The 102,877-nt window shown below is 63.9% G+C and carries 99 protein-coding genes, 7 pseudogenes and 1 riboswitch (1 of these 107 only partly in view); of the genes and pseudogenes, 52 read left to right on the top strand and 54 right to left on the bottom strand.

The features are described 5' to 3' along the window. Positions 1 to 453: 453 nt before the first annotated feature. The 10 genes from AC19YT_RS07005 to AC19YT_RS06960 all read left to right on the top strand — a co-directional run bounded on the left by AC19YT_RS07005 (position 454) and on the right by AC19YT_RS06960 (position 10,624). Positions 454 to 1,056 (top strand): transposase, encoded by a 603-nt coding sequence (locus AC19YT_RS07005; protein ID WP_500610003.1) that lies wholly within the window; start codon positions 454 to 456, stop codon positions 1,054 to 1,056. An 89-nt stretch (positions 1,057 to 1,145) separates the two neighbouring features. Continuing rightward, positions 1,146 to 2,732: a ShlB/FhaC/HecB family hemolysin secretion/activation protein gene (locus AC19YT_RS07000; protein ID WP_500610002.1), complete on the top strand. Its 1,587-nt coding sequence runs from the start codon at positions 1,146 to 1,148 to the stop codon at positions 2,730 to 2,732. A gap of 24 nt (positions 2,733 to 2,756) precedes the next feature. Beyond that, a complete protein-coding gene (locus tag AC19YT_RS06995; protein ID WP_500610000.1) occupies positions 2,757 to 4,583 on the top strand; it encodes a DUF2341 domain-containing protein in 1,827 nt (608 codons plus the stop codon). Between the two features lie 11 nt (positions 4,584 to 4,594). Then, positions 4,595 to 5,020 (top strand): ExbD/TolR family protein, encoded by a 426-nt coding sequence (locus AC19YT_RS06990; protein WP_095108195.1) that lies wholly within the window; start codon positions 4,595 to 4,597, stop codon positions 5,018 to 5,020. Positions 5,021 to 5,022: 2 nt separating this feature from the next. Beyond that, positions 5,023 to 5,727 carry an energy transducer TonB gene (locus AC19YT_RS06985; RefSeq protein WP_095108196.1) on the top strand — a complete coding sequence of 235 codons (705 nt, stop codon included), beginning with the start codon at positions 5,023 to 5,025 and terminating at the stop codon, positions 5,725 to 5,727. A 42-nt stretch (positions 5,728 to 5,769) separates the two neighbouring features. Then, positions 5,770 to 7,464 (top strand): putative porin, encoded by a 1,695-nt coding sequence (locus tag AC19YT_RS06980; protein WP_500609999.1) that lies wholly within the window; start codon positions 5,770 to 5,772, stop codon positions 7,462 to 7,464. A 17-nt stretch (positions 7,465 to 7,481) separates the two neighbouring features. Beyond that, positions 7,482 to 8,129, top strand: coding sequence for a DNA repair protein (locus AC19YT_RS06975; protein WP_500609998.1), 648 nt, complete (start codon positions 7,482 to 7,484; stop codon positions 8,127 to 8,129). A gap of 20 nt (positions 8,130 to 8,149) precedes the next feature. After that, on the top strand, positions 8,150 to 8,632 hold the full coding sequence (locus AC19YT_RS06970; RefSeq protein WP_095108199.1) for a YbjN domain-containing protein: 483 nt from the start codon (positions 8,150 to 8,152) through the stop codon (positions 8,630 to 8,632). Then, the gene (locus tag AC19YT_RS06965) at positions 8,629 to 9,579 is read left to right on the top strand and encodes a peptidylprolyl isomerase (protein WP_500609997.1); all 951 of its coding nucleotides are present in this window, start codon (positions 8,629 to 8,631) and stop codon (positions 9,577 to 9,579) included. The genes AC19YT_RS06970 and AC19YT_RS06965 overlap by 4 nt, the downstream gene beginning before the upstream one ends. A 64-nt stretch (positions 9,580 to 9,643) precedes the next feature. Continuing rightward, a complete protein-coding gene (locus tag AC19YT_RS06960; RefSeq protein ID WP_500609996.1) occupies positions 9,644 to 10,624 on the top strand; it encodes a LysR family transcriptional regulator in 981 nt (326 codons plus the stop codon). Positions 10,625 to 10,761: 137 nt separating this feature from the next. Here AC19YT_RS06960 and AC19YT_RS06955 read toward each other — a convergent pair whose 3' ends face one another. Continuing rightward, entirely contained in the window at positions 10,762 to 11,028 is a 267-nt protein-coding gene (locus AC19YT_RS06955) for a hypothetical protein (RefSeq protein WP_095108202.1), read from the bottom strand. Positions 11,029 to 11,382: 354 nt separating this feature from the next. Between AC19YT_RS06955 and AC19YT_RS06950 the strand changes: the two genes are divergently transcribed. Beyond that, positions 11,383 to 12,708 (top strand): sigma-54 dependent transcriptional regulator, encoded by a 1,326-nt coding sequence (locus tag AC19YT_RS06950; protein WP_095108203.1) that lies wholly within the window; start codon positions 11,383 to 11,385, stop codon positions 12,706 to 12,708. Positions 12,709 to 12,763: 55 nt separating this feature from the next. Here the strand turns inward: AC19YT_RS06950 and fapF are convergent, their stop codons facing one another. The 9 genes from fapF to AC19YT_RS06905 all read right to left on the bottom strand — a co-directional run bounded on the left by fapF (position 12,764) and on the right by AC19YT_RS06905 (position 20,989). Continuing rightward, positions 12,764 to 14,068 (bottom strand): fibril amyloid transporter FapF, encoded by a 1,305-nt coding sequence (fapF, locus tag AC19YT_RS06945; RefSeq protein ID WP_095108204.1) that lies wholly within the window; start codon positions 14,066 to 14,068, stop codon positions 12,764 to 12,766. A 46-nt stretch (positions 14,069 to 14,114) separates the two neighbouring features. Further along, positions 14,115 to 14,873, bottom strand: coding sequence for a fibril amyloid subunit FapE (gene fapE, locus AC19YT_RS06940; RefSeq protein WP_095108205.1), 759 nt, complete (start codon positions 14,871 to 14,873; stop codon positions 14,115 to 14,117). Between the two features lie 46 nt (positions 14,874 to 14,919). Beyond that, the gene (gene fapD, locus AC19YT_RS06935) at positions 14,920 to 15,612 is read right to left on the bottom strand and encodes a fibril amyloid maturation endopeptidase FapD (protein WP_095108206.1); all 693 of its coding nucleotides are present in this window, start codon (positions 15,610 to 15,612) and stop codon (positions 14,920 to 14,922) included. A gap of 65 nt (positions 15,613 to 15,677) precedes the next feature. Continuing rightward, complete coding sequence (fapC, locus tag AC19YT_RS06930) at positions 15,678 to 16,649, bottom strand: amyloid-like fimbrin subunit FapC (RefSeq protein ID WP_500609995.1); 972 nt, start codon at positions 16,647 to 16,649, stop codon at positions 15,678 to 15,680. Positions 16,650 to 16,713: 64 nt separating this feature from the next. Further along, positions 16,714 to 17,292 (bottom strand): fibril amyloid subunit FapB, encoded by a 579-nt coding sequence (fapB, locus tag AC19YT_RS06925; protein ID WP_095108208.1) that lies wholly within the window; start codon positions 17,290 to 17,292, stop codon positions 16,714 to 16,716. A gap of 2 nt (positions 17,293 to 17,294) precedes the next feature. After that, positions 17,295 to 17,747: a functional amyloid chaperone FapA gene (gene fapA / locus AC19YT_RS06920; protein ID WP_095108209.1), complete on the bottom strand. Its 453-nt coding sequence runs from the start codon at positions 17,745 to 17,747 to the stop codon at positions 17,295 to 17,297. A 328-nt stretch (positions 17,748 to 18,075) separates the two neighbouring features. Beyond that, positions 18,076 to 18,612 (bottom strand): AAA family ATPase, encoded by a 537-nt coding sequence (locus AC19YT_RS06915; RefSeq protein WP_500597787.1) that lies wholly within the window; start codon positions 18,610 to 18,612, stop codon positions 18,076 to 18,078. Then, the gene (pnuC, locus tag AC19YT_RS06910; protein ID WP_500609994.1) at positions 18,609 to 19,172 is read right to left on the bottom strand and encodes a nicotinamide riboside transporter PnuC; all 564 of its coding nucleotides are present in this window, start codon (positions 19,170 to 19,172) and stop codon (positions 18,609 to 18,611) included. Before pnuC ends, AC19YT_RS06915 begins: the two co-directional genes overlap by 4 nt. A 182-nt stretch (positions 19,173 to 19,354) precedes the next feature. Beyond that, a complete protein-coding gene (locus tag AC19YT_RS06905; RefSeq protein ID WP_500609993.1) occupies positions 19,355 to 20,989 on the bottom strand; it encodes a methyl-accepting chemotaxis protein in 1,635 nt (544 codons plus the stop codon). 279 nt (positions 20,990 to 21,268) lie between these two features. Here AC19YT_RS06905 and AC19YT_RS06900 point away from each other — a divergent pair, with 279 nt between their 5' ends. After that, on the top strand, positions 21,269 to 22,099 hold the full coding sequence (locus AC19YT_RS06900; RefSeq protein WP_095108213.1) for an undecaprenyl-diphosphate phosphatase: 831 nt from the start codon (positions 21,269 to 21,271) through the stop codon (positions 22,097 to 22,099). Next, on the top strand, positions 22,096 to 22,494 hold the full coding sequence (locus AC19YT_RS06895) for a DUF1294 domain-containing protein (protein WP_095108214.1): 399 nt from the start codon (positions 22,096 to 22,098) through the stop codon (positions 22,492 to 22,494). The genes AC19YT_RS06900 and AC19YT_RS06895 overlap by 4 nt, the downstream gene beginning before the upstream one ends. On the opposite strand, the gene AC19YT_RS06890 is transcribed toward AC19YT_RS06895, so the two are convergent. Beyond that, the gene (locus AC19YT_RS06890; RefSeq protein ID WP_500609992.1) at positions 22,491 to 22,841 is read right to left on the bottom strand and encodes an MmcQ/YjbR family DNA-binding protein; all 351 of its coding nucleotides are present in this window, start codon (positions 22,839 to 22,841) and stop codon (positions 22,491 to 22,493) included. The two genes, AC19YT_RS06895 and AC19YT_RS06890, sit on opposite strands and share 4 nt — an antisense overlap. Further along, a complete protein-coding gene (locus AC19YT_RS06885; protein ID WP_500609991.1) occupies positions 22,838 to 23,746 on the bottom strand; it encodes a LysR substrate-binding domain-containing protein in 909 nt (302 codons plus the stop codon). Before AC19YT_RS06885 ends, AC19YT_RS06890 begins: the two co-directional genes overlap by 4 nt. Before the next feature lie 128 nt (positions 23,747 to 23,874). Here AC19YT_RS06885 and AC19YT_RS06880 point away from each other — a divergent pair, with 128 nt between their 5' ends. Together AC19YT_RS06880 and AC19YT_RS06875 are read left to right on the top strand one after the other, a co-directional pair. Continuing rightward, positions 23,875 to 24,486 (top strand): FMN-dependent NADH-azoreductase, encoded by a 612-nt coding sequence (locus tag AC19YT_RS06880; RefSeq protein ID WP_095108217.1) that lies wholly within the window; start codon positions 23,875 to 23,877, stop codon positions 24,484 to 24,486. 135 nt (positions 24,487 to 24,621) lie between these two features. Beyond that, positions 24,622 to 25,659: an alpha/beta hydrolase family protein gene (locus AC19YT_RS06875; RefSeq protein WP_500609990.1), complete on the top strand. Its 1,038-nt coding sequence runs from the start codon at positions 24,622 to 24,624 to the stop codon at positions 25,657 to 25,659. 12 nt (positions 25,660 to 25,671) lie between these two features. Here AC19YT_RS06875 and AC19YT_RS06870 read toward each other — a convergent pair whose 3' ends face one another. From AC19YT_RS06870 to AC19YT_RS06850, 5 genes are all read right to left on the bottom strand, one after another. Then, entirely contained in the window at positions 25,672 to 26,868 is a 1,197-nt protein-coding gene (locus AC19YT_RS06870) for an MFS transporter (RefSeq protein WP_500609989.1), read from the bottom strand. Positions 26,869 to 27,225: 357 nt separating this feature from the next. Then, positions 27,226 to 28,284, bottom strand: coding sequence for an ABC transporter substrate-binding protein (locus AC19YT_RS06865; RefSeq protein ID WP_500597799.1), 1,059 nt, complete (start codon positions 28,282 to 28,284; stop codon positions 27,226 to 27,228). Between the two features lie 27 nt (positions 28,285 to 28,311). Then, positions 28,312 to 29,364 (bottom strand): ABC transporter substrate-binding protein, encoded by a 1,053-nt coding sequence (locus tag AC19YT_RS06860; protein WP_500609988.1) that lies wholly within the window; start codon positions 29,362 to 29,364, stop codon positions 28,312 to 28,314. Continuing rightward, entirely contained in the window at positions 29,361 to 30,539 is a 1,179-nt protein-coding gene (locus AC19YT_RS06855) for an LLM class flavin-dependent oxidoreductase (protein WP_500609987.1), read from the bottom strand. Before AC19YT_RS06855 ends, AC19YT_RS06860 begins: the two co-directional genes overlap by 4 nt. Positions 30,540 to 30,828: 289 nt before the next feature. Beyond that, complete coding sequence (locus AC19YT_RS06850) at positions 30,829 to 32,094, bottom strand: acyl-CoA dehydrogenase family protein (protein ID WP_500609986.1); 1,266 nt, start codon at positions 32,092 to 32,094, stop codon at positions 30,829 to 30,831. A 329-nt stretch (positions 32,095 to 32,423) separates the two neighbouring features. Between AC19YT_RS06850 and AC19YT_RS06845 the strand changes: the two genes are divergently transcribed. Together AC19YT_RS06845 and AC19YT_RS06840 are read left to right on the top strand one after the other, a co-directional pair. Continuing rightward, positions 32,424 to 33,467 (top strand): ABC transporter substrate-binding protein, encoded by a 1,044-nt coding sequence (locus tag AC19YT_RS06845; protein ID WP_095108225.1) that lies wholly within the window; start codon positions 32,424 to 32,426, stop codon positions 33,465 to 33,467. A gap of 15 nt (positions 33,468 to 33,482) precedes the next feature. After that, positions 33,483 to 34,214 (top strand): class II aldolase/adducin family protein, encoded by a 732-nt coding sequence (locus AC19YT_RS06840; protein ID WP_500609985.1) that lies wholly within the window; start codon positions 33,483 to 33,485, stop codon positions 34,212 to 34,214. A 218-nt stretch (positions 34,215 to 34,432) separates the two neighbouring features. On the opposite strand, the gene AC19YT_RS06835 is transcribed toward AC19YT_RS06840, so the two are convergent. The 6 genes from AC19YT_RS06835 to AC19YT_RS06810 are packed head-to-tail and all read right to left on the bottom strand — an operon-like array spanning position 34,433 to position 39,837. Beyond that, positions 34,433 to 36,355 carry a PAS domain-containing hybrid sensor histidine kinase/response regulator gene (locus AC19YT_RS06835; protein WP_500609984.1) on the bottom strand — a complete coding sequence of 641 codons (1,923 nt, stop codon included), beginning with the start codon at positions 36,353 to 36,355 and terminating at the stop codon, positions 34,433 to 34,435. Next, a complete protein-coding gene (locus tag AC19YT_RS06830; protein ID WP_095108228.1) occupies positions 36,345 to 37,220 on the bottom strand; it encodes a sensor histidine kinase in 876 nt (291 codons plus the stop codon). Before AC19YT_RS06830 ends, AC19YT_RS06835 begins: the two co-directional genes overlap by 11 nt. After that, positions 37,213 to 38,229, bottom strand: coding sequence for an ATP-binding protein (locus AC19YT_RS06825; protein ID WP_500609983.1), 1,017 nt, complete (start codon positions 38,227 to 38,229; stop codon positions 37,213 to 37,215). The genes AC19YT_RS06830 and AC19YT_RS06825 overlap by 8 nt, the downstream gene beginning before the upstream one ends. After that, entirely contained in the window at positions 38,220 to 38,624 is a 405-nt protein-coding gene (locus AC19YT_RS06820) for an anti-sigma regulatory factor (RefSeq protein ID WP_095108229.1), read from the bottom strand. Before AC19YT_RS06820 ends, AC19YT_RS06825 begins: the two co-directional genes overlap by 10 nt. Continuing rightward, positions 38,621 to 38,983 carry an STAS domain-containing protein gene (locus AC19YT_RS06815; protein ID WP_095108230.1) on the bottom strand — a complete coding sequence of 121 codons (363 nt, stop codon included), beginning with the start codon at positions 38,981 to 38,983 and terminating at the stop codon, positions 38,621 to 38,623. Before AC19YT_RS06815 ends, AC19YT_RS06820 begins: the two co-directional genes overlap by 4 nt. A gap of 2 nt (positions 38,984 to 38,985) precedes the next feature. Further along, on the bottom strand, positions 38,986 to 39,837 hold the full coding sequence (locus AC19YT_RS06810; protein ID WP_095108231.1) for an STAS domain-containing protein: 852 nt from the start codon (positions 39,835 to 39,837) through the stop codon (positions 38,986 to 38,988). Between the two features lie 687 nt (positions 39,838 to 40,524). Here AC19YT_RS06810 and AC19YT_RS06805 point away from each other — a divergent pair. Continuing rightward, on the top strand, positions 40,525 to 42,087 hold the full coding sequence (locus AC19YT_RS06805; protein ID WP_095108232.1) for a TerC family protein: 1,563 nt from the start codon (positions 40,525 to 40,527) through the stop codon (positions 42,085 to 42,087). Positions 42,088 to 42,149: 62 nt separating this feature from the next. Then, positions 42,150 to 42,608: an NUDIX hydrolase gene (locus AC19YT_RS06800; protein WP_095108233.1), complete on the top strand. Its 459-nt coding sequence runs from the start codon at positions 42,150 to 42,152 to the stop codon at positions 42,606 to 42,608. Positions 42,609 to 42,649: 41 nt separating this feature from the next. On the opposite strand, the gene AC19YT_RS06795 is transcribed toward AC19YT_RS06800, so the two are convergent. After that, positions 42,650 to 43,678, bottom strand: a complete 1,029-nt coding sequence (locus tag AC19YT_RS06795) for an LLM class oxidoreductase (RefSeq protein WP_500609982.1) — start codon at positions 43,676 to 43,678, stop codon at positions 42,650 to 42,652. A 2-nt stretch (positions 43,679 to 43,680) separates the two neighbouring features. Next, complete coding sequence (locus tag AC19YT_RS06790; protein WP_500609981.1) at positions 43,681 to 44,304, bottom strand: glutathione S-transferase family protein; 624 nt, start codon at positions 44,302 to 44,304, stop codon at positions 43,681 to 43,683. Between the two features lie 138 nt (positions 44,305 to 44,442). Between AC19YT_RS06790 and gcvA the strand changes: the two genes are divergently transcribed. Both gcvA and AC19YT_RS06780 read left to right on the top strand, forming a co-directional pair. Beyond that, positions 44,443 to 45,330, top strand: a complete 888-nt coding sequence (gcvA, locus tag AC19YT_RS06785; protein WP_500597809.1) for a transcriptional regulator GcvA — start codon at positions 44,443 to 44,445, stop codon at positions 45,328 to 45,330. Positions 45,331 to 45,369: 39 nt separating this feature from the next. Further along, positions 45,370 to 46,050, top strand: a complete 681-nt coding sequence (locus AC19YT_RS06780) for a GNAT family N-acetyltransferase (RefSeq protein ID WP_500609980.1) — start codon at positions 45,370 to 45,372, stop codon at positions 46,048 to 46,050. 4 nt (positions 46,051 to 46,054) lie between these two features. Here the strand turns inward: AC19YT_RS06780 and AC19YT_RS06775 are convergent, their stop codons facing one another. Further along, the gene (locus tag AC19YT_RS06775; protein WP_095108238.1) at positions 46,055 to 46,678 is read right to left on the bottom strand and encodes a glutathione S-transferase family protein; all 624 of its coding nucleotides are present in this window, start codon (positions 46,676 to 46,678) and stop codon (positions 46,055 to 46,057) included. A gap of 265 nt (positions 46,679 to 46,943) precedes the next feature. Continuing rightward, positions 46,944 to 47,792, bottom strand: a complete 849-nt coding sequence (locus AC19YT_RS06770) for a CAP domain-containing protein (RefSeq protein ID WP_500609979.1) — start codon at positions 47,790 to 47,792, stop codon at positions 46,944 to 46,946. A gap of 159 nt (positions 47,793 to 47,951) precedes the next feature. On the opposite strand from AC19YT_RS06770, the gene AC19YT_RS06765 reads away from it, so the two are divergent. After that, on the top strand, positions 47,952 to 48,557 hold the full coding sequence (locus AC19YT_RS06765; protein ID WP_095108240.1) for a cell wall hydrolase: 606 nt from the start codon (positions 47,952 to 47,954) through the stop codon (positions 48,555 to 48,557). Positions 48,558 to 48,677: 120 nt separating this feature from the next. Here the strand turns inward: AC19YT_RS06765 and AC19YT_RS06760 are convergent, their stop codons facing one another. The 3 genes from AC19YT_RS06760 to AC19YT_RS06750 form a co-directional block, all read right to left on the bottom strand. Then, positions 48,678 to 49,319: a LysE family translocator gene (locus tag AC19YT_RS06760; RefSeq protein ID WP_500609978.1), complete on the bottom strand. Its 642-nt coding sequence runs from the start codon at positions 49,317 to 49,319 to the stop codon at positions 48,678 to 48,680. Positions 49,320 to 49,371: 52 nt separating this feature from the next. After that, on the bottom strand, positions 49,372 to 51,576 hold the full coding sequence (locus AC19YT_RS06755; RefSeq protein WP_176465079.1) for an LTA synthase family protein: 2,205 nt from the start codon (positions 51,574 to 51,576) through the stop codon (positions 49,372 to 49,374). A gap of 114 nt (positions 51,577 to 51,690) precedes the next feature. Beyond that, positions 51,691 to 52,581: a DMT family transporter gene (locus tag AC19YT_RS06750; RefSeq protein ID WP_500609977.1), complete on the bottom strand. Its 891-nt coding sequence runs from the start codon at positions 52,579 to 52,581 to the stop codon at positions 51,691 to 51,693. A gap of 83 nt (positions 52,582 to 52,664) precedes the next feature. On the opposite strand from AC19YT_RS06750, the gene AC19YT_RS06745 reads away from it, so the two are divergent. Further along, on the top strand, positions 52,665 to 53,996 hold the full coding sequence (locus tag AC19YT_RS06745; protein ID WP_095108242.1) for an aminotransferase-like domain-containing protein: 1,332 nt from the start codon (positions 52,665 to 52,667) through the stop codon (positions 53,994 to 53,996). Positions 53,997 to 54,271: 275 nt separating this feature from the next. Here AC19YT_RS06745 and AC19YT_RS06740 read toward each other — a convergent pair whose 3' ends face one another. Both AC19YT_RS06740 and AC19YT_RS06735 read right to left on the bottom strand, forming a co-directional pair. Further along, the gene (locus AC19YT_RS06740; protein WP_500609976.1) at positions 54,272 to 55,216 is read right to left on the bottom strand and encodes a class I SAM-dependent methyltransferase; all 945 of its coding nucleotides are present in this window, start codon (positions 55,214 to 55,216) and stop codon (positions 54,272 to 54,274) included. 100 nt (positions 55,217 to 55,316) lie between these two features. Next, positions 55,317 to 56,663 carry an OprD family porin gene (locus tag AC19YT_RS06735; RefSeq protein WP_500609975.1) on the bottom strand — a complete coding sequence of 449 codons (1,347 nt, stop codon included), beginning with the start codon at positions 56,661 to 56,663 and terminating at the stop codon, positions 55,317 to 55,319. Positions 56,664 to 56,694: 31 nt separating this feature from the next. Between AC19YT_RS06735 and AC19YT_RS06730 the strand changes: the two genes are divergently transcribed. After that, the gene (locus AC19YT_RS06730; protein ID WP_176465081.1) at positions 56,695 to 56,856 is read left to right on the top strand and encodes a hypothetical protein; all 162 of its coding nucleotides are present in this window, start codon (positions 56,695 to 56,697) and stop codon (positions 56,854 to 56,856) included. Between the two features lie 11 nt (positions 56,857 to 56,867). On the opposite strand, the gene AC19YT_RS06725 is transcribed toward AC19YT_RS06730, so the two are convergent. Further along, positions 56,868 to 57,884, bottom strand: coding sequence for an ABC transporter substrate-binding protein (locus tag AC19YT_RS06725; protein ID WP_500609974.1), 1,017 nt, complete (start codon positions 57,882 to 57,884; stop codon positions 56,868 to 56,870). Positions 57,885 to 58,029: 145 nt separating this feature from the next. Further along, positions 58,030 to 58,233: riboswitch (cobalamin riboswitch) on the bottom strand. A 153-nt stretch (positions 58,234 to 58,386) separates the two neighbouring features. On the opposite strand from AC19YT_RS06725, the gene AC19YT_RS06720 reads away from it, so the two are divergent. Then, on the top strand, positions 58,387 to 59,556 hold the full coding sequence (locus AC19YT_RS06720; RefSeq protein WP_500609973.1) for an acetyltransferase domain-containing protein: 1,170 nt from the start codon (positions 58,387 to 58,389) through the stop codon (positions 59,554 to 59,556). Between the two features lie 15 nt (positions 59,557 to 59,571). Here AC19YT_RS06720 and AC19YT_RS06715 read toward each other — a convergent pair whose 3' ends face one another. The 5 genes from AC19YT_RS06715 to AC19YT_RS06695 all read right to left on the bottom strand — a co-directional run bounded on the left by AC19YT_RS06715 (position 59,572) and on the right by AC19YT_RS06695 (position 64,058). Then, a complete protein-coding gene (locus AC19YT_RS06715) occupies positions 59,572 to 59,973 on the bottom strand; it encodes a hypothetical protein (protein WP_500597828.1) in 402 nt (133 codons plus the stop codon). Positions 59,974 to 60,094: 121 nt separating this feature from the next. Beyond that, a complete protein-coding gene (locus AC19YT_RS06710; RefSeq protein WP_500597829.1) occupies positions 60,095 to 60,946 on the bottom strand; it encodes an urea carboxylase-associated family protein in 852 nt (283 codons plus the stop codon). 16 nt (positions 60,947 to 60,962) lie between these two features. Beyond that, positions 60,963 to 61,628 (bottom strand): GntR family transcriptional regulator, encoded by a 666-nt coding sequence (locus AC19YT_RS06705; protein WP_095108247.1) that lies wholly within the window; start codon positions 61,626 to 61,628, stop codon positions 60,963 to 60,965. A gap of 17 nt (positions 61,629 to 61,645) precedes the next feature. Next, a complete protein-coding gene (locus AC19YT_RS06700; protein ID WP_095108248.1) occupies positions 61,646 to 63,154 on the bottom strand; it encodes an amino acid ABC transporter permease/ATP-binding protein in 1,509 nt (502 codons plus the stop codon). 58 nt (positions 63,155 to 63,212) lie between these two features. Continuing rightward, positions 63,213 to 64,058, bottom strand: coding sequence for an ABC transporter substrate-binding protein (locus AC19YT_RS06695; RefSeq protein WP_500609972.1), 846 nt, complete (start codon positions 64,056 to 64,058; stop codon positions 63,213 to 63,215). 401 nt (positions 64,059 to 64,459) lie between these two features. Between AC19YT_RS06695 and AC19YT_RS06690 the strand changes: the two genes are divergently transcribed. From AC19YT_RS06690 to AC19YT_RS06670, 5 genes are all read left to right on the top strand, one after another. Continuing rightward, positions 64,460 to 65,284, top strand: a complete 825-nt coding sequence (locus AC19YT_RS06690) for an ABC transporter substrate-binding protein (protein WP_500609971.1) — start codon at positions 64,460 to 64,462, stop codon at positions 65,282 to 65,284. Between the two features lie 83 nt (positions 65,285 to 65,367). Next, positions 65,368 to 66,066, top strand: a complete 699-nt coding sequence (locus tag AC19YT_RS06685; protein ID WP_095108251.1) for an amino acid ABC transporter permease — start codon at positions 65,368 to 65,370, stop codon at positions 66,064 to 66,066. After that, complete coding sequence (locus AC19YT_RS06680) at positions 66,063 to 66,779, top strand: amino acid ABC transporter permease (RefSeq protein ID WP_095108252.1); 717 nt, start codon at positions 66,063 to 66,065, stop codon at positions 66,777 to 66,779. Before AC19YT_RS06685 ends, AC19YT_RS06680 begins: the two co-directional genes overlap by 4 nt. Beyond that, positions 66,776 to 67,519, top strand: a complete 744-nt coding sequence (locus AC19YT_RS06675; RefSeq protein WP_500609970.1) for an amino acid ABC transporter ATP-binding protein — start codon at positions 66,776 to 66,778, stop codon at positions 67,517 to 67,519. The genes AC19YT_RS06680 and AC19YT_RS06675 overlap by 4 nt, the downstream gene beginning before the upstream one ends. 8 nt (positions 67,520 to 67,527) lie before the next feature. Next, positions 67,528 to 68,535, top strand: a complete 1,008-nt coding sequence (locus AC19YT_RS06670; RefSeq protein ID WP_500597838.1) for an isopenicillin N synthase family dioxygenase — start codon at positions 67,528 to 67,530, stop codon at positions 68,533 to 68,535. 165 nt (positions 68,536 to 68,700) lie between these two features. Here AC19YT_RS06670 and AC19YT_RS06665 read toward each other — a convergent pair whose 3' ends face one another. Next, on the bottom strand, positions 68,701 to 69,738 hold the full coding sequence (locus AC19YT_RS06665; protein ID WP_500609969.1) for an AraC family transcriptional regulator: 1,038 nt from the start codon (positions 69,736 to 69,738) through the stop codon (positions 68,701 to 68,703). A gap of 9 nt (positions 69,739 to 69,747) precedes the next feature. Further along, entirely contained in the window at positions 69,748 to 70,662 is a 915-nt protein-coding gene (locus AC19YT_RS06660; protein ID WP_500609968.1) for a GGDEF domain-containing protein, read from the bottom strand. Between the two features lie 417 nt (positions 70,663 to 71,079). On the opposite strand from AC19YT_RS06660, the gene AC19YT_RS06655 reads away from it, so the two are divergent. From AC19YT_RS06655 to tnpC, 7 genes are all read left to right on the top strand, one after another. Beyond that, complete coding sequence (locus AC19YT_RS06655) at positions 71,080 to 73,605, top strand: TonB-dependent receptor (RefSeq protein ID WP_500609967.1); 2,526 nt, start codon at positions 71,080 to 71,082, stop codon at positions 73,603 to 73,605. A gap of 63 nt (positions 73,606 to 73,668) precedes the next feature. Beyond that, on the top strand, positions 73,669 to 75,573 hold the full coding sequence (locus AC19YT_RS06650; RefSeq protein WP_500597842.1) for a phytase: 1,905 nt from the start codon (positions 73,669 to 73,671) through the stop codon (positions 75,571 to 75,573). 97 nt (positions 75,574 to 75,670) lie between these two features. Next, complete coding sequence (gene tolQ / locus AC19YT_RS06645) at positions 75,671 to 76,381, top strand: protein TolQ (protein ID WP_095108259.1); 711 nt, start codon at positions 75,671 to 75,673, stop codon at positions 76,379 to 76,381. 11 nt (positions 76,382 to 76,392) lie between these two features. Further along, positions 76,393 to 76,839, top strand: a complete 447-nt coding sequence (gene tolR / locus AC19YT_RS06640) for a protein TolR (protein WP_095108260.1) — start codon at positions 76,393 to 76,395, stop codon at positions 76,837 to 76,839. Continuing rightward, complete coding sequence (locus AC19YT_RS06635) at positions 76,836 to 77,048, top strand: hypothetical protein (RefSeq protein ID WP_500609966.1); 213 nt, start codon at positions 76,836 to 76,838, stop codon at positions 77,046 to 77,048. The genes tolR and AC19YT_RS06635 overlap by 4 nt, the downstream gene beginning before the upstream one ends. Before the next feature lie 91 nt (positions 77,049 to 77,139). Then, the gene (locus AC19YT_RS06630) at positions 77,140 to 80,157 is read left to right on the top strand and encodes a Tn3 family transposase (RefSeq protein ID WP_026140367.1); all 3,018 of its coding nucleotides are present in this window, start codon (positions 77,140 to 77,142) and stop codon (positions 80,155 to 80,157) included. After that, positions 80,157 to 80,519: a Tn3 family transposase post-transcriptional regulator TnpC gene (tnpC, locus tag AC19YT_RS06625; protein ID WP_017849612.1), complete on the top strand. Its 363-nt coding sequence runs from the start codon at positions 80,157 to 80,159 to the stop codon at positions 80,517 to 80,519. Before AC19YT_RS06630 ends, tnpC begins: the two co-directional genes overlap by 1 nt. Before the next feature lie 293 nt (positions 80,520 to 80,812). Here tnpC and AC19YT_RS06620 read toward each other — a convergent pair whose 3' ends face one another. The 8 genes from AC19YT_RS06620 to merT are packed head-to-tail and all read right to left on the bottom strand — an operon-like array spanning position 80,813 to position 85,016. Then, on the bottom strand, positions 80,813 to 81,190 hold the full coding sequence (locus AC19YT_RS06620) for a DUF3330 domain-containing protein (protein WP_425274543.1): 378 nt from the start codon (positions 81,188 to 81,190) through the stop codon (positions 80,813 to 80,815). Then, entirely contained in the window at positions 81,187 to 81,423 is a 237-nt protein-coding gene (gene merE, locus AC19YT_RS06615; protein ID WP_017849613.1) for a broad-spectrum mercury transporter MerE, read from the bottom strand. Before merE ends, AC19YT_RS06620 begins: the two co-directional genes overlap by 4 nt. Next, on the bottom strand, positions 81,416 to 81,778 hold the full coding sequence (gene merD, locus AC19YT_RS06610) for a mercuric resistance transcriptional repressor MerD (RefSeq protein WP_017849614.1): 363 nt from the start codon (positions 81,776 to 81,778) through the stop codon (positions 81,416 to 81,418). The genes merE and merD overlap by 8 nt, the downstream gene beginning before the upstream one ends. Next, a complete protein-coding gene (locus tag AC19YT_RS06605) occupies positions 81,775 to 82,194 on the bottom strand; it encodes a hypothetical protein (RefSeq protein ID WP_017849615.1) in 420 nt (139 codons plus the stop codon). Before AC19YT_RS06605 ends, merD begins: the two co-directional genes overlap by 4 nt. Positions 82,195 to 82,214: 20 nt before the next feature. Then, entirely contained in the window at positions 82,215 to 83,894 is a 1,680-nt protein-coding gene (gene merA / locus AC19YT_RS06600) for a mercury(II) reductase (protein WP_031633059.1), read from the bottom strand. Between the two features lie 32 nt (positions 83,895 to 83,926). Next, on the bottom strand, positions 83,927 to 84,361 hold the full coding sequence (gene merC / locus AC19YT_RS06595) for an organomercurial transporter MerC (protein ID WP_003131881.1): 435 nt from the start codon (positions 84,359 to 84,361) through the stop codon (positions 83,927 to 83,929). A gap of 12 nt (positions 84,362 to 84,373) precedes the next feature. Further along, entirely contained in the window at positions 84,374 to 84,652 is a 279-nt protein-coding gene (gene merP, locus AC19YT_RS06590; protein ID WP_003131880.1) for a mercury resistance system periplasmic binding protein MerP, read from the bottom strand. Between the two features lie 13 nt (positions 84,653 to 84,665). Next, the gene (merT, locus tag AC19YT_RS06585) at positions 84,666 to 85,016 is read right to left on the bottom strand and encodes a mercuric ion transporter MerT (RefSeq protein WP_017849617.1); all 351 of its coding nucleotides are present in this window, start codon (positions 85,014 to 85,016) and stop codon (positions 84,666 to 84,668) included. 71 nt (positions 85,017 to 85,087) lie between these two features. On the opposite strand from merT, the gene merR reads away from it, so the two are divergent. Then, positions 85,088 to 85,528: a mercury resistance transcriptional regulator MerR gene (gene merR / locus AC19YT_RS06580; protein ID WP_003131870.1), complete on the top strand. Its 441-nt coding sequence runs from the start codon at positions 85,088 to 85,090 to the stop codon at positions 85,526 to 85,528. A 162-nt stretch (positions 85,529 to 85,690) separates the two neighbouring features. On the opposite strand, the gene AC19YT_RS06575 is transcribed toward merR, so the two are convergent. Both AC19YT_RS06575 and AC19YT_RS06570 read right to left on the bottom strand, forming a co-directional pair. Beyond that, positions 85,691 to 85,906 carry a co-regulatory protein PtrA N-terminal domain-containing protein gene (locus AC19YT_RS06575; RefSeq protein WP_017849619.1) on the bottom strand — a complete coding sequence of 72 codons (216 nt, stop codon included), beginning with the start codon at positions 85,904 to 85,906 and terminating at the stop codon, positions 85,691 to 85,693. A gap of 195 nt (positions 85,907 to 86,101) precedes the next feature. Next, positions 86,102 to 86,218, bottom strand: a pseudogene (locus AC19YT_RS06570) (type II toxin-antitoxin system RelE/ParE family toxin); the annotation flags it as partial. Positions 86,219 to 86,481: 263 nt separating this feature from the next. Here AC19YT_RS06570 and AC19YT_RS06565 point away from each other — a divergent pair. The 5 genes and pseudogenes from AC19YT_RS06565 to AC19YT_RS06545 form a co-directional block, all read left to right on the top strand. Next, positions 86,482 to 86,739: pseudogene (locus AC19YT_RS06565) on the top strand (MerR family DNA-binding protein); the annotation flags it as partial. Positions 86,740 to 86,782: 43 nt separating this feature from the next. Then, positions 86,783 to 87,028, top strand: a pseudogene (locus AC19YT_RS06560) (IS66 family transposase); the annotation flags it as partial. 13 nt (positions 87,029 to 87,041) lie between these two features. Then, positions 87,042 to 87,496: pseudogene (locus AC19YT_RS06555) on the top strand (DDE-type integrase/transposase/recombinase); the annotation flags it as partial. Positions 87,497 to 87,810: 314 nt separating this feature from the next. Further along, positions 87,811 to 88,143, top strand: coding sequence for a DUF2790 domain-containing protein (locus AC19YT_RS06550; protein ID WP_033979951.1), 333 nt, complete (start codon positions 87,811 to 87,813; stop codon positions 88,141 to 88,143). A gap of 159 nt (positions 88,144 to 88,302) precedes the next feature. Beyond that, positions 88,303 to 89,063, top strand: a pseudogene (locus AC19YT_RS06545) (OprD family outer membrane porin); the annotation flags it as partial. Between the two features lie 36 nt (positions 89,064 to 89,099). On the opposite strand, the gene AC19YT_RS06540 reads toward AC19YT_RS06545, so the two are convergent. Together AC19YT_RS06540 and AC19YT_RS06535 are read right to left on the bottom strand one after the other, a co-directional pair. After that, a complete protein-coding gene (locus AC19YT_RS06540; protein WP_033979952.1) occupies positions 89,100 to 89,369 on the bottom strand; it encodes a hypothetical protein in 270 nt (89 codons plus the stop codon). A gap of 135 nt (positions 89,370 to 89,504) precedes the next feature. Beyond that, a complete protein-coding gene (locus AC19YT_RS06535; protein WP_011154388.1) occupies positions 89,505 to 90,554 on the bottom strand; it encodes a DNA-binding protein in 1,050 nt (349 codons plus the stop codon). 186 nt (positions 90,555 to 90,740) lie between these two features. On the opposite strand from AC19YT_RS06535, the gene AC19YT_RS06530 reads away from it, so the two are divergent. Both AC19YT_RS06530 and AC19YT_RS06525 read left to right on the top strand, forming a co-directional pair. After that, positions 90,741 to 91,751 (top strand): tyrosine-type recombinase/integrase, encoded by a 1,011-nt coding sequence (locus AC19YT_RS06530; RefSeq protein WP_077747747.1) that lies wholly within the window; start codon positions 90,741 to 90,743, stop codon positions 91,749 to 91,751. Positions 91,752 to 91,883: 132 nt separating this feature from the next. Next, positions 91,884 to 92,546, top strand: a pseudogene (locus AC19YT_RS06525) (energy transducer TonB); the annotation flags it as partial. 118 nt (positions 92,547 to 92,664) lie between these two features. Here AC19YT_RS06525 and AC19YT_RS06520 read toward each other — a convergent pair. Next, a pseudogene (locus tag AC19YT_RS06520) lies at positions 92,665 to 93,027 on the bottom strand (glyoxalase superfamily protein); the annotation flags it as partial. A 67-nt stretch (positions 93,028 to 93,094) separates the two neighbouring features. Next, positions 93,095 to 93,874, bottom strand: a complete 780-nt coding sequence (kdgR, locus tag AC19YT_RS06515; protein ID WP_095108262.1) for a DNA-binding transcriptional regulator KdgR — start codon at positions 93,872 to 93,874, stop codon at positions 93,095 to 93,097. A 195-nt stretch (positions 93,875 to 94,069) separates the two neighbouring features. Between kdgR and AC19YT_RS06510 the strand changes: the two genes are divergently transcribed. The 7 genes from AC19YT_RS06510 to AC19YT_RS06480 all read left to right on the top strand — a co-directional run. After that, positions 94,070 to 95,056 carry a sugar kinase gene (locus tag AC19YT_RS06510; protein ID WP_500597846.1) on the top strand — a complete coding sequence of 329 codons (987 nt, stop codon included), beginning with the start codon at positions 94,070 to 94,072 and terminating at the stop codon, positions 95,054 to 95,056. Positions 95,057 to 95,060: 4 nt separating this feature from the next. Next, on the top strand, positions 95,061 to 96,272 hold the full coding sequence (gene manD, locus AC19YT_RS06505; RefSeq protein ID WP_500609965.1) for a D-mannonate dehydratase ManD: 1,212 nt from the start codon (positions 95,061 to 95,063) through the stop codon (positions 96,270 to 96,272). A 68-nt stretch (positions 96,273 to 96,340) separates the two neighbouring features. Next, a complete protein-coding gene (locus tag AC19YT_RS06500; RefSeq protein WP_095108265.1) occupies positions 96,341 to 97,372 on the top strand; it encodes a Zn-dependent oxidoreductase in 1,032 nt (343 codons plus the stop codon). Positions 97,373 to 97,442: 70 nt separating this feature from the next. After that, complete coding sequence (locus AC19YT_RS06495) at positions 97,443 to 98,723, top strand: MFS transporter (protein WP_500609964.1); 1,281 nt, start codon at positions 97,443 to 97,445, stop codon at positions 98,721 to 98,723. Between the two features lie 27 nt (positions 98,724 to 98,750). Beyond that, complete coding sequence (locus tag AC19YT_RS06490; RefSeq protein ID WP_500609963.1) at positions 98,751 to 100,190, top strand: mannitol dehydrogenase family protein; 1,440 nt, start codon at positions 98,751 to 98,753, stop codon at positions 100,188 to 100,190. 19 nt (positions 100,191 to 100,209) lie between these two features. Beyond that, entirely contained in the window at positions 100,210 to 101,382 is a 1,173-nt protein-coding gene (uxuA, locus tag AC19YT_RS06485; protein ID WP_500597851.1) for a mannonate dehydratase, read from the top strand. 369 nt (positions 101,383 to 101,751) lie between these two features. Further along, on the top strand, positions 101,752 to 102,877 hold the 5' portion of the coding sequence (locus AC19YT_RS06480; protein ID WP_500609962.1) for a methyl-accepting chemotaxis protein. 503 nt of this gene lie beyond the right edge of the window; the window shows 1,126 of its 1,629 coding nt (coding positions 1-1,126); it begins with the start codon at positions 101,752 to 101,754; its stop codon lies off the right edge, out of view.

The following is a 102,877-nucleotide window of genomic DNA, read 5'->3' as shown; positions in this document are numbered from 1 at the left end:
CGAAATAATCAGAGGGGCTAGGGCGGTGAGGTCTTCGGGTTCAGTGGGGTCGGTGGGTTCAATGGGCGTGGTCATCACAGGCTCCTTCTCAGGCTCGATGCGCGGGTGAAGCCATCACATACCCGCAGCCTGCGGCCTGGCTACTGTCAGATCTGACAGTAGCGATGAACGGTATGGGTCCTTGCCCCACCCTGTGGAAGCGGGCTGGCCCGCGATGGTGGCCATACAGCCAGGCTGTTCCGGCCCCTTCGCCCGCTCCCCACTGTTGCACGGGGAATCTGGCTTCAGTCTTGGCCCCTTGCCGCTCACCACGCCTTCGCTAAGTGAAGCTTTCATGACAAAAGTTCGGTAGCACTTGGCCAGGCCCGTCATGGATATGTACAGCGCTTGGGGCGGCCGCGAGGTCGGTTTTCCTGTCGATGACAGGGAGCAGGGAGTGAGGCAGTGGGCACTATGGAACGCTACTCGAAAGTAGGGATGCAGGAGCTGGACCAGCGCTTATCGAAGATCGTCGAAGCCGCGCGCAAGCGCCCGGTGTCGGTCTATCGCTACGGCGCGCCATGGGTCTGGATTGTCTCGCAGGACGACTGGCAAGGCGCGCGCAAGGATGTGGCCAGCTATATCCTGCCAGGTCACTCCCTGGTGTTGCTGCGCCCGCAAATCGAGGCGCTGCTAGACGAGCACCATGAACTGCTGCGAGGGCTGGGCGCCGAGCCGGGTTTGTCGGTGGCGCCGCAGACCCTGGTGCAGATCCTGTTGCTGCAACTGCTCTATTCGGTGCCCGGTGAGCAGCAGCTGTACGAGCAGCTCAATTACAACCTGCTGTTCCGCTGGTTCGTCGGCCTGGACCTGAACCAGAAGGTGTGGGGTTTTAACGTCCTGAGCCATGACCTGGGCGCGTTGTTGAACAACCCGGACGCGGTGCAGTTGATCCACAAAATCATTGGTGAAGTGTTCTGTGGCGCCTTGCTGCACATGCCGGAGTTCTCGCTGAACTTCGCGCTGCTGCACACCTGGCTGTCGCGGCACGCCACACCATCGGCATCAAGCCATTGAGTGGGCCGCACGCTGCGCGGGCGGCACCGGTCATTTCAAATCTAGGGGGCGGTGTGGAGCAATTTTTCAAGGCAGGGCGGCCGCGCACGATGGGCAACGGCCTGGCGCTGTGGAGCTGCCTGGCGGTGGCTCTGGGCGTGCAACCGGTACTGGCCGAAGAAGACGGGCAGGGCGCAGCGCCGGCGAAGTTGGTGGATGTGAATGAGTATTTTGTGCGCGGCAACACGGTGCTTGATGCGCGGGCCATCGAGGAAGCGGTGTACCCGTTTCTCGGCCCGCAAAAGGCCCTGAGCGATATCGAAGGCGCCCGCGAGGCGTTGCAGAAGGTCTATCAGAGCCGCGGCTATCAGTCGGTGTTCGTCGAGTTGCCCGAGCAGAAGGTCGAGGACGGTGTCGTCTACTTGCAGGTCAGTGAAACCAAGGTCGGCCGGGTGCGGGTGGTGGGCGCCAAACACTACTCGCCGGTGGAGATCCGCGACCAAGTGCCAGCCCTGCAAGAAGGCCAGGTGCCGGACTTCGGCCGCGTCCAGGGTGAGTTGGCCAACCTCAACAAGAGCGCCGGGCGCCAGGTCATGCCCCTGGTACGCGAGGGCCAGCGCCCGGGCACCATGGACGTGGATTTGCAGGTCGAGGACCAGAACCCCTGGCAGGCCAGCGTCGGCCTGAACAACGACTACAGCGCCGACACCGAGAAGCTGCGCAGCGTGGTCAGCCTGGGCTACAACAACCTCTGGCAACTGGGCCACACCATTTCCCTGACCTACTTCACCGCGCCCCAGGAGCAGGACAACGCCAAGGTCTGGTCCGGCTCGTACACCGCGCCTTTGAGCGAGCGCTGGAGCCTGCAACTGGCGGGCTACCAGTCCGACAGCGACGTGGCCACCATCGGCGGCAGCAACGTGCTGGGCAAGGGCCATTCCTACGGGGTGTCGGCGATCTACAGCCTGCCGCCCAGCGGCGTGTGGGCCAACTCGTTCTCGGTGGGGGTGGACTTCAAGGACTTCGAAGAGCAGATGACGCTTGCAGGCAGCAGCGACAAGGTGCCCCTCAAATACGCGCCCTTCACGTTCGCCTACAACGGCTTTCGCTACACCGAAACCTCACAGTTGGGCCTGAGCCTGAGCCTGGTGGCCGGCACCCGCGGGCTGTTCGGCTACGGCAGTTCGGACGAGGAATTCAACTACAAGCGCTACCGCGCCAATCCCAGTTTCGCCGTGCTCAAGGGCGACGCCGATTACACCTACACCTTCGCCAACGACTGGCAGAGCGCGAGCAAGGGCTCGTTCCAACTCGCCTCCGGGCCCCTGGTTTCCAACGAGCAGATCAGCGCCGGTGGTGCGACCTCGGTGCGCGGCTACCTGGCGGCCGAGCGCACCGGCGATGACGGTTATGTGATTTCCCAGGAGCTGCGCACGCCGTCCCTGGCCAAGTACCTGGGCAAGTACGTCAACGAGTGGCGTTTCTACGCCTTTGCCGAAGGCGCCCAGTTGTCCCTGCGTGATGAGTTGCCCGACCAGGAGGCCGACTTCAGCCTGGCCAGTGTCGGCCTTGGCACCCGCGCCAGCCTGAGCAAGTGGCTGTCCGGCAGCCTGGATTGGGGCTACCCGTTGCTGGAAGGCCCGAACACCTCGAAACAGGAATCGCGCGTGCATTTCAACCTGCAAGCGACGTTCTGAGAACCCTATCAAGGAGCACTTTTGATGCAACGCCTATTTATCAGCCTGATGATCTGCCTGGGCTTCGTGCTCCCGGCGACCGCCCATGCCTGGTGGCAGGACGACTGGCAGTACCGCAAGCAGATTTCGGTGGACACCACGCCCCAGGGCGCGGCCATCAACGAAAGCCTGGGCCGTACCGCGCTGCTGGTGCGCCTGCACACCGGCAACTTCACCTTTGATGGGGTCAAGGAAGACGGCGCCGACCTGCGCTTCGTCGCCGCCGACGACAAAACCGTACTCAACCACCAGATCGAAAGCTTCGACCCGCTGATGGGCATGGCGCTGATCTGGGTCGATGTGCCCAAGGTCGAGGGCGGCCAGCGGCAGGACATCTGGATGTACTACGGCAATCAGAAAGCCGCGGCCAGTGGCAACGGCCAACTGACCTTCGACCCCAGCTACACCGCGCTCTATCACTTTGACGGCGCCAGCGACACCCCGGCCCGCGACACCACGGCCTACGGCAACACCGCCCAGAGCGCCACCGGTGCGGCCATCGATGGCGTGATTGGCCGGGCTTTGCAATTCAACGGCCAGCCGCTGCTGTTGCCGGCCAGCCCTTCGCTGCAACAGGTTGCTGGTGGCGCGTTCACCTTCAGTGCCTGGCTGCGCCAGGACCAGGCCCCCGGTGAGCAAGTGCTTTTGGCCCGCCGCGAAGGCGCCAATCGCCTGCTGGTGGGGGTGAACCAGGGCGTGCCCTTTGTCGATATCGATGGCCAGCGCAGCGCCGCCACCCAGGCCCTGAGCCCCGGCCAATGGCAGCACCTGGCCCTGAGCGCGGAAGGTGCCAAGGTCACGCTGTACCTCAATGGCCGCGAAGCCGCCAGCCTGGCGGTGGCCTTGCCGGCGTTCAACTCGGCCACGGCCATTGGCGCCGACCTGCCAGTAGTGGTGGCGGTGGAAAACCCCGACAGCACGGTGTACCAGGGTTTTGTCGGTGCCATCGATGAGTTGCGCCTGTCCAAGGTCGCGCGCCCGGCGGCGCTGCTGCTGGCCGATGCCACGTCCCAGGGCGCCGAGTCGAAACTGGTGGCCTATGGCGTGGACGAAGAACAGTCCGGTTTCGGCTTCGGCAGCCTGGGCTTCTTGCTCAACGCGGTGCCCTTGGACGCCTGGGTCATCATCGCCGTGCTGGTGCTGATGATGTTCCAGTCCTGGATCATCATGATCCGCAAGAACCGCACCGTGACCCGTGTGAGTAACGCCAACGAGGCCTTCCGCGAGCAGTTCGCCAACGTTGGCACGCGCCTGGAGCTGTTCGCCGACGACCGCGAGTTGGCTACGCGCCTGGAGCATTCTTCGCTGTGGCGCCTGTACCTGGTGGCGGTCAAGGAAATCCGCACCCGCCGCGCCCAGGGCGCCGACACGTCGTCGGTATCGGCGGCCACCATCGAAGCCATCCGCTGCTCGATGGACGGCGTGCGCACCCGGGAAAACCAGCAACTGAGCGCCAAGCTCTCGACCCTGTCCAACGCTATCGCCGGCGGCCCCTACATCGGCCTGCTCGGCACCGTGCTGGGGATCATGGTGGTGTTCCTCGGCACGGCCATGGCCGGCGACGTCAACATCAATGCCATCGCCCCGGGCATGGCGGCGGCGCTGCTGGCCACGGCCATGGGCCTGTTCGTCGCGATCCCCGCGCTGTTTGGCTACAACCGCTTGATTACCCGCAACAAGGAAGTCAGCGCCGACATGCGCGTGTTTGTCGACGAGTTCATCACGCGCCTGGCGGAGATGCACGGTGAGAGCCAGCACAGCGAAGCGGCCCATGGTCGCGGCCACCACTTCAACGCGCCCGTGTCGGCCTGAGGGAAACAGCCATGGCTTCTGTAAACGCCTCCCACGACGATGACGATGATGCGGCCGTCGACACGATCAACATCACGCCCCTGGTGGACGTGCTGATGGTGGTGCTGGTGATGTTCATCCTGACCGCTACAGCCCAGGTTTCGGGCATCCAGATCAACCTGCCCAAGGCCAGCGCCTCGGTGTCGCTGTCGGAGGCCAAGACCAAGGCCATTTCGGTCAACGACGGCGGCCAGGTGTTCCTTGACGCCTACCCGGTGACCCTGGCGGAGTTGGAGGATCGCCTGCGGATCGAGAAGGCCCAGAGCCCGGACTTCCCGGTGATCGTGCGCGGCGACGCCACGGTGCAGTACCAGAAAGTCATCGAGGTACTGGACCTGCTGCGCCGCCTGGAGCTGTCCCAGGTCGGGCTGGTTACCGGCAAACCGAGCCAGGGCTGACCATGACCGCACAATTACCTGTCAAGCCAGCACCGCTGAAAAAGTCGCCCCTGCGCCCGCTCAAGTGGGGCGCGGGCCTCTTGCTCGGCGCCGTGGCCGCGTGGTTGCTGTGGCAATGGGCCAATGACATGAGTGGGATCCGCCGCGAAGCGCCGAAGATCCCCACCATCATTCCGTTGCCGCCACCCCCACCGCCGCCCCCGGAAAAACCGCCGGAGCCGACACCGCCGGTGGAAGAAAAGGTCGTCGAACCAGAACCGACGCCCGAGCCTGAGGACGTCAAGCCCGAGGAAGAGGCGCCGCCATCCCCGGCCGACGACCTGGCCAACCCGATGCAGATCGACGGCGACGCCCAGAGCGGCAACGACGCCTTCAACATCGGTGCTGGCAAGGGCGGCGGCATGGCGGGTGGTGGCGGCGGTGGGTTGGGCAGTGGCTCTTACGGCCAGTTCCTGGCCATGAGTTTCCAGCGCCTGCTGCGCGACAACCCCGAACTGCGCAACCAGGTTTACGCGGTGCAGGCCGATGTGTGGCTCAGCGCGGTGGGGGAAGTCACCCGCGTGGAGCTGACCCGCACCAGCGGCAACCCGCAGACCGACGCCCAGCTCCTGGCCACCTTACGCGCCGCGCCGGCGTTCACCCAGCGCCCGCCGGCCACCATGAAGATGCCCATCCGCCTGTCCCTGCAAGGGCGGCGGCCGGGTTAACCCTCTTATTTTTCAAGCTTTGCCAAAAGGAGTTGTGTGCAGATGATTTCCAACCTGAATCGATTGTCCCTGGCGGTTGGCCTGGTCATTGCGACCCTGGTCGGGCCCGCGGCGGCAGCGCCTGCGCCCTCGGAAAACGCCACGATCAATCTGATCCGCCTGCTGGTGCAGCAAGGCGTGCTCAAGCAGGACCAGGCCGAAGGCTTGATCGCCCAGGCCGAAAAGGAAGCGGTGCAGGCCCGCCAGAGCGCCAGTGCGGGCACCGCCGTGGCCGCCACCGGTGCGGCGGGAGATGTGCGCGTGCAATACGTGCCGGCGATTGTGCGTGACCAGATCCGCGACCAGGTCAAGGCCGAGGTCATGGCCACTGCCAAGCAGGAAAACTGGGCCCAGCCCAATACCTTCCCGGACTGGGTCTCGCGCATCAGCTTTGACGGCGATATCCGCCTACGTGATGAGTCGCGCTACTACTCGGGCACCAACAGCAACGAAATCCTTGACTACGCCAAGCTCAACGAAAAAGGCCCCTACGACGTCAACCCCGACAGCGGCACTACATTGCCGCCGCTGCTCAACACCCGCGAAGACCGCGAGAACCTGTTCCGCCTGCGGGCGCGCCTGGGCATGAAAGCGCAGATTGCCCAGGACTGGAGCGCGGGCATCCGCATCGGCACCGGCTCGGACAACAACCCGGTGTCCACCACCCAAACCCTGGGCGGCGGCTTTGGCAAGAAGGACATCTGGCTCGACCAGGGCTACCTGACCTGGAAAGCCACCGACTACATGACCCTGACCGGCGGGCGGGTGGCCAACCCGTTCTTCTCCACCGACATGCTCTATTCCAACGACCTGAACTTCGACGGCGTAGCGGCAATTTTCAACCATGCGCTGAACAAGCAATGGGGCGTGTTCGGCACCGTCGGCGCGTTCCCGGTGGAGTACACCAACGACACCGCCTCCAGCAACGGCCAGGACAAGGAAGAAAGCGACAACAAGTGGCTGTACGGCGCGCAGATCGGCGCCAATTGGGCCATCAACGCCAGCAACCGCCTCAAGGGTGCGATGGCCTACTACCGCTTCGAGGACATCGAAGGCCAGCGTTCCAGCCCTTGCGAACCCTGGGCCGGCGACCCTGGCTGCGACACCGACGGCAGCCGCGTGGCGTTCATGCAAAAAGGCAACACCGTGTTCCAACTGCGCGACATCGTGCCCAACCCGCAGGACCCGGTGCGCACGCCGCAACCGCAGTTTGTCGGCCTGGCCTCGCAGTTCAACCTGCTGGACCTGAACCTGGTCTGGGAAACCGACCTGCCGCAAGACTTCAAGTTGCGCACCCAGGGCAACTACGTGCACAACCTGGGCTACGACGAAGGCGAGATGCGCAAGCGCTCCGAAGGCCAGATCGTCAGCAACCTGGACAGCAACGGCCAACTCAAGAGCGGCGCCGATGCCTGGATGGTGCAGTTCACCCTGGGCAACGACCTGGAACTCAAGAAGCAGGGCGACTGGAACCTCTTCGCTGGCTACAAATACATCGAGCCAGATGCCTTGCCGGACGGTTTCAACGACTCCTCCTTCCACCTGGGCGGCACCAATGCCAAGGGTTACTTCCTGGGCGGCAACTATGGCCTGGCCAAGAACGTCACGGCCACTGGCCGCTGGTTGAGCTCGGAGGCGGTGTATGGCGCGCCGTTCGATATCGATGTCTTGCAGCTTGAACTCAACACGCGCTTCTAAGGCGCCAGGAGAAACCCATGAACAGGCTCGCCACTTCTCGCTGGAGTTACCTGCTGCTGGCCGCTGGTGTATTGATTGCCAGCGGGGCCAGCGCCGAAGGCATGGAAGAGCGCTTGCGCACCCAGTTGCGCAGCACCACCGCGCAGTTGCAGGCGCTGCAAAGCGAACAGGCCCAGGCCAGCGCCGCGCGCCTGGCGGCAGAAACCCAGGCCAAGGCCGCCCAGGCGCAAATCAAGCAATTGAGCGCCGAGCTGGCCAAGGCCCGCGGCACGGCCGAAAAACTGGCCGGCCAGCAGGACGCCCTGCAAAGCCGGGCCCAGGCTCAGGCAGCAGCCAGCAGCGAACAACTGGGCAAGTTCAAGCAGGCCTATGAAGAACTGCTGGTGATGGCCCGTGCCAAGGAGGCCGAGCGGGCCAAATTGCAGGCGCAACTGACTGAACGTGACACACAAGTGCAGCAATGTTCGGCCAAGAATCAAGAAATGTACGGCGTGGCCAAAAGCATCCTGCACGCCTACGAAACCATCGACGTCGCCCAGGTGATGAACATCCGCCAGCCGTTTGCCGGCGGGGCGCGGGTCAAGTTTGAAGAAATGGCCCAGGCCTTTGGCGACGACCTCTACAAAACCCAGTTCGATGCCCCTCAGGCAGCGATTGCTCAATGAACAGTAAGGAAGCAACGACCATGACCCAAGCACAGTTGATTACCCGCGTTTCCCCCCAGAGCCTGACCGAGTTGCTGCAAGGCGCTGGCTACCGGGTCAACCAGACCGAACAGAACGCCATTGTGCAGTTGCTCAGCGCCAGTCAGGGCATCGGTTACGCCGTGCGTTTCGGCAACCCGGCCGCTGAGGCGGGTGAGTACGTGGACTTCACCTTCAGCTGCGCGCTGCGGGTGCAAGGCCAATTGCCGGCCGGCCTGGCCGAGCTGTGGAACGCCTCGCGTCGCTTTGCCCGGTTGTCGGTGCAGGGCGAATTCCTGGTGATGGAAATGGACGTGGTGGTGGCCGCAGGTGTCAGCGCCGACCACCTGCGCGCGAGCCTGGAGTTGTGGGATCGCCTGCTGCAAGAGTTCATCGTCTACCTGCGTGAATACAGCCAGAGCGCCGCCCAGCTCAGCGCCCAGGAACCTGAGCAGGTGCCAGCCGAAGAGGTGACTGCGCTGTGAGCAAAACGGCCCTGTGGGCCGGCGCGGGTGCGCTGGCCTTGCTGGTGGTGGCAGTTGCCGTGGGCCTGCGCCCAGGCAGTGAACCGGTGGCGGCGCAACCGCCAGCGCCGGTGGCCCATACGGCGGTCGGCGAGCCCGCGGTGGCGCGCCTGGGCAGCCAGCAGGTGACGCCTGAGGAACTCAAGGAACTGCTGGCCGCGTTACCTGCTGAGTCGCGCGAGCAATTGCGGGCCAACCGCCCGGCCCTCGAAGGCTGGATCCGCTCGCGCCTGGCGGAAAAAGCCGTGCTGGAGCAGGCCGACGCCCAAGGCTGGCGCCAGCGCCCGCAGGTGGAGCGCCAGACCCGCGCCGCCACCGAGCAGATCGTGTTTCGCGATTACTTGCAGTCGGTCAGCCAGGTGCCAACGGGTTACCCCAGCGAGGCCGAGTTGCAGCAGGCCTATGACGCGGGCAAAGCGGATTGGGTGACGCCGCCGCTGTACCGGGTCAGCCAGATTTTCCTGGCGCTCGCTTCGCCCCAAGAGCTCGATGCAGTGCGCAAGCAGGCCCAGGAGCTGAGCCAGAAGGCCCAGGCCATGCCCGCGCAATTCGCCAGCCTGGCGAGCCAATATTCCCAGGCCGCTGACAGCGCCCAGCGCGGCGGCGACACCGGCCTGCAACCCTTGCAGCAACTGCTACCGGAGGCTCGCAGCGCGGTGATGCGGCTCAAGGTGGGCGGGGTGTCCGAGCCGGTGCAGAGCGCGGCGGGGTTCCATGTACTCAAACTCATCGAGCAGCAACCGTCCCGTACCGCCAGCCTGGAAGAGGTGCGCGAGCGCCTGACCCAGGCCCTACGGGCCCAGCGTCAGGAACAGATCGCCAAGGCCTACCTGGAAGGCATGCTCGATAGCGCCACCCTGAGCATCGATGGAGCGGTGTTGAACCAGGTGTTGGAGCAAAAGCAGTAGCGCAGCTGTCTGTAGCCTTTACCTGCCGCAATGGAAAACCAACAAGATCGACAGGGAGTCATCGATGTCATTGACCGAGCCCACAGGACGTCAGGGGGCTGGCGAATATCCCGGCCAAACGCAGTCATCGGCCTCTTGGCTGGCGCTGGCCGCCGAGATCGAGCCACAGGTGGCCCAGTATTTTCTGGTCAGTGCCCGTTGTGGTTGTTTCATGCAGGCGGCGCGCAGTCTCAACATCAAGTCCACCGTGTTGCGCAAGCAACTGATGTTGCTGGAGGAGCATCTGCGCCGGGCGCTGTTCTGCTACCAGGGCAGCGCCTTGAGCCTGAGCCGCGAAGGCCAGCAATTACAGGCACAACTGATTGCCCTGGCCCATGAGCGCAAATTGCCGGTGATCGAGCAGCCGCTGATTCGTCTGGCGGTGGCCGAGTCGATCCTGCATGACATCCTGGGACGCGACCTGATAGCCCTGTTGCGGCGCAATGCCAGCGCGCGCCTGGAAGTGCTCTCCCTGGACAGCCCCCTGGCCCTGCAAGCTGTCAGCGCCGATGTGGTGGTATGGCTGGCCGAGCCGGAACAGCCCCTAACGGGCCCCAGCTTTGCCACCCAAGCACCGGTTTGCCTGGCCGAGCTCACTTACTTGCCCCATATTGCCAAGCGCTATTCGCGGGTGGCGGCGCGGCCCGACAGCCTCGACGACCTGGCCGACTACATGCTGGTGCAATGGCAGCAAGATGCCCAGGTCGAAAGCTTCGGGCCGTGGAATGAATTGGTGGAACAGCGCCTGGCGGGGGTGGTGCAGGTGCAGGCGTATGAGTTGATGCTGGAGATGATCCGTTGTAGCGCGTGTATCGGTCTGTTGCCGGCCTATATGAGCCATTTCGATCGAGGCTTGACCGCATTGCCCGGGCTGTTCGCCCAAGGCATGGCGCGGCAGGTGTGGATGGCGACCAATGCGCGGGTGGAACACCACGAGTCGGTGGCGTTGATCGTGGAGTTGATCCGCAACACCTTTAATGAGCGCAAAGAGTGGTTCGAGTTGTAGCAAGCGGGTTGGCTTCGGGCGCCGATCCCGCTCTGGAGTGCGTAGCGCGCCTGAAAATGTGAGTTGCTCCATCCATTTTCAGGGCGCCTGCGCAGCCCAGCGCGGGCGAGCCCGCTTACTACTTAGGGGCAGGCAGATCAGGCCGGCATGGTCCAGGGCTTGAGGGCGTAGCCTTCCTGGCTCAGCTGCTCGCGGGTCTGGGTCAGCAGGTCGGCCAGCTTGGCCGGGTCGCGGTAGGCGCTGCTCGGGATCTGCTGGTGGCCGATGTGGGTGTTGGTGCGGTCGACAACGGCCAGGTTCAGTTCACCGTTGCCGTCTTGTTGGGCCCAAGCGATGCACTGGAAAGGTTCAAATGCGTGGCCGGCGATCAAAAGTGCTTCGTTGAAACGGAGCGGGGCGTTCATGGGGTCTTCTCTCTGTATGCCCAATCAAATGATGTGCCGTCGGTTGGGCGTACCGTGCGGCTGGATACTTGTACTGATGCTTGATGTCTGGTGGCGGGTCACACATTCAGCGTAAGTTTTTTCATGTTTGTTTCGTTTGGCTGTTTATAAACACAATATTGAAAGCTAAATGAAAGCTTTTGCTTCGCAAGGTAACTTCAGACGTGGATTCTTATAACCAATACAGAGGTATTTGCTATTACCGCTATAGTCAATCGATACAAGGGCGCGTCAAGTTCTTGCTAGTGTTACAACCGGGCTAGCCAAATCACTGTTTCTACTCACAATTCTTAATTTTGGCGCCAAGGAACAGTCATGAACGAAGCGCCGGCCCTACGCCGACTACTGGTGGTCGATCCCTGCGATGACTGTCATGGCCTGCTGCCCGGTTTACGGGCGGTGGGCTGGGACGTCGACAGCTGCAACCTCGAAGCGGCCAGTGACCGCACCTGCGATGTCGGGTTATTGCGTTTGCAGTCTTTTCACCTGGAACGTCCCGAAGCGGTCAAGGAACTCATCAGCCGCAGCGGCACCGAATGGATTGCCGTGCTCAGCCCGGAAGTCTTGCGATTACAGAACGTTGGCGACTTTGTTTGCGAGTGGTTCTTCGATTTCCATACCTTACCGTTCGATGTCTCCCGTGTGCAGGTGACACTTGGTCGCGCCTTTGGCATGGCACGCTTGCGCGGCAAGGGTTCGGTGCGCATCGACGAGCCCGAACACGAGCTATTGGGCGATAGCCGGCCGATCCGCGAACTGCGCAAGCTGCTGGGAAAATTGGCGCCTACCGAGTCGCCGGTACTGATCCGTGGCGAAAGCGGCACCGGCAAGGAACTGGTGGCGCGCACCCTGCATCGCCAATCACAGCGCCACAGCAAGCCCTTTGTGGCGATCAACTGCGGGGCTATTCCCGAGCACCTGATCCAGTCCGAACTGTTCGGCCACGAAAAGGGTGCCTTTACCGGCGCTCACCAGCGCAAGGTCGGGCGCATCGAGGCCGCCCATGGCGGCACTTTGTTCCTGGATGAAATCGGCGACTTGCCCTTGGAGTTGCAAGCCAGCCTGCTGCGTTTTCTTCAAGAAAAACACATCGAACGGGTGGGCGGCAGCCAGCCGATCCCGGTGGATGTGCGGGTGCTGGCCGCGACCCACGTTGACCTGGAGGCGGCCATCGAAAGGAAGCGTTTTCGCGAAGACCTGTACTACCGCTTGAATGTCCTGCAAGTGGTCACCGCGCCCCTGCGCGAGCGCCATGGCGACCTGGGGATGCTGGCCAACCATTTTTCCCACTTCTATAGCCAGGAAACCGGGCGCCGCCCCCGCAGTTTCAGCGAGGACGCCCTGGTGGCCATGGGCAAGCACGAATGGCCGGGCAACGTGCGCGAGCTGGCCAACCGGGTCCGCCGCGGCTTGGTGCTGGCCGAAGGCCGGCAGATCGAGGCCCGCGACCTGGGCCTGCTGAGCAACCAGGCCATCGCCGCGCCCATGGGCACCCTGGAAGACTACAAGACCCGCGCCGAGCGCCAGGCCTTGTGCGATGTGTTGAACCGCCACAGCGACAACCTCAGCGTCGCCGCCCGGGTGCTGGGGGTGTCGCGGCCCACCTTTTATCGCCTGCTGCACAAACACCAGATCCGCTAAACGGGCATAAAAAGGCCCGCTGCGACGTGAATCGCGGCGGGCCTTTTGGCATGGCTTAGAAGTAGTAGGGGAATTTCAGGCTGAAGGTGAAATCCGGGGCGTCGTCGGTCAGGCCGATGGACAGGTTGGGCACAATGGTCAGGTTGTCGGTGGCGGCCACGGTCATGCCGACGTTGAAGTAGCCGGCGTTGGCATCGCTGGACACCACCGATTGCCAGTCGCCACCATCGGACTTGAGCTTGCTCTTTTTCTGGATCAGGTCGGACACCGAAAACGACATACTCATTTTCTCGTTCAACGCAAAAGCAATACCGGCGCCGATCTGGAAGCTGTCACCCAGGCGTACGCTGCCAGGGGTCTTGATGCTGGGTGAGGAGCTGATGTCGTCGAAATCCTGCTCCAGGTTGTGGGTGTACGACAGGCTGCCGAACAGCACGGCCGGGTCGAAGGTCTTGACCAGGGAAATGCCCGGGGTGATCGACCACACACCGTTACCGGTGGGCAACTCATCCGGTACGAACAGGTTGGTGTTGTTGCTTACCTGGCGCAGCTTGATGCCGAACGGCTCCTTGCCGGTGGGCGCCTTGACCCGCAGGGTGACGACCGCGTCGGGGGTGTTTACCGACTCGTCCATGAACTTGTACGCCACGCCGAAGTTGACATCGCCGATGGTCGGGTCGCGGGTGATGGATTTTTCGCTGGTCACGCCCGCTGCGCCGTTTTGCGCGCCGCCGGATTGATAAGTGGATTCGCGATAGACCACCGGCACGTTCAGGTCGAACTGCCAACGGTTGTTGAAGTTGTAGCGCCCGGTGACGTCGAAGGTCCAGTTGTCGGCCTTGATCCGGTCCAGGTTGATGTTGCCCAGGAAGATCGAATCCAGGGCCAGGAAGCCGTTGAGGATCAACTGGCGCGTGTCGTAGCGCGAATAAGTCATGCCGGTTTCGAGGCTGAAACTGCCGCCGCCAAAGAAGCCGCTGGCCTCGTCATACAGGTTGGAGACGCTCTGGGCCGGTGCCGAATCGTCCTGCAGGGACTGGCCGTAGGAGGTTGCGCCCGCGCCACCGGCCGCCCCTCCCGAGGCGGCTGCGGCACCGGTGCCCGCGACCTGGTTGCCGCGCATATCGGCGGGGGATTTGGCCAGGCGTTTGGGCGCCGGTGTCGCCGGTTGGTCTTCCACTTGGCGGACTCGTTGTTCAAGTACCGCCAACGCTTTTTGTTGAACTTCGTAGCGTTGTTTCAACGCTATAAGTTCTTGTTTCAATGCCTCTATGTCCGCATCGGGCGCCGCTTGCAATAAGGCCGAAGGAAACAGAGTGCTCAGACACACAACAGCGCGCAGCGTCGATGATCGGTACATGAATTAAGCCGTCCCTTTAAACCCAATGGTCGAGAAGCAGCGTAGTTCAATATCCCAAGTTGCGTAGGCCAACGAGTTGGCTCAAGTTGCAATCCAGTGCGCCGGCGCTAGGGCCGTTGTTATTGAGTACTACGTTGAGTTGAGTGAGGTTATTGACCAGGTTGCTACTGCCCAGTAGCCGGGTGTTTTGCAACAGGCCGCCTTGAGCTACTTGTTGCAGGGTGCTGCCCTGGTTGTTGCTGGCCTGGATGGCCATCTGGATGCCGCCGCCGTTGTTGGACACCGCGATGCTGCCGGCGCCATTGCTGGCGGTGACGGCGTTGTCGCCGGTCAGCAGCACGCCCTGGTTGGGCGCCAGGGCCGGGGCCTGGTTGGCTTCGCTGACGTCGATGCTGACGTTGTTATAGGCCGTGTTGCCATCCCCCGCAGCCCGCACGCTCTGGGTTACGCCCTGGCCGCTGCCCAGGCCCGCGCCGCCGATGATGTTGCCCGTGCCCGGGTTGCCGGGCGTACCGCCGCCCTTGCCGGGTTCATTGATGGTGGAGACGTAAAACTGCGGCTTGATGGTCGATTGCTGAACTTGCATGGACGTGGCGGCGCCAATCACGTCGCCAGTGGCGTTGCGCCATGTAGTACTCATGACAATACCGAAGCTGATGATCCGCCCCGGCATCACATAACGGCCGCGAAGTTCCGAGAGTTCCGCATCCTTGATCTCGATGGGTTTGAATCCCGAACTGGCCAGTGCGGGAAGGGGAAGTACGGCAACCAGACAAGCGGTCGCCAGCCAGTATGGAGTTTTCATGTGCTGCTGCTCCCGGAGCGTCCTGCTCCTTTATCTAAAGTGGCGTTTAGAAGAAGTCGCTTTGAATGAAACCAAAGTCCAGTAGTTCTGCATCTTTGACCGGGTTGAAACCGTCGAGCTTGTTTTTGGCCGTGACTGGCAGCGGTGGCGTGAGCAGGGCGTTGGCTTTGTCATAACCGGGGCCGATGATGGCGAACACGATGCCGTTCCAGCCTTTGACGAAATCTTCATGGGTGTAGCGTTTATGGCCCAGGACGGGGTCGCCGATGTAAACCCAGTCCTTTTCCGTGCGTTGCAGTACCACGAAGTGCTTGTAGCCGCGGATATCCACCAACACCACCACGGGAATGGAGATGTCCTGCAGCTTGTCCGCCGGTATCCGATACCCCCGCGCGCGCATGCCGATGCTTTCCACGTAGAGCTTCATGTCCAGCATGGAAAACCCTTGTGTGCGCACCAGGTCATGGTCAGCGTTGGCCAACATGCCCTCGATCACCTGGTTTTCATCGACATCCAGCCAGTAGCTCTGGCGCAGCACCGTGGCCAGTGCGGCGGCGCCGCAACTGAAATCGGTTTTTTGTTCCACCAGGTCGACGAATTTACGCTCACGCACGCTTTGTACTTGCTTGTAAACCAAGGTGCCGCCAGGAAGGGCGGCAATGGCCATGGAGGCCGCCTGGCACTGCGCCGAGGCCAACCCGGTCAGGCCCAACAGAACGGCGAGAGCGGCAATTCGCATGGTCGATACGCCTTGCTAAGAGGAATGGGAAAGCCCCGTTGCCGGGGCTTTTGGGTTTACTGACGTTAGTTGGCGCCAGCGCAACCTCCGCAAGTGGTCGAAATGGCCAGCGAGTTGACTTGTTGGTTACCCACGCCAGCGGCGTTGTTGTAGCCCACGTTGCCGGAGTTGCTGTTCACCGAACCGGTGGTGGTAGCGTTGTTGACTACAGGGTTTTTCCAGCCGTCTTTGACCAGCACTTGTTGGGTCCATACCGCGCCCAGCAAGAAGTTGCCTTGTTCTACGAGGTCAACTTTCTGGCCTTTGTTGCCACCGCTGCCGCTACCACCTTTGTCGTCGTAGTAGCCACCTTTGTCGTCTTTGATGGTGCCTTTGATGGTGCCTTTGTAGGAACCACCGGCGATGGCACCGCCACTGAGGTTGACCACTTTGTTTTCACGATCGGCTTTGTTGTTGACACCCAGGTCGGTGCTGTTTTGCGATGCGCCTGAAACCGCGTTGGCCACGCGGCCGCCGGACACAGCGATCGCCAGGTCGTTTTTCTGTTGGTTGAAGTTGCCGGCCGCATTGTTGAAGCCGATGTTGCCGGAGTTGCTGTTAACGCTGTTGTCAACTTGCGCACGGTTTTGGGTCGAGGCGTTTTTCACGTAGTTGTTGACGTTGTTCTGGCTCGCCAATGCCAGGGCGTTGGCGCTACCGAACACAAAGGCTTCGTCAGCGGTGGCGATGGCTGCGTTGTTGGCTTGTTGGTTGCCGTCGCCGGCTGCGTTGTTGCCGCCTACGTTGCCGCTGTTGCTGTTGAATGAGTTGTCAGACTTGGCATTGTTTTTGGTGGCCTGATTGTTCACATAGTTGTCTTCACTGTTCTGCGTGTCGGCGGAAATGGCGGTAGCGCCGGCGCCGATTTGCAGTTGGTCCTGCCAGGTTGGCCCTTGTGGTTTGTGCGGGTGTTTTTTGTCGCTGTCAGCCTGAGCAGCCATAGCCATCACTGCAGCCAAGGCGAAAACCAGTGGTTTCAGAGCGGTTGTAGGTTTCATGGTGTTTCTCCGTGCCTATTGAATTGGTTAAGTGTTGCGACTTGCCAAGTGCACTGCGGTTGGGTCAATCAGCGACCCGGATGCTCAGGGTGTTGGCCATGCGGTTCCCCACACCCGCGCTCTGGTTCACCTGAATCACGCCACGGCTGCCGGTGAAGGCCTGGTCACTGGTGGTGACCTGGCGGCTGCCGGTGGGTGTGCCAGTTGCTCCCGAGACTGGTAGCAGCGCCACGTTCTGTTGCGACAGGGCGCTGTCATCGACGCTTTGCGGTTGGGCACTGATGCTGACCCGCAAGGCGTTAATCATTTGGTTATTGGCCCCGGCGGACTGGTTGACGCCCAGTGCACCGTTGCCGTTGATGAACGAGTTGCCGCTGATGTCGCTGCTGGCGTTCATCGAACGGTTGGCGGCGGTATTGATGCTCTGCTGCAGGCTGTTGACGGCTTTGGCGTCTTTGCCTATGGCAATGGCCCGGCTGTTGACTTGCTGCTGTTGATCGCCGGCGGCCTGGTTGACCATCAGGTTGCCGCGATAGGCCGCGCCGGAATTATCGATCCGGGCCTGGTTGACCACCGCTACGGCGGAGTCGGCCAGGGCGCTGGTGCTGGCGAGCAGGGCGATTGCCATTACAGTGAGTTTCATCATCAGTTCCCCTTGCCGCCTAGGTTCATCAGGGGGCGCATGCCGGTTTCCATGGCCCGGTTGATGGTGCCGGAGATCCGCGCACCGGCACCGCTGCCAGCGCTGGCGCCCATGCCGGGCAGGCCATTGGGGTTGGTCACCACGTTGAGGCCGGGCATGTGGGTGGGGGCGGTGTTGTTAACGGTCTGCTGGATGCGCTGGCCGCTGCTGACCCCGGCGAAATCGCCATCGCTCAGCTCCCCCGTAGCCCTCAAGACCTGTTGCGAGGGGTTGGCGTTGACGGTGGTGGGGTTGGGGTTGGGCGCCAGCGGCTTGCGGCCGGCAGCAATGGGGTCAACAGGGCGCGTGAGCACAATAGTGCCGTCACCGGCCGCCACCACGGGCAGGCAATACATCGCGCTGAGGACACAGCCTGTCAGCAGGAGGCGGTTCAAGCGCTTATTGTTGTTGCCCATGTCGGCATTCCTTCTTTCAATGCGCTGGCCTTGTCAGCGTTGCGAAGGTGTAGAGCAGAAGCCGTGCCGCTTTTTGTTTGTGTCTTTAAATCAAAGGGTTAGCTCGGCGCCGGAGAACAGCGCGAGCGAGCCTGTATCAACGCTGAGACAGGCGTGAGGGCCGAGAACCGCTGGATGTGGTGAAAACGCTCTAGACCGGGCCTTTGGGCAGGGCTGTATCAGCCGCGTGACAGTTGCCCCATTAAAGGCGCGTGCCGCTGGCGGGGGTGGGGGTTCGGCGCACAAGGGTGTATCAGGAATGGACAGTTTCGGGGATTTTGCAGGCTTTTCAGCCCTGGTTCGGGGTGGCGAGCAGGCGCTCCACGGCGGCGAAGGCTTGCTCACGTCGCGCCGTCCAATCGCCAGTGACGACTTCGAATCGCCGCTGGTGCTGTTGCAGCCAGGCGTGGCTGGCATCGAAAAAGGCCTGGCGTTGCGCCAGGTCGGGCTGGCAGCGCAGGCCATCGCCCGTCCAAGCCACGCCTTCGGGAGAGAGCAGCAGGTGCAGGTCGTAATGGCGTGCCAGTAGTGCTTCCTCGATCCACCCCGGGCAGTCGCCGAACAGGGCCAGGCTCCAGAGCTGGTTGCTCAGCAGGTGGGTGTCGAGAATCAACAATTGCGGGGCCTGGGCGCGGGCCTGGTCTTCCCAGGCCAACTGCCCGCGGGCGATGGCCGGGATGTCGGCCAGGCAGGTGTCGCGCTGGGTTTGCTCCATGAAGTGGCGCACATACTCGCCCACCAGCACACCGCCAAAACGCTGCTGGATGCCTTCGGCCAACCAGCTCTTGCCGCTGGATTCCGGGCCGCTCAACACCAGCACTTTCATGGCTGCAACGCCGGGTCGGCGCGCCATTGGCGCCAGCCCTGCACGGCAATCAGGGTGAACAGGGCATAGAGGGCGGCGGTGAGGTACAGGCCCTTATAGACGAACAGCGCGACGAAGATCACGTCCACCACAATCCACAAGGCCCAGCATTGCAGGCGTTTCTGCGCCATCCACATCTGTGCCACCAGGCTGAGCCCGGTGAGGGCCGCGTCCAACCAGGGTTGCGCGGCGTCGGTCCAATGGGCCATGGCGCCGCCCAGCGCGAGGCTGCCGACTGCGCCGATGGCCAGGCCCTGCGCCACGGCCTGGGTGTTGAGCCGGGTGACCTGGCGGCCGCTGTGGCGCTCGCCGGCACGGGTCCACTGCCACCAGCCGTAGAGCTGCAACGCGGCGTAGATCACCTGCAAGAGCATGTCGGAATAGAGTTTGACCTCGAAGAAAATCCAGCTGTAAAGCAGCACCATCACCAGGCCGATGGGCCAGCACCAGGGGTTTTGCTTGACTGTCAGCCACACGGCTATCACGCCGAGCGTTGCGGCAAACAGTTCTAACCCGGACATGGCATTTCCTTGCAGAGCACGAAGAGGGCCGGGATTGTACCCCGTAGCAAGCGGGCGTGCCCGCGCTGGGGTGCGCAGTGCGCCCCGACGGTGGTGTGCCCGGAAGATTTTTACGGCCGCTACGCGCCCTTGCGCGGGCAAGCCCGCTTGCTACAACAGCAGCAGCGGGCCGGGAGGGAAGGTCAGACTTTGAACTGGCGCAGCAGGGCGTTGAGCTGTTCGCTCAATTCCTTGAGGTGAACGCTGGCTAGGCTCGATTGTTCGGCAGCCAGGGCGGTGCTTTGGGACAGCCCGGCGGCCTGGGTGACGTTCTGGTTGATGTCTTCGACCACATGGGCTTGTTGCAGGGTGGCGCTGGCGATGGAGGCGTTGAGGCCGTTGAGGTTTTGCAGGGCCTGGCCGATGGCGCTCAGGCTGGCGCCGGCCAGGCCGGCTTGCTCGATAGTCAACTGCGAGGCACGGCTGCTGTCACCGATCACCCGCACGGCGGCTTCGGAATGGTTTTGCAGGCGTTCGATCATTGCCTGGATTTCCGCCGTGGACTTCTGCGTGCGCTGGGCCAGCAGCCGCACCTCGTCTGCCACCACGGCAAAGCCGCGGCCTTGCTCGCCGGCGCGGGCGGCCTCGATGGCAGCGTTCAGCGCCAGCAGGTTGGTCTGCTCGGCGATCGAGCGGATCACCTCCAGCACGCTGCCGATCTGGGTGCTTTCGGCCGACAGGGTGCGGATCACCTCCACGGCTTGGTCGATGGTGCTGGACAACTGGTCGATCTGTTGCAGGCTGCTGTCGATATTGACCTGGCCCTGCTGGGCCTGGACCTGTGCATCGCGCATTTCGCTGGCGGCGTGCTCGGCGTTTTTCGCCACGTCCTGCACGCCGTAGGTGACTTCATTGATGGCGGTGGCCACCAGTTCCATTTGCTGGGACTGCTGCTGGCTACGTTCCTGGGCCTGGCTGGCGTTGTTGCCCAGATCCGTAGACGACTGGCCCAGGGCGCTGGCCGAGAGCTGCAGCTGGCCCACCACTTGGCGCAGCTTGGCGGTGAAGGTGTTGAAGTGACGGGCCAGTTGGGTGACTTCGTCCTGGCCGTGGGTGTCGAGGCTGCGGGTCAGGTCGCTTTCGCCGCTGGCGATGTTGGCCATGGCGTGCACAGCTTCCTGCAACGGCTGCACGATGCTGCGGGCAATCAGGATCACCAGCAGCGCCATCACCAGCGCGATCACGATGCCAATCAGCGAGGCTTTCCAGACCTGCTCATAGAACTGGGCCTGAATATCGTCGATATATACCCCCGAGCCGATGATCCAGCCCCAGGGCTGGAACAGTTGCACGTAGGAGGTTTTTTGCACCGGTGCCTCGGCCCCCGGTTTCGGCCAGCGGTAGTCCACGCTGCCGGCGCCTTTTTCCTGGGCGATGGCGACCATGGCGTTGAACAGCGCAAAGCCGTCCGGGTCTTTGATGCCGGACAGTTCCTTGCCTTCGAGCTTGGGGTTGGCCGGGTGCATGACCATGACGGGCTTGAGGTCGTTGATCCAGAAGTAATCGTCCTGGTTGTAGCGCAGCCCGCGCACGGCGTTCAGGGCTTGTTGCTGGGCGGCTTCGCGGCTCAGGGTGCCGGCGGTTTCCAGGCCGTGGTAGTAGGTGAGCACGCCATTGGCGGTCTCCACCACATGGCGGGTTTTCTCGGCCTTGGCCTGGTACAGGTCGCTGTGGATCTGATTGAGCATCAACATGCCCAAGGTCAATAGCATCAACACAGACACCACCAGGATCAGCCACAAGCGGCGGCTGATCGACACACTGCGTAAGCTATTCATTACCGGTCACTCCAGATTCTTGTTCTTGTCATTAAGGCCAAGCCATCCAAGCATGCTTTGGCCAATGGCACCAACCCTACCCAAGTCTACTAACGCGACAGCGCCAAACCGGTATGTCTGCTAGGATTTCGGCCGCGTTGGGCAAACCTGAACAGCGCTCAGGGAATTTTTCCCGATTCTACGGATCTCAGGCGCGCGCCAGTACGCGCTATGTTGTCGCAGTGAACGCATAAAAATTATTGACGGGGCATGCCAGGGGCATTGCTTCACGGGGGCTTGATGGATTTTTGGACCGCCGCATCGGCATTGATTCTTGGAGTTGTAGAAGGGCTGACGGAGTTTTTGCCCATTTCCAGTACGGGACACCAGATCATTGTTGCCGACCTCCTCGATTTCGGCGGTGAGCGGGCCATGGCCTTCAACATCATCATCCAGCTAGGGGCGATCCTGGCGGTGGTCTGGGAGTTTCGGCGCAAGATCCTCGACGTGGTCGTGGGCCTGCCCACCCAGCCGAACGCACGGCGCTTTACCGCCAACCTGCTGATCGCCTTTCTACCGGCGGTGGTGCTGGGGGTGGTCTTTGCCGACCTGATCCATGAATACCTGTTCAACCCCGTGACCGTGGCTGCCGCCCTGGTGGTGGGCGGTGTGGTGATGCTCTGGGCCGAGCGCCGCGAGCACGAGGTGCACGCCCACAGCGTCGACGACATCACTTGGAAGGATGCCCTCAAGGTCGGTTTCGCCCAGTGCCTGGCGATGATTCCCGGCACCTCGCGCTCGGGCTCGACCATCATCGGTGGCTTGCTGTTTGGCCTGTCGCGCAAAACCGCCACCGAGTTCTCGTTTTTTCTCGCCATGCCGACCATGGTCGGGGCAGCGGTGTATTCGGGCTACAAGTACCGCGACCTGTTCCAACCCGCCGACCTGCCGGTGTTCGCCATTGGCTTCGTCACCGCTTTCATCTTCGCCATGATTGCGGTCAAGGGCCTGCTGCGCTTTATCGCCAACCACAGCTACGCGGCGTTTGCCTGGTATCGCATCGTGTTCGGCTTGCTGATCCTGGCCACCTGGCAGTTCGCCTGGGTGGACTGGACGGCGGCCCAGCCATGAAGGCGCCGAACGGCGCACTGCAATACCCGCGCCTCAAGGTTCTGGTGTTTGCGCTGCTGGTTGCGTTGCCATTGGGTGGCTCGCTGGCCTTGTGGTTGCGCGGGGTGTCACCGATCCCATTGGTGGCCTACGGGGCGGTCAGCCTGTTGGCGTTCTTGCTCTATTGGCGCGATAAACGTATGGCCCGCGCCGGGCAGTGGCGCGTGCCGGAAAACGTCCTGCACGCGGTGGAACTGGCGGGCGGCTGGCCCGGCGCCTTGCTGGCCCAGCAGTTACTGCGCCACAAAACCCGCAAAGTCGCCTACCAACTGGTGTTCTGGCTGATCGTGCTGGCGCACCAGGTGTTTTGGATCGATCGCCTGTTCCTCGGCGCCACCCTGTTTTCGATTTTCTAGAGCAACAGGCCGACCTGGGTGCGCTTGGGCAGTTTGCTCACCACCAACTGGTGGGAGCGTCGCAGCAAGCCTTGCAGTTCTTCGGCGCCCAGCGGGTAGGGGGTTTGCATGATGATCCACTGCGCCCGCGCCAGATACGGCGCGGGGCCGATGCCAGGGCGGTCGATGTGGCCGAGGAACAGCGCCTTGTCCACCTTGAATGCCAGGGAATCGCCGCGTAGGTTCTGCAGGGCAAACATCTTGCTGCCCGCCACCGAAAACACCCGCACACCGCCCCATTTGTAGTCTTCCCGGGCGCCGGGCAAGGCCAGGCAGAAGGCTGCGACATCGGCTTCGTTCATCTTCATAACAGGCGATCCCCACAGACATTGAATGAATGGGCCAGATGATTGATCCATGCGCGCACGGCTGGCAACAACCCGCGGCGGTGAGGGTACACCGCCAGCAACCAGCCGCCGGGCAGTGACCAATCGGGCAGCAGTTGCACCAGTTGGCCACTTTGCAGCTCCTGCTCGCAGTACATCATCGGTAGCAGGGTGAACCCCAGGCCCGCCAGGGTGCAGGCCTTGCGCACCACAAAGTCATCGATGCCCAGGCGGGCTTCCAGGCTCAGCTCGGTGGCGTGGCCTTGCTGGTCGAGCATGCGCAGGTGCACCAGGCGATCGCTTTCCAGGGCGCCGAGCACCGGGACGCTTTTCAGGTCGTCGGGGCGTTCGATTTGGCGCTCTTGCAAAAACGCCGGGCTGGCCACCATCACCATTTGCGCCTGGCGCAGGCGACGGGTTACCAGCAGCGGGTCTTCGTCGCCCAACTCGCGCACCCGCAAGGCTACGTCTATGCCTTCGCTGACCAGGTCCACGCGGCGGTTGACCAGCATCACGTCCAGTTGCACCTGGGGGTAGCGTTCAAGAAAGCTGCCGATCACCCCCGGCAGGAACTCATGGGCCAGGCCCACCGGGCACGACATGCGCAACCGCCCACGGGGCTCGCTGGACATGCTCGCCACCGCCTCGTCGGCCATCTCCGCCTCCAGCAGCATCGCCTGGCAATGGCGCAGGTAGCGTTCGCCCACGGCCGTCAGCTTGAGGCTGCGAGTGGTGCGTTGCAGCAGGCGTGCGCCCAAGCGCTCTTCCAACTCGGCGATACGCCGCGACAGGCGCGACTTGGGAATGCCCAGCAAACGCCCGGCGGCAGCGAAGCCACCGGCCTCCACCACCTTGGCGAAATAGTACAGATCATTAAGGTCTTGCATGGGGTGGGCTCATTGTCCTGTCAGTGGGACGAATAATCGCATTATTACCGCCTAATAGGTGATTGGATTCACCTGTAGGATTGTCCCAACTTGATCGCCCTGTCGCGGTCCTCACTTGGAGATCCCACATGAAACTTCTGCATATCGATTCGAGCATCCTGGGCGACAACTCGGCCTCCCGTCAGTTGAGCCGCAGCGTGGTACACGCCTGGCAAGCCGCCGAGCCTGGCCTGGCCGTCACCTACCGCGACCTGGCGAGCGACGCCATCAGCCACTTCAGTGCTGCCACCCTGGTCGCCGCCGGCACCAGCGCCGAACTGCGTGACGCCGCCCAGCAGCACGAAGCCCAGCTCAGCGCCTCGACCCTGGCCGAGTTCCTCGCCGCCGACGCCGTGGTGATCGCCGCACCGATGTACAACTTCACCATTCCCACCCAACTCAAGGCCTGGATCGACCGCATCGCCGTCGCCGGCCAGACTTTTCGCTACACTGAAGCCGGCCCCGAAGGCCTATGCGGCAACAAGAAGGTGATCGTGGTGTCCACCTCCGGTGGCCTGCACGTGGGCCAGGCCACGGGTGTCGGCCATGAGGATTACCTCAAAGTCATGCTCGGCTTCATGGGCATCACCGACGTCGAGTTCGTTCGCGCCCATGGCCTGGGCTACGGTGAGGACGTGCGCGGCAAAGCCATGGGCGATGCCCAGGCGCACATCGATGAACAATTGTTCGCCGCCGCCTGATCGCCACGGCCAACAGCCACTAGACTCCGTAAGCGGCGCCGCTTGCGGAGTTTTTTTATGCTTGCGCTAAAGGCTTGGCGCGGGTTGTGCTTAAACCCGGCGGCGATGCCTTCAACCAAATCGACAGGGCTTTGCATGGCACGTTTGGGTGCGTTGTGGCTGATTTTTCTCTGGGCTGGCCTGGCGCCGGTGCACGCGGTGGCGGGCGGGCAGCCGCGCTGGAGTGTGGGTTATCACTGGATGAGTTTTCTCGACCCGCTGGACCAGCAACCGATGCGTGCGATTGCCTTCTACCCCTCCACGGCGTTGCAGCAAATCAGTGACGTGGAGGGCTACCCATTGCTGGCCAGCCAGGACGTGCGCCTCGCCCCGGGGCGTTTCCCGCTGCTCATGCTGTCCCACGGCAACACGGGCACGCCGCTGGCCCTGCATGACCTGGTCACCGCCCTGGCGCGCCAGGGGTTCGTGGTGGTAGCGGTGTTCCACCCCGGCGACAACGCCGAAGATCACAGCCGTTCGGGCACCCTGAGCAACCTCTACGGGCGGCCGTTGCAGATTTCCCGCGCCATCAGCGCCACCCTCGACGATTCGCTGCTGGCGGCGTCGGTCAGCGCGCGGCAGGTGGGGGTGATTGGCTATTCGGCGGGGGGCGAGACGGCGCTGATCCTCTCCGGTGCCACACCGGACCTGGAGCGCTTGCGCCGTTACTGCGCGCTACGGCCCAACGACCTTGACGCCTGCAGCACCCAAGGCGAGTTGATCGCCGACCGCGACGACCTGCAAGTGGTGGCCGATCCAAGGGTGGGGGCGTTGCTGTTGATGGCGCCGTTGAGCCTGAAATTCGGCCGCCACAGCTTGGCCGAGGTGCATGTGCCGGTGCTGCTGTACAGCGGCGACGGCGACAACCTGGTGGCCTACGACAAAAACGCCGCCGCCCTGGCGCGCAAATTGCCGTCGGCGCCGGATTTCAAACTGCTGCCCGGGGCCGGGCATTTTGTTTTCATGGCCCCCTGCACGGCGCAACAGCAGCGCGCCATGCCGGCGCTGTGCATCGACGCCGATGGGGTGGATCGCAACAGCATCCACCGCACCTTGATTGGAGAGGCCGGGCGTTTTTTTGCCCATGCGTTGGGTAAACCGGGCCAGGCCAGCGCCCACCACGAGCTGCCGTAGCAAGCCCGCTTGCTACATCAGCATCGACAAGGCGCGGCGTTTGAGCAGCAAGGTCAGGCCCAGGCCTGACACCGACAGCAACGCCGCGCAGAAGAATATCCACGAATACCCCAGGTTCAACGCCACCGCGCCCATCACAGGCCCGGCAATCGCCAGGGCCAGGTCAAAGAACACCGCATAGGCGCTCAGCCCCGCGCCACGGCTGGTGCTGGGCACCTGGGCGATGGCTTCCACCCCCAGCGCCGGGTACACCAGCGACAGGCCAAACCCCGCCAACCCCGCGCCCAGCAGGGCAAACCCGGTCGAAGGCGCCAGCCACAGCAACACCAGGCCGAGGGTTTCGATGCCCATGCAGGCAATCGCCGCCGCGAACCCGCCAAAGCGCTGGATGCTGGAGATAAACAATAGCCGCGAGAGGATGAAGCACACCCCGAACACCGTCAGGCACCACGCGGCGCCGCGCCAGCCCAGGTCGGCGTAGTACAGGGTGATAAAAGTGGTGAGGGTGCCGTAGCCGATGGATGCCAGGCACAGGCTGGCGCCATAAGGCGCGATACGCCCGAAAACCGCCCAGAACGGCATGCGTTCGCCCCCCAGCACCGGCACCGAGGGCTTGTTGCGGATCAGCAGCAGGGCCAACAGGGCCAGGGCCGTCAGGGCAATGCCCAGGCTGGCGAAGCCCAGTTGCGCCACCATCACCACCCCCAGCGGCGCGCCGATGGCGATGGCGCCGTAGGAGGCGATGCCGTTCCAGGAAATCGAGCGTGCGGTATGCTCGACGCCCACCTGGCCCATGCACCAACTGATGGTGCCCACCCCGATCAGCCCCTGGGCGATGCCCAGCAACAGGCGCCCGCCCAACAGCACCAGCAGGCTCAACAGCGGCCAGCCTTGCAGCAAGGCGGACAGCCAGGTCAGCACGCCACTGACGGCGATGCCGCCCAGGCCATAAACGATAGCGCGCTTGGTGCCGATGCTGTCTGACACCCGCCCGGCCATGGGCCGGCTGAGCAGGGTGGCCAGGTACTGCGCGCCAATGGTCAAGCCGGCCACCACCGCGCTGAAACCCAACTGCTCATGGACATAGCCCGGGAGCACGGCAATCGGCAGGCCGATGCACAAAAAAGCAATGAAGGTATAGAAAACGATCGACAGGATTTGCACGGTGACGGCCATGGAGCCGAGCGGTGGCGTGGGCTGTGCAGTCATGGGAACTCGTTCGCGGGTGGGCGGATTCACTCATTCTGGGGGCGCGGCGGGGTAAAGGAAAGCAGGCTAACGATTCAGCCGCAGGGTTGGCACAAAACCCTTCTGTAGCCCGGATGTTGCTTTGGCATCACCTCTTTGTGGGAGCAACTGCCTGACCCTACCACTCGTCACCTCCACTCAGCGCCGCCATCGCGAGCGGGCTCGCTCCCACAGAGGAAAATGAAAACCCCACCCACACCAGCGTTCAACGGTGGGCGTGGGCCTGCCCGCGATGGCGGCCTATCTGCCAACACAGATGTATGGGCCCGTCGCAGCCCATCGCGAGCGGGCGAGTGGTAGCGCGGCGCAATGAACGCCTCAAACCGCGAGCCTTGAGGTAGAGCCGATGACTTTTTCCAACACGCTGAAGTCGATCCAGTCGCGCACGTCGAAGCGCTGGGGGATGAAGTCCCAGCGGTGGAGGAAGTCGGTGAAGTCCTGCAACGCGCTGATGGAGCGCGAGTCGAGGGTGGTGCGCAGGCGGCGGTGGGCGTCTTCGCCGTAGGCGGCAGCGACCCAGTATTCGCTGGTGTTGAGCTCACGTGCGAGGAAGCGCCGGGTGTCGTCGGGGTTGGCCCAGGCCCACTGTTCGGTGCGCAGCACGGTGTCGACGATGCGCACGCTGGCATCGAAGTGCTCGCGCAGCAGGTGGGTGTCGACGGTCAGGGTGCGGGGCGTGCCGTTGTTGGCGCGGATCAGCGGGTCCGGGTGCGAACCGGTGTCCACCACCACATGCAGGCCGAACTCGTCCGCCAGGTGCACGGCGTGGGCGCCCTTGAGGAAAATCGCGTCGATATCGCCGCGCAGCAGGCCGATCAGCTCGTTGTTGCGGCGGCTGAAGCGGCTGGTGCCCAGGCTCACTTGCGAGCCATAGACGTGCTGCTTCTGCTCGTCGCTGTAGGTGCCGCCGTAGGGGTAGTCCACTAGTTCCACGTCGGCCACGTTCAGGCCTTCCAGGCGCAGGGCGTTTTCCAGGCCGCGCAGGGCCTGGGCGCGGGTGAAGTCGATCTGCACGTTGGCCCATTTCGGTACGCCGAAGCGGCGGTTTTTCAGGTCGCGGATGGTTTTCACACCACTGTCGGCGGTGGTCAGGATCAACTGCACCTCATCGCTCCACGACAGCCCCACGACCCGCGTCTGTGCGCCGCTGGCGTAGGCCCAGATCGCCGGGATATTGCCGCCGTGGCGCACCGAATTGACCAGGTGATGGTCGTAGTGGGCCTCGCGCACTTCCCGTTCGCTGGATTCGCGCAACGACTGAATGCGCGTGCCGAACGGGGCAAAGGCCTCGGCCAGGCGCCCGGACTGCACGGCGATGCCCAGGCCCGTGGGCACCGGGCTGTGGGTGTACCAGAGGGTGTCCAGTGGTGTGCTCATACGTTCTCGTCCTTTGAATCGGGCCGGTCAACCAGCCAATGCGGTGTGTGCGTTGAGCAGCGAATCCAGGGGCCTGGGGTCGATCCACTCGCGCACGTCGAAGCTACGGGGGATGAAGCGCCAGCGATGGAGGAAGTGGGTGAAGTCCTGCAGGGCGCTGATGGCCTGCTCGTCCAGGGCCGTGCGCAGGCGCAGATGGGCGTCCTCGCCGTAAGCGGCGCCGACCCAGTATTCGCTGCTGTTGGTTTCCCGGGCCAGGTAGCGGCGGGCTTCATCGCCGTGGCCGTGTGCCCAGTGCTCGGCGCGCAACACGGCGTCGAGGATGCCCTGGGCCACATCGAAGTGCTGCTCCAGCAGGGGCTGGTCCACCGCCAGGGTGCGTGGCGTGCCGTTGTTGCTGCGCACCAGCGGGTCGGGGTGCGAGCCGGTGTCGATCACGGTGTGCAGCCCCAGGTCGTGGGCGTACTGGGCGGCGCTGGCGCCCTTGAGGAAAATCGCGTCCACCTCGCCGCGCAGCAGCCCCAGCAGTTCCAGGTTGCGCGTCTGGTGCTGCGCTGCGCCCACCGGGCTGCCCGCCACCGTGCGTACCTGCGGGTCGCTGAAGGTGCCGCCGTAACGAAAATTCACCAATTGCATGTCACCCACCTGCAAGCCTTCCAGGCGCAAGGCGTTTTCCAGGCCGCGCAAGGCCTGGGCACGGGTGAAATCGATCTGCGCCCCGGCCCAGTCCGGCAGGCCGAAGGTGCGGCCCTTGAGGTCCTTGACGGTGCGGATGCCGCTGTCGGGGCGGGTCAGGATCAACTGCACTTCATCGGCCCAGGACAAGCCGAGCAGCCGGGTTGCGCGGCCTTGGGCGCGGGCCCAGATCGCCGGGATGCTGCCGCCGTGGCGCACCGAGTGGCGCAGGCTGTGGTCGAAGTGGGATTCGCGCACAGCCTGGTCGGCGGACTCGCGGATCGACTGCACCTGGGTGCCCAGGGCGCCGATGCGCTCCTGCAACCAGCCTTTTTGCACTGCAATACCCAGGCCGGTGGGCACCGGGCAACGGGTGTACCAGAGGGTGTCGAGAGCGTGGCTCATGCTGGGTTCTCCGCCGGCGTCAGGCGCTGGTTTTCATGTGGGGGGGCGACAGCGGGCCGTTCGTGCACCAGGGGCAGCACTTCCTGGCCGATGCGCAGGGCTTCTTCCAGGTGCGGGTTGCCGGCCAGGATAAAGGTCGAGAAACCGGCGTCGCGGTATTCCACCAGGCGTTCGGCGATGTTCTCGTGGCTGCCCACCAGGCCCACGGTCGGCCCCGGCTTGGCCTTGGCGAAACCGGCCCACAGGTTGGGGCCCAGGATCAAGTCCTCGAAGCGGTCGACGTTCTGGTGATAAGCCGTCTGACGTGCACCGCCCACTGAGTCCGAGCCGCTGGTGAAGCCCTGGGCGAGGCTGCTGCCACGGCCTTGGAGTTTGTCGAACTGGCGCCGCAGGTCGGCCCAGGCCAGCTCTTCGGTTTCCCGGGCGAACAGATCGACTCGCAGGCCAAAGCGCACGGTGCGCCCCTGTTTATCCGCCAACTCGCGCACCCGCTCGATGTGGGGTTTGAGCTTGTCTACCGGCTCGGCCCAGTTGAGGTACACATCGGCGTGCTTGGCGGCGACATCCAGCGCGGCATCGGAGAAGCCGGAGAAGTACACCCCAGGCTTGCGCTCGTTGTGCAGGCCTGGGGGCAGGGCGCCGTTCTCCAGTTGATAGACATCGCCCTCATAGGAGAACCGCTCGTTGTCCCACAGGCCCTGGATCACCTCCAGGAACTCGCCGGTGCGCTGGTAGCGGCGGTCGTGCTCCAGGTAGTCGCCCTGGGCGCGCTGGCTGGCGGGGTTGCCGCCGGTGATGATGTTCCAGTCCAGGCGCCCGTGGCTCAGGTGCTGCAGGATCGCCGCCTGTTGTGCGGCGTAGGCCGGCAGGGTCCAGGTGGCCTGGAAGGCGATCAAAAACCGGATGCGCCGGGTTTCCCGGGCCAGCGCCGCGGCGACGATCCACGGCTCCGGGCCAGTGGGCAGCAACGCGCCCTCGAACCCGGCCAGCTCGGCGGCCTTGGCCACCTGGGCGATGTAGTCGATGTAGGTAAAACCGTCCGCCTCGCCATTGGCCAAACGCCCAGGCGCGATATGGCCGGGGCGATGACGCGGGCTGCCGCGATTGTGTTTGTCGGTACTGAGCTGCGGCCCGTCGGTGCCCAGCGGCAAACGCCAGAAAAATTCAGTGCTCATGGGGTACTCCTGATCCACTTATGGGGTCCGGTGCCTGGCGGCGCGGATAACTGAACAGAGCGATTGCAACCCCCATGCCATGCCTCCAACCCCCAGGTTTACGGGGCTTGCCGCCTGGGCGCGGGGCGGGCTGCGTCTGTGGCAACACCTTGGCAGCAATCGCTGTTGCCCTTGTAGCAAGCGAGCAAGCCCCGGGCGGCGTGGCTCCGCAGCGATTTTTTTGCGACTGCTGCGCAGCCGAGCGCGGGTAAGCCCGCTTGCTACAGATAGAGGTAGGTAGGGGAGGGCTTCAAGCCTTGCGCGTAGCGCCGTCGGTTTCTTTTTTGTTGAGGATGGCGGTGTATTCGCCGGGGTCGACGTCGTTGAGGTAGTAGTTGCCCACGTGGTGCAGGCGCCAACGGATCGGGTCGTGGGTGGTGTGCACCCGGGCGTTGCGCCAGAAGCGGTCCAGGTTCCATTTGCTCAGGGAAGAGCTGGCGCCCAGCAAGGAGAAGATATCGCTGGAGATTTTCAGCGAAGCGCTGTCGGAGTGGGCGCGGGCGGTGGCCACCGAGAGGATCAGCTCGTCTTGCAGGGCTTTGTTGTCCGGGTCTTGCTCATGGGCATCGAACACCCGCGCAGCGTCGCGCAGCAGGGATTCGGCGGCGCGCAGGGCCACGGCGTATTCACCGATCTGCTTGATGATGTGCGGCTCTTCGTTGGCGTGATCGACGCCGCTTTCCACCCAGGGCCGGGCGTTGTGCTTGAGGTAATCCACCGCCGCACCGAGGGCGCCGGCGGCGATGCCGGTGTCGATGGCTGCGTGGAGGATCTGCGGGAAGGTCAGGCCGGTGCGCTTCATCGGGCCTGTGCGCGGGGACACGAAGGCCTCGTCCAACTCGATGTTGTCGAACCGCACTGTGCCGCTCACCGAGTTTTTCTGGCCGAAGGCGTCCCAGTCGTCCACCAGGGTCAGGCCCGGGGTATTGCGGTTGAGCAGCACCCCGGCGCCGCCGTCGTCGCTGGCGGCGGTGAGGGCGATCCACTCGGCCAGGTAAGCGCCGGTGGAGTAGAACTTGCTGCCGTTGAGGATCAGCCTGCCGTCGGCGCGGCGCTCGACGCGGGTCTTGAGGGCGAATTTGTTTTTGCCGCCGATTTCCGCCAGGGCATTGCCAAAGCGCTTGCCGGCCAGCACATCGGCGAGCAAGCGATCGCGCACCGCGTCCGGGTAGCCGCTGAAGATACCGCGCAGCATCACGTTATGGATTTGCAGCAATTGCCCGACGCCACCGTCGGCCACCGAGATGATGCGCACCGTCTCGACGAGGGTCGCCACCGAGGCGCCGAGGCCACCGAAGGCCTTGGGCACGCCGATGGCGGTCAGGCCGCTCTCGGACAGCAATTGCGCCTGGCGCCGCGGCAACTGGCCGTTTTGCGCCGGGTCGGCGGCGATCTCGGCGATTTCTCGGGCGATCTGCCTGGCCACGGCAATGGCCTCGGCCTCGCTGCCCAACGGGCGCTGCGGCGCCTGTTCTTGCAGGGCCTGGGTGATGGGGTTGCGTTGAGCCGTACTCATGGGTCCACCTCTTAAATGTCTCGGAAGGTCGCTGCCCTGAATGGCGGGGCGCTGGAGGGGCTTGAGCAAGTTCTGCGCCAAGGCCCGCCGAGGCCTTGCAAGCCATGTGGCGCAAGGCTTTGGCACTCTCAGGCCGGGGCGGGTGTTGCTGGGGCAGCAGCGCGCGGCGGCCGGCTGCTGGGCCAGCAACAGTGGCGGCGCAATCCTGTTGGCAGGCCAGCAGCCCCGGGCCCGGTGCGGGCGGCAAAACGCTTGAAAATCAGGGCCTTGCCGGATTGGCACGGGCGCTGCAATAGGCCTTGGCAACGCTGACCCACAGGAACCGTGCCATGACCCTCGCTGCCGTACCGTCCACACCTGCCGCCCTGGACCAGATCTGGTTTACCCGTTGCCCAGTGCCGACCGCTTCGGGCATCGCCTACAAGCTCGGCTGGTTGAGCGAGGAGTTCGCCGCCGACGGCTTGCCCGTGTCCACCCTGCAAGAGGCCCGGCAACTGGGCCACCACCATTACGATCACGAACTGCCCGGGCTGTTTCGCGAAGGCGGTAACGTGCCGGCCCTGGCCGCCCGCGCCTCAGGTGCGCCGAGCCGTTTGATCGGCCTGACCTGGATCGAGGAATGGCAAACCATCCTGGTGCGCCCCGACTCGGGCATTCGCCAGCCGCAAGACCTCAAGGGCAAACGCCTGGCCCTGCCGGCCTGGGGCGACAGCCGCCCGGGAAGCATCGCCCGGGCCATGAGCCTGCACGGCTACAAAGGCGCACTGAGCCTGGCCGGGCTGGGCTTTGACGACGTGGAACTGGTGGAAGTGGCGTTGCAGGACCAGCAGGCCGCCAGCGCCAACGAAGGCTTGCAGCGCCTGTGGTCGGGCCTCGATTACCTGGCCCGGGGCGAGGTGGACGCGGTGTACGTCAAGGGTGCCTCGGCGGCTGACGCGGCGCGGCGCCTGGGCCTGGTGGTGGGCATTGACCTAGACCTGATCGCCGCGCCGCGCTACCGCATCAACAACGGCACGCCCCGGCCGATCACCGTGCACCAGAGCCTGCTCGATAATCACTTCGAGCTGGTGGTGCGCTTCCTCGCCCAGACCCTCAACGCTGCCGAATGGGCCGCCAACAACCGTGCCGGGCTCAACGCCATCCTCGAAGAGGAAACCCGGGCCGGCAGCGCCGGGGTGGACGAGGCCTATCGCGGCGACTTCCACACCACCCTGGCCCCGGACCTGTCGGCCCAACGCCTGGATGACCTGGGTGTGCAGAAAGACTTCCTATACCTGCACGGTTTCCTCGAGCGGGACTTTGCCATCGCCGATTGGGTCGATGCCCGCCCGTTGCAAGCCGCCCACGACCTGCTGGCCAAGCGCCGCGCCTGAACCTGGAGCACCCCGATGACTGTCCTTATCCATGAACAACCGATCAGCGCCGAACTGCAACGCTTTATCGACCAAGTATTGGTGGACGCCGAGCAGGCGTTCACCGTGTTTCGCGAGACCGGCACCCTCACCGCCAACGGCACCGTGGGCTTTATCGAGCGGGTGCCGGGCCAGGAGCTGCTGGTGTCGGTCAACTACGGCGGGCCGTGGCACTACCGCGAGCCGCTTGCCGCCACCGTCACCGATTTCAACGGCGAGGTGATCTTGGGCAAAGGCAAGGGTGGGCTGGGCCGCTACACCAAGCTGTTCCAGCAACACCCGGACGTGACCACCGTGTCCCACGTGCACTCGCCGTACCTCGGCGCCTGGGCCCAGACCCACCGCACTTTGCCGTTCCACTACGTGCCCGTGCAGCGCTACCAGTTGGCCCGTGAGCTGGCGGTGTACATCGACCGGCGCCAGCCCGAGGTGGACTTCATCCTCGACACCCTCGCTGCCAACCCCTTCAACTTGGCGATCCTGGAAGCCAACGGCGGCTCTACCGTATGGGGCAAGCAGGGGCTGCGCGCCACCGCTGAGTTCATCCTGCTGCTGGAGGAGGGCGCGCGCCTGCAACTGCTGGCTGACGCCCTCGGCGGCTCCCGCGCCTACGGCCCGGGCGTGCTGACCCAGCAATGGAAAATGAGCGGCCTCTACGAGCGCGCCAGCGAACTGGGCCTGGTGCCCGGGATTGATCGCAAGGCTTGAAGTCTTCCCGTTTCCCCTTGTGGGAGAAGGCTGGCCCGCGATGGCGGTCTGGCAGTGGTCCATCGTTATCGCGGGCAGGGCCCGCTCCCACCGTTAAACGGTGGTGTGGGTGGGGTTTTCATTTTCCTCTGTGGCAGCGAGCCTGCTCGCGATGGCGGCACGCAGTGGCGGTGACGAGTGGGCGAGGTGAGACAGTTGCTCCCACAGTGTTGGCAGGGTTACTGCCCCTCCAGGCTCTGGCGCACTTTGTCGAGCAGTTCCTGGATGTGGAAGGGTTTGATTATCAGGTCCATACCGGTGCCCAAAAAGCTTTGCCGGTTGGCGGCGTTTTCGGCGTAGCCAGTCATGAACAACACCGGCAGGTTCGGGTGCCAGCCGCGGGCGAGGTCGGCCAGTTCACGGCCATTGAGGCGCGGCAGGCCGACGTCGGTCAGCAGCAGGTCGATGCTGGGGTCGCTTTGCAGGCACGACATGGCTTCTTCCACATCGGCCGCCAGGGTGCAACGGTAGCCGGCGTCCACCAGCACTTCGGCGACGAAACCACGCACGGTGGGCATGTCCTCGACCACCAGCACGTGTTCGCCGCTGTTGGCCTGGAACACCTCGTTCACTTGCGGCACCTGGGCCACCGGCTCGGCGCTGGCGGGCAGCATGATGGTCACTTCGGTGCCTTGGCGCGCCACGCTGCGGATGCGCGCATCGCCGCCGGACTGGCGGGCGAAACCGTAGATGCTCGACAGCCCCAGGCCCGTGCCCTGGCCTAAGGGTTTGGTGGTGAAAAACGGATCGAAGACCTTGTCGATCACGTGGTGGTCGATGCCGATGCCGTCGTCGCGCACGGAAATCGCCAGATAGGGGCCGTTTTCCAGCTTGATGCTGCCGTGGGAGTAGGCCGCGTAGGTGGTCACCCAGATATTGCCGCCATTGGGCAGTGCGTCGCGGGCGTTGATGACCAGGTTGAGCACCGCGCTTTGCAGCTGGATCGGGTCCACCAGGGCGACGGCGGCTTTGCTGGTCAGTTCCAGCTTCAGCGAAATGCGTTCGCCAATGGTGCGCACCAGTAATTCTTCAAGGGAACGGATGTGCTCGTTGATGTCGATGGGCCGGGTGTCCAGCGGCTGTTGCCGGGCGAAGGCCAGCAGGCGATTGGTCAGCCCGGCGGCGCTCAAGGCGGAACTGAGGGCCGCGTCGGCGTAGTCGATGACCTTTTCGGGGCGCTGGCTGGCCATGCGTTTTTTTATCAACTCAAGGCTGGTGATGATCCCGGTCAGCAGGTTGTTGAAGTCGTGGGCGATGCCGCCGGTGAGCTTGCCCAAGGCGTCCATTTTCTGCGCTTGCAGCAGTTGCGCCTCGGTGCGGGCCAGGCGGCTGGTGGCGTTGTCCAGTTCGGCGCGTTGGTCACGCTCGCGGTGGCGGTGCTCGGTGACGTCCTCGACGAACACCAGGCTCAGTTCAGGAGTGCGGTAGGGGGAAATCTGCCACTCGGTCTCGCGGGTCTGGCCTTCGACCTGGATGCTCAGGGTGCCTTTCCAGCGCTCACCGGCGGCCAGGCGCTGGCGCAGTTCCTGGATCACCGCGCACTGGTCCTTGCTGAAACATTCGAGCAGGGCGTCGGGGTTGAGGTTGTCCTGCACCAGTTGGGCAAACGCATGGTTGCATTCGTGGACCTTGAGCTGGGCGTCCATCACGGCGATGGGCGCGCTGATGTTGAAGAAAATTTCGCGAAACCGCGCCTCGCTCTCGCGCAGCGCGTACTCGGTGTCGCGCACCCGCAGCAAGGTGCGCAGGGTGGCCAGGAGCACGTCGGGGTCCACGGGGTGGGTCAGGTAGGCGTCGGCCCCGGCATTGAGGCCGGTGATGATATCGCCGGTCTCGATGGACGCCGCCGAGACATGCACCACCGGCAGCAGCGCGGTGGCCGGGTCGGCCCGCAGGATGCGCACGATGTCAAAGCCGCTCATGTCCGGCAGGTTGACGTCCAGCACCAGGCCATCGACCTGCTCTTGCGTGATGATGTCCAGGCCATCCTGGCCGGTGCCGGCTTCGAGCACCTGGTAGCCGTGCTGCACCAGGCGCCGGCGCAGGGCGTAGCGGGTGGCAACGTTGTCGTCGACGATCAGCAACCTGATGTCACGCTTCATGAACGGGCTCCGAGGGAATGGACAGCGGGATTATCACGAAAAACGTCGAACCGGCGCCGGGAACACTGTCCACCCCCACGCTGCCGCCGAGCAACGCCGCAAAACGCTTGCACAATGACAGGCCCAGGCCGGTGCCGCGCAGTCTTTTTTGCAGGGGCGAGTCGATTTGCGAGAAATCCTCGAACAGGTTGCCATGCAGCTCGGGGGGGATGCCCAGGCCAGTGTCGCTGACCGCGAAGCGGATCTGCGTGGGGTTGAGCATGTGGGCCGAGACTCGCACCTCGCCTTGCAGGGTGAATTTCAGGGCGTTGGAGATGAAATTGCGCAAAATCTGCGCCAGCTTCTTGTCGTCGGTGTAGAGCCTGGGCAGGCCCACCGGCTCCTCGAAGATGAGGTCCACGGCACTGGCGTTGACGATGGGCCGGAACATGCCGCGCAGGGCCGCGAACAGGTCGAACATGTCGAACCAGGCCGGGGAAATGGTGATGCGCCCGGCCTCGATCTTCGCCAGGTCCAGCAAGTCGTCGACCATGTCGGTCAACTCCCGGGCCGAATGGCTGACGAACGCTACCTGCTTGTGTTGCTCGGCGCTCAGCGGGCCGTCGAGTTCGTCGGTGAGCAGGCTGGCGATGCTCAGGATCGAGCCCAGGGGCGTGCGGAACTCATGGCTCATGTACGACAAAAAACGGCTTTTGAGGTCCGAGGCCTGGCGCAGTTGCTCGGCCTGGGTGTCGAGCTCGGCGTACAACGCCAGCACGCCCTGGTTGGTGTCTTCCAGTTCGGCGCGCAGGGCATCGGCCTCCGCGCGCAACTGGCGCACCAGGGCGCTGTCGTCAGCGCCAGGCGGGGTAGGGCAATCAACCATCACTGGCCTCCAATGCAATCACGAATACGGTGACGTCATCCCGGCCCCGGCAGTAGTCACGGTGCAGCAGGGCGGCGATAAGCGCCGGATGACGGTGGACAAGGCCGGGATAGTCCGCCAGGTTCCAGCGCGATTGCAGGCCATCGCTGTAGAGAATCAGCAATTGGCCATGCACTGGAGCGTAGTCGAACACCTGGGCGCGCCGGAACTGGCTGCCGACGATGCCGGGGTGGGACGGCAAGCCCTTGGAGCTGCCCGGGGCGATCAGGCAGGCGCCGATGTTGCCTACCCCGGTGAAGCTCAGACGATCGGCATGGGCGTCGAACTGGGCGAACGCTAGGGCGCCGCCACGGGTGCCGTTCATCGCCAGGTGGATCTCGTTCATGAGTTGCGAGGGTTCGCTGAAGGGCTCCAGGGCAAAGGCCCGGGCGCCGGCCAGGGACGCCCGCTCGGCTTCGCTGCCATGACCCAGGCCATCGGCTACTAGCACGCTGAGGCGTGACGGCTCCAGCACCAGATGCCAGGCGTCGCCGCAGGCCGGGTCGTGGTGCAGCGAATGCTGGCTGACGCCGTAGCGCACATCCTTCGCTGCAACGCCACGCGGGTACAGGCGTGCCAGCACCACGGCGCCACGGCTGTCCACGTACACGTCGAACACCTCAGCCAACCGCGAGATCGCCCCCAAGCCAATACCCTGGGTGCCGCCGGTGGAGTAACCGTCCACCAGGCAACTGTCGAGGTCAAAGCCCTGGCCTCGGTCGATGGCGATGATTTCGATGCCGCTGGCGCCAGCCCCCGGCAGTTCGCGCAGGTGCAACTCGCCGCGCACGGCGTGCTTGAGCAGGTTGCTGGCCAGCTCGGTGACCACCAGGGCCACGCGTCCGGCGTCAGTGTCGTTGAACCCATAGCCTTCGGCCTGGCGCTGCGCGGTGCGGCGGGCGTGGCCGATCTGGCTGGGGTCTTCAATGGGCAGCACGTGGGTGATGGCGCTGGGGATATTCAGACCCATCGTGTGATCGCCACGCGGGTGCCCTGGCCAGGCGCGGTGTCGAGCTCGAACTCGTCCACCAGGCGCCGGGCGCCCGTCAGGCCCAGGCCCAGACCGCTGCCGGAGGTCCAGCCGTCGGTCAGCGCCAGTTTGAGGTCGGCAATGCCGGGGCCTTCGTCGCGAAACAACAGGCGCAGGCCGGTGCGCGCCGGCTCTTCGATGATCTGCCAATCCATATGGCCGCCACCGCCGTACACCATGGTATTGCGCGCCAGTTCACTGACGGCGGTGACCAGTTTGGTCAGGTCGATCAGGCGCATGCCGCATTGCTGGGACAGCTTGCGCGCCAATTGCCGGGCCAGGACCACGTCCTGTTCGATCTGGATCGGATGAGTGCCACTGCTGGGCAGGGTCATGATTGCGCCAACCGTTCGTTGAGCAACTTCATACCGCGCTCGACATTCAGCGCCGTGCTTACGCCGGGCAGGGTCAGGCCCAGTTCCACCAGGGTGATGGCCACGGCCGGCTGCATGCCCACCAGCACGGTTTGCGCGTCCATGATCCGCGAAAGCCCGGAAATGGTGCCGATCATGCGCCCGATGAACGAGTCCACCATGTCCAGGGCGGAGATATCGATCAGTACGCCTCGGGCGCAGGTGCGGTTGATGCGTTCGGACAAGTCGTCCTGCAGGGTCAGGGCCAGTTGGTCGTGCATATCAACCTGGATGGTCACGAGCAGCAGCTCGCCCATCTGCAAAATGGGGATGCGCTCCATGCTTACACCGCCTTGCTCACGCTGACGCCCAGGCGTTTAAGGGCCAGCGCCAGGGCATCGGCCAGGTTGGCTTTGGTCACTACGCCTTGCAGGTCCAGGCCCAGGTGCACGATGGTCTGGGCGATTTGCGGGCGCACGCCGCTGATGATGCAGTCGGCACCCATCAGGCGGATGGCGGTGACGGTCTTGAGCAGATGCTGGGCCACCAGGGTGTCCACGGTGGGCACGCCGGTGATGTCGATGATGGCGATTTCCGAGCCGGTATCAACGATGCGTTGCAGCAAGGATTCCATCACCACTTGGGTGCGCTGCGAGTCGAGCGTGCCGATCATCGGCAGGGCCAGCACGCCGTCCCACAGCTTGACCACGGGGGTGGACAGCTCCAGCAGTTCTTCCTGCTGGCGCTGGATCACCGCCTCGCGGGACTTCTGGAAGGTGGCGATGGTGTGCATGCCCAGGGTGTCGAGCAACTCGGAGACTTCCCACAGTTGCTCGGCCAGCAGGGCAGGTTCCTCGTTGTATTCGCGTTGCAGCAGGGCGAACAGCGGGCCCTTGAGGGCAAAGATGAAGTTGGCGGTTTGCCGCGAGTCCTGGCCCGCGAGGGCGCGGCTGTGGGAGAGCTTTTCCAGGAACTGGCGGGTTTGCGCCCAATTCTCAGTGGCAACGCTTTGCCCGTTACCGCCGTCGAGCGCGGCGACGATCAGGCCGAGAAAACTGCTGGCCTGGTGCTGCAAATCTTCTTCCTTGAGGTTGCGCGACCCGCCGGAGGCTTGGAGGCTGGCGACCCATTGGGTGAGCAGTGCTTGCTGATTCTGTTGAAGGGCCTGGAGGGTACGTGCTTGCAGTGTTGCCATGGGAGTGGCTCCTGAACGATTCGTGGGTAAATGACAACAAATAGAGATGAACGAATGACTGACCTGCGGCAATGGGTTTGGTTTTGCCCCGCTGCGGGTCCAATAGCGTTTTGTGACCGACGTCACGTTTGCCGCGTATTGGCAAAGTAATGGCGCCGCGCTGAGCATAGAACACCCTGTGCCGGGCCAGCGACGATGACAGCGAGCGCGCCCACGCCCGCGTGGGTTGATGGCTTCGACGGACGGGCGCTGGCGGAGTTCAGCAAAAACTGCACCGGCGCCAAAAAAAACCTGCGCCCCTGTTTATAGCCAGCCGGCGTGCCCGCGCCCGGTCGTGCAGCGGCCGTCAATCGCGGTATGTGGACGAACCTTAAGGGCGGTTTTGCCACCCAGCGCGGGCGAGCCCGCTTGCGACAGACAGAGGGGGACCTGTTATGGCTTGTAATAAATTGCGCGTATGAATTTGTCCGAAGTGTTGTAGGGTTTCTCCCCCAATTTTCTTCAGGTTTTTATGAGTACGTTACTGGAGCCTCCCAGTCCCCTGTTTCATCTGACACCCCGCCGCTTGTCCGCGATGACCACCCTGGCCATCGATTCTGCCGTACCCGCCAAGCCCCTGTTGCCGACTGTCCTTTGCCTGCGCGATGCCTATGCCCGTGCCCGGGCGTTGCGGGGGGTTGAGTAATCATGGAATGGATTGCCGACCCCACGGCCTGGCTGGGCCTGGCCACCTTGATTGTGCTGGAGCTGGTGCTGGGCATCGATAACTTGGTGTTTATCGCCATCCTGGCCGACAAACTGCCGCCGGCGCAGCGTGACCGCGCGCGGGTGATCGGCCTGTCCCTGGCGTTGCTGATGCGCCTGGGCCTGCTGGCCAGTATTTCCTGGATGGTGACCCTCACCGCGCCGCTGTTCGAGGTGTTTGACAAGAGCTTCTCGGGCCGCGACCTGATTATGTTGTTCGGCGGTGTGTTCCTGTTGTTCAAGGCCACCATGGAACTGCACGAACGCCTCGAAGGCCATGTCGCCGAGCGCACCGCCAACGGTACTTACGCGCGGTTCTGGCCCATCGTCGCGCAGATCGTGGTGCTGGACGCGGTGTTCTCCCTGGACGCGGTGATTACCGCCGTGGGCATGGTCGAGCACTTGGCGATCATGATGATCGCAGTGATCGTCTCCATCGGCCTGATGATCGTGGCCAGCAAGCCGCTGACCCGCTTCGTCAACAGCCACCCCACCGTCATCATGCTGTGCCTGGGCTTTTTGATGATGATCGGCTTCAGCCTGACGGCCGAAGGCCTGGGCTTCCACATTCCCAAGGGCTATTTGTACGCGGCCATCGGGTTCTCGATCCTGATCGAGGTGTTCAACCAGATCGCCCGCGCGCGGCGCAAGAAAAGCCTGCAAGGCGTGCGCCCCTTGCGTGAGCGCACCGCCCATGCGGTGATGCGCCTGCTGGGTGGGCGCACCCTGGGCGCCGACGAAGTGGGCGAGGAAATCGCCGACATGCTTGAAGGCGAGGCCAGCGCGCAGGTGTTCGACCGCCGCGAACGCATCATGATTAGCGGCGTGCTGCAACTGGCCGAGCGGCCCATTCGCACGGTGATGACACCCCGGGCGCAGATCGACCCTATCGACCTCGCCGACAGCCCCCAGGCCATTGCGGCGAAACTGATGCACTCGTCCTACTCGCGCCTGCCGTTGATTCGTGACGGCCGGGTGGACGAGCCCCTGGGCTTCGTGCACAAGAAGGAGCTGCTCAAGGAGCTGTTGGCCGGCAACCAGCCGGACCTGGCGACCATGGCACGCCAGACCATCAACTTGCTCGACAGCTTCACTATCCTCAATGCCCTGGAGCAAATGCGCAAAGCCTCGACCCACATCGCGTTCGTGGTCAACGAGTTCGGCGACTTCATCGGCCTGCTGACGATGACCGACATCCTCGAGTCCATCGCCGGCGAGCTGCCGGATTCCTGCGAGATCGAAGGACCGAACATCGAGGCCACTGCCGAGGGTTTTGTGGTCAACGGCGCCCTTAACCTGAGCCTGGTGCGTGAGCAGATCGGCTTCCAGGCCCAGGCCAGCGCGGACTACCAGACCCTCGCCGGCCTGGTGATGAGCCTGCTCGATCGCTTGCCGCTGATCGGCGACCGTCTGCACTGGCAGGGCTGGAGCCTGACGGTGGTGGAAGTCAAGGAACGGCGGGTGACCCGGGTGCTGATGCGCCAGGACGCGGAGACGGCGCAGTAACCGGTGCGCGCCGGGGGTGATACCCTGGCGCGCTTCCCCGTATCGCCCCAAGAGGAGCCCCCATGCGCGAACGCCCCGCCGCCCGTTTGCTGGTCATCAGCCCCGCCCGCGAAGTGCTGTTGTTTCGTTTCGTACACAAGGACGGCGCGCTGGCCGGCAAGGACTACTGGGCGACCCCCGGTGGCGGCGTCGAGCCGGGGGAAAGCTTCGAGGCCGCGGCCATTCGGGAATTGCGCGAAGAAACCGGCATGGTCATCGACAGCGTCAACGCCTCTGTCGCCCAGCGCACCTTTGAACTGATGCTGCCCGACGGCGAAACCGTGCTGGCCATCGAGCGTTTTTATCTGGTTCATGTGCATGACACCCAGGTATCTCGGGCCCAGTGGACGGCTGAAGAGGTGCAGGTGATGGCTGACCACCGCTGGTGGTCAGCCGCCGCACTGCGCCAGACCACCGACCTGGTGTGGCCCGCCGGGCTGGCGGACCTGCTCCAGGCGCTGGGGGCGTTCGAACCGGCGTGACGCGCCCCCCCAAAGCCGGCTCGTCAGCCGTGCCGGGTGACCTACCAATCACTCCTGCGCGGCACCGGCCCGGCCTGTGAGGGAAATAGCGGCAGCACCTCTTCGGCCAGTTCCTGCACCACCTCGGCGGCGGGGCGGGTGCAGAACTGGATGCCCAGGGCGGCATGGTTGACCCCTTCGCGCTGCCATTGGCTCAACAATTCGATCAAGCCCTTGCGCCCGGTGCGCAGCACATAGCCGCCTTGCAGCGGGGTGCGCGGATGGTCGGGGTCGGCCACCAGGTCGAGCCATTCATTGGTGACGTGGGGGCGGAAGCCGCCATCGCTGATCGCGCTGCGCCATTGCGCGATTTTCTGCCCCAGGCGCCGTGGCCCGTCGCTGTTGTGGGTGGCCTCGGGGAAGGTCAGCCAGCCGTCGGCGTGTTCGGCAATCCACTGCGGCGTCTGTCGGCTGGTGCCCGTCACCAATAGCGGGATGGTGCCGCTCACCGGTTTCGGCAGCAGTTCGGCGTCGCTGATACTGCCCAACGGGCTGTGCAGTGCGCGCCGCCCGGTTTGCAGCAATTGCCGAAAGTCGCTCACCGCCTGGGCAAAGCGTTCGCCGCGCTGGCTGTGCTCTAGACCATAGGCGGGAAACTCCCCGGGCCGGTCTCCCGACGCGATGCCCATCACCAGCCGCCCGCCCGAGAGTTGATCGACGCTGGCCGCGGCCTTGGCCAGGTCGATGGGGTGGCGCAGGCTGAAAATCGCACTGCCGGTGGCCAGGGCGATGCGTTCGGTGTGGGCGGCGAGGAAGGCCAGGTAGGTGAAGGGGTCGAACACTTGGCCGGCGTCGCCGAACGTCGGGTCGTACAGCGGCACGTCACGCACCCAGACGCCGGCAAAGCCCTGGCGGTCGATTTCGCGCACCAGCCGCGCCTGGCCGCGCAGCACCTCGCTGTCGCCCTGGTAAAAGCGCAGCGGCAGGAAAACCCCCAGGGTCAGGTGCCCGGGGGCGAACATGCGCCGGTAGCCAGGATGCTGGGCAAAGGCTTGGCAAGAGGCACCGCACAGGCGGGTAGGAAGGGGCATGGTCAGGCTCCTGTGACCGGTGCGGGTAGGCTCAGGCCGGTTTGCACGGCGGGGCGGGCGGCCACACGCTGGTGCCACGCGCTGAGGTGGGCGAAGGCGCTGAAGTCAAAACCGACCAACTGGGCGATGTGGCTCCAGCCGAAGTGGGCGATGTCGGCGATGGAGTACTCGGTGCCGGCCAGGTACGGCTGTTGGGCCAGGCGCGTGTCGAGGGTGGCGAAGGCTTCTTCGCTCAAACGAGTAAAACGCTGGACCTGAACCGGGTCTGGCGGGTTGGCAAACACTTGGGCATGCACCCGTTGCCCCAGCAGCGGCCCCACGCTGGCCGCGTGGAACACCAGCCACTGGATCGCCTGCCAGCGCGCCGTGGGCTCGTTGGGTAGCAGGCGCCCGGTTTGGTCGGCGAGGTAAAGAAGGATGGCGGCGGACTCGAACAGCGTGATGCCGGTGCTGTCGTCCACCAGCACCGGGATGCGGCCGTGGGGGTTGAGGCGCAAGAAATCGGGGTGGCGGTGTTCGCCGCGGTCGATCTGCACGTGGTGCAAGCGGTAGTCCAGGCCCAGTTCCGCCAGGGCGATGGTGGTTTTGAAGCCGTTGGGTGAACTGTCGGTGTAGAGGTGGAGCATGGGGCGTCATCCTGTCAGTGCTTGGCTGGTGTAGTTTTTCTAAAGCGGCTAAGGTGGGCCGCTTTTCGATAATGGCCATCTGTACCGCCTAGCGGAAACGATGATTTTTCACCCCTGAGTTAAGGAAAACTAAAGCCTATGAGCCGTCCCTTGCCGCTACAGGCCTTACGCGCCTTCGTCGAAGTGGGCCAGCACGGCAGCATCAAGGCTGCGGCGGCGGTGCTCAATGTCACCTCTGGGGCGGTGAGCCAGCAGATCCGCCTGCTGGAGGAGCGGGTCGGCCTGGCGCTGTTCACCCGTGAGCGCCAGGGCCTGCGCCTGACGCAAACGGGGGCGGCGGTGTACCCGGCGTTGCACGAGGCCTTCGCACAGATCGCCCGGGCCAGCGAGGCCCTGGAGCAGATCCAGGCACGCCAGACGTTGACGGTGAGCACCGTGGCCACCTTCGCTGCGTCCTGGCTGGTGCCGCGCCTAGGGCGCTTCAACCAGCGCCACCCGCAAATCGAAGTGCGGGTGGAGGCCACGTCGGCCCTGGTGGATTTTCGCCGCGACCGGGTGGACGTGGCCCTGCGCCACGGCTTGGGGCAGTACCCGGGGTTGTACGTTGCGCGGTTGATGGCGCCGGTGCTGGTGCCGGTGGCGCGCCCGGGCCTGCTGGCGGGGGACCGGCTCGGCGCGCCCGCCGACTGCCTCGACCACCCGCTGCTGCACGATGCCGACCGTGCCGACTGGCCGCTGTGGCTAACCGCCCATGGCGTGGCGGCGGACCCACGGGCCGCGCGCGGTTCGGCGCTGGAGGATGATTTTTTGCTGATCCGCGCCGCCGAGGCCGGCCAGGGCCTGGCCCTGGTACCCCAGCAATACGCCGAGCAGGAGATCGCCGCCGGGCGCCTGGTGCAAGTGCTGGACAAACCCTGGCCGGCGCGTTTCGCCTACTACGCGGTGGCTCGCCCGGAGGCCATCGAGCGCCCGGCGGTCAAGGCGTTTCTGGCCTGGATCATGGAAGAAGCCGCCGCCCTGGGTTAAGGTGGCGCGCTTCGCTCCCGCCCTGGAACCCGTTCGCCGATGCCCCTGATCCGTCATTTCCAAAGCCCGCCGCCCGAGGCGATCGACAGCCAGATCCTGCAACTGGTGGTGGACAACCTCACCGACATCAGCGCTATCGGCATCGGGCCAAGCAACCTGCTCTACAACGTCTACCAATACGCCGTCGGCTACGAGGTGCACCTGTACCTGCAAGCGCTGGGCGGTGGCCAAGGCGTGGCGGCAGAGTTGCTGGTGGCCATGGACGAAGACGACCCCGAGGCGCTGCTGGGTTTTGTCCTGTACCTGCCGGTGCAGGACGACCCCCTGGCCTGCGGCGTGGCCTTCATGGCGGTACGCGCCAGCCATCGGCGCCAGGGGGTGGCGCGCGCGCTGCTGGGGCAGATGCTCGCCCGCTATCCCCACGGCGAATTGACCTGCGCGGTGGATAAGGTGGCGTACTTCGAGGCCCTGGGCTTCACCGTGCTGGGCACCCGTGGCCCGCACGTGCTGATGAGTACCCGCCAACGGCCCACCGATGGGCTGATGGCGGTGCTGGACGTGGCGCCGGTGTACCGCTCCCTGGAAGTGCGGCAGATCCACACCTACCTGCTGCAAAAGCACGGCAAGCGGGCAATGCTCGACGCCGAAAAACAACGCGACCGCCACCTCGACCAAATGACCCGCAAGGCCCAGGCGTTCGTCCGCCAACGCCTGGGCTGAGCCTCTATGGCGTGCCGTTGCGCCCGTGCAGCAAGTAGCCGGGGCGCTGGCTCAGGCGCTCGTAGTAGGCGCTGACCGCCGGCAGGTGCGGGTGCTGCAACGGGGTCTGGAACCAACGGTTGACCGACAGCCCGATGGCGATATCCGCCAACGAGAACGCCTCGCCGCTGACATGCCCGCCGCTGGCCTGGAGCTGGCCTTCGAGAATCGCCATGTTCGCGGCCCATTGCCCGCAGGCTTCGGTCAGGGCCTGCGGGTCCTGGTGCGCCGGCGAGTGGCGGACCAGGGACAGGAAAGGGTAAGTCCAGGATTTGTTCAGGTCGGTGGCCTGCCAGTCCAGCCACTGGTCCACCCGGGCCCGGGCGCGGGGCTCGGTGGGGTAGAGCGCGGTGTTGCCTTCACGGCCCGCCAGGTAGCGGATGATCGAGTTGGACTCCCATAGCACGAAATCCTCGTCCTTTATCACCGGCACCATGGCGTTGGGGTTGAGCGCCAGGAACGCCGGGTCGTGGGTGGACTGAAAGCCCGAGCCCCAGTTTTCGCGGGCGAAGGGCAGGCCCAGTTCGGCGCAGGTCCACATCACTTTGCGCACGTTGATCGACGAAGCTTTACCCAGAACTTGCAGCATGGCGTGTCCTTGTCAGTGGCGGTGCATGACTATCGCTGATCGCCTGCCCTCGGGAAAGTGGCAAATCGCTAGTGCCTGCTTGACTCCACGTATCTGCCGGCGCTGTTGCTCAATCGCCGCGTACGCCTGGGCCAGGGGAAAGACTCGGTAGCGCCCCTGGCGCGCAGGTTCGGGAATCAGCCCGAGGGCTTCGTACAAGCGAATGGCCGGTGAGGCTGGCGAGCTGGCCTGCGAACATAGGGCGCCCTGACAGGTGGGCTGGGGGTCATGGTTTGCCGAACAGCGCGGTCCAGTAGATCCCGGCATCGCTTTTCGGGTCTGCGGCGTAGGCCGCGCCCAGTTCCTGGAACGCTGGGTTCATCAGGTTGGCGCAATGCCCGGGGCTGGCCAGCCAGCCGTCGATCACGGCGCGCACGCTGTCGTGGCCGGCGGCGATGTTTTCGCCGATCTGCTGGCCCTGGTAGCCGGCCAGTTCGGCGCGATCGCCCGGGGTGCGACCGTCGCGGTCGCGGTGCTCGAAGAAATTCTGGTTGGCCATGGCACGGCTATGGCCTTCGGCGGCGCTGGCCAGGGCTGCATTCCAGGCCAACGGCGCACTGGCCTCCAAGCGTTGGGCGCCGCACTGGCGGGCCTGGGCGCGGGCGCCGTTGAGCAGCTCCAGGAGTTTTTGCCCTTCAGCCTGCCAATCCCCCAGGCGTGCGCTGAGCAACGGGCGCGCCAGGACGATGCGCCATTCCCGGCCCTCGCGGCTGATGCCGACATCGACAAATTGCGGGTCCAGCACCACTTGGCAGAAGCTCTCGCGCACGGCCTGCATGGCGGCGGCCCCATCCCTCGGGCCGGACAGGCGAATGGCCTGCACATTGACCATCGGGTAACTGGCCTTGACCAGGGCCTGTTGCAGGTCGCCCATGCCGGTGGCGGGCAGGATCAGGCGCGGGTCGCTGGCCAGGGGTGGCAACTCCCCCAGGGCCTGGCCGGCGCAGCGTTGGATCTGGCTGCGGTAGCTGTTGAGCGAGTCGACCAATTGCGACTCTTCGCTGGCCATGGCGTGGGTGGTGCAGGCCAGGGCAAGCGTGAGCGCGCCAAGGCGCAGGACAGTGGTAAAGCCCATGGAGATCTCCTGGTGACGGACCGCGCCATGATGCGCGATAACACCGCGCCGAGTACAACCGCTTTTCATCCCGCGCAGGGGTTTGCCCCCATCTTTGCGGGGCTTTGGCCGACTACACTGAGCAAGTCGAACCGACCCTGCCGCACAAGGACTGCCCCCATGGGAACCCTACTGAACATCCTCTGCCTGGCGCTGTGGCTGGGCGCCGGGCAAGCGCTGGCCGGCGCCCAACAGGCCGAAGACAAGGCCCAGGCGCTGGAGCACAGTGCCGCGCAGCAGGACCTCGCCACCCCTGCGCCCAAGGGCCAGGCCATTACCCCTACCGAAGTGCAAGCCGTAGACCCGGCCGGCGCCGCGCCTCTGGACGACGCCATCACCTGCCTGGCCCGCAGCATCTATTGGGAAGCCAAGGGCCGCGCCAGCGCCGAGATGGAAGCGGTGGCCAGCGTGGTGATGAACCGCCTCGGCCATGAAGGCTTCCCCGACACCGTTTGCGCGGTGGTCAAGCAGGGCTCGGAAAGCGGCGCTTGCCAGTTTTCCTGGTGGTGTGACGGCCGCGCCGACGCCGTGCAGGAAGAGGCCCAATACAGCCTCGCCAAGGAAATCGCCCGCAAGGCCCTCAACCGCCAACTCCAGGACCGCACCCTTGGCGCCCTGTACTTTCACGACCGCAGCGTAAGGCCCGACTGGGCTGGGGTTTACGTCAGGACGAACGCCACGGGGCGGTTCGTGTTCTACAAGCCTAAGGGTGGGGAGGCGAAGTAGCGCCATCGTTGGGCGCGAGCCTGCTCGCGACGAGGCGGGCAGAGCGCCGGCACTTGTCTCTTCAGCAGTAGCGCTGTCGCGAGCAGGCTCGCTCCCACAGGGGGCGGGTTTGGCCCCGGGTCAGGCCGTTTGCCTGCGCATCGCCAGCAGGGCGGTGCCGAAGCCGATGAAGGTGGTGCCGACCACGCGGTTGACCCAGCGGGAGAACTGCGGGCGGCTGAGCAGGCCGCGGGCCTGGGAGGCGAGCAGGGCGTAGACGCTCAGGGAACTGAGGGACAGCGCCATGAAGATCAGGGTCAGGATCAAAAATTGCGGCACCAGCGGCGCTTGCTGGTTGATGAATTGGGGAAACAGGGCAGTAAAGAACATCGCCGCCTTGGGGTTGGTGGCGGCGGTGAGGAAAGCGGACTTGAACAGTTTCAGCCGCGACGGCATCGCACCGCGTTGCTGTGGGTCGCTGTCGCCGCCGAGCACGGCTTTCTTCGTGAGCAGGGCTTTGGCGCCGAGGTAGAACAGGTAGGCCGCACCGAGGACTTTCAAGGCGTTGAACACCCATTCGGAACTGGCGATCAGCGCACCCAAGCCCAGCATGGCGGCGGCGGACATGCAGAACAGCCCGCTGGCGTTGCCCAGAGACGACCACAGGGTGGATTTGGCGCCGTAGGTCAGGCTGTTTTGCAGGGCCATCACGGTGGCGGGGCCGGGGCTGGCGATGGCGATGCCGGCGACCAGGGTGTAGGTGAGTATCGAATGGGCATCCATGTTCGCATCTCGAGGCAGGGTCACGGCGGCCATTGGGGCCACCGTGTGGGGGTCAGTTGGAGTGGGCGAGCTCTTCGGTGGCGCTGGTGTCTGGCGTTGGGTCCGGGGCTTGGGTGACGACGGTGAAATCGCTGACTTCGACGGTGCCGACACCGTAGCCTACCAAGTGGAAGGAAAAGGCCTTGCGCGACTGCGGGTTATTGAACCGAAAGTCCATTTCCAAAGGCTGCCCGGCGGTGAGCACCATGGCCTCGGGCAGGCCGATCTGTACGTCTTTTTCAAACTCCTTGGCCTTGAGCTGGATCGAGGCGTTGTCTTGCAAGTCCACCGAGCGGATGGTCAGGCGCACGTGGGTTTGGGAGCCCTTGGGCATTTCCAGGTACTGGGCGCCGATCAGGTTGTCGGTCCAGTCGTTGTTGGGTTGGGCATGCAAGGGCAGCACTTCGGGGCCGCCGAACTGGTAGCGCTGGTTCAGCGGCGAGCCCAGCAGCGTGCGGTCCAGGCCTTCGGCGCGGGCGGCGACTTCGCGGGCGCGTTTGCCGCCGTACTGGCCAAGGTAGCTCACCCGTTCGGCGATGAACCCTGCGCTGCTGTAGTCGCGGCAGCGTTGCTGGAAATCGCATTCGGTGAAGGTGCCCAGGCCATTGTGGTAGCGCAGCTTGCCGTTGGTGAACGACATGATTTCGCGGCCGCTGTCGTAGTCGCGAAACAGCGAGCGCCCGCTGAGGGCGGCGGGCACCGGCAGGGCGAAGTAGTCCAGCACCGAGGTCGTCAGGTCGACATGGCCGTACACCCCGGGCTTGACCCGTGGCAGTTGCGCCTGCTCGGGCGCCAGGGTCAGGTTGAAGCCCCAGGATGAGGCCAGGCGCACGCCGTCGATGCCGTGGGATTCGTCGGAGGTAATCATCACCAGGGTGTCTTTCAACACGCCCTGGCGTTCCAGGCCCGCGAGGAACTGGCCGAGGGCGTCATCCAGGTAGGCCACGGCGGCCTGCTTGGGGGTGTCGTAGCGTTGCAGGTATTCCTCGGGCGCCGAGTAAGGCTGGTGGGTGCCGACGGTGAGGAGGGTGAGCATCCAGGGTTTTTTCTGTTTTTTCAGTTGGCCGACGTAATCCAGCGCGCCCTCGAAAAACGCCTTGTCGTCCTTGCCCCAGGGGAAGTCCAGGTACGAAGCGTTGGTGAACCATTCCAGGCCCAGGGTGGCGTCGAAGCCGATGTGGGGCATGATTTTGTCTTTGGCCATGAAGCGCAGGCCCGCGCCTTGCAGAAAGTGCGTGGAGAACCCGTTCTGGCGCAGTTGGGCCGGCAGGCAGGCTTGGTTGCGCTCGTTCAGGTTGAGCATTTCCACGCCTTTGGGGGTGCCGTTGTCGAGCTTGTCGTAGTCGCCGCAGAGCATGGCGTACAGGCCACGGATGGTTTGGTGGCTGTGCAGCACATAGTCGGGGGTGTTCATGCCGCGCTCGGCCCAGCGGCTGAGGTTGGGCATGAGGTTTTCCTGGTAGCTGCTGTTGAGCGCCTGGCGATTGACCCCGACATACGCCCCGGGAATGCCTTCCAAGGTGATGATGAGCACGTTGCGCGCCTGCCCGGGGTCACTGAGCAGGTGATGGCCATTGAGGTCCAGTTGGGTCAGGCCGGCCATGTCGGGGGCGATATCGACGCCATCGTCCAGCAGCCAGTCTTCGGCGCGCATCTGCACGTCGCCGACGCCCGCGGCGAGCAACTGGTGCGGCAGGTTGAATTGTTCCCACTGGTCGGCGTCCGAGGGCGCCAGGTGCTGGCTTGCCCAATGGCCGATCAGCAGCAGCGCCGGGGCGGCCCAGGCCTTGCGCGGCAGGGCGGGCGCGGGGCGATGGCGCCCGGCCCACTGGGTGGCCAGCCACAGGCCCAGGCCCAGCGCCAGGGAAACCGCCAGCCAGGGCTGGGCGAAGCCGCCGCCGGTGGAGTTTTCGACGAACTGCGGGTCGAACAGGTAATGCAGGTCCGTGACATCCGGCATGCGCCCCACGGCGCTGACCAACTCGGCCGTCGCCACGTTGAGCAGGCCCCAGAACAACAGCACCGGCAGCGCCAGCCACCAGGGCCTGCGGTGCAGCACCAGCACCAGCAGGCTGCCGATGCCCAGGTCCGACAAGTAACCCAGCGGGTTGGACCAGCCCAGTGCGGCGCGTAGGCCCACCGGCAGAAGCAGAACGAGGATGACCAGGGCGATCAGGCGTGCGCGTGGTTGTTGCAACCCGTGACGGATGATGTTCACAAAAAAACCTTCCAGACATGAAAACGACACAAAAGTGTGCTGGATGGTACCAAGGCACGGACGCGAGGGCCCGATTAATCCGTCTACACGCTGGCCAAGCGCACTGGAGCGGACCTAGTGCGAAAACTTTTTCGCCCCCGCCACACAACCAATCACCGCCACGGTGACCCCCACCATGCCCAGGCTGACGGGCTCGTGCAGCAAGCTCGCCGCCAGGGCCAGGCCGAAGAAGGGTTGCAGCAACTGCAACTGGCCGATCGCCGCGATACCACCCTGGGCCAGGCCGCGATACCAGAACACGAAACCGATCAGCATGCTGAACAGCGACACATAGCCCAGGCACGCCCACGCCGCCGGGCTGATACCGGCGAATGTCGGCGGCGCCAGCCACAGGGTCAACGGCGCCATGGCCGGCAGCGCTAACAGCAGCGCCCAGCAAATCACCTGCCAGCCGCCGAGGCTGCGCGACAGCTTGGCTCCTTCGGCGTAACCCAGGCCGCACAGCAGCACGGCCAGCAGCATCAGCAAGTCGCCGGCGGGCGAGGCACTCAAGCCCTGGGCCACGGCATAGCCGACCACCAACAGGCTGCCCAGCACGGAGAACAACCAGAACACCGGGCGCGGCCGCTCACCGCCGCGCAACACGCCGAACACCGCCGTCGCCAGGGGCAGCAGGCCGATGAACACAATGGAATGGGCCGAGGTCACGTATTGCAGGGCCAGGGCGGTCAGCAGCGGAAAGCCCAGCACCACGCCCAGGGCGACGATCAGCAGGGGCAGCACCTGGGTGCGGGAGGGGCGTTTTTCCCGCAACAGCAACAACAGGCACAGGGCCACAAGGCCGGCGAGGGTGGCCCGGGCGACCGTGAGGAACACCGGGTTGAATTCCAGTACGGCCACCCGGGTGGCCGGCAGCGAGGCGCTGAAAATCACCACGCCGATAAAACCGTTGAGCCAGCCACTGGCGCTTTTTTGTGCGGGGTTCAGGAGTGTGGTGTGTGCCATGGGGGCTTACCTTGGGGAGTGATCGTGGCATGCTAGGGCGGCCCCTCAATACAATCAAAAAATTGTCCTGGATACATCTACCTATGTCTCGCTCCCGCTATAAAGCCCTGGTGGATGCCCTGGCCGGCGACATCCGCAGCGGTCGCCTGCTCCCCGGCACGCGCCTGCCCACCCACCGCCAACTGGCCAGCCGCGAGGGCTTGGCACTGGTCACCGCCTCGCGGGTGTATGCCGAGTTGCAAGCCATGGGCCTGGTGAGCGGCGAGACCGGGCGCGGTACCTTCGTGCGCGAAACCTCGCTGCCGCCGGGCCTGGGCATCGACCAAAAAACGGTAACCCCAGGGGTGGTGGACCTGAACTTTAACTACCCCGCGCTGCCGGGCCAGGCTGAGTTGCTGCGCAACGGCTTGCGGCAGTTGGCGGCCAGCGGCGACCTCGAAGCCCTGTTGCGCTACCAACCCCACGCGGGCCGCCCCCACGAACGGGCGTCGGTGGCGCGCCACCTGCAAGCGCGCGGGCTGACGGTGGGCGCCGAGCAGGTGCTGATCGTCAGCGGTGCCCAGCACGGCTTGACGGTGGCGCTGATGGCGCTGCTCAAACCGGGGGACGTGATCGTCGCCGATGCCTTGACCTACTCGGGGTTCAAGGTGCTGGCCGAAGCGCTGCACCTGGAGGTGCTGGCGATTCCGGTGCTGGAGCATGGCCCCGACCTGGCCGCCCTCGACCACCTGTGCCGCAACCGCCGGGTGCGCGCGCTGTACAGCATGCCGACCCTGCACAACCCGTTGGGTTGGGTGATGAGCCGCGAGGCGCGGGATGGGTTGGTCGACATCGCCCGCCGTCACGACCTGCTGATCCTTGAAGATGCCGCCTACGCCTTCCTCGTCGACAATCCGCCGCCGCCCCTGGCCCACCTGGCGCCCGAACGCACGGTGTATGTGTCCGGCCTGTCGAAAAGTGTGGCCACGGGCCTGCGGGTGGGGTTCGTCGCTGCGCCGCTGCACCAGGTGCCCGCCCTGGAACGAGCAGTGCGCGCCACCACCTGGAACACCCCGGGGGTGCTCACCGCCCTGGCCTGCGCCTGGATCGACGACGGCACCGTGCTGCACCTGGAAGCGCAAAAACGCGACGACGCCCAGGCCCGCCAGCACGTCGCGGCCAAAGCCCTGGCCGGGTTGCCCTGGGTGGGCCACCCGGCGTCGTACTTCCTCTGGCTACCCCTGGGCGAAGACGCCCGCGCCGACCGGATCGCCAAGGACCTGTTGGCGCGGCAGATCGCCGTCTCCACCGCCGAGCCCTTCGCCACCTCGGCCCACGTGCCCCATGCCTTGCGCCTGGCCTTGGGCTCGGCCCCTTTGGAAACCCTTGGCCCGGCCCTGGAAACGGTGAAGTGGGTGGTGCAGGCGCACACCTAGGCCTGCGCACCCTGATTTGCCGATGGCGGCAGGTTGGTGTGGGCGCGGGCTCTGCTCCTCTTCTATGGGAGCAACTGTGTTACCCCTGCCATTTGTCACCGCCACTGCGTGCCGCCCTCGCGAGCAGGCTCGCTCCCACAGAGGAAAAACAAATCCCACCCACACTGTGGGAGCGGGCCCTGCCCGCGATGAAGCCGGGGCAGGCGATGCACTTCTGGCGGCTGGAATGCCACCCTCGCGGGCGAGCGGCGCCGCCCGGCCTGCTGGCGAAGCCCTTACTGAGCGCCCGCCACAAACACCAGCGCCTTCAAGCCGCTGCGCGGGTCGATGTCGGGGAATTCCGGGGGGTTGTCCAGGCGTTGCACAAAGCGCAGGCCCGGGGCGCCTTGGGTGACGCCGTCAATGATGAAGTCGGCGCCCAGGGACGGGTCGTTCATGCACGCCAGGACCGTGCCGCCCTCGGCCAGCAGTTCCGGCAGGCGGCGGATGACGCGGGCGTAGTCCTTGGTCAGCAGGAAGCTGCCTTTCTGGAAGGACGGCGGGTCGATGATTATCAGGTCGTAAGGCCCGGTGTGCTTGACCTTGCCCCAGGACTTGAACAAGTCATGGCCCAAAAAGCTCACGCGGGTCAGGTCATGGCCGTTGAGGCGGTGGTTGTCGCGGCCTCGGCTCAGGGCCGCGCGGGACATGTCCAGGTTGACCACATGGCGCGCGCCGCCCTCGATGGCCGCCACCGAGAAGCCGCAGGTGTAGGCGAACAGGTTCAGCACCCGCCGGTCGCGAGCGTTGGCCTTGACCCAGTCGCGGCCGTAGCGCATGTCGAGAAACAGCCCGCTGTTCTGCTTTACGCCCAAGTCCAGCAGGTAGCGCAGGCCGCCCTCGGTGAGGGTCCATTGCTCCAGCGGCTCGCCCAACAACCACTCGGTGGTGCTTTGCGGCAGGTAGCGGTGCTGCAGCGCCAGGTGATGGGCGCCACTGGCTTGCCAGGGCGCTTGCTGGGTGAGGGTGTGCAGGCTGGCGACGAGGGCCTGCAACTGTTCCTGGCTCGGTTCCTTGAACAACGACACCAGCACCACCCCTTGCAGCCAGTCTACGGTCAGTTGTTCCAGCCCCGGCCAGCAGCGCCCACGGCCATGGAACAGGCGCCGGGTTTCGGCCGGCGGGGCTTGCAGGGCGGTGGACAGGTGAGCGTGCAGGGTGGACAGGGCGTCGGCATTCATCGGGCAGGTTCGGCAGGGGGAAAGGCCGGCATTCTAAACACAAAGCCACGGCGCTGCTGGATTCGCCCTGGCGCCATTGCTTCTTGGCAATGCCCCTGGCTCAGAAGCCGCCGCCGAGGGGGTATTCCACCGCGAGGCGGATCTGGTCGCTGTCCAGTTCGGCCTGGGCACGGTTGCCGCGATGCACATTGTGCCGCACGGAAAACGCCGCGCCCTTGGCCTTGCCGCTTTGCACCACATAGCGGGCTTCGAAGTCGCGCTCCCAGTGTTTGCCACCCTGGCCGTAGCCCAGGTAGGCGTAGCCGCCCGCAGGGTCGAGGTGGCTGGCGTCGATCTGGCTGCCACGAAGGTAGGCCGCGCTCAGGCTCAGCCCCGGCAAGCCGAAGGTTTGCAGGCCCAGGTCGTAGCGCGCCTGCCAGGATTGCTCGTTCGGCGCGTTGAAGTCCGAGAGCTGCACGGCGTTGCTGATGAAAATCGCCCCACGGGTGACGTAGTCGAATGGCGTGTCGCCGCGCACCTTCTGGTAGCCCAGGCTGAAGGTCTGCGGGCCGCTGGTGTAGCCGGACATCAGGCTCCACGTGGTGTTGTCGATACGTCCCGACAGCGCCCGGCCCTCGTCGGTGGTGCGGTACAGGTTGAGGTTCAGCGACAGTGAGCGGGTGGGGCTCAAGGCGTGGCTGAACGTGGCGCCCAGGTAATGCTGGTTCCAGGTATCGGCATAACGTGAGGTGTAGAGGCTGGCGCTCAGGCCCGGGGTGGCGCTGTAGACCACGCCCGCAAGGTCGAAGGCGTTGCCCTGGCGGCCATTGGAGTAATTGACCACAAAGCCGCGGTCGTGGCTCGAGGCATTGCGGTCGGTGCTTTCGGTGAAGTGCCCACCCAGCAGTTTCACCCCGGCCCATTCCTGGCTGGTGAGGAACAGCCCGGTGGCGGTTTCCGGCAGGAGGCGGCTGTCGGAGGAACTGAATACGGGGGTTTTCACCCGTTGTTCGCCCCAGGCCAGGGTGGTGGACGACACCCGCAACTTGAGCGCGGCGCCGCCACGGCTGAAGCTGTTTTTGGGGTGGCCGTCGTGGTCCAGCCCCAGCAGCCGCGCCTTGCCCGCGCGGCCGCCACCGCTGTCCAGTTGCAAGCCTTGGTAAGCGTGGGCATCGACGCCCACACCCACCGTGCCCTGGGTAAAGCCCGACTGCACGCTGCCCATCAGCCCGTAGGCCCATTCTTCGCCGTAGCCATTGCGCTCGCTGCGGGGTTTGTAGGCGTTGCGCGCGCCGTTGCTGCGGGCGCCGTGACGGTACTCGCGTTGGTCGTACACGCTGCGGTTGAGCAGGGTCCAGGTGCTGTCTTCGACAAAACCCTTGGCCTGTTCCTGGGCGGACCCGGCGTTGGCCAGGGTGCTGTGGCCGAGCAAGGCGACGGGCAGTGCCAGCGCAGTGATGTAACGCATCGGGGTGGTCTCCAGGAAGGGTTAAAGAGGCGTGGAAGCGCAGGATCTGCGCGCCATCGCTGGGGTCGGTCAACCAGCCCGCGCCCCGAAGCTTATTGGCCAGGGTTTGCAAGACCATGGGCAGGCTGATGGCGGTTTCGCCCAGGGCCGCGCCGGCGATCACCGCCAGCACCAACAGGCCATGGCCGAGTAACCGGGCGTGTCTCATTTAGGCAACTTGAAGTGCTCAACAGCGCTGGCCAGCTCCTCAATGGCGCCGAACATCCGCGTGCTGGCGTTCATGCCGTGGGCGTCGATGATGACGATGCGGTCGTGCTTGACTGCGTCCATGTGGCGGGTCACTGGGTCGCTCTTGAGGAATTCCAGTTTTTTGCGGTAGTCGTCGGCGGGGTAGCGGCGCCGGTCCATGCGCGCAATCACCAGGATACTGGGGTTGGCCTTGGCGATGGTTTCCCAGCCCACGGTGGGCCATTCCTCGTCGGATTCGATCACGTTGCGCATCCCCAGGGCGCTGAGCATGAAATCGGGGATGCCCTTGCGGCCCGCCACATAGGGGTCGATGCCAAGGTCGGCGCTGGAAAACCACACCACTGCGGAGACGTCCCGGGGGTGCTGCTGGCGCGCCTGGGCCACGGCGTTGGCCAGGCGATTCTTCAGGTCGCTGACCAGGCGCTGGCCGCGGTCCTCCACATCGAAGATCTGTGCAAGCTCGGTGATGCTCTTGTACAGGCTGTCCACGCTGAAGGCCTTGAGGCGCGTGCCATCGGCGCCCACCAGGTTGTCCTTGCCTTCGCAGTCGGAGGGCAGCAGGTAGGTAGAGATCTTCAGTTCATGGAACTGCTCGCGGGTGCCGACCGCGCCTTGGGGCCCAACCATCCACTCCAGGTCCACGGCCACCAGGGCGGGGCGCTTGCCGATCACCGCTTCAAAACTGGGTTCGTTGTCGGCCAGGCGTTCGACCTTGGCATCCTGGGCCTTGAACTGCGGCAGCACTTCGTTGAACCACAGCGAGGTGCCTACCAGTGTGTCGCCCAGGCCCAGGGCGTAGAGCATCTCGGTGCCGGATTGGCCGATGGTCACGGCCTTGGCCGGCGCCTCGCTGAACGTCAGGGGCACGCCGCAGTTGTTCAGGTGCAACGGGTATTCGGTGGCACTGGCGCACAGGCTCAGCGAGGTCAGGCCGAGGCCGGCGAACAGGGCGTTGAGGTGGGGCAGTGACATGAAATGCGATCTCCATTGGAACCGGTGCACGGGCAGGGCACGGCCTTGGAAAACACATCCCTCAAACGCTGCCGCCAGGGCAGGGTAAAGCTGAAAACGCATCGAAAACCGCGTGCGGATGTCCTTTCCGGACACCCCGCCGGTTAGTGTTTGCTACGGGCCGGCAGGTGTTCTGATTGGCGCTTCGCGGTCCGCCAGCGGCCTTCCCGGGAGGTTTTCCGGTGGCGTGCGTGGAGGCAGGGGGCTCGGCGCCTACAGTTGCGGGGGCAGTTCCGTTTCAGCGTGGCTTACGGCGCGCTGGGGGATTCCCTGTCAGTTCCTTGCGCCAACCGGCGGGCGGCATGTTAGTTCATCGATACGCATTCAACCAGCGGCGGGGCAAGTGTATGGCCGTGATTGCGCGGTGCATTGCGCTAGCTTGTCATGTTATAAGGTAACGGTTCAAGCTTTTCATCGACCGCTCTGGCGAGCGGGTTTCCTATCATCCCGTTGCGAATACTCCATGACCCATACCCCTTCACCCGCTGTTAGCCCCCCGATTTCACGTCTGCTGTCCATCGATGCCCTGCGTGGGCTGGTGATCCTGTTCATGCTGCTCGATCACGTGCGCGAAACCTTCCTGCTGCACCGCCAGGTCGGCGACCCGATGGACATCGCCAGCACCGAACCGAGTCTGTTTATCAGCCGTACCCTGGCCCATTTGTGCGCCCCGGTGTTTGTGCTGCTCACCGGGTTGTCGGCGTGGTTGTACGGCGAAAAATATGCCGGCAAGGCTGATGTCGCGGCGTTCCTGTTCAAGCGTGGGTTGTTCCTGGTCCTGCTGGAGCTGACCTTGGTGAATTTCGCCTGGACCTTCCAGTTCCCGCCCAGCGTGATCTACCTGCAAGTGATCTGGGCCATCGGCCTGAGCATGCTCGCGCTGTCGCTGCTGGTGTGGCTGCCACGGCCGGTGTTGGCATTGCTGGCGGTGGCGATCATCGCCGGGCACAACCTGCTGGACGGCGTGCATTTTCCCGTGGAGTCGGCCTTGCACGTGCCGTGGGCGATCCTCCACGACCGTGGCTGGCTGGCGTTTTCTGCGGATTTGCGCCTGCGTACCTCTTACCCGGTATTGCCGTGGATCGGCGTGATCGCCCTGGGCTACGTGCTGGGGCCGTGGTTCAGCCGCAGCACGCCGGTGGCGGGGCGCCAGCGGCGCTTGCTGGGCTGGGGTGTGGCGGCGTTGCTGGGGTTTGTGCTGGTGCGCCTGGCCAACGGTTATGGCGAAAAACCCTGGGCCGTGGGCGACACCGCGCTGCACACCCTGATGGGCTTTTTCAACATCACCAAGTACCCGCCGTCGCTGCTGTTCCTGACCTTGACCCTCGGGCTTGGGCTGCTGCTGTTGCTGGCCTTCGAGCGGGCCGGCCAGCGGCGGTGGCTGCTGCCGTTGACGGTATTGGGCTCGGCGCCGATGTTCTTCTACCTGCTGCACCTGTATGTGCTCAAAGCCTTGTATCTATTGGCGGTGGCGGCGTTCGGGCTGAACCAGGGCAGCTACTTTGGCTTCGACTCCATTGGCGCGGTGTGGCTGATGGCGATGGCCCTGGCGCTGGCGGTGTACCCGCCAGTGCGCTGGTTCTCAGCGCTCAAGGCCAGGCGCCGCGACCTCGCCTGGCTCAAATACCTGTAGCCCCTACGGCACGGCTCAGGCGTCGCGCAGCAGGTCGTTGGCGTTGAGCAGGCTGTAGGCGATCTGCGGGTTTTTTTCCAGGGCGCGGCGGATAGCGGCAGGGATGGTCTGGCGGGTTTTGCGGCACAGGCCTGGGGTGTCGTCGATCTGGATCTGGATGCCGCGCATGCTGCGCACTTCATTGAAACCGGGGGCGACCTGCACGCGGATGCCGAGCAACTGGAGCATTTTGCGCTGCATGTGTTCCAGGTCGTCCAGGCTGTGCAGGTTTTCCAGGCGTTCGAGCAGGCGTTTTTCTTCGGCCCGGGTCAGGCTCAGGATCGGCAATTGCAGCAGTTCCTGCTCCGGCAAGCGGTCGCGCCCGCAGGTGCAGGCGCCGGGAGGGCAGGGTTGGCGCAGGTGGGCAGGCGTGGTCATGGGCAGCAGCATAGCGACTGGCGCGCGGCTTTGCCTATCACGGCGCCAGCGCACCGGGTGGCGCGCGTGCAACGCAGAGGCTGGCTGTGCCGGCCTCATCGTCAGGCGGGCGCCCAGGGCCTTACTTCTCCCACTCCGCCTTGGGGATCAGCAGGCCATGGTTGCCGTTGTAGGCGGCGCGTTGCGGCGGTTGCCAGCCGTCGAGCAGGCTGTCGTCGAGGCGGTAGATTTCCACGCCCAGGGGTCGGCAGACCTTGAGCGGGTCTTCGGCGTCCGGGCCCCACATCGGCAGCGAGAGGTCGCCGCCCGGGCAGGTGGAGAGGGCGCACAGCAGGTCGATTTCGGCGAAGAACTCCAGGTAGTCACCTTTCTGCGCCGGGCAGGCTTTCATGAAGTACATGTCGTCGTGGTTAAGGCCCGTGCACTGGAAGATGTTCAGCACGTCATGCACGTCGAACTCGGTCAGGCCGTGGGGCAGCACAGCGCGGGTCAGGTTGGAGTGGCAGTGGTGGTGGAAGTCTTCGCCGGTGAGCATTTTGTTCACGTAGGGGTCGCAGCGGGTGCCGAGCAGGTCGTGCAGGCGCCCGCCGTGCTCGTCGATGCCGTAGGCGGCCAGGCTGTCGTCGGTGATGGTGACCATCGGGCGCAGAAACGGCAGGTTCGACCACAAGCGGTCATAGGTGGTCACGTGGGCGCCCTGCAACTGGCGGGTGCGCGCGGCCCACATGCGTTCGCGTGGGTCGTTGGCGTTCCACACGTTGAAATCGCCCACCTGCGGGCCGACCGGGGTGGTCACGCGGAATACATGGCCGGCCGGCACTTTCCAGGCGCGGCCGGTGCGGATCGGCACTTCGAACTGCTCGATCAGGGTGCGAGCGCTTGGGGTCTGGCGCACGCGGTCGTAGAACGCGGTATCGACTTGCAGGGCGGCGCCTTTGCTGACCTGGTAGGCCGCGGGGTAGTCCTTGTACATGGTGGGTCCTCTTTTTTCAGTGTTTGGGGATGCTGGCGAGAATGTCCAGCAACACCCGTTCGGAGTCGTTGAGGTAGCTGCTCATGGCTTCTTCGGCTTCTTTCTTGCGCCCCTCGCCCAGCAGGTCGTGGATGTGCCGGTCGCGCTCCAGCCAGGGTTTCTGGAAGGTTTCTTCGCTGGGGGCGTTGGAGAACACCAAACGCATCTGGGCGGCGACATGGGTGAAGAATTCGTCGAACAGGGGGCTGCGCAGCAGGCCGACGATGTGTTGGTGAAAACGCAGGCTGTGGGTGCCGAAGGCCTGCCAGTTTTCGCGGTCCTGGGCCAGTTGCGCAGCTTCGATGGCTTGCAGCATCAGGTCGGACTGGTACTCGCGCAGTGGTTTGCTGGCGGCGATGGCCTGCAATTCCAGGGTGCGCCGTACTTTGAAAATGTCGCGTACTTCGTCGATACCCAGGCGCCGCACCATCACGCCCTTGTTGCGCACGTAGCTGGCCAGGCCTTCGCGCCCGAGCTGGTGCAGGGCCTCGCGCACAGTGTTGCGCGAGGCGTTGTAGTGGTTGACCAGTTCGCTTTCCACCAGCGGCATGCCCGGCAACAGGCGCCCGCCAATGATGTCTTCGCGCAGTTCAATGGCCACTTGGTCGGCCAGTGACAGGCTCGGTTCCTTGGTTTGGCTCACGGTGTGGCTCCCTTGGCTCAGGCCAGTTGCACGTCTTTGAGGAACTTGGTCATGCGTTCGCTGCGTTGCTCCAGCATCTGCCGGGGCGCGGCGTCCTGGATGATCTCGCCGCCTTCCATGAACACCACGCGGTCGGAGAGCTTGAAGGCGAAGTTCATTTCGTGGGTGACGATGACCATGGTCATGCCTTCGCGGGCCAGTTCTTCGATCACCGCCAGCACATCGCCCACCAGTTCCGGGTCCAGGGCCGAGGTGGGTTCGTCGAACAGCATCACCGAGGGCCGCATGGCCAGGGCGCGGGCGATCGCCACGCGCTGCTGCTGCCCGCCGGAGAGCTGGTGCGGGTACTTGCCGGCGTGGTCGAGCATGCCCACTTTGCGCAGCAGGGCCAGGCTCAGCAGGCGTAGGTCCTCGTCGCCGCCGTGGGCGTGGTAGAGCGGCGCCATCATGACGTTTTCCAGGGCGGTTTTATGGGGGAACAGGTTGAAGCCCTGGAACACCATGCCGACGTGGACGATACCGTTCATGTGCACCTTGTGCCCCAACGGGCCTTGGGCCTCTTTGGTGCCGCGCAGGAACGGCTGGCCTTGTAGGGTGATGTCCCCGTGGTCGAGGGTTTCCAGGCCATTCATGGTACGGATCAGGGTGGTCTTGCCCGAGCCGGACGGGCCGATGATCGACACCACCTCGCCCCAGCGCACGTTCAATTGCACGCCCTTGAGCACTTGCAGCTCACCGTAGGCTTTGCGCACGCCACGGGCCTGCAAGGCGAATTCGCCCGGTTCGGCCTGGCCGGCGGCACGGGCGGTGGCGACCTGGCTGAGATCAACAGCGGCGATGTGCTTGGGTTTGCGTCGGGTTACATCGAGGTGGTTTTCCAGCACCCGCAGCAAACGGCTGAACACGGTGACGATGAACACGTAATAGAAGGCCACGGCGAGCATGGTTTCCATCACCAGAAAGTTCTGGGTGTAGAGCTGCTGGCCCACCAGGAGGATTTCCGAGAGGGAAATCACCGACACCAACGAGGTCAGCTTGACGATGGTGATGTATTCGTTGGCCAGGGTCGGCAGCGCCACGCGCAGGGCCTGGGGCACCACAATCAGGCGCTGGATGCCGCGATAACCGACGCCCAGGGCCTTGCCCGCTTCCAGTTGGCCCTTGGCCACGGCCATCAGGCCGCCACGGTGGATTTCGGCAATGTACGCCGCTTCGCTGAGCACCAGGGCGATCAGGCCGGCGGAGTAGGGGTTGGACAGCACCAGGCTGGTGGACGGGAACACCTGGGGCAGGTTGTAGACGAAGATCAGCAGCACCAACAGGGGGAGGCTGCGGAAGAACCAGATGTAGACCCCGGCCGTGTCGCGCAGCCAGCGCCGTTGCGACTGGCGCGCCAACGCCAGGAGAAAGCCCAGGACAATGCCCAGCAGCCAGGTTTCCAGGCTCAGTTCGACCACGGTGGCCACGGCGCGCCAGAAGTCGGCGTTCCACAACAGGCCCAGGGTGTAGTGCCAATCGAATTGCATGTACGTGCTCCGCAGGGCGGGCCGCGCGCGGCCCGGGTCGGTGAAGGGGCGGGCGGGCTTAGTTGCCCAGGGCCGCACGGATTTCCTCGGCGCTTGGCTCGGCCAGGTTGTAGCGCTCGAGCAGGGCGCCATAGCTGCCGTCTTCGCGCAGCTTGCCCAGGGCACCGCTCAGCTCATCGAGCAGCGGTTGGTTGCCCTTGCGCACGGCCAGGCCGATTACCACCGGGTAAATCAGTTCGGTGGAGCTGATGACCGTCTTGCCCTGGAGTTTTTGCGCGGTGATCTTCGCCACCGCGGCGTCTTCCATCTGCACGTCCACGGCCTGGGCCAACAGGGCCTGCGCCGCTTCCGGCGAGGTAGGGAACTCGCGGGACTGGATCGCCGGTTTGCCCGCCGCCAGGCAATGCTCGGCCGAGACTTTGTTCAGCTTGGGTACCCAGGACGCGCCCTTGATCGAGCCCACGCGCTTGCCACACAGGTCCTCAGGTGTGCGCGGCTGGAAATCGCCATTGCTGCGCACCATCAGCGACGAGCCGGTTTTCAGGTAGCTGAGGAAATCCACCTGGCGAGCGCGCTCGGGGGTGACGTACAGCGCCGAGGCCACCACGTCGAACCGCTGGGCGTTCACGCCCAACACCAGGTTGGCGAAACGGGTGTCGAGAAAGCGCGGCGCCACCCCCAGTTGCTTGCCCATGAGCTGCATGAACTCGGGGTCGAAACCGGCGGCTTGCTTGTTGTCCAGGTAGGTGTAGGGCGGGTAGGTGAGGTCCGAACCAATGGACAGTTCACCGGCCTTGAGTGCGCCCTTGACCTCGGCGCCGGCCACCAGCGGCGTCACACAGGCCAGGGCGATGGCCAATGCCAGATTGCGCGTGGAGTTCTTGCCCGTCAGACCTTTTTGCATGTTCGTATCCTCGGTTGCTGGAAGCTGATGCGTCGGTGATTGTTCAACAATCTGTTATTTTCTGGTAAGCGGATATCGTGCCAACTATGGTTTTATCGTTGGGATTGGACGTTTTTTGTCCAGATCTAATGATCTTTTTTGCCAGATATCCCCAGTTCGGTGCGCGGGGTTACCGAATGCCACGAAGTGGGGCGTTGTTGCAGGTGATGTTGGAGAGGGTGTTACCGAGGGCGGGGTGATAAACACATATGTTCTATGGTTATAAAAAACTGTTCTTTTATCTTTATTTGCGTTGTTGAGTAAGCTCCATGGCAGATGGCCTGCATCGTTGTTGCTGTTGTCGGCAGCAAGCGTTAACTGCGTCAGGCCCTGACCCTCGCCCTTTTCTTGAGAGACCTGCCATGAAGATTCGCCTGCTTACCGCGGCCGTAGCGGCTGCCCTTTCCCTCGCCAGCGTCGGTGCATTGGCTGACATCGCCGCCATCAAGCAAAAGGGCGAGATTGTCATCGGCACCCTGGGCACCGACGAACCCAACAGCTTTATCGACGCCAAGACCCGCCAGCTCATCGGCTATGAAATCGACCTGGGCACGGCGGTGGCCAAGGATTTGGGGGTCAAACCGGTGTTCAAGCAGATCTCGGTGGCGGCGCGCATTCCCGAGTTGCAACAGGGCCGTGTCGACCTGCTGGCCGCCTCCCTGACCCACAACAAGGAGCGTGAGGCGCTGGTGGACTTCTCCTACTCGATCCTGATTACCGGGCAGAAGGCCCTGGTGAAGAAAACCACCGGCATCACCGCCCTGGAGCAACTGGCCGGCAAGAAGGTGTTGACGGTCAAGGGCGGCACCCAGGAGCCGAACATCCGCAAGGCCATTCCCACTGCGCAAGTGGTCACCTTCGAGACTTCGCAACAGGCGTTGCTGGCGCTGCAACAAGGCAAGGGCCAGGCCTTTGTCGATGACGAATCGGCGCTGACCAACGACTTCGCCAAAATCGGCGCCGCCTCGGCGGGCTACGCCATCCTGCCGCGAAACCTCAGCACCGAAGCCTTGGCCCTGGCCTTGCCCAAGGACAGCGCCGAGCTGAAAGCGGCCGTGGACAAAACCCTGGCACGCCTGGAAAACAGCGGTGAAGCCGAGCAGCTGTACCTCAAGTGGTATGGCCCGGGCACCAAGTCCAACCAACCGGCGCGGCACTTCAAGATCGACTCCGATCAGGTCCAGTAACACGGTGGGCGGGCCCTGACATCGACGCTTCGCAAGAAGAACGCCGATAGGCGCCCGCCGGCCTTCAAAGGCGTGTGCCCACGATGTTGCAATTCGATTATTCGCTACTGCTGAGCGGTCAATACCACGACATGCTGTTCAGCGGCCTGGCCCTGTCACTCAAACTCGCCGGCGTGACCCTGCTGCTGGCGCTGCCCCTGGCCCTGCTGATCGCGCTGCTGCGCCTGGCGCCGTTGCGGCCCCTGCAATGGCTGGGCTTTGCCTATGTGGAATCGATCCGCAATGTGCCGCTGTTGGCGCACATGCTGTTCTGGTATTTCGGCGCGCCGGAACTGCTCCCCGACGCCGCCCGTGAATGGTTGTACGCCGGCAACATAGAAGCCACCAGCGCCATCGTCGCCCTGACCCTGTACACCGCCGCCTACATGAGCGAAGACATCCGCAGCGGTATCCGCGCGATTCCCGCCGTGCAACTGGAAGCGGGGCGGGCCCTGGGCTTTGGCTACCTGGCGAGCATGCGCCTGGTGATCTTGCCCCAGGCCCTGCGCGTGACCGTGGCGCCGCTGATTTCCCAAACCCTGAACCTGTGGAAGAACACCAGCATCGCCACGGTGATTGGCGTGGCCGAGCTGATGTACCAGGCCGGGCAGGTGGAAAGCGCGACCTTTCGCAGCCTGGAATCCTTCGCCTTCGCCACGGCCGCGTACTTGAGTGTGTCGTTGCTGATTACCGCGGCGGCGGCGTGGTATCAGCACCGCTATGGGCAGGTGGCCAGCCGATGAGCACCCTGGAACTGATCGACACCTACTGGGTGTATTTCCTGGTGGGGCAATACCCCAACGGCCCTTTGGGCGGCCTGGCCCTGACCCTAGTGCTGGCCTCCCTGGGCCTGCTGCTGGCCATGCCATTGGGCGTTTTGCTGGGGCTGGCGCGCATCAGCCCCTGGCGCTGGTTGCGCTGGCCGGTGACCGGGCTGGTGTTCGGCGTGCGCGGGATCCCACTGCTGATGGTGGTGTTCTGGGCGTACTTCTTTTTGCCTAGCGTCACCGGGCACAAGACCGACCAGTTCACCACCATGCTCATGGCCCTGGTGCTGTTCGACGCCGTGTACCTGGCGGAGATCGTGCGCGCCGGGGTGCTGGGGGTGGACCGGGGCCAGGTCGAGGCCTCGCGCTCCCTGGGCTTTGGCTACTGGCGCAGCATGGCCTGGGTGATCCTGCCCCAGGCGTTGCGCAGCATGCTGCCGTCGCTGGTCAACCAGTTCGTGTCCACGGTCAAGGAAACCTCCTTGGGCTACATCATTGGCCTGGCGGAAATCTCCTTTATCGCCTCCCAGATCAACAGCCAGGTGTTCACCCTGCCGGTGCAGGTGTACCTGATCCTGGGCCTGACTTACTTCCTGCTGTGCTTTGGCCTGTCCCGCTTCGCCTTTTGGCTGGAGCAACGCCAGGCACGCCCCGTTCCCCTCACTGACAACAGCAAGGTTGCGCCATGATCCACCTGCAACAGGTCAACAAATGGTACGGCGCCTACCACGCCCTGGTGGACGTCGACGAACACATCGCCAAGGGCGAGGTGGTGGTGATTTGCGGGCCGTCCGGCTCGGGCAAATCCACCCTGATCCGTACCCTCAATCGCCTGGAGCCGATCCAGGGTGGGCATATCCTCATCGATGGCCAGGACATCCACGCCAAGGCCATGGACCTCAACCGCTTTCGCTCGCGTATCGGGTTTGTGTTCCAGCAGTTCAACCTGTTCCCCCACCTCAGCGTGCTGGACAACTGCACCCTGGCGCCGATCCGCCTGCGCGGCCTTAAACCGCCCCAGGCGCGCCGGGAGGCCATGGCCCTGCTTGAACGCGTGGGCCTGGCACACAAGGCCGATGCCTTGCCCGCCAACCTCTCCGGCGGCCAGCAGCAACGGGTGGCGATTGCCCGTGCCCTGGCGATGCAGCCGCCGCTGATGCTGTTCGACGAGCCCACCAGCGCCCTGGACCCGGAAATGGTCGGCGAGGTGCTGCTGGTGATGCGCGACCTGGCCCGCGACGGCATGACCATGGTGGTGGTCACCCACGAAATGGGCTTTGCCCGGGACGTGGCCGACCGCGTGCTGTTCATGGACCAGGGCCGCGTGCTGGAACGGGCAGCGCCCGAAGCCTTTTTCCAGACCCCCAGCCACCCGCGCACGCAAAAATTCCTCGCGGATATCCGCACCCCGTTTTCTTCTGCCGTTTGAGAGGCTTTATGAACGCTACGAGCGCGACCTTGCCGCTGATCGATGTGACTGCGCTGGGCAATGGCGGCGACCCCCGCGAGGTGGCCGCCCAGATCAACCGCGCCTGCCGTGAGCAGGGTTTTTTCTATGTGGTCGGCCACGGCATCGACCCGGCGCTGGTGCAGCGCCTGGAAACCCTGAGCCGGGAATTTTTCGCCCGCGAGGAGGCCGACAAACTGCGCTGGCGCATGGAATTGGGCGGGCGCGCCTGGCGCGGCTACTTCCCCCTGGGCGGCGAACTGACCTCCAGCCGCCCGGACTGGAAAGAAGGCCTGTACCTGGGCACCGAACTGGACGACAGCGCCCCGCAAGTCCAGGCCCGCACCCCGGTGCATGGCGCCAACCTGTTCCCCGATGTGCCGCAATTGCGTGAAACCATCCTCGACTACATGGCCGCCGTCACCGCTTTGGGCCATCGCTTGATGGCCGGCATCGCCCTGAGCCTGGGCCTTGACGCGCAGTATTTTGCCCAGCGCTACACGGCCGAGCCGCTGATCCTGTTCCGCCTGTTCAACTACCCCTCGCAACCGGTGCCCGAGGGCCTGGACGTGCAGTGGGGCGTGGGCGAACACACCGACTATGGCGTGCTGACCCTGCTGCACCAGGACCGCATCGGCGGCCTGCAAGTGCGCACGCCCCAGGGTTGGATCGACGCACCGCCGGTGCCCGGCGCGTTCGTGTGCAACATCGGCGACATGCTCGAGCGCATGACCGGCGGCCTCTACCGCTCCACACCGCACCGGGTGGTGCGTAACACCTCGGGCACCGACCGCTTATCGTTCCCGCTGTTTTTCGACCCCAACTACCACGCCCGGGTGCAGCCCATCGAAGGCCTGCCCGTGGTCGAACAACAAGACGACAGCGCCCGGCGTTGGGACCAGGCCAACGTCCATGCCTTCAACGGCCAGTACGGCGATTACCTGTTGGCCAAGGTCAGCAAGGTGTTCCCGCAGTTACGGGATAACCTGCGCGACTGATCGCAGCACTGTGGGACCGGGCCTGCCCGCGATGACGGCCGCAAGATCACCACCGCTGGCAAGCCAGGCTTTGTGGGAGCGGGCCTGCCCGCGATGACGGCAGCAAGATCGCCATCGCGGGCAGCCAGGCGCCCACGGATTGCGTTCCCGTTCTTGGCCCGCCCCTCAACCACCGCCCAATAACTGGCGGATCAACCCCGGGGTGCTGCCGGTCCAGCGCTTGAACGAACGGCGAAAGTTCGCCGGGTCGTTGAAGTTCAGGTACTCGGCCACGGCCTCGTTGCTCAAGCCCTTGATTTGGTACAGGTACAGCGCCACGTGCTTGCGCACCCGGTCCACCTGTTGCTGGAACCCGGTGTCGTGCTTGTGCAATTTGCGCTTGAGGGTCGCCGGGCTCATGGCGAAGGCCTGGGCTGCTTGCTCCAGGCTGGGTGCCTGACGCACGTGTTCGTGCAGGTAGGTGCTGAACACCTCCAGAAAGCTGCCAGCAAAGCCCAGTTGCTCGAGGCTGTCGTGGGCCTGTTGGCGGGCGACCTGGCCGGCGGTGGCCGAGGCATTGGGCCAGGGCTGGGCGAGGTACTGGCGGGGCAGGCGCATCAAGTCCAGTGGGCGGTTGAAGCGGGTCTGCTCGCCCAGGTGCACCCAATACTGCTCGACATAGCGCGGCTCGGCGTGGCTGAAGCTGCATTCCCAGGGCAGGCGCTGGCCGCCCAGCCATTGGCTCATGGCGACCAGCGAGGTCATGCTCGCTTCCAGCAGAAAACGCCCTTGCTCGCCGGCGCCGCAGCTGTCCCTCCAAAACAGGTAGGCGTAGTGCTCGTCCAGCACCAGGCATGGGCTCATCAATGGGCTGAGCAGGGCTTGCTGCTGGGTCAGGATATCGAGGGCCTGGTGCAGGTTTTGCGCGTGGTGCAGGGCCTGGCTGGCTGCACCGTAATGGCCGGGCAGCAGGCGTTGGCCGAAGAGGAAGCTGCTGTCGTCAGCATTCAGCAGGCGCCGGCTGTTGGCGATCAGGCCGAGGAACTGCTGCGGGCTCAGGCGCGCCTGGCCGGCGAGGATGTCTTCGTGGAACAACCCAGTGCCGCGCAGCAGGCGATGGCTGTCGATATCCCGCGACAGCGCCAGGTCGATCAGGCACGCCGGTTGGTAGTGCCCAGGGATGAAACGGCTGTCGTTCTCGTACCAAGTGGTCTTGACCGTCATGCTGGCGCCTCAGGCGGTTCTGGCCAGGGGCTTTTTCGCCCGGGCCAGAGCCAGGTTGAGGCGCTTGAGCAGCACGTGCGCCGGTTCCTCGACCGCCATCACCACCGCGGTGGTCGCGGCCAGGTGCAGGCGCTCGCCATGCTGGCGGGTCTTGTGGGCCAGGCCCTGCACCGCTTGTTCCAGCTCCAGGGCCAGCAGGCGCGCCTGGCTCTCGCCGGTGTTGGGCAGCAGCACCACAAAGCGGTCCCCGGCCAAGCGGCAGAGCAAGTCCTGGCGCCGCAGGTTGAGCAGCAGCATATGGCTCAGGGCCTGGAGCACCGCATCGCCCTCGCTGTGGCCGAAGCCCTGGTTGATGGCGGCGAAGTTGTCCAGGTCCAGCACCAGCAAGGACAGTGGCTGTTGTTGCTCAAGGCTGTCGTGCAGGCTGGCGGCCAACTGCTGCTTGAGATAGTCGGCGCCTGCCAGCGGGGTGAGCTTGTCGAACAGGCGATGCTCGCGAAACAGCCGTTCGCGCTTTTCCATTTGCGCACTGATCGCCAGTTGCTCGCGGTGCCAGTGGTAGATGCCCAGGGTCAGCAACACCATGCCCACGGGCATCGGCCCGGATTCGAGCCAGTGATCCCAGGTGATGCTGTCGGGCAGGCGGATGAACTCGTCGAGGCTATCGACCCACCAGGAGAAAAAGATGCAGCTCAGGCCCAGTGCCAGGTAGTTGGTGACGCGCCCGGCGGGGCGGCTCTTGAGCACCAGGCCCAGCCACAGCAACGCCAACAGCGCCGAACCGGCTTCGCCGATGATGTCCAGCCACACCCATTCGCTGACCGCCTTGAGGTCGCCGCAGGCCAGGTGCAGCAGCAAGCCGAGGTTGGCGGCCAGCAACAGGGCGCCGAGTTTCCAGCGGTGGGGTTTGAGCACAGAAAACATGGCGGCGATCCTTGGGCAAACAAGCAATGGGCGCCAGCACAGCAGATGCATGTGACCGTTGGGTGACAGTGGGGAAAAGAGGCGGGGAGGTCGGATCAGCTCAGGCCAATGCACGGCGGCGCCTGCTTGATCGCCCTGTGGCAGCGGGCTTGCCCGCGATGGCGCAGTTGCGCCGGGTAGAGACACCGGGGCCGTACTAACCCCATCGCGGGCAAGCGAAGCTCGCCCGGCCCGCTCCCACAGGGTGGGCAGTGCAGGTCATTTCAGCTCATTCCTGCCCCCCAACCCGGCCAAACCCCCGGTTTAGCGGCCCTGGCGCCCAGGGCTGTCACAGAACCGTCATTGCCCACCCCTAGCGTGCCCTCTCAGTTGCCGGGCCCAAGGCCTGGTTTTGACGGATTCCTGGGGAGGAACCACATGTACAAGCGCAGCAACACCGCCGGCATGCTCGGCTTTACGCTCACCGCCCTGGCCCTGGCGATTGCCAGTGAGCGCCTGAGCGCCGCCGAGGCGGGCAACACCGAACACGTCGAAGTGGTCGGCCAGGCCGCCAGCATCGACCAGGCGCTCAAGGAACAGCGCAGCGCCGACAGCATCAAAAGCGTGGTACACGCCGACGGTATGGCCCAGTTGCCCGATGAGAACGTCGCCGAAGCGGTGCAGCGCCTGCCGGGCATCAGCGTCGAGCGCGACCAGGGCGAGGGCCGGTTTGTCAGTGTGCGTGGCCTGGGCCCGGACCTTAACAGCGTGACCATCAACGGCACCCTGGTGCCCTCGCCCGAAAGCGAGCGCCGCGCCGTGGCCCTGGATGTGTTGCCCTCCGAGTTGGTGCAATCGCTGTCAGTCATCAAAACCCTGACCCCGGACATGGACGCCAACTCCCTCGGCGGCACGGTGGATGTGAAAAGCCTCTCGGCCTTCGACCACAAAGGCCTGTTTTACACCGGCAGCAGCGAAGCCAGTTACGACAAAAACACTGACCAGACCAGCCCGAAATTCTCCGGCGCGGCGAGCGACCGTTTCAGCCTGGGCGATGGCATCGACAACTTCGGCGTGGCCGCGGCCCTGAGTTGGCAAAAGCGCGATTTCGGCTCGGACAACGTCGAAACCGGCGGTGCCTGGGATTTCGAGCAAGGCGCGAAGTTGCAAGAACTGGAGCAGCGCGACTACGACATCCGCCGCGAACGCGCCGGTGGCGGCCTGAACTTTGACTACAAGCCCGACGACCTGAGCAGCTACTACCTGCGCACCCTGTACAGCCGCTACAAGGACAGCGAGACGCGCAACTCCACTGCCATCGAATTCGCCGACGCCCTGGGCGAGGGCGAGCGGGGCGACGCCGAGGCCAAGCGCAAGCTCAAACAACGTGAAGAAACCCAGGAAATCCAGTCCTACGTGTTCGGCGGCGAACGTATGTTCGGCCTGTGGACCCTCAGCGGCCAGGCCGGCTACAGCCGCTCCAGCGAAGACAGCCCGGGGCACATCGCCAACGCCGCGTTCGATGGCAACGACGACTTTGCCGACGCCGGTTTCAACAACCAGCACAAACCCCGGCCGATCATGGGCCAGGCCTTCTACGACCCGAGCAATTTCAGCCTCGCCAAGGTGGACTGGGAACAGCAGAAAACCACCGACACCGAGAAAAACCTGCGCCTGGATCTGGCCCGCGACTACGACTTGAGCGGCTATGCCTCCCAGGTCAAGTTCGGTGGCAAGGTCAGCCGGCGCAACAAGGACAACGACCTCGACGCCTGGGTCTACAAGGACTTCGACGAACTGGGGTTCAGTGACGAACAGCTCAACCTCACCCAGTTCAAGAAAGGCAACGTGGACTACAGCCTCGGCCGCTTTGGCCCGGGGATCAGCGCCGGCGCCATCAAGGACTTGATCGGCGGGCTGGACAAGGCCGACTTCTATGACGAGACCGAATCACGGGTCAACGACTTCAAGATCAGCGAAGACCTCAACGCCGCCTACCTGATGAACACCCTGGACATCGACGACTGGCGCTTTATCGCCGGCATGCGCTACGAGGGCACCGAGTTCGAGGCCAAGGGCACCGGCGCCACCGACGGCGAGTACCAAACCACCCAGACCAAACGCAGCTACCACCATTGGCTGCCGGGCCTGCACGCCCGCTACCAATGGGACAAAAACACCCAGGTGCGCGCGGCCTGGACCAAGTCCGTGGTGCGCCCGACCTTCGGCCAACTGGCGCCGGGCTTTGTCATCGATGACGACGAAGCCAGCTTCGGCAACCCGAACCTCAAACCGCTGGAGTCGAGCAACCTGGACCTGGGCATCGAGCACTACATGGGCCACGCCGGCACCGTCTCGGCGTTCGTGTTCTACAAGGACATCCAGAACTTCGTCTACAACACCGACCTGGCCGGCACCGGCGCCTGGGCCGACTTCTCCGAGGCCCATAGTTTTGCCAACGGCGACAGCGCCAAGCTCTATGGCCTGGAGTTGGCCTACTCGCAGAAATTCGACTGGCTGCCGGCACCCTGGAACGGCCTGCTGTTGGGCGCCAACGCCACCTTCAGCCGCTCCGATGCGCAGATCGAAGGCTTCGATGCGGCCAGCGGGCGCACCCTCAAGCGCGACATCGACCTGCCCAGCCAGTCCGACACCGTGGGCAACCTGATGCTCGGTTGGGAGGACGACAAGCTGAGCCTGCGACTGTCGGCCAACTACAAGTCGGCCTACCTCTATGAACTGGCCTCGATCAACGACAAGGCCCACGACCTGTCGGTGGACTCGCAGACCTTCGTCGACTTCAGCGCCCGCTATGCGTTGAGCAAAAACCTGCAAGTGAGCTTCGAGGCGCAGAACCTCACCGACGAGTCGTACTTCGTTTACACCGGCCACCGCGCCTACAACGGCCAATACGAAGAGTACGGCCCGACCTACAAGCTCGGCCTGACCTTCACCCACTTCTAAGCCATGGCGCGCCGGCCCGTTGCCGGCGCGCCCCGGGATGCACCCTAAGGACTTTGCCCGTACATGAGAATTTCGTCGTTGACCCGCCTGGCCGCCCTGATCGGCCTCGCTTGCACCCAGGCCCTGGCCGCCGAGCCGAGCCTCACCCTGCGCCCCTGGGCGCCCAACCTCGACGCCCAGGCGTTGAGCTTTTTGCCCGCAGGCACAGGCGACGCACGCCTGGCCGCCAGCGAGCGCGACGGCTTGCTGTTGCTCGACCCTCAAGGCGCCACCCTGGCCCAACTCAAGGGCTCGTTCACCTCCCTGGACAGCCGCGCCGCCGGCGCCCAGGTGCTGGTGGCCAGCCTCGACAACGCCCGCCAGCAAGCCATGCTGGTGGGCCTGGACCCCGCCACCCGCACCTGGGGCGAGCCGCATTACCTGCCGGCGCGGGACTTTGCCGTCAATGGCCTGTGCCTGTACCGCGACGACGCCGACAACCTGCTGCTGTTTCTGGTAGGCGAGGAGGGCAAGGGCGAGCAGTGGCTGGTGGGCCACGGCGCCAGCCTCAGCCCGCAACCACAGCGGGTGCGCGGCTTGCCGCTGCCACCCGAGGCGCAGTTCTGCCAGGTGGACGACGGCGCCAACCGCTTGCTGGTTAATGAAGAAAACGTCGGCTGGTGGGCTTACCCGGCCCATGCCGAAGCGGACGTGTCGCGCAGTGCCGTGGCCATGATCGCGCCCTTTGGCGATATCAAAGGCGCGGCGGGGGCCCTGGCCCTGGTGCCGGGCGGCGTGCTCGCCCTGGACCCCAAAGCCGCGCGCCTGCACCTCTATCAGCAACAGGGCCAGGCCTGGGCGGCCCGCGCCAACCTGGCGCTGCCGGGCCTCAAGGAACCGGAGAACCTCGCCCTGCGCGCCAACGCCAAGGGCCTGCAACTGCTGCTGCGCGACGATGACAGCGGCCGCCTCTACGAAGGCCAATTGAACTGGCAGGCCCAGGCCAGTGCCCCGGACCCGGTGCTGCCCAGCGTCGCGGCCCAGGTACAAAGCGAGCCGGTGGGCCGCCAGGGCGATGCGGCGGACGACCCGGCGATCTGGATTCACCCCACCCGGCCCGAGTTGAGCCGCGTGCTGGGCACCAACAAAAAGCAAGGCCTGCTGGCCTATGACCTGCAAGGCAAGTTGCTCCAGGATTTGCCCGTGGGGCGCCTGAACAACGTCGACGTGCGCCCAGGTTTCAAGTTGGGCGAGGAGACTGTCGACCTGGCCGTGGCCAGCAACCGCGACCACAACAGCCTGAGCCTGTTCGCCATTGACCGGCGCAGCGGCGAACTGCGCGAGCTGGCCCAGGTGCCGACCCCGCTCAAGGCGATTTACGGTATCTGCCTGTTCCAGCCACCCAGCGGCGAGATCTACGCCATCGCCAACGACAAAGACGGCACCTTCCTGCAATACCGCCTCAGCGCCCCCGGTGCGGTGGTCAAGGGCGAATTGGTGCGCCAGTTCAAGGTGGCTTCCCAGCCCGAAGGCTGCGTGGCCGACGACCAGCGCCAGCGCCTGTTCCTCGGGGAAGAAGACGTCGGCGTGTGGGCCGTGGACGCCCGCGCCGACCAGCCGGCAACGTTAACCAGCGTCATCAAGGTCGGCCCGCAACTGCACGCCGACGTCGAAGGCCTGGCCCTGTACCAGAGTGATAAGCGCGACTACCTGGTGATTTCCAGCCAGGGCAACGACAGCTACCTGGTGCTCGACGCCGAGCCGCCGTTCGCCTCGCGCGGGGCCTTTCGCGTGGGCCTCAACGCCGCGCTGGGCATCGACGGCGCCTCGGAAACCGATGGCCTGGAAGTCACCTCGGCCAACCTGGGCGGCGCCTGGAGCCAGGGCATGCTGGTGGTGCAGGACGGGCGCAAACGCATGCCGGAGCAGGCGCAGAACTTCAAGTTCGTGCCCTGGGCCGAGGTCACCCAGGCCTTGCATCTGCCCTGAGCCGCGCTGTCATCAACCCGTCATCCCAATTTCATCCAATCCCTTCAGGGCCAGCGCTGTTCGCTGGCCCTGAAGGCAGCAGACAAGGAGTTTCACCATGCAGGCAACACTGGAACACATGACGATCTGGGGGCTTATCAGCGACGCCAGCCTGTTGGTCAAAGCCGTGATGCTCACCCTGTTGCTGGCCTCGGTGCTCAGTTGGTACCTGATAATCCAGCGCGGGCGCGTGCTGCAACGCCGCGAGCGGCAGATGAACGCTTTCGTCCAGCGTTTTCGCGCCAGCCCCGAACTGTTACCGCTGTACCGCGACAGCTTGGGCGCGGACGAAGGGCAGGGTGGCGTGGCGCCGATTTTTGTCGCCGGGATGCAGGAGTTCAACCACCTCAGCCACCAGGGCGGCAACGACGCCGAGGTGGTCAGTGAAGGCGTGGAACGGGCCTTGTACGTGGCCATCAGCGAGCAGGAATTGCAGCTGGAAAAGGGCCTGCAGTTCCTCGCCACCGTGGGCTCGGTGAGCCCCTATATCGGCCTGTTCGGCACGGTCTGGGGGATCATGAATTCATTCCTGGGGCTGTCCCAGGTGCAGCAGGCCACCCTGTCCACCGTGGCGCCGGGCATCGCCGAAGCGCTGATCGCCACCGCCATCGGCCTGTTCGCGGCGATCCCCGCCGTGATCGCCTACAACCGCTTCGCCGCCCGTGGCCAGACCCTGCTGACGCGCTACTACGCCTTCGCCAATGAGCTGCAAGTGCGCCTGCACCGCAAGCTGCATGGCGCGCCATTGAACCTGGCCGCCGTGGCCTGAGGAGAATACCGATGCTAGTCAGGCCGCAACGCAAGCATGGGCCCAAGGCCGAAATGAACGTGGTGCCCTACATCGACGTGATGCTGGTGCTGCTGGTGATCTTCATGGTCACCGCGCCCATGCTCACCCAGGGCGTGAAGATCGAACTGCCCAAAGTGGCGAGCCAGGCCCTGGCCAACGACAACCCGCAGCAGATTCTCACCTTGTCGGTGCAGGCCGACGGCGGCTACTACTGGAACCTGGGCGGTGAACTCGACACCCAGAACCGTACCGACAGCGCCGTGGCCCTGGACGAGATGCGTGAGAAGGTCGCCGCTGTCGTCGCCGCACGGGCCGATACCCAGGTCTACATCCGCGCCGATCAAGACGCCGGTTACGGCCGAGTGGTGGCGGCCATGGCCGCGTTGCAGCAGGGCGGCGTGACCCACTTGGGCCTGGTCACCGAGGCCCCGCAATGACCAGCCTGGCCTTGTATGCCCCAACTTCGACCCTGGCCATGGCCGGCGACGGCCACCGCGCGTTCTGGAGCAACAGCCTGGCGGCGACCCTGGCCCTGGCGCTCCACGGCGCGGTGCTGGCGCTGCTGGTGTACGGCTGGGCGCCGGACAGGGGTTATGCCGAGATAAGGCAAAAATTAGGACATTCGTTCTGCAAGATATTGAACTAAAAGGAAATTTATTGAGTTCTTGATTGCTGGTCATCCCCCGCCTGACTAGCCGTCTATGCTGATGTTTTGCCTTACTTGGGGGATGAACTCAATGGCTTCGGTGGAAAGGACAGCCTACCCGCTCTTGCCCAGTCAGTTGCCAGCTAAGGAGCTGCATCGATGCTATTCCCTGTCTGATTCAGAGATCGAATGGGTCAATAACACCGCTAAGAGTCCAGCGCTATCGATTGGGCTGGCAATCCAACTAAAGGTGTTTCAGCAGCTACACTATTTTGTTCCGTTCGAGGAGCTTCCTCAGGAGCTCATCAGTCATGTCCGACAATGCCTTCGCTACGGCGCACGAATAGCTCCGCGCTACAGCAACCCCCGCACCCTTTACCGACACCAAGCGGCGGTTCGGCAGTACCTGCAGGTTACACCCTTCTATAGCAGCGACGGGCTAGCGATCACTGAGGAAATCGCACGTGACTGCGCTGTAGTGCTTGAGCAGCGAGTCGATCTCATTAATGCCATGCTTGATGAGCTGATTCAGCGTGGCTATGAGCTTCCGGCTTATTCGACGCTCAACAACATCGCAGAAACCGCTTTGGCGAGTGCTCAGGAAGTTACCTTCAACCTGATCGTGCTCCGAGCGCCAATCGAGGTGATCTACAAGCTAAAGGAGCTGCTCGACACGGATTTCGGGCGTCGGCAGAGTGACTTCAACGCACTCAAGCAGGCACCCAAGAAGCCTTCCCGCAAGCACCTGGAGGTGTTGATCGACCACCTGGCGTGGTTAGAGAGCTTCGGAGATCTGGATGCCATTCTTGAGGGGGTCGTCGATGCTAAGATCCGCCACTTCGCCACCCAAGCCGCCGCGTCGGACGTCGCCGAGCTGAAGGACTGCTCGCTGCCGAAACGCTACACACTGATGCTGGCCTTGATCTATCGGATGCGGGTGCGAACTCGGGATCACCTGGCCGAGATGTTCATCCGACGGATTTCGACGATCCACAAACGCGCCAAGGAGGAGTTGGAGCAAATCCAGGCGCGGCAACGCCAGAAGCTGGAGCAACTGGCGGCCACCCTGGATGGCGTGGTGCAGATTCTTGTTCAGGAACCGGATGACCAGGAGGCTGGCAGTCTGATCCGGGAATTCCTCTCTCCCGATGGCAACCTGGATCGGTTGCGCGAGACTTGCGCCGAAGTCCAGGCTACGGGCGGTAACAACTACCTGCCGCTGATCTGGAAGCACTTCAAGTCCCATCGCTCGCTGTTGTTCCGTCTGAGCCACCTTCTTCAACTGGAACCCACGACTCAGGATCGCTCACTTATCCAGGCGCTTCAGCTCATCCAGGACAGCGAAAATCTACACCGCGAGTGGATCGACGAGCATGTCGACTTGTCGTTTGCGTCGGAGCGCTGGGTTAAGGTCGTGCGTCGTCCTGCCAGTGAAGGGCCACCTACCAACCGGCGCTATCTGGAAGTCTGCGTGTTCTCTTACCTGGCCAGTGAGCTGCGCTCGGGTGATATGTGCGTGCTGGGGTCGGAATCTTTCGCCGACTACCGTAAGCAGTTGCTGCCCTGGGAAGAATGTTTCCATCGTCTACCGGCCTACTGCGAAAAGGTGGGGCTGCCTGGCACGGCGAAGGAGTTTGTCGCCTCCCTCAAGATTCAGCTGGAGGAAACCGCGCAGCATCTGGATGAAAAATTCCCTTCTTGCCGAGGTGACGTATCGATCAATGAAGCCGGCGAACCGGTGCTACGCCGAGTGATAGCGCGGGACATCCCGCCTTCGGCCATCTCGCTACAGACGGCGCTTATGCAGCGCATGCCGGCCAGGCACGTGCTCGACATCATGGCCAACATTGAGCATTGGATTCAGTTCACTCGGCATTTCGGGCCGATGTCCGGCAACGAGCCAAAGCTCAAAGAACCGGCCGAGCGCTACCTGATGACGATCTTCGCCATGGGCTGCAACCTTGGCCCCAACCAGGCCGCACGGCATCTGGCCGGTAATGTCACGCCGCACATGCTGTCCTATACGAATCGCCGCCATCTCTCGCTTGAGAAGTTAGACAAGGCTAACCGCGAGCTGGTGGAACTCTATCTGCAACTTGACCTGCCCAAGCTCTGGGGCGATGGCAAGGCGGTGGCCGCGGACGGTACGCAGTTCGACTTCTATGACGACAATCTGCTGGCCGGCTACCACTTCCGCTATCGCAAGATGGGGGCCGTGGCGTACCGACACGTGGCCAATAACTACATCGCGGTGTTCCAGCACTTCATCCCGCCTGGTATCTGGGAGGCAATCTATGTGATTGAGGGGTTGCTCAAGGTCGACCTCAGCGTCGAACCCGATACGGTGTACTCTGACACCCAGGGCCAGTCGGCCACGGTGTTCGCCTTCACTCATCTGCTGGGCATCAATCTGATGCCGCGTATCCGCAACTGGCGCGACCTGGTGATGTGCCGGCCAGATCGCGGCGTTTCGTATAAACACATCAACCGTCTGTTCACCGACACCGCCGACTGGCACCTGATCGAAACCCACTGGCAGGATCTGATGCAGGTCGCGTTGTCAATCCAGGCCGGCAAGATTTCCTCACCTATGCTGCTGCGCAAACTTGGCTCCTACAGTCGGCGCAACAAGCTCTATCATGCCGCGCAAGCGCTGGGCAGCGTGATCCGGACGATCTTCCTACTCAACTGGATCGGCAGCCGCGAGTTGCGCCAGGAAGTCACCGCCAACACCAATAAGATCGAGTCCTACAACGGCTTCTCTAAGTGGCTGTCCTTTGGCGGTGACGTGATCGCCGAAAACGATCCGGACGAGCAACAGAAACGCCTGCGCTACAACGACATGGTGGCCTCGTCGGTGATCCTGCAGAACACCGTGGACATGATGCGCATCCTGCAGAAGCTCGCCCGTGATGGCTGGCAGTTCACTGACGACGACGTATCGTTTCTCAGCCCCTACCTAACCAGCAATGTCAAACGTTTTGGGGAGTTCAACCTGAAACTCAAACGCCCACCGGAACCCTGGATCAAGGATTCCATTTTCCAGCAGGCTGCGGGATCAATGCGTGCGAAACAGATGTCTGACAGCAACGTTGAGGTGACGAACTGATGCATATCCCGCCAGCTTCGTTCCGCGTGACACCTTATGGGGACGTCGATACCAAGGTACTCGACTCTCTGCGTGCAAGCTACGACACCGCTCAGTTGCTCAACTTGGTCGACCGGCTGGATGCCTGCCTTGCTGAAATCGGAGGGGTCGGCAGCATTCGAGAAGACTTCCTACGCCTGCATGGCATGGCCATGACGGTACTGGAAGGTTTCCCCCTCACTGTGGCTACCAGTGATGTCGACAGTATTTGGGCGCAGGCGATGGCCCTTCAAGAGGATATTTCTGCTTTATGTTCATGCTTGCAGGCGGGTTCTAAACACGTTGCTCCTTTGGCAGCGCTTGCTCCTGACTATCAGGACTAGACTATTCGTGCAAATGGGCTGCCGGCAGACTGAATACAATGGAGGTGCAGAGTAAAACTGATGCTGCAGGACTGACGAGTAACTCTATAGCATCGCTGTACTGTGGGGTGAATTTGACTCTGGGTAGCCGGTTTTGACGCCCTGTAGGCACGCTGCCATCCTCCCGGGCATCGGCCTAGATAAAACTACTGACGAAGCCTTCGGGCTTACATTAGCCACGAGCGGACTTGCATTAAATCTCAATGGACTCACGCTTTCTAAAAAAAACCAGAGCCACTTTCCAGAGGCAAAGATTAGTCGTCGTGACGGGTACTGACCTCTGGTGTGCAGGGGTGATCAGGCTCGGATGCCGCTCTCTTATCCGCGCGCGATATGAAGCGCTGATAGCATTCAAGGCCACAGAAGTGCACGACGTACTCGGTACCTTCCGGCGTCAGTGCGGCGTCAAGGGAAATTTCCTTGCAACATTCGCAGCAACTGATAGTGGGGGTGTCGTTTGCGTTCATGATGGGGTTTCTCCATCGTCCAAGAAAACCTAGTAACTCTTCCACACCTGCGATCGAACCTGCGCGCAGATCGACCTGCGGCTGGCAGTGCAGCAACAATTCCCAACGCTCCCAAGCCTGCCGCAACTCGGCAGCGGAGACCGCGCCGTGCTCCGAGCGGGTCACGCCCGCTTCCGAAAGGCCCGTAGAGCCGCTCTCAGGAAGAGGACGAAGAGAACCGTCAGCACGAGCGTCGCGAGGCTCCAATGCTCGCTGACGAAGGCCCCGGCCGCAGTCCCCGAGAGCAGTAATGCCAGCACCGGCAGATGGCAGGGGCAAGTGAGCGCGGCGAGCACACCCCACGTGTAGGCGTGCCAGCGGGGCATCTTGATTGATTCGGATTGGTTGGTATTACGCATGGGTGTGACCTTCGATGGCACGATGAGTCAGCCCGGCCAACTCCGTTTTCACTGCGTCTAAAGCTGCCAGCCGGGTCGCGATTTGCCCAAGCAAGCGGTCGATACACCCGATCACATCGGTACTATCGTCTGCATCGAGCGCTCGACAGAGCCGCGCCAATTCGTCGAGCCCGATACCGGACTCAAAGGCGGCACGTACGAAGCACAGCCGCGCCAGGGACCGCTCATCGAAAATGCCGTAACCGCTTTCCGTGCGCCGCGCGGGGTGCAGCAAGCCGCGCAGCATATAATCTCGGACTATATGGACACTGACGCCCGCGTCCTCGGCCAATCTGGATATGGAGTAGGCATTCATCGCCGACACTCCCGACCTTCACCGCAAACTGGGGCGCTCAGATATTTCCTTCCGGCTAGGCGCTCAGGTAGCCAGATGAGCAACGGTGCAGCTCCCAGAGCCAGTAGCAGCCACAACCTGGAGAGATGCTCGCCGTTTTGGTCAAACACATAAGCCAATAGCGCACCAACTGCGAGCAACAGGAAGTGAGGCCCCGTTATGTAGCAGTGAAGGCGGCGACAACGCGTGGCGTTGACCAGGCAGGCGCCGCCCATCACGGCCAGCGCGGCGCCTGCTGCCAGGAACAACGCGGGGCGTCGATTAGACAGAACAATCGCTATCGTCGCCACGACGGCAGGCAGGCCCCAGAAGCTGACCAACTGCCATGTCTTGCGTAGGCTGTCGCACCTACCGAGATCGTCTGCCGTGTTGCTCATGTTTCAACCTCCCTCTCTCATTACCCTGCGCAGCAGGACAATTGTTTGACGTCTTTGTTAAAGGTCTGTGCGGCGAGTTTCAGTCCCTCGACCATCGTCAGGTAGGGGAACAACTGGTCAGCCAATTCCTGCACGGTCATACGGTTGCGGATGGCGAGTACCGCCGTCTGGATCAGTTCTCCTGCTTCCGGGGCCACAGCCTGCACTCCCAGCAGTCGGCCGGAGCCCGCTTCGGCAACCAACTTGATGAAACCCCGCGTGTCGAAGTTGGCCAACGCGCGCGGCACGTTGTCCAGGGTCAAGGTGCGGCTGTCGGTTTCGATCCCGGCGTGCTGCGCTTCGGCTTCGCTGTAGCCGACGGTGGCCACTTGCGGATCGGTGAACACCACGGCCGGCATGACGTCGAGATTGAGCTTGGCCTCGCCGCCGGTCATGTTGATTGCCGCGCGGGTGCCAGCCGCTGCCGCGACGTAGACGAACTGCGGTTGGTCGGTGCAGTCGCCGGCCGCATAGATATCCGCTGCGCTGGTGCGCATGCGCTCGTCGATCTGGATGCCGCCGCGCTCGTCCAGCTGCACGTCGGCCGCTTCCAGGTTCAGGCCCTGGGTATTGGGCGTGCGGCCGGTGGCGACGAGCAGTTGGTCGGCACGTAACTCACCATGGTTGGTGGCCAGTACGAACTCGCCGTTGGCGTGGGACACCTGGCTGGCTTGCGTTTGCTCCAGCACTTCGATGCCCTCCATACGGAAGGCCTCCGTCACCGCCGCGCCGATGGCCGGGTCTTCGTGGAAGAACATCGCACTGCGTGCCAGGATCGTGACCTCGCTACCCAGCCGGGCGAAGGCCTGCGCCAGTTCCACTGCCACTACGGAGGCGCCGATCACGGCGAGCCGCTTAGGGATTGTATCGCTCGCCAGTGCCTGGTCTGAGGTCCAGTACGGCGTGTCTTTCAGTCCTGGAATCGGTGGAACGGCCGCGCTTGCGCCGGTGGCGACCAGGCAGCGGTCGAAGGCTACGATGTGCTCGCCACCCTCGGCCAGTTTCACGCTGAGCGTGTGGCCGTCCTGGAAACGGGCGGTGCCGCGCAGCACGCTGATCGCCGGCGTGCTCTCCAGGATGCTTTCGTACTTGGCGTGGCGCAGTTCGGCGACACGGTCTTGTTGCTGCGCGAGCAGACGTTCGCGTAGGACGGTCGGCGTCATGGCGGAAAGCCCGGCGTCGAACGGGCTCTCGCGGCGCAGATGGGCCACATGCGCGGCACGAATCATGATCTTGGAGGGCACGCAGCCCACGTTGACGCAGGTGCCGCCGATGATGCCGCGCTCGATCAGGGTGACGCGGGCACCGCCTTCCACCGCCTTGAGCGCGGCCGCCATGGCGGCGCCACCACTGCCGATGACCGCGACGTGGAGCTTGTCGCCCTCTTTCCCGGCGTCAGTGCTGCTCAACCAACCCCGTGCCTTATCGAGCAGGCCAGGACGGGCTTGTACCATGGCGTCTTCGAACGCCGCTCGATACCCCAGGGCCTCGACAGCGGCCTGCATCTGCTCACGGCTTGCGCCCTCGTCGACCTTCAGTTCGGCCTTCCCGCTGGCGTAGGAAACATCCGCCCGATGCACGCCCGGAATCTTCTCCAAGGCCTCTTTCACATGCACGACACAGGAGGCGCAGGTCATACCAATGATTTTCAGTTCGGTCATTTCGTTACTCATTAGATCGTCTCTTGTCAGGTTCACTGGTTTGGCGGCGTCGGACAGGCATCCGGCCCACAACGGCGATGAGCGGGCGACACGAGATCCCATATCGACACCCCAAACATGAGGGCCAGGCCGATATAGAGCAGCCAACCGCTCCGCCAGCCATAAGCCCGCATAAAAAATACCGCTGCCAGTACCAGGGTAGGACCGATCAGGCCGAGCGCAGTCCGTCGCCACTGCCGATGATTGAGCCAGCCGAGGGCATTGACGAGCAGAGCCAGTCCAGCAAACAGAGGCAGCAGCGTGGTGATGAACAGGCCTTCCCACTGGCTCAAAAAGCCCAGACCGAACGCGGCCCCCAGACTAGCAAGGGCGGGAAAGCACATGGCGCAGCCTATGGCAGAAATCAGCACGCCGACGGAGCCGGCTTTGTCACCGATCCGCGTGAACAGATTGAGAGGATTTGCCATCGGAAGTCCCTCCTATTGCTTGACGCTGGACGGATAGCCAGCGTCCTCGGTCGCCTTAGTCAGCGCCAGGGCATTGGTCTTGGTATCGTCGAAGGTGACGATGGCCTCGCGGTTCTCGAAACTCACCTCAGCCTTGGTCACGCCATCGACCTTGGTCAACGCCGTCTTCACCGTAATCGGGCAGGCGGCGCAGGTCATGCCCGGCACCGCCAGGGTGACGGTCTGCGTGGCCGCCCAGACGGGTGTGGCGACCAGGCTGGCGAGGGCTAAGGATGCGAGCAGTTTTCTCATGGTGAACTCCTGATCAGTAGAACAAGGGAAGGATGTAGGGGAAGCCGAGCGCGACCAGCACCAAGGCCGCCACCAGCCAGTACAGCAGCTTGTAGGAGGTACGTACCTGAGGGATGGCGCAGACCTCGCCCGGTGCGCAGGCTTGAGCGGGGCGGAAAATGCGCCGGTAGGCGAAGAACAGCGCCACCAGTGCCGCGCCGATGAAGAGCGGGCGGTACGGTTCCAGCACGGTCAGGTTACCGATCCAGGCCCCGCTGAATCCCAGTGCGATCAGAATCAGCGGCCCGAGACAGCAAGCCGAGGCGAGAATCGCCGCAAGCCCCCCGGCGACAAGAGGGGCGCGCCCGTTTGATGGTTCAGACATGCATTTCTCCTTTCGAGCATTTGATCGATGGTTTAAGGTTAGTCCCGTAGTCATGTACGGAATCAAGCGGTATGAAAAACAATTTGGAAAGCCTGACCATTGGCGCTTTCGCCAAGGCGGCCGGGGTCAACGTGGAAACCATCCGGTTCTATCAACGCAAGGCGCTGTTACCCGAACCGGACAAGCCCTACGGCAGCATTCGCCGTTACGGTGAGGCGGATGTCGCCCGGGTGAAATTCGTTAAATCCGCGCAACGGCTGGGCTTTAGCCTCGATGAAGTGGCCGGGCTGTTGAGGCTGGATGACGGTGCTCACTGCGATGAAGCGCGTGTGCTCGCCGAGCAGAAGCTTGGGGATGTGCGTGGCAAGCTCGCGGATCTGCGACGGATCGAGTCAGTTTTGGAGCAACTGGTTCACGACTGTTGTGCGAGCCACGGGACTGTTTCCTGTCCGCTGATCGTTTCGCTGCATGGGGACAACTCGGGCGTTAACCGAGGATTTCCCGTTGCGTAAGGCGCCCCTGTTGGTCGGCTTGCGCTTAGAAAAAAGCGGCGCTCAATGAGCGCCGCTGAATGGCCAAAGGAGCACTTGCAAAGGGCACAGTTTGGTATTGCTATTTGCCCTCGCGCCTCAGCAGAGTGGGCTCACGTTGCATCTGGTCGAGTAGCACAGGCTCTACTTTGCAGGCGGACAGGCGGGCTGCGCTTCGCTACGGCCTGCCGCCGTGGGGCCCAGTTGCTTAATCTCCTTGACGGTTTCCGCCACCAGGGTCGCTTCAGCCCTCTCGCGTGCAGCAATTCGCTCAATCGCTCGGTCGCTCCCGCCCTCGGCCCATACGGTGGATGACAGCAGAGTCGCACCCACTACCAGCAGCAGTCTTAGGTGTTTCATAACGGCGATCTCCTCTCGGGTTTTCGATCCACGATTCAACTCTACCTCCGTAGTTAAGTACGGAATCAAGGAGAGAGGAGATGAAGGTCCTGGATTATGGCGCTGAGAGGAAATGGCAGGGCTCCGCCATGAAGACGGCGATTGCTTCAGGGCCGTCTAGGGCTGCTGCTGGGTCGTAGTCGTAAATTTTTTCGCTCATTCTGACCTCCACTCGCTGGCGAGTTTTTTAGCCGCTTCAATATCACGGCTTTGGCTGCTTTTGTCGCCGCCGCACAACAGCAAAACGAATTCATCACCTCGCTGCTGGAAATAGGGGTTGGGGGGAGCAACGGAACAGAAAGTGCACTTAAGCTCAGTCGCTGCCCCGCAAACCCTTGCAACGTCTGGATAGTTTCGAAAAACGACCGTTTTATGAAACCGTTTCCGCTATCGCGAGGAAAGGTCACCAACACCCGAAAATCAGTGCAATAAACCTTTCTCACGAATCAAAGTTCGTTAATTCGCAGTCGCTGACGAGTAAAACGAACTCTAATTCGGCTTACGTTGGTTTTCAGTTCCATTGCTCCCCAACCCCCGATGTCGCCCGGGTGAAATTCGTAAAGTCCGCGCAACGGCTGGGCTTTAGCCTCGAAGAAGTGGCCGGGCTGTTGAGGCTCGATGACGGCGCTCACTGTGATGAAGCGCGCGTGCTCGCCGAGCAGAAGCTTGGGGATGTGCGTGGCAAGCTCGCGGATCTGCGACGGATCGAGTCTGTTTTGGTGCAACTGGTTCACGACTGTTGTGCGAGCCACGGGACCGTTTCCTGTCCGCTAATCGTTTCGCTGCATGGGTAAAACGCTCTGCGTTGGCCAGTGGTTGTGAAGGGAACCAGCGGACAAGGTCTACGGCTGCCGCGGCTGTGAAGCCGCACCGGTCACCGCCGACAAACCGGCTCAACTGATCGAAAAGAGCATGGCCAGTCCTAGCGTCCTGGCGATGCTGTTGATCACCAAATACGTCGATGGTCTGCCGCTGCACCGCTTCAAAAAAATCCTCGGTCGTCACGGCGTCGATATCCCCCGCCAAACCCTGGCGCGCTGGGTGATCCAGTGCGGCGAGCACCTGCAACCGCTGCTGAATCTGTCTACGAAAACAGCCCGGCGTGCCGCGTCGGCACGAAGGCCGTATTGCGGTGCAAACCAGCGATACGCGTTGGTGCTCGGACGGCTTTGAGTTCCGCTGCGAGGACGGAGCCAAATTGAGCGTAACCTTCGCCCTGGACTGCTGTGATCGCGAGGCCATCGGCTAGGTCGCGAGCCCGACCGGGTACAGCGGCGATGATATCCGCGACTTGATGCTGGAAAGCGTGGAGAGGCGCTTCGGTGATCAACTGCCCGCCACGCCGGTGCAATGGCTAAGCGATAACGGCTCGGCGTACACCGCCGACCAGACGTGCCTGTTTGCTCGACAGATCGGCTTGCAGCCGGTGACCCCCCAGTTCGCAGCCCGCAGAGCAACGGCATGGCCGAGAGCTTCGTGAAGACGATCAAGCGTGATTACGTGGCGCACATACCTAAGCCGGATCGAGAAACGGCACTACGTAACTTGGCCAATCCCTGTGATCCTGCGTGGTCGTCTTACTTTGCCCAACGTCGAGCTGCGATAGACGTGGATTGATTGCCCGGTACTAGACCATGGTGCTGACGAAAGACTTGAGCCGGATGAGGCGCGACTCTCATGCCCGGTTCTTTGGGGGCGGTGGCGCAGTAATGCGCTGCTGTTACCCGACGAAAGTGTACTTAAGCCCTACCATCTTATCTCGGCGCCATAAACCAGGACCTTCATCTCCTCCCTCCTTGATTCCGTACTTAACTACGGAGGTAGAGTTGAATCGTGGATCGAAAACCCGAGAGGAGATCGCCGTTATGAAACACCTAAGACTGCTGCTGATAGTGAGTGCGACTCTGCTGTCATCCACCGTATGGGCCGATGGCAGTTCCGATCGCCTGTACGGTAAGATGATCCAGGCCAACGAGCAATCCATGCGCGAATACGCTAGCGCCCAAGGCAAGAACCCGCCAGAAGTCACTCACTACCGCTATGGCATGAAGCTCGACATCGCCAAGGTCATTCACGTCACGTCGACCAATGGCAACTGCGATGTGATGCCTGCGCAAATGACCTACGAGGATTCGAGCGGAAACCTGCATATTCTGGAGTACCGCGTATCAGGAACGGACTGCAGGAGCCAGCACTGAGCATTGTTGACGTGTTGCTGACGGAAAAGTAATTTTCACGTCACCCTGACGTTATTTTGCATGTGGAAGTATGTAAGAAGCGCACCCGGCTATGCCCGGCGCGCTTCGGCATATACACAACCGCACAATGAAAAATCTGCCAAAACATCAAGAGCGTTTATGAACAACAAGGCCCTGTTGGGACTTTCTCAGATCGTCTTGAGCATCAGCGCTGCGCAGGCTGCAATGGCCGCCGAGGAAAAAGGCGAGGGATTCATCGAAGGCAGCAGCCTGAGCATCCTCAATCGAAATTTCTACTTCAACCGTGATTTTCGCAAAGGCCAGTCCAGCAGTACAGGAAATGGCTACTCGGAAGAATGGGCCCACGGAGTCATAGGCCGATTCGAGTCGGGCTCGGCCAGGCCGAGGACAATTACTCCAAGCTCGGCGGCGCCGTAAAGACCCGTTTCCTGGACACTGAAATCAAAGTAGGCGATGTCTTCCCTGTCACGCCTGTCGTGCAGTACGGCGATTCGCGACTGCTTCCGGAAAGCTTCCGCGGCGTCACCGCATACAACACCAGTGTCGAGGGCTTGGTGCTACAGGGCGGACGCCTGCACGCGATGAGCCAACCCAGCTCCAGCAGCATGCGGGATGATTTTGCAACCTTCTACGCAGGCGAAGTCGGCTCTCCGTGGATAGTCGGCGGTGATTACACACCCAACGACAACCTTGGCTTCAGCCTTTACACCAGTTGTCTCAAGGATGCCTGAAACCAATACTATACCGGCACTACCTGGAGCTACCCGCTTGCAGATGATGTCGCCTTGGTCGGTGGTTTGAATTACTACAAGGCCGTCGATGAGGGGAAGCAGCTCCTCGGCAGTTTTGAGAACGATATCTGGAGCGGCAAGGTCGGCCTCCGTGTCGGGGCGCACACCGGCGAGGGACGGAGACGGCCGACGTGAACCAGATCGCTATTGTGCCTTGCTATCGCCCTTCGGGGACTCCATTCCAATGTGTTGGTTCATGTTCTCCATCATTGTATTGCAGTTTTTCATCATCTTGGACATTTCCTGCATGTCCATCATCGGCATATGGTTGCCGTCCATCATGTGCATGTCCTCACCCTTATTTGTCTCGGCACTGCTTTGGGCGGGGGCTTTGGCCTGTTCGGCAAATCCCGTGGCAACAGTTCCAAGGGCTATGAAGGTAGCAAGGACGGTGTAGGTAATGGCGTTACGCATGGCGACTCTCCTCATCTACGACCTTGGTTTCCAGCCAGGCTGTGTATTGAAGAGTTGATTGCTCCACTGTCCTCCTGTTTGGCTCCTTTGGTTTGGAGGATGGTTTCAGGCGCCTGAGGTAGGCGCCTTTTTCGGTCAACAAGTCTTCGGCTTCATCGCTCTGGACTCTGCGAGCTGGCTTGACAGCACCGCGTTGTCTTGCACGAGAAGCTGCTTTTCTGTGGCCAACTGGCTCAATTGGCTTTCAGTTTGGCTTAAGCGTTCCGCCAGCAGGCTTCGCTCCCGTTCATTGACGGCCAGGTAAGTCCGCGTCTCAGCCAAACGCTGCTCACCTTGGCCATGGCGCTGCTCCAGTGCCTGATGCGACTGTTGCAAGTCGGTGAATTGAAGTAAGACGTGTTCATGCGCAATCTGACTCTGCGCGAGCGTCGCTTGCGTCGTGAGCAGGGTGCTCTCTAGACGATCATGGTCCTGCACCAGGCGTTGTTCCTGCGCCTGCAGTTCGCCCAGGCGGGTTTGCTGCGCGAGCAGACGCTGCCGGAGCGCTGCCAATTCGTGTTCCAGGCGCTGCTGGCGTTGCTCAGTGGCCTGGCGCTCGTCGCTGCGTTGTTGCGCGACCGATGCCTGGTAGTGCTCAAACTGCTCCCGCGCTTGTTGCAGTTGCCGGGTCAGTGCGGCCGCCTCGGCGGCGCGGTCAGCCAGACGTTGTTCGAGCCCGGTCTTTTCACTGCCCAGGCTGGCCAGGGCGATCTCCTGACGCTGCAGGGTGTCAGCCAGCCCCTGGCTGCGCGTAGTGGCTACGGCAAGTGCCTGGGCCTGCTGCTCCTGAACGCTGAGTTGCGCGTCGCGCTCGACGAATGCCTGCTGCAACTGTTCCTGCAACGCGTCGGCCTCTGCCTGGTGAGCCGCTACGGCCTGCTGGAGTTGGACGGCCGCCTCCGCCTGAACTTTTTCGTACAGTCCTTTCAGCGCCAGGACCAGCTCCGCGGGCAATCCCAGTTCGGCCTGGGCCAGCGTGCCGGGATGCGCGGCTTTCCAACGCTTTAACAACGGAGCAATCGTGCTTTTGCTGCCCGTCCCACCCAGGGCGACGCGGATGCTGTCAATGGTGGGGTTGTGGCCCGCAGCCACCAGTTGGGTGGCCGCCTGGGCAACATGCAGGTAGAGGACGCCGGAACGGGCCATGAACACCTCGGATTTTTTCGTACCGTATTATGGAAAACGTAATACCTCGATTTAAGTACAGAATAGTTCAGCCGACTGAGACCGTCAGTTGACCCACGATAAGCGCGGTTATCGTGAGTTAAGTCATCGCGATCGAGGGTTGTGTCTATAATCTGCGGTACACATGGCCTAAACAGGCGCTTCGTGATGACAGCCGGCAATAATGACGAAAACCTCCCCACCAGGCGGCACGAAGAGCCGACAGTACTTGCGCGTACCCCCGGTACGCTCACCACCCCCGAACAATTGGCTGAGCAACATCAGCGTTTTCTCGCCGCCGCGACAACCGACAACACCCGGCGCACCTACCGCTCGGCCATTCGCCACTTTCTCGCCTGGGGCGGCGTGCTGCCGTGCGATGAAGCCGCGCTGATTCGTTATCTATTGTCTTTTGCGGAAGTATTGAACCCGCGCACCCTGGCCCTGCGCCTCACGGCGCTGTCGCAATGGCACCGTTATCAGGGTTTTCCTGACCCTACCGCCAGCGCCACCGTGGGCAAAACCTTGCGCGGTATTGAGCGGGTGAACGGGCGGCCTCGACAAAAAGCCAAGGCCCTGGTCCTAGAGGATCTCGAACGCATCGTGGTGCACCTGAACACGCTCGACGGACTGGCGACACTGCGGGACAGTGCACTGCTCCAGGTCGGGTATTTTGGTGCGTTCCGGCGCAGCGAATTGGTCACGCTGGAGATGCAATACCTCGAGTGGGAGCAGGAAGGTCTACGGATCACGCTGCCCCGTTCCAAGACCGATCAGGAGGGCGAGGGACTCGACAAGGCGATCCCATACGGCGACAGCATCTGCTGCCCCGCGACAGCGCTACGCCGGTGGTTGGACGCGGCTCAGATCGTTCAGGGGCCACTGTTCCGGCGCATCAGCCGCTGGGGCGTACTCGGCGAGGTGGCACTGCACGAGGGCAGCGTGAATACCATCCTGACGGCACGTGCCGAAGCCGCAGGGCTGTTGTATGTGCCCGAACTGAGCAGCCACAGTCTGCGTCGGGGACTGGCTACCAGTGCGCATCGGGCTGGGGCGGATTTCCTTGAGATCAAACGACAGGGTGGCTGGCGGCACGATGGCACCGTACACGGCTATATCGAGGAAGCTGGAGCTTTCGAGGAGAATGCGGCTGGCTCGTTATTACGACGCAAACCGTAGCCAAGGTTTGTAAGCAGGGCTGGTTAGAATCCCAAGTGGCCACCCTCTATTCTCGACCGTCCTTCCGCAGCACATGAGCAGTTCCCTTAAAAACAGTTACTTACAGAACGAATGTCCTAATTTTTGGCTTATCTCGGCACGCCCCCGGACACACCCGCGGCCGTGGAACCGACGCGGACCCTGGCCACCCAGTTGGTGATGTTGCCACCCGCAGCGCCACCCGAGGTGGCCCCGCCGGCCGCCGTGCTGCCGGCGCCAGCAGAGCCGGCCCCGGTGGCACCGGTCGCGCCCCAGGTCGATCCGCTGCTGCAGGCGCAAAAACTCGAACACGCCGCCCTGGCGCGCAAGCGGGTGGCCGAACAGAAACGCGAGCAACAGGCCCAGCAGCAACGGGCCCGCGATGCCGAGCAACAACGCCTGGCCCAACAGCGCGAAGCCCAGCAACAGCAAGCCCAGGCCGAACAGGCCCGGGCCGCCGCCGAGCGCAGCCGCCAGCAAGCCGCCCAAGCCCAGGCTGCCAGCGCCAGCCGTCAATATTTGCCGCTGAGCAAGGAGGCCCCGGACTACCCGCAACGGGCCTTGGACAAAAACCTCGAAGGCGACTGCTCGGTGGAATACACCGTCAACCCCCAGGGCCGGGTCGAAAACCCGCGGGTGCTGGAGGGTTGCCACCCGTTGTTCATCCGCCCGTCATTAGTGGCTGCGGCCACCTTCCGCTACCAGCCCCGGGTGATCGACGGACAAGCCGTGGCAGTGCCGGCGGTGCGCAACACCTTTCATTACCGCATCAAGTGAAAAGGCCCCAACACCACAACCCCTGTGGGAGCGGGCCGGCCCGCGATGGCGTACTTGAGCCTGCCATCGCTGGCAAGCCAGGCGTCTAGGGGATGTGGTGTGAAGGCTTAGTCCAGGTTCAGTCCTGGCAAAAGCGAATCCGATTGCCAAACGGGTCATGCACTTCCAAAACCCGCCCCCAACCCTGCTGAACAATCTGCGGGCGGCCATACCCATAGTGCTTGCCCAGTAGCTCATCGCGCAGCAGCTCGATGTTGTGCATGGGCACGAATATCGTCGAGCCCGGGCAAGCATCGCCGTGGTGTTCGGACAGGTGCAATTGCAGGCCATCGCGGTTGATGCCCAAGTACAGCGGCAGGCCTGCCTCGAAGCGGTGCTCGAACTCAACGCGAAAGCCGAGAAAATCCAAGTAGAACTCCCGCGCCTTGGCTTCGTCGAACATGCGCAGGATGGGAATGGCTTTATCGAACCGAATACCCGGTGTGGTGTTTTGCGTGGACAACCTCTTTCTCCTTAAGTCGAAACCTTGAGTGCTTGCCGCTCATGCCTTACTGGCGCCAACCCAACTGCGCCGAAATCCGCTGCGACGCATCCATCAACTGCTTCACATAGTCCTGCTTGAGTTCCTCGCGAAAGCGAAAGCAGGGGAATGACACGCTCATGCCGCCGATGACATGACCGAAGCGGTCGCGGATCGGCGCCGCGAGGCAGCGCATGTTGTCTTCGAACTCTTCGTGGTCTTCGGCATAGCCCTGTTCACGTACCCGCGCCAGCTCCTGGCGGTACGCCTCGATGCTGACCAGGGTATTGGCGGTGCGCCGCTCAAAGCTTTCCTCGTGCAGGTGGGCCAGTAACTCGCCTTCCTCCAGCCACGCCATCAGCACCTTGCCGATGCCGGTGCAGTACAGCGGTGCGCGGCGGCCAATGCGCGAGTACATGCGCAGGTTGTATTTGGAGTCGATCTTGTGCACGTAGACGATGCTGCCTTCGTCGAGGATGCCCAGGTGCACGGTTTCGCCGGTCAGTTCGTTGATGCGGCGCATGCCCGGTTCGGCTTCGCGCACGATGTCCAGGTGGGGCAGGGCCTGGGCGCCGAGCTCGAACAGGCGAACGCTGAGGCGGTAGCGGTCCTCGGCGTCCTGCACCACATAGCCGCGGGCCTTCAACGACTGGAGGAAGCGGTACACCGTGCTCTTGGACATGTCCAGTTGCTGTGCGATTTGCGAGACGCCGCTTTCTTCAGGGTGTTCGGCCAGGGCTTCGAGGACCGCCATGGTGCGGCCCACGGCCGAGACCAGTTCATTGTTCTGGGTGGTGCTGTTGTCCATGAAGGCTCCAACGGGAACGAAAACCCAAGGATATACGCTGGCGGATCAAAACGCTGTTTCATTTTTCTTGACGAGGGGCCGAATCTGATTAAACTCGGCCTCACGCAAGAAATGAAACGCCGTTTTAAAAAGCCAGAAAGTCCGGCAGCGTCCTGCCCTCTGGCTCATTCCAATAAGAAACCAAGGCGCGCAGTGATGACCGATACCCCCGGGCAATGCCCCCGTACCGCAACACCCGGCCCCGTGAAGGTGGCGTTGGTGGGCGAGTGCATGATCGAGATGCGCGGTGAAGCCGATGCCGTGTTCAGCCAGACCTTCGGCGGCGACACCCTCAACGCCGCCGTCTACCTCGCTCGCCTGACCTGCCGCGATGCCGTGGGTGTGCAGTACATCACCGCCCTCGGTGCCGATTCCTTCAGCGCCGCCATGCGCCAGTTGTGGCGTGACGAAGGGGTGGGCGAGGCTCATGTGCGGGTGATCGACGACGCATTGCCGGGGCTGTATTTCATCCAGACCGACGCCCAGGGCGAACGCCGCTTCCTTTACTGGCGCGGCGAAGCAGCGGCGCGGCGCACCTTTGATGGCCCCGAGGCGGACGCCGTGCTGGGCGCCCTGGCCGGCTACGACTACCTGTACCTGAGCGGCATCAGCCTGGCGATCCTCACCGTCAGCGGCCGCGAACGCCTGATGCAGGCCCTGGCCACGGCACGCCGGGGCGGTACGCGCATCGTCTTCGACAACAATTACCGCCCGCACCTGTGGCCCGACGCCGCCACCGCGCGCCAGGCCTACCAGCAGATGCTGGGCCTGACCGACATGGCCCTGGTCACCTGGGAAGACGACGCGCAGTTGTTCGGCTACGCCGATGCCGACACCTTGCTGCGGGCCTATGCCGAGTCGGGCGTGGGCGAAGTGGCCCTCAAGCGCGGCGCCGACAGTTGCCTGCTGCAATGCCCGGCCGGGCGCTTTGAAGTGCCCGCCGAACAGGTGCGGCAGATCGTCGACACCACCGCCGCCGGTGACTCCTTCAGCGCCGCTTACCTGGCCTGCCGCCTGCAAGGTGGCGCACCGCAAACGGCGGCGCGCTGGGGCCATCGCCTGGCGGCGCAAGTGGTGCAGCACCGCGGCGCGCTGATCCCGCGTGCCGCCATGCCTTCCTTTACTTGTGCCGCAGAGGTCTGAACCGATGAAAATCCTTGAAGCGCGCGTGATTGTGACCTGCCCGGGGCGCAACCTGGTGACCCTGAAGATCGTCACCGACCAGGGTATTTATGGCCTTGGCGACGCCACCTTGAATGGCCGCGAACTGGCGGTGGTGGCGTACCTTGAAGAACACGTGCTGCCGGCCCTGATCGGCCGCGATGCGCAGCGCATCGAAGACATCTGGCAGTACCTCTACCGCGGTGCCTACTGGCGCCGGGGGCCGGTGACCATGACCGCGATTGCCGCTGTGGACGTGGCGCTGTGGGACATCAAGGCCAAGGCCGCCAACATGCCGCTGTACCAATTGCTCGGCGGCAAGAGCCGTGAGCGGGTGATGGTCTACGGCCACGCCACCGGCAAGGACATCGACGGTTGCCTGGAGGAGGTGGCCCGCCATGTCGAGCAGGGCTACAAAGCCGTGCGCGTGCAGTGCGGCATCCCCGGCATCGCCACCACCTATGGCGTGGCCAAGCGCAGCGGCGAGCGTTATGAACCGGCCGACAGCGACCTGCCCGCCGAACACGTGTGGGACACCGCCAAGTACCTTAACCACGTGCCCAAGCTGTTCGCCGCCGTGCGCGAACATTTTGGCGATGACCTGCACATCCTCCACGACGTGCACCATCGCCTCACTCCCATCGAGGCCGGGCGCCTGGGCAAAGCGGTGGAACCCTACAACCTGTTCTGGCTGGAAGACTGCACCCCGGCCGAGAACCAGCAAGCATTCCGGCTGATCCGCCAGCACACCACCACGCCACTGGCGGTGGGCGAGGTGTTCAACTCGATCCATGACTGCCGCGAGCTGATCCAGGAACAACTGATCGACTACATTCGCGCCACCCTGGTGCACGCCGGGGGCATCACCCATGTGCGCCGCATCGCCGATTTCGCTGCGCTGTACCAAGTGCGTACCGGGTTCCATGGCGCTACTGACCTGTCGCCGGTGTGCATGGGCGCGGCGCTGCATTTCGACACCTGGGTGCCCAACTTCGGCATCCAGGAGCACATGCCCCACGACGCACGGATCGACGAAGTCTTCCCCCACGCCTACCGCTTTGACGACGGCCACTTCACCCCTGGCGAAACCCCGGGCCATGGCGTGGACATCGACGAAGACCTGGCCGCGCGCTACCCCTACAAACGCGCCAGCCTGCCGGTCAATCGCCTTGAAGACGGCACGCTCTGGCACTGGTAGGCGAGCTGTTGCACGACTGTTCAATAACTACAAGAAACGGGGCGTCACGTCCTGACAGGAGTTACCCGATGAAAGCTTTTCAAGTGCGAGCACCGTTTGAATTCGGCCTGGCCCAGGTGGACGCGCCGCAACTGGCGGCCGGTGAAGTCAAGGTGGACGTGGCGTACGCCGGCATCTGCGGCTCGGACATGCACATCATCCATGGCCAGAACGCTTTCGTGCGCTTCCCCCGGGTCACCGGCCACGAGTTCTCCGGCGTCGTGCGCCAGGTGGGCGAGGGCGTCAGCCACCTCAGTGTCGGCGACCGGGTGTGCATCGACCCGGTCATCAGTTGCGGCACCTGCTATCCGTGCCGCATTAACCGGCCCAACGTCTGCACCCACCTGCAAGTGATCGGCGTGCACCGCGACGGCGGTTTCAGCGAACAGGTCTGCGTGCCCGCCAGCAACGCTCATCGCCTGCCCGACGGCATGCCGCTGAGCCACGCGGCGCTGGTGGAACCCTATTCCATCGCCCTCAACGTGCTCGACCGCATGCAACCCCACCCTGGCGACAGCCTGCTGATCTACGGCGCCGGGGTCATCGGCCTGACCCTGGTGCAAATGGCCCGCGCCCTGGGGCTGACCGACATCACCGTTACCGACGTGCTCGACGCGCGGCTGGACACCGCCCGCGCCTTGGGCGCCAGCCGCACCCTCAACGGCAAGGAGGTGGACGTCGAGGCGAGCATGCAGGCCCTCACCGGCGGCGAAGGCGTGCCGCTGATTGTCGATGCCGCGTGCATCCCGGCGCTGATGCCGCAAATGGTGCGCCTGGCCTCGCCGGCCGGGCGTATCGGCTTGCTGGGCTTCAACGCGGTGCCCAGCGATCTGGTGCAACTGGAGATGATTAAAAAGGAACTGACCCTGGTGGGCTCACGCCTGAACAACCGCAAGTTCCCGCGGGTGATCGAACTGATCGCCAGCGGCCAGTTGCAGGTCCAGGCAATGATTAGCCACCGCGTGACCTTCGACGACATGCCGGGGGCCATCGAGCTGATCGAGAAACACCCCGAGCAGACCCGCAAGGTGCTGGTGCAACTGAGCGACGCTCACCCTTAAGCGCTACAAAAGCGCCGCGTGCCCCCACCGGGCACCCTCACCGAATACAACAAGAACGCGGGAGGTTTCAATGTTTGGTCAAGGTCGTACCTTAGTCATCGTCATGCTGTTTCTGGCAGGCGTCATCAATTACCTGGATCGCTCGGCACTGTCCGTGGCGGCCCCATTCATCCAGAAGGACTACGGTCTGACCACGGGTGAAATGGGCATGATCTTCAGCAGCTTCTTCGTTGGCTACGCGGCGTTCAACTTCATCGGTGGCTGGGCCGCCGACCGCTACGGCGCCAAGACCACGCTGCTGCTGGCCATGGTGCTGTGGTCGCTGTTCAGCGGCCTGACCGTGCTGACGGTGGGCTTCGCCTCGCTGGTGCTGATCCGCATCCTGTTCGGCATGGGCGAAGGCCCGCTGGCCGTGACCACCAGCAAAATGGTCAACAACTGGTACACCCCGCGCCAACGGGCGCGGGCCCTGGGTTCGTCGATGTCGGGCACGCCCCTGGGCGGCGCCATCTCCGGGCCGGTGGTGGGCTTTATCGCCATCAGCTACGGCTGGAAGGTGTCGTTCATCATCATTATGTTGGTGGGCCTGATCTGGGCGGCGGTCTGGTACAAGTTCGTCAAGGACAAGCCCACCGGCCAGGTGGCGCAAGAGATCCAGGACGCCGAAGGCCAGAGCGAAACCGCCAGCCTGGCCATGCAGCCGCTGCGCTATTACCTCAAGCAGCCCACCGTGCTGTTCACCTCCCTGGCGTTCTTTTCCTATAACTACACACTGTTTTTCTTCCTGACCTGGTTCCCCAGCTACCTGACCATGGCCCATGGCCTGAATGTCAAGGACATGAGTATCGCCACCGTCATCCCCTGGTTGCTGGGCTTCCTCGGCCTGGCCCTGGGCGGGTTCATCTCCGACTTCGTGTTCAAGAAGACCGGGCGCATGATGTTCTCGCGCAAAGTGGTGCTGGTGAGTTGCCTGCTGGCCTGCGCCGCCTGCATCGGCTTCGCCGGGCTGGTGACCACCCTCTACCCGGCGGTGATTCTGGTCGCCCTGGCGGTGTTCTTCCTGTACCTGACCGGCGCGATCTACTGGGCGATCATCCAGGACACCGTGCCGGCGGCGCGGGTCGGCGGGGTCAGTGGCTTCATGCACTTTCTGGCCAACACCTCGGGCATCATCGGCCCGACCCTGACCGGGTTTCTGGTGCAGTTCACCGGCTCGTTCACCAGTGCCTTCCTGCTGGCCGGGCTGCTCACCGTAATCGGCGCAGTGTGTGTGGCACGCTATGTCAAACCTCTGGCGCCCAGCGACGCGAACACCGCAGCGCACGCCAGCCTCAAGCCCCGCACGGCCTGAGCCGTCGTGAGCAAAAGGAGAGACGCCATGCCAGTCGTGCCTGCGGCCACGCCGGCCCCCGCCATCGGCATCGTGCACCTGGGCCTGGGGGCGTTCCACCGCGCCCATCAGGCGGTGTACCTGCAACGCCACCACAACCGCCACGGCCAGGGCGGCTGGGGCCTGTGCAGCGCCAACCTGCGCAGCAACAGCGCCTTGGTCGAGCAACTGCGCGATCAAGCCTGTACCTACCATGTGGCCGAGTACTGCGACCGCGAACAGGCGACGCTGCGCCAGATCAATGTGCTGCGCGAAGCCCTGTACGTGGGCGAGGGCGGCCAGGACCTGGAGCGCCTGCTGCAACGCATGGCCGCGCCCGCCACCTGCATCGTCACTCTGACCGTCACCGAAAAGGGCTACTGCCTGAGCCCGGCCAACGGCCAGTTGCGCCTCGACGATCCGGTCATCGCCCATGACCTGGCCCACCCCCAGGCGCCGCGCAGCGCCCCGGGCATCGTCCTCGAAGCCTTGCGCCGGCGCCGCGTGGCGGGCACCCCGGCTTTTACGGTGCTGTGTTGCGACAACATGCCCGACAACGGGCAGCGCACCCGCGCCGCCGTCAGCGGCTTGGCCAGGGCTCAGGACGCGGACCTGGCGCAGTGGATCGACACCCAAGTGGCGTTCCCCAGCAGCATGGTCGACCGCATCGTCCCGGCCATGGACGCCGATGCCTTCACGCACCTGGAACAGCAACTGGGCTGCGCCGACCGCGCCGCCGTGGTGTGCGAAAGCTTCAGCCAATGGGTGATCGAGGACCACTTCCCCCTCGGCCGCCCAGGTTGGGAGGCCGAAGGCGTGCAGATGGTCGCGGATGTACAGCCCTTCGAGACCATGAAACTGCGCATGCTCAACGGCAGCCATTCCCTGCTGGCCTATGTCGGTCTGCTGGCGGGCCACCGCACCGTGTGCGAGGCCATCGCCGACCCGGCGCTGGCCCGTTTCATCCGCCGCTACCTGCTGGACGAAGCGGCGCCCACCCTGGCTGTGTCCGCGGGTATCGACCTGCCCACCTACGCCAACCAGTTGCTGGCGCGGTTTGCCAACGACAGCCTGCAACACCCCTTGCGCCAGATCGCCATGGACGGTTCGCAAAAACTGCCCCAGCGCTGGCTGCACGGCGCGCAGCACCTGCTTGAGCAGGGCCGCGGCATTGCCTGCACGGCCTTGGGCGTGGCGGCGTGGATCCGTTGCTGTACCCAGGCCTTGCCCGGCGCCGCCGCGCCCCTTGCCAACGACCCGTTGCACGCCACCTACGCCGACCTCGCCGCACGCTGGCAGGGCGCGGCGCTGGTGGACGCCTTTCTCGACCTGCGGGATGTATTCGCGCTGGAACTGGCCGAGCGCCCCGCGTTGCGCGACGCCGTACAACAGGCCTACGCCGCCCTGGCGCGCGATGGCCTGCCCCAACTCTTGAACGCTCACGCCTGACAACAAAAAGGAACATCACATGGAACAGACTTGGCGCTGGTTTGGCCCCCAAGACCCGATCTCCCTGGCCGATGTGCGCCAGACCGGAGCCACCGGGATCGTCACCGCCCTGCATGAAATTCCCAACGGCCAGGTGTGGCCGGTGGACGCCATTGCGGCGCGCAAACAGATGATCGAAGCCGCCGGCCTGACCTGGTCGGTGGTCGAGAGCATCCCCGTGCACGAGGACATCAAACGCGGCTGCGGGCGGCGCGACGAATACATCGCCAACTATCAGCAGAGCGTGCGCAACCTGGCCGCCTGCGGTATCGATATCGTCTGCTACAACTTCATGCCGATCCTGGACTGGACCCGCACCGACCTGGCTTTCGAGCTGGAAGACGGCGGCTGGGCCCTGCGTTTTGACCAGACGGCGTTCGCCGCGTTCGACCTGTTCATCCTCAAGCGCCCCGGCGCCGAGGCCGAGTACAGCGGCGAAGATATTGCCCAAGCGCAGGCCTACTTCGCGCAACTGAGCGAGGAGGGCCGCCAAACCCTGGTCAACACCTTGATCGCCGGCCTGCCGGGCGCCGAGGAGCACTACAGCCTCGAAGATTTTCGCGCCTTGCTGGCCACCTACGCCCAGATCGACGAAAGCACATTGCGCGAGCACCTGGGGCACTTCCTGCGCCAAGTGATCCCGGTGGCCGAGGAGGTGGGCGTGCGCATGGCCATCCACCCGGACGACCCGCCGCGGGCGCTGCTGGGCCTGCCGCGCATTCTTTCCACCGCCGCCGACGCGCAGTGGCTGCTGGACGCCGCGCCGAGCCCGGCCAATGGCCTGACGTTCTGCACCGGCTCCTACGGCGTGCGCGCCGACAACGACCTGGTGGCCATGGCCAAGCAGTTCGCACCGCGCATCTACTTCACCCACCTGCGCTCCACCCGCCGCGAAGCGGACCCGCGCAGCTTCCACGAAGCCCACCACTTGGGCGGCGACGTGGACATGGTCGGCGTGATAAGCGCCCTGGTGGCCGAAGAACGCCGCCGCGAACGCGAAGGCGGCCCGCGCTTGCCCCTGCGCCCGGACCACGGCCATCAACTGCTCGACGACCAACACCGCCACAGCAACCCCGGCTACTCCCTGATCGGCCGCCTCAAAGGCCTGGCGGAAATCCGCGGGGTCGAACTGGCGGTGCGCGCGGCGCACTGACTACAGGGACAACACTGCCGCTCCCACAAGAAAACACTGCCACTGCACTGTGGGAGCGGGCCCGCCCGCGATGAGGCCAGTACCGGCGCTGCATCTCTACCAGCCCCACCCCCGCTATCGCGGGCAAGCGCAGCGCCGCCCGGCCCCCATAAAGGGTGGGTGTCTGATGCCCGCTCAGCCATTTTCTTGACGTCAATCTTCGTAAAAAATGCCTCCGGTCAAGGACTTGATTGATCGTTCAATTAAAATGACGCGGCATATTCGCGTACATGAATCGATCCGGGGGGCTAGAGTGCAAGCAAGGCGTTGGGGTACATCCGTTTTCAAATGCGCCGCCCGCCGGCCGGGTTTCACCAAGGAGCATTTGAAATGGCCACATTAAGTACTGCGCAACGCATCATGCTGGGTTTTGCCATGGCACCGCTGGCCATGTCGGGCATTGCCCTCTACGCCTTGAACGACCTGGCGACGCTCAAGGAGCAGGCCGTGGTGATCGTGAAGCAGGATTGGCCGAAAATCGAGCCGCTGATGCTGATCGCCACCGGGGTGCGGGACAACGGCAAGAGCACCCGCGATTTGCTCATTGGCGCAGACAACGGCCAAGTGCAGCAACGCATCGACACCACCAAGCAGCGCATCACCCAGGCCCTGGCCACTTTGGAGCCGCTGTTCTACCTGCCTGAAGGCCAGGCCGCGTTCGCCGAACTCAAGCGCCACCGCGAGGCCTATGTAGCGGCGTTCACCCAGGTGCAGGCGTCGATTCGCCAGGGCGACAAAGCCGCTGCCATGGCCCAGTTGCAGGAGCAGGTGATGCCCGCAGAGCAGCAGGTGTACCAGAGCCTGGATGCGCTGATGGCCCTGCAGGAGCGGATTTTCGTCGAGCGCGAACAGGTCGCCCAGAGCCTCTACAACAGTGCGCGGCTGAACATGCTGGGCCTGTTCGTGCTGTGCCTGGCGGCGGTGATCGGTGTCGCCACACTGGTGATCCGCAGCGTCACTCGGCCGTTGGGCGGTGAACCGGACCAAGCGGCACGGGTGCTGAACCAGATCGCCGAAGGCGACCTGACCATCGCCGTGCCCGTGGCCGGCAGCGCGCCAGGCAGTGTGATGCGCAACATGCAGCACATGCAGCACATGCAGGACAACCTCAACACCATGGTCAAGCAGATTGCCGCCTGCGTGGACAGCGTCGCCAGTTCTTCCGAGGAACTGAGCACCGTCAGCGGCCAGACCACCGCCAACCTGCAACTGCAAGGTCAAGAGATCGAGCAGGCAGCCACGGCGGTCAACGAAATGACGGCAGCAGTGGACGAGGTGGCGCGCAACGCGGTGAGCACCAGTGAAGCTTCGCGCCTGTCGGAGCAGACCGCCCAACGCGGCCGCGCCCAGGTCGGGGAAACCGTGGCTTCCATCAGCGCCCTGGCTGATGGCGTGGTCGAAACCTCGGCACGCATCCAGCAACTGGCCGCGCGGGTGCAGGACATCAGCACCGTGC

The sequence above is a fragment of the Pseudomonas sp. MF08875 genome (assembly GCF_059862525.1).
Note: the sequence above shows the minus strand (reverse complement) of the source record. Positions and strands in the feature narration are given on the sequence as shown.

Bases quoted from the DNA above. Each gene is read 5' to 3' on its own strand.
- AC19YT_RS06760 (WP_500609978.1), bottom strand. From the start codon at position 49,319: ATGGATGCCCATTCGATACTCACCTACACCCTGGTCGCCGGCATCGCC.
- fapC (WP_500609995.1), bottom strand. From the start codon at position 16,649: ATGAAACCTACAACCGCTCTGAAACCACTGGTTTTCGCCTTGGCTGCA.
- AC19YT_RS06915 (WP_500597787.1), bottom strand. From the start codon at position 18,612: ATGAAAGTGCTGGTGTTGAGCGGCCCGGAATCCAGCGGCAAGAGCTGG.
- AC19YT_RS06865 (WP_500597799.1), bottom strand. From the start codon at position 28,284: ATGAGCACACCACTGGACACCCTCTGGTACACCCACAGCCCGGTGCCC.
- AC19YT_RS06975 (WP_500609998.1), top strand. From the start codon at position 7,482: ATGAACAGGCTCGCCACTTCTCGCTGGAGTTACCTGCTGCTGGCCGCT.
- AC19YT_RS06690 (WP_500609971.1), top strand. From the start codon at position 64,460: ATGAAGATTCGCCTGCTTACCGCGGCCGTAGCGGCTGCCCTTTCCCTC.
- fapA (WP_095108209.1), bottom strand. From the start codon at position 17,747: ATGGGCAACAACAATAAGCGCTTGAACCGCCTCCTGCTGACAGGCTGT.
- AC19YT_RS06500 (WP_095108265.1), top strand. From the start codon at position 96,341: ATGAAAGCTTTTCAAGTGCGAGCACCGTTTGAATTCGGCCTGGCCCAG.
- AC19YT_RS06825 (WP_500609983.1), bottom strand. From the start codon at position 38,229: ATGGGTCTGAATATCCCCAGCGCCATCACCCACGTGCTGCCCATTGAA.
- AC19YT_RS06575 (WP_017849619.1), bottom strand. From the start codon at position 85,906: ATGAAACACCTAAGACTGCTGCTGGTAGTGGGTGCGACTCTGCTGTCA.
- AC19YT_RS06835 (WP_500609984.1), bottom strand. From the start codon at position 36,355: ATGAAGCGTGACATCAGGTTGCTGATCGTCGACGACAACGTTGCCACC.
- AC19YT_RS06680 (WP_095108252.1), top strand. From the start codon at position 66,063: ATGAGCACCCTGGAACTGATCGACACCTACTGGGTGTATTTCCTGGTG.
- AC19YT_RS06635 (WP_500609966.1), top strand. From the start codon at position 76,836: ATGACCAGCCTGGCCTTGTATGCCCCAACTTCGACCCTGGCCATGGCC.
- AC19YT_RS06670 (WP_500597838.1), top strand. From the start codon at position 67,528: ATGAACGCTACGAGCGCGACCTTGCCGCTGATCGATGTGACTGCGCTG.
- AC19YT_RS06790 (WP_500609981.1), bottom strand. From the start codon at position 44,304: ATGCTCCACCTCTACACCGACAGTTCACCCAACGGCTTCAAAACCACC.
- manD (WP_500609965.1), top strand. From the start codon at position 95,061: ATGAAAATCCTTGAAGCGCGCGTGATTGTGACCTGCCCGGGGCGCAAC.
- AC19YT_RS06845 (WP_095108225.1), top strand. From the start codon at position 32,424: ATGACCCTCGCTGCCGTACCGTCCACACCTGCCGCCCTGGACCAGATC.
- AC19YT_RS06880 (WP_095108217.1), top strand. From the start codon at position 23,875: ATGAAACTTCTGCATATCGATTCGAGCATCCTGGGCGACAACTCGGCC.
- AC19YT_RS06990 (WP_095108195.1), top strand. From the start codon at position 4,595: ATGGCTTCTGTAAACGCCTCCCACGACGATGACGATGATGCGGCCGTC.
- AC19YT_RS06815 (WP_095108230.1), bottom strand. From the start codon at position 38,983: ATGGAGCGCATCCCCATTTTGCAGATGGGCGAGCTGCTGCTCGTGACC.
- AC19YT_RS06695 (WP_500609972.1), bottom strand. From the start codon at position 64,058: ATGCAAAAAGGTCTGACGGGCAAGAACTCCACGCGCAATCTGGCATTG.
- AC19YT_RS06995 (WP_500610000.1), top strand. From the start codon at position 2,757: ATGCAACGCCTATTTATCAGCCTGATGATCTGCCTGGGCTTCGTGCTC.
- AC19YT_RS06630 (WP_026140367.1), top strand. From the start codon at position 77,140: ATGGCTTCGGTGGAAAGGACAGCCTACCCGCTCTTGCCCAGTCAGTTG.
- AC19YT_RS06745 (WP_095108242.1), top strand. From the start codon at position 52,665: ATGTCTCGCTCCCGCTATAAAGCCCTGGTGGATGCCCTGGCCGGCGAC.
- AC19YT_RS06715 (WP_500597828.1), bottom strand. From the start codon at position 59,973: ATGACCACGCCTGCCCACCTGCGCCAACCCTGCCCTCCCGGCGCCTGC.
- uxuA (WP_500597851.1), top strand. From the start codon at position 100,210: ATGGAACAGACTTGGCGCTGGTTTGGCCCCCAAGACCCGATCTCCCTG.
- AC19YT_RS07000 (WP_500610002.1), top strand. From the start codon at position 1,146: ATGGGCAACGGCCTGGCGCTGTGGAGCTGCCTGGCGGTGGCTCTGGGC.
- AC19YT_RS06510 (WP_500597846.1), top strand. From the start codon at position 94,070: ATGACCGATACCCCCGGGCAATGCCCCCGTACCGCAACACCCGGCCCC.
- tolR (WP_095108260.1), top strand. From the start codon at position 76,393: ATGCTAGTCAGGCCGCAACGCAAGCATGGGCCCAAGGCCGAAATGAAC.
- AC19YT_RS06955 (WP_095108202.1), bottom strand. From the start codon at position 11,028: ATGAACGCCCCGCTCCGTTTCAACGAAGCACTTTTGATCGCCGGCCAC.
- AC19YT_RS06860 (WP_500609988.1), bottom strand. From the start codon at position 29,364: ATGAGCCACGCTCTCGACACCCTCTGGTACACCCGTTGCCCGGTGCCC.
- AC19YT_RS06810 (WP_095108231.1), bottom strand. From the start codon at position 39,837: ATGGCAACACTGCAAGCACGTACCCTCCAGGCCCTTCAACAGAATCAG.
- AC19YT_RS06540 (WP_033979952.1), bottom strand. From the start codon at position 89,369: ATGCGTAACGCCATTACCTACACCGTCCTTGCTACCTTCATAGCCCTT.
- AC19YT_RS06765 (WP_095108240.1), top strand. From the start codon at position 47,952: ATGGGAACCCTACTGAACATCCTCTGCCTGGCGCTGTGGCTGGGCGCC.
- AC19YT_RS06535 (WP_011154388.1), bottom strand. From the start codon at position 90,554: ATGGCCCGTTCCGGCGTCCTCTACCTGCATGTTGCCCAGGCGGCCACC.
- AC19YT_RS06875 (WP_500609990.1), top strand. From the start codon at position 24,622: ATGGCACGTTTGGGTGCGTTGTGGCTGATTTTTCTCTGGGCTGGCCTG.
- AC19YT_RS06950 (WP_095108203.1), top strand. From the start codon at position 11,383: ATGAACGAAGCGCCGGCCCTACGCCGACTACTGGTGGTCGATCCCTGC.
- AC19YT_RS06665 (WP_500609969.1), bottom strand. From the start codon at position 69,738: ATGACGGTCAAGACCACTTGGTACGAGAACGACAGCCGTTTCATCCCT.
- AC19YT_RS06735 (WP_500609975.1), bottom strand. From the start codon at position 56,663: ATGCGTTACATCACTGCGCTGGCACTGCCCGTCGCCTTGCTCGGCCAC.
- AC19YT_RS06820 (WP_095108229.1), bottom strand. From the start codon at position 38,624: ATGACCCTGCCCAGCAGTGGCACTCATCCGATCCAGATCGAACAGGAC.
- AC19YT_RS06850 (WP_500609986.1), bottom strand. From the start codon at position 32,094: ATGAGTACGGCTCAACGCAACCCCATCACCCAGGCCCTGCAAGAACAG.
- AC19YT_RS06710 (WP_500597829.1), bottom strand. From the start codon at position 60,946: ATGTACAAGGACTACCCCGCGGCCTACCAGGTCAGCAAAGGCGCCGCC.
- merT (WP_017849617.1), bottom strand. From the start codon at position 85,016: ATGTCTGAACCATCAAACGGGCGCGCCCCTCTTGTCGCCGGGGGGCTT.
- AC19YT_RS06800 (WP_095108233.1), top strand. From the start codon at position 42,150: ATGCGCGAACGCCCCGCCGCCCGTTTGCTGGTCATCAGCCCCGCCCGC.
- fapE (WP_095108205.1), bottom strand. From the start codon at position 14,873: ATGAAAACTCCATACTGGCTGGCGACCGCTTGTCTGGTTGCCGTACTT.
- AC19YT_RS06660 (WP_500609968.1), bottom strand. From the start codon at position 70,662: ATGTTTTCTGTGCTCAAACCCCACCGCTGGAAACTCGGCGCCCTGTTG.
- AC19YT_RS06495 (WP_500609964.1), top strand. From the start codon at position 97,443: ATGTTTGGTCAAGGTCGTACCTTAGTCATCGTCATGCTGTTTCTGGCA.
- AC19YT_RS06750 (WP_500609977.1), bottom strand. From the start codon at position 52,581: ATGGCACACACCACACTCCTGAACCCCGCACAAAAAAGCGCCAGTGGC.
- AC19YT_RS06855 (WP_500609987.1), bottom strand. From the start codon at position 30,539: ATGAGCACTGAATTTTTCTGGCGTTTGCCGCTGGGCACCGACGGGCCG.
- AC19YT_RS06795 (WP_500609982.1), bottom strand. From the start codon at position 43,678: ATGCCCCTTCCTACCCGCCTGTGCGGTGCCTCTTGCCAAGCCTTTGCC.
- AC19YT_RS06780 (WP_500609980.1), top strand. From the start codon at position 45,370: ATGCCCCTGATCCGTCATTTCCAAAGCCCGCCGCCCGAGGCGATCGAC.
- pnuC (WP_500609994.1), bottom strand. From the start codon at position 19,172: ATGTCCGGGTTAGAACTGTTTGCCGCAACGCTCGGCGTGATAGCCGTG.
- AC19YT_RS06655 (WP_500609967.1), top strand. From the start codon at position 71,080: ATGTACAAGCGCAGCAACACCGCCGGCATGCTCGGCTTTACGCTCACC.
- AC19YT_RS06970 (WP_095108199.1), top strand. From the start codon at position 8,150: ATGACCCAAGCACAGTTGATTACCCGCGTTTCCCCCCAGAGCCTGACC.
- AC19YT_RS06805 (WP_095108232.1), top strand. From the start codon at position 40,525: ATGGAATGGATTGCCGACCCCACGGCCTGGCTGGGCCTGGCCACCTTG.
- AC19YT_RS06905 (WP_500609993.1), bottom strand. From the start codon at position 20,989: ATGAATAGCTTACGCAGTGTGTCGATCAGCCGCCGCTTGTGGCTGATC.
- fapD (WP_095108206.1), bottom strand. From the start codon at position 15,612: ATGCGAATTGCCGCTCTCGCCGTTCTGTTGGGCCTGACCGGGTTGGCC.
- AC19YT_RS06900 (WP_095108213.1), top strand. From the start codon at position 21,269: ATGGATTTTTGGACCGCCGCATCGGCATTGATTCTTGGAGTTGTAGAA.
- fapB (WP_095108208.1), bottom strand. From the start codon at position 17,292: ATGAAACTCACTGTAATGGCAATCGCCCTGCTCGCCAGCACCAGCGCC.
- tolQ (WP_095108259.1), top strand. From the start codon at position 75,671: ATGCAGGCAACACTGGAACACATGACGATCTGGGGGCTTATCAGCGAC.
- AC19YT_RS06725 (WP_500609974.1), bottom strand. From the start codon at position 57,884: ATGTCACTGCCCCACCTCAACGCCCTGTTCGCCGGCCTCGGCCTGACC.
- AC19YT_RS06490 (WP_500609963.1), top strand. From the start codon at position 98,751: ATGCCAGTCGTGCCTGCGGCCACGCCGGCCCCCGCCATCGGCATCGTG.
- tnpC (WP_017849612.1), top strand. From the start codon at position 80,157: ATGCATATCCCGCCAGCTTCGTTCCGCGTGACACCTTATGGGGACGTC.
- merR (WP_003131870.1), top strand. From the start codon at position 85,088: ATGAAAAACAATTTGGAAAGCCTGACCATTGGCGCTTTCGCCAAGGCG.
- AC19YT_RS07005 (WP_500610003.1), top strand. From the start codon at position 454: ATGGAACGCTACTCGAAAGTAGGGATGCAGGAGCTGGACCAGCGCTTA.
- AC19YT_RS06740 (WP_500609976.1), bottom strand. From the start codon at position 55,216: ATGAATGCCGACGCCCTGTCCACCCTGCACGCTCACCTGTCCACCGCC.
- merD (WP_017849614.1), bottom strand. From the start codon at position 81,778: ATGAATGCCTACTCCATATCCAGATTGGCCGAGGACGCGGGCGTCAGT.
- AC19YT_RS06720 (WP_500609973.1), top strand. From the start codon at position 58,387: ATGACCCATACCCCTTCACCCGCTGTTAGCCCCCCGATTTCACGTCTG.
- AC19YT_RS06550 (WP_033979951.1), top strand. From the start codon at position 87,811: ATGAAACACCTAAGACTGCTGCTGATAGTGAGTGCGACTCTGCTGTCA.
- AC19YT_RS06530 (WP_077747747.1), top strand. From the start codon at position 90,741: ATGACAGCCGGCAATAATGACGAAAACCTCCCCACCAGGCGGCACGAA.
- AC19YT_RS06675 (WP_500609970.1), top strand. From the start codon at position 66,776: ATGATCCACCTGCAACAGGTCAACAAATGGTACGGCGCCTACCACGCC.
- AC19YT_RS06840 (WP_500609985.1), top strand. From the start codon at position 33,483: ATGACTGTCCTTATCCATGAACAACCGATCAGCGCCGAACTGCAACGC.
- fapF (WP_095108204.1), bottom strand. From the start codon at position 14,068: ATGTACCGATCATCGACGCTGCGCGCTGTTGTGTGTCTGAGCACTCTG.
- AC19YT_RS06770 (WP_500609979.1), bottom strand. From the start codon at position 47,792: ATGGGCTTTACCACTGTCCTGCGCCTTGGCGCGCTCACGCTTGCCCTG.
- AC19YT_RS06870 (WP_500609989.1), bottom strand. From the start codon at position 26,868: ATGACTGCACAGCCCACGCCACCGCTCGGCTCCATGGCCGTCACCGTG.
- AC19YT_RS06685 (WP_095108251.1), top strand. From the start codon at position 65,368: ATGTTGCAATTCGATTATTCGCTACTGCTGAGCGGTCAATACCACGAC.
- AC19YT_RS06895 (WP_095108214.1), top strand. From the start codon at position 22,096: ATGAAGGCGCCGAACGGCGCACTGCAATACCCGCGCCTCAAGGTTCTG.
- AC19YT_RS06885 (WP_500609991.1), bottom strand. From the start codon at position 23,746: ATGCAAGACCTTAATGATCTGTACTATTTCGCCAAGGTGGTGGAGGCC.
- AC19YT_RS06890 (WP_500609992.1), bottom strand. From the start codon at position 22,841: ATGAAGATGAACGAAGCCGATGTCGCAGCCTTCTGCCTGGCCTTGCCC.
- gcvA (WP_500597809.1), top strand. From the start codon at position 44,443: ATGAGCCGTCCCTTGCCGCTACAGGCCTTACGCGCCTTCGTCGAAGTG.
- merC (WP_003131881.1), bottom strand. From the start codon at position 84,361: ATGGCAAATCCTCTCAATCTGTTCACGCGGATCGGTGACAAAGCCGGC.
- AC19YT_RS06985 (WP_095108196.1), top strand. From the start codon at position 5,023: ATGACCGCACAATTACCTGTCAAGCCAGCACCGCTGAAAAAGTCGCCC.
- AC19YT_RS06960 (WP_500609996.1), top strand. From the start codon at position 9,644: ATGTCATTGACCGAGCCCACAGGACGTCAGGGGGCTGGCGAATATCCC.
- merA (WP_031633059.1), bottom strand. From the start codon at position 83,894: ATGACCGAACTGAAAATCATTGGTATGACCTGCGCCTCCTGTGTCGTG.
- merE (WP_017849613.1), bottom strand. From the start codon at position 81,423: ATGCGTAATACCAACCAATCCGAATCAATCAAGATGCCCCGCTGGCAC.
- merP (WP_003131880.1), bottom strand. From the start codon at position 84,652: ATGAGAAAACTGCTCGCATCCTTAGCCCTCGCCAGCCTGGTCGCCACA.
- AC19YT_RS06650 (WP_500597842.1), top strand. From the start codon at position 73,669: ATGAGAATTTCGTCGTTGACCCGCCTGGCCGCCCTGATCGGCCTCGCT.
- AC19YT_RS06830 (WP_095108228.1), bottom strand. From the start codon at position 37,220: ATGGTTGATTGCCCTACCCCGCCTGGCGCTGACGACAGCGCCCTGGTG.
- AC19YT_RS06980 (WP_500609999.1), top strand. From the start codon at position 5,770: ATGATTTCCAACCTGAATCGATTGTCCCTGGCGGTTGGCCTGGTCATT.
- AC19YT_RS06700 (WP_095108248.1), bottom strand. From the start codon at position 63,154: ATGCAATTCGATTGGCACTACACCCTGGGCCTGTTGTGGAACGCCGAC.
- AC19YT_RS06775 (WP_095108238.1), bottom strand. From the start codon at position 46,678: ATGCTGCAAGTTCTGGGTAAAGCTTCGTCGATCAACGTGCGCAAAGTG.
- AC19YT_RS06605 (WP_017849615.1), bottom strand. From the start codon at position 82,194: ATGAGCAACACGGCAGACGATCTCGGTAGGTGCGACAGCCTACGCAAG.
- kdgR (WP_095108262.1), bottom strand. From the start codon at position 93,874: ATGGACAACAGCACCACCCAGAACAATGAACTGGTCTCGGCCGTGGGC.